112 protein-coding genes, 1 tRNA gene, 1 pseudogene and 1 riboswitch (2 of these 115 cut by a window edge) are annotated in these 111,148 nt (G+C 74.4%); of the genes and pseudogenes, 48 read left to right on the top strand and 66 right to left on the bottom strand.

The window, feature by feature from the left end; all coding sequences use genetic code 11:
* On the bottom strand, positions 1 to 1,115 hold the 5' portion of the coding sequence (locus tag LWC35_RS08100) for an ABC transporter ATP-binding protein (protein WP_232869353.1). It extends 619 nt beyond the left edge of the window; the window shows 1,115 of its 1,734 coding nt (coding positions 1–1,115); it begins with the start codon at positions 1,113 to 1,115; its stop codon lies off the left edge, out of view.
* A 271-nt stretch (positions 1,116 to 1,386) separates the two neighbouring features.
* Here LWC35_RS08100 and LWC35_RS08095 point away from each other — a divergent pair, with 271 nt between their 5' ends.
* On the top strand, positions 1,387 to 2,853 hold the full coding sequence (locus tag LWC35_RS08095) for a T6SS phospholipase effector Tle1-like catalytic domain-containing protein (RefSeq protein WP_232869352.1): 1,467 nt from the start codon (positions 1,387 to 1,389) through the stop codon (positions 2,851 to 2,853).
* A gap of 31 nt (positions 2,854 to 2,884) precedes the next feature.
* Positions 2,885 to 3,607 carry a dienelactone hydrolase family protein gene (locus tag LWC35_RS08090; RefSeq protein WP_232869351.1) on the top strand — a complete coding sequence of 241 codons (723 nt, stop codon included), beginning with the start codon at positions 2,885 to 2,887 and terminating at the stop codon, positions 3,605 to 3,607.
* Positions 3,608 to 3,705: 98 nt separating this feature from the next.
* On the opposite strand, the gene LWC35_RS08085 is transcribed toward LWC35_RS08090, so the two are convergent.
* Positions 3,706 to 4,554, bottom strand: a complete 849-nt coding sequence (locus LWC35_RS08085) for a dioxygenase family protein (RefSeq protein WP_232869350.1) — start codon at positions 4,552 to 4,554, stop codon at positions 3,706 to 3,708.
* 128 nt (positions 4,555 to 4,682) lie between these two features.
* Between LWC35_RS08085 and LWC35_RS08080 the strand changes: the two genes are divergently transcribed.
* Positions 4,683 to 5,654, top strand: coding sequence for an aldo/keto reductase (locus LWC35_RS08080; protein ID WP_232869349.1), 972 nt, complete (start codon positions 4,683 to 4,685; stop codon positions 5,652 to 5,654).
* A 28-nt stretch (positions 5,655 to 5,682) separates the two neighbouring features.
* On the opposite strand, the gene LWC35_RS08075 is transcribed toward LWC35_RS08080, so the two are convergent.
* Entirely contained in the window at positions 5,683 to 7,512 is a 1,830-nt protein-coding gene (locus LWC35_RS08075; RefSeq protein WP_269803751.1) for an ABC transporter ATP-binding protein, read from the bottom strand.
* 78 nt (positions 7,513 to 7,590) lie between these two features.
* On the opposite strand from LWC35_RS08075, the gene LWC35_RS08070 reads away from it, so the two are divergent.
* Entirely contained in the window at positions 7,591 to 8,085 is a 495-nt protein-coding gene (locus LWC35_RS08070) for a MarR family winged helix-turn-helix transcriptional regulator (protein ID WP_232869347.1), read from the top strand.
* Positions 8,082 to 8,585 carry an SRPBCC family protein gene (locus LWC35_RS08065; RefSeq protein ID WP_232869345.1) on the top strand — a complete coding sequence of 168 codons (504 nt, stop codon included), beginning with the start codon at positions 8,082 to 8,084 and terminating at the stop codon, positions 8,583 to 8,585. The genes LWC35_RS08070 and LWC35_RS08065 overlap by 4 nt, the downstream gene beginning before the upstream one ends.
* 55 nt (positions 8,586 to 8,640) lie before the next feature.
* Here the strand turns inward: LWC35_RS08065 and LWC35_RS08060 are convergent, their stop codons facing one another.
* Positions 8,641 to 9,927 (bottom strand): Glu/Leu/Phe/Val dehydrogenase dimerization domain-containing protein, encoded by a 1,287-nt coding sequence (locus tag LWC35_RS08060; protein ID WP_232869343.1) that lies wholly within the window; start codon positions 9,925 to 9,927, stop codon positions 8,641 to 8,643.
* 211 nt (positions 9,928 to 10,138) lie between these two features.
* Between LWC35_RS08060 and LWC35_RS08055 the strand changes: the two genes are divergently transcribed.
* Positions 10,139 to 11,128 carry a LysR family transcriptional regulator gene (locus tag LWC35_RS08055; protein WP_232869342.1) on the top strand — a complete coding sequence of 330 codons (990 nt, stop codon included), beginning with the start codon at positions 10,139 to 10,141 and terminating at the stop codon, positions 11,126 to 11,128.
* A gap of 3 nt (positions 11,129 to 11,131) precedes the next feature.
* On the opposite strand, the gene LWC35_RS08050 is transcribed toward LWC35_RS08055, so the two are convergent.
* The 4 genes from LWC35_RS08050 to LWC35_RS08035 all read right to left on the bottom strand — a co-directional run bounded on the left by LWC35_RS08050 (position 11,132) and on the right by LWC35_RS08035 (position 14,504).
* On the bottom strand, positions 11,132 to 12,094 hold the full coding sequence (locus LWC35_RS08050; protein ID WP_232869340.1) for an MBL fold metallo-hydrolase: 963 nt from the start codon (positions 12,092 to 12,094) through the stop codon (positions 11,132 to 11,134).
* Between the two features lie 13 nt (positions 12,095 to 12,107).
* The gene (locus tag LWC35_RS08045; RefSeq protein WP_232869338.1) at positions 12,108 to 13,436 is read right to left on the bottom strand and encodes an MFS transporter; all 1,329 of its coding nucleotides are present in this window, start codon (positions 13,434 to 13,436) and stop codon (positions 12,108 to 12,110) included.
* Positions 13,437 to 13,545: 109 nt separating this feature from the next.
* The gene (locus LWC35_RS08040; protein WP_232869336.1) at positions 13,546 to 14,079 is read right to left on the bottom strand and encodes a MarR family winged helix-turn-helix transcriptional regulator; all 534 of its coding nucleotides are present in this window, start codon (positions 14,077 to 14,079) and stop codon (positions 13,546 to 13,548) included.
* Between the two features lie 62 nt (positions 14,080 to 14,141).
* The gene (locus tag LWC35_RS08035) at positions 14,142 to 14,504 is read right to left on the bottom strand and encodes a hypothetical protein (protein WP_232869334.1); all 363 of its coding nucleotides are present in this window, start codon (positions 14,502 to 14,504) and stop codon (positions 14,142 to 14,144) included.
* A 93-nt stretch (positions 14,505 to 14,597) separates the two neighbouring features.
* On the opposite strand from LWC35_RS08035, the gene LWC35_RS08030 reads away from it, so the two are divergent.
* The 4 genes from LWC35_RS08030 to LWC35_RS08015 all read left to right on the top strand — a co-directional run bounded on the left by LWC35_RS08030 (position 14,598) and on the right by LWC35_RS08015 (position 17,934).
* Positions 14,598 to 15,743, top strand: a complete 1,146-nt coding sequence (locus tag LWC35_RS08030; protein ID WP_232869333.1) for a glycosyltransferase 87 family protein — start codon at positions 14,598 to 14,600, stop codon at positions 15,741 to 15,743.
* 103 nt (positions 15,744 to 15,846) lie between these two features.
* Entirely contained in the window at positions 15,847 to 16,947 is a 1,101-nt protein-coding gene (gene nicT, locus LWC35_RS08025; RefSeq protein WP_504938690.1) for a Nickel transporter NicT, read from the top strand.
* Between the two features lie 44 nt (positions 16,948 to 16,991).
* Entirely contained in the window at positions 16,992 to 17,729 is a 738-nt protein-coding gene (locus LWC35_RS08020) for an SDR family oxidoreductase (RefSeq protein ID WP_232869326.1), read from the top strand.
* Between the two features lie 58 nt (positions 17,730 to 17,787).
* Positions 17,788 to 17,934: a DUF1059 domain-containing protein gene (locus LWC35_RS08015; protein ID WP_232869325.1), complete on the top strand. Its 147-nt coding sequence runs from the start codon at positions 17,788 to 17,790 to the stop codon at positions 17,932 to 17,934.
* A gap of 37 nt (positions 17,935 to 17,971) precedes the next feature.
* Here LWC35_RS08015 and LWC35_RS08010 read toward each other — a convergent pair whose 3' ends face one another.
* Positions 17,972 to 18,853, bottom strand: coding sequence for a crotonase/enoyl-CoA hydratase family protein (locus LWC35_RS08010; protein WP_232869323.1), 882 nt, complete (start codon positions 18,851 to 18,853; stop codon positions 17,972 to 17,974).
* An 89-nt stretch (positions 18,854 to 18,942) separates the two neighbouring features.
* On the opposite strand from LWC35_RS08010, the gene LWC35_RS08005 reads away from it, so the two are divergent.
* Complete coding sequence (locus LWC35_RS08005) at positions 18,943 to 19,485, top strand: hypothetical protein (protein WP_232869321.1); 543 nt, start codon at positions 18,943 to 18,945, stop codon at positions 19,483 to 19,485.
* Here LWC35_RS08005 and phaZ read toward each other — a convergent pair whose 3' ends face one another.
* From phaZ to LWC35_RS07975, 6 genes are all read right to left on the bottom strand, one after another.
* Positions 19,486 to 20,310 carry a poly(3-hydroxyalkanoate) depolymerase gene (gene phaZ / locus LWC35_RS08000; protein ID WP_232869319.1) on the bottom strand — a complete coding sequence of 275 codons (825 nt, stop codon included), beginning with the start codon at positions 20,308 to 20,310 and terminating at the stop codon, positions 19,486 to 19,488.
* 25 nt (positions 20,311 to 20,335) lie between these two features.
* Positions 20,336 to 20,620: a hypothetical protein gene (locus tag LWC35_RS07995; protein ID WP_232869317.1), complete on the bottom strand. Its 285-nt coding sequence runs from the start codon at positions 20,618 to 20,620 to the stop codon at positions 20,336 to 20,338.
* 64 nt (positions 20,621 to 20,684) lie between these two features.
* Complete coding sequence (locus LWC35_RS07990; protein ID WP_232869316.1) at positions 20,685 to 21,581, bottom strand: bifunctional helix-turn-helix transcriptional regulator/GNAT family N-acetyltransferase; 897 nt, start codon at positions 21,579 to 21,581, stop codon at positions 20,685 to 20,687.
* Positions 21,582 to 21,613: 32 nt separating this feature from the next.
* Positions 21,614 to 23,659, bottom strand: coding sequence for an ATP-dependent Clp protease ATP-binding subunit (locus tag LWC35_RS07985; protein ID WP_232869315.1), 2,046 nt, complete (start codon positions 23,657 to 23,659; stop codon positions 21,614 to 21,616).
* Between the two features lie 58 nt (positions 23,660 to 23,717).
* A complete protein-coding gene (locus LWC35_RS07980) occupies positions 23,718 to 24,914 on the bottom strand; it encodes a cytochrome P450 family protein (RefSeq protein WP_232869313.1) in 1,197 nt (398 codons plus the stop codon).
* 33 nt (positions 24,915 to 24,947) lie between these two features.
* Positions 24,948 to 26,051 (bottom strand): NAD(P)/FAD-dependent oxidoreductase, encoded by a 1,104-nt coding sequence (locus tag LWC35_RS07975; protein WP_232869306.1) that lies wholly within the window; start codon positions 26,049 to 26,051, stop codon positions 24,948 to 24,950.
* A gap of 327 nt (positions 26,052 to 26,378) precedes the next feature.
* On the opposite strand from LWC35_RS07975, the gene LWC35_RS07970 reads away from it, so the two are divergent.
* Both LWC35_RS07970 and LWC35_RS07965 read left to right on the top strand, forming a co-directional pair.
* Positions 26,379 to 26,567, top strand: a complete 189-nt coding sequence (locus tag LWC35_RS07970) for a hypothetical protein (protein ID WP_232869305.1) — start codon at positions 26,379 to 26,381, stop codon at positions 26,565 to 26,567.
* 329 nt (positions 26,568 to 26,896) lie between these two features.
* Positions 26,897 to 27,565: a 4'-phosphopantetheinyl transferase family protein gene (locus LWC35_RS07965; RefSeq protein ID WP_232869303.1), complete on the top strand. Its 669-nt coding sequence runs from the start codon at positions 26,897 to 26,899 to the stop codon at positions 27,563 to 27,565.
* A 1-nt stretch (position 27,566) separates the two neighbouring features.
* On the opposite strand, the gene nhaA is transcribed toward LWC35_RS07965, so the two are convergent.
* Positions 27,567 to 28,901: a Na+/H+ antiporter NhaA gene (gene nhaA / locus LWC35_RS07960; RefSeq protein ID WP_232869297.1), complete on the bottom strand. Its 1,335-nt coding sequence runs from the start codon at positions 28,899 to 28,901 to the stop codon at positions 27,567 to 27,569.
* Positions 28,902 to 28,956: 55 nt separating this feature from the next.
* Between nhaA and LWC35_RS07955 the strand changes: the two genes are divergently transcribed.
* From LWC35_RS07955 to LWC35_RS07945, 3 genes are all read left to right on the top strand, one after another.
* Complete coding sequence (locus LWC35_RS07955) at positions 28,957 to 29,505, top strand: DsbA family protein (protein WP_372463015.1); 549 nt, start codon at positions 28,957 to 28,959, stop codon at positions 29,503 to 29,505.
* A gap of 110 nt (positions 29,506 to 29,615) precedes the next feature.
* The gene (locus LWC35_RS07950; RefSeq protein ID WP_232869296.1) at positions 29,616 to 30,005 is read left to right on the top strand and encodes a helix-turn-helix transcriptional regulator; all 390 of its coding nucleotides are present in this window, start codon (positions 29,616 to 29,618) and stop codon (positions 30,003 to 30,005) included.
* 77 nt (positions 30,006 to 30,082) lie between these two features.
* Complete coding sequence (locus tag LWC35_RS07945) at positions 30,083 to 31,504, top strand: DNA polymerase IV (protein ID WP_232869295.1); 1,422 nt, start codon at positions 30,083 to 30,085, stop codon at positions 31,502 to 31,504.
* Between the two features lie 19 nt (positions 31,505 to 31,523).
* Here the strand turns inward: LWC35_RS07945 and LWC35_RS07940 are convergent, their stop codons facing one another.
* The 3 genes from LWC35_RS07940 to LWC35_RS07930 form a co-directional block, all read right to left on the bottom strand.
* A complete protein-coding gene (locus LWC35_RS07940; protein WP_232869293.1) occupies positions 31,524 to 32,477 on the bottom strand; it encodes a cyclase family protein in 954 nt (317 codons plus the stop codon).
* Between the two features lie 93 nt (positions 32,478 to 32,570).
* Positions 32,571 to 34,316, bottom strand: a complete 1,746-nt coding sequence (cobT, locus tag LWC35_RS07935) for a nicotinate-nucleotide--dimethylbenzimidazole phosphoribosyltransferase (protein WP_232869292.1) — start codon at positions 34,314 to 34,316, stop codon at positions 32,571 to 32,573.
* Positions 34,317 to 34,321: 5 nt separating this feature from the next.
* Positions 34,322 to 34,741 carry a hypothetical protein gene (locus tag LWC35_RS07930; protein ID WP_232869290.1) on the bottom strand — a complete coding sequence of 140 codons (420 nt, stop codon included), beginning with the start codon at positions 34,739 to 34,741 and terminating at the stop codon, positions 34,322 to 34,324.
* A 4-nt stretch (positions 34,742 to 34,745) separates the two neighbouring features.
* Positions 34,746 to 34,937: riboswitch (cobalamin riboswitch) on the bottom strand.
* 162 nt (positions 34,938 to 35,099) lie between these two features.
* On the opposite strand from LWC35_RS07930, the gene LWC35_RS07925 reads away from it, so the two are divergent.
* Positions 35,100 to 35,175 (top strand) — tRNA-Gly (locus LWC35_RS07925).
* A 17-nt stretch (positions 35,176 to 35,192) separates the two neighbouring features.
* Here LWC35_RS07925 and LWC35_RS07920 read toward each other — a convergent pair.
* The 7 genes from LWC35_RS07920 to LWC35_RS07890 all read right to left on the bottom strand — a co-directional run bounded on the left by LWC35_RS07920 (position 35,193) and on the right by LWC35_RS07890 (position 43,324).
* Positions 35,193 to 35,777 (bottom strand): histidine phosphatase family protein, encoded by a 585-nt coding sequence (locus LWC35_RS07920; RefSeq protein ID WP_232869289.1) that lies wholly within the window; start codon positions 35,775 to 35,777, stop codon positions 35,193 to 35,195.
* Positions 35,774 to 36,985 carry a uroporphyrinogen-III C-methyltransferase gene (gene cobA / locus LWC35_RS07915; protein WP_232869288.1) on the bottom strand — a complete coding sequence of 404 codons (1,212 nt, stop codon included), beginning with the start codon at positions 36,983 to 36,985 and terminating at the stop codon, positions 35,774 to 35,776. Before cobA ends, LWC35_RS07920 begins: the two co-directional genes overlap by 4 nt.
* 160 nt (positions 36,986 to 37,145) lie before the next feature.
* A complete protein-coding gene (locus LWC35_RS07910; RefSeq protein WP_232869287.1) occupies positions 37,146 to 37,571 on the bottom strand; it encodes a cobalamin biosynthesis protein in 426 nt (141 codons plus the stop codon).
* A complete protein-coding gene (locus LWC35_RS07905; RefSeq protein WP_232869285.1) occupies positions 37,568 to 38,923 on the bottom strand; it encodes a cobyrinic acid a,c-diamide synthase CobB in 1,356 nt (451 codons plus the stop codon). Before LWC35_RS07905 ends, LWC35_RS07910 begins: the two co-directional genes overlap by 4 nt.
* Positions 38,917 to 39,531 carry a cob(I)yrinic acid a,c-diamide adenosyltransferase gene (cobO, locus tag LWC35_RS07900; RefSeq protein WP_232869283.1) on the bottom strand — a complete coding sequence of 205 codons (615 nt, stop codon included), beginning with the start codon at positions 39,529 to 39,531 and terminating at the stop codon, positions 38,917 to 38,919. Before cobO ends, LWC35_RS07905 begins: the two co-directional genes overlap by 7 nt.
* A 65-nt stretch (positions 39,532 to 39,596) precedes the next feature.
* Positions 39,597 to 41,798 carry a putative cobaltochelatase gene (locus LWC35_RS07895; RefSeq protein ID WP_232869282.1) on the bottom strand — a complete coding sequence of 734 codons (2,202 nt, stop codon included), beginning with the start codon at positions 41,796 to 41,798 and terminating at the stop codon, positions 39,597 to 39,599.
* A complete protein-coding gene (locus LWC35_RS07890; protein ID WP_232869280.1) occupies positions 41,795 to 43,324 on the bottom strand; it encodes a cobyric acid synthase in 1,530 nt (509 codons plus the stop codon). Before LWC35_RS07890 ends, LWC35_RS07895 begins: the two co-directional genes overlap by 4 nt.
* A 149-nt stretch (positions 43,325 to 43,473) precedes the next feature.
* Between LWC35_RS07890 and LWC35_RS07885 the strand changes: the two genes are divergently transcribed.
* The gene (locus LWC35_RS07885; protein ID WP_232869278.1) at positions 43,474 to 44,388 is read left to right on the top strand and encodes an SURF1 family cytochrome oxidase biogenesis protein; all 915 of its coding nucleotides are present in this window, start codon (positions 43,474 to 43,476) and stop codon (positions 44,386 to 44,388) included.
* Between the two features lie 82 nt (positions 44,389 to 44,470).
* Here LWC35_RS07885 and LWC35_RS07880 read toward each other — a convergent pair whose 3' ends face one another.
* Complete coding sequence (locus LWC35_RS07880) at positions 44,471 to 45,418, bottom strand: cobalamin biosynthesis protein (protein ID WP_232869277.1); 948 nt, start codon at positions 45,416 to 45,418, stop codon at positions 44,471 to 44,473.
* Between the two features lie 33 nt (positions 45,419 to 45,451).
* Between LWC35_RS07880 and LWC35_RS07875 the strand changes: the two genes are divergently transcribed.
* Both LWC35_RS07875 and LWC35_RS07870 read left to right on the top strand, forming a co-directional pair.
* On the top strand, positions 45,452 to 46,087 hold the full coding sequence (locus LWC35_RS07875; protein ID WP_232869275.1) for a flavin reductase family protein: 636 nt from the start codon (positions 45,452 to 45,454) through the stop codon (positions 46,085 to 46,087).
* A 72-nt stretch (positions 46,088 to 46,159) separates the two neighbouring features.
* Positions 46,160 to 46,876, top strand: coding sequence for a DUF4097 family beta strand repeat-containing protein (locus LWC35_RS07870; protein ID WP_232869273.1), 717 nt, complete (start codon positions 46,160 to 46,162; stop codon positions 46,874 to 46,876).
* Positions 46,877 to 46,891: 15 nt separating this feature from the next.
* On the opposite strand, the gene LWC35_RS07865 is transcribed toward LWC35_RS07870, so the two are convergent.
* The gene (locus tag LWC35_RS07865; RefSeq protein WP_232869272.1) at positions 46,892 to 47,071 is read right to left on the bottom strand and encodes a hypothetical protein; all 180 of its coding nucleotides are present in this window, start codon (positions 47,069 to 47,071) and stop codon (positions 46,892 to 46,894) included.
* A gap of 191 nt (positions 47,072 to 47,262) precedes the next feature.
* Complete coding sequence (locus tag LWC35_RS07860; RefSeq protein ID WP_232869271.1) at positions 47,263 to 48,948, bottom strand: AMP-binding protein; 1,686 nt, start codon at positions 48,946 to 48,948, stop codon at positions 47,263 to 47,265.
* A 162-nt stretch (positions 48,949 to 49,110) separates the two neighbouring features.
* On the opposite strand from LWC35_RS07860, the gene LWC35_RS07855 reads away from it, so the two are divergent.
* The gene (locus tag LWC35_RS07855) at positions 49,111 to 49,575 is read left to right on the top strand and encodes a hypothetical protein (protein ID WP_232869270.1); all 465 of its coding nucleotides are present in this window, start codon (positions 49,111 to 49,113) and stop codon (positions 49,573 to 49,575) included.
* A gap of 153 nt (positions 49,576 to 49,728) precedes the next feature.
* Complete coding sequence (locus tag LWC35_RS07850) at positions 49,729 to 50,145, top strand: SsgA family sporulation/cell division regulator (RefSeq protein WP_232869268.1); 417 nt, start codon at positions 49,729 to 49,731, stop codon at positions 50,143 to 50,145.
* Here the strand turns inward: LWC35_RS07850 and LWC35_RS07845 are convergent.
* Entirely contained in the window at positions 50,123 to 50,758 is a 636-nt protein-coding gene (locus LWC35_RS07845; RefSeq protein WP_232869267.1) for a DUF5709 domain-containing protein, read from the bottom strand. The genes LWC35_RS07850 and LWC35_RS07845 overlap by 23 nt on opposite strands.
* 96 nt (positions 50,759 to 50,854) lie before the next feature.
* Here LWC35_RS07845 and LWC35_RS07840 point away from each other — a divergent pair, with 96 nt between their 5' ends.
* The gene (locus LWC35_RS07840; protein ID WP_232869265.1) at positions 50,855 to 51,487 is read left to right on the top strand and encodes a TetR/AcrR family transcriptional regulator; all 633 of its coding nucleotides are present in this window, start codon (positions 50,855 to 50,857) and stop codon (positions 51,485 to 51,487) included.
* A 16-nt stretch (positions 51,488 to 51,503) separates the two neighbouring features.
* Here LWC35_RS07840 and LWC35_RS07835 read toward each other — a convergent pair whose 3' ends face one another.
* From LWC35_RS07835 to cobF, 3 genes are all read right to left on the bottom strand, one after another.
* Positions 51,504 to 52,157, bottom strand: coding sequence for an ATP-binding protein (locus tag LWC35_RS07835; RefSeq protein WP_232869264.1), 654 nt, complete (start codon positions 52,155 to 52,157; stop codon positions 51,504 to 51,506).
* A 186-nt stretch (positions 52,158 to 52,343) separates the two neighbouring features.
* The gene (locus tag LWC35_RS07830; RefSeq protein ID WP_232869262.1) at positions 52,344 to 53,837 is read right to left on the bottom strand and encodes an AI-2E family transporter; all 1,494 of its coding nucleotides are present in this window, start codon (positions 53,835 to 53,837) and stop codon (positions 52,344 to 52,346) included.
* Between the two features lie 36 nt (positions 53,838 to 53,873).
* Entirely contained in the window at positions 53,874 to 54,656 is a 783-nt protein-coding gene (gene cobF / locus LWC35_RS07825; protein WP_232869255.1) for a precorrin-6A synthase (deacetylating), read from the bottom strand.
* 104 nt (positions 54,657 to 54,760) lie between these two features.
* Between cobF and LWC35_RS07820 the strand changes: the two genes are divergently transcribed.
* Both LWC35_RS07820 and LWC35_RS07815 read left to right on the top strand, forming a co-directional pair.
* The gene (locus LWC35_RS07820; RefSeq protein WP_232869253.1) at positions 54,761 to 55,228 is read left to right on the top strand and encodes a glycosyltransferase; all 468 of its coding nucleotides are present in this window, start codon (positions 54,761 to 54,763) and stop codon (positions 55,226 to 55,228) included.
* A 353-nt stretch (positions 55,229 to 55,581) separates the two neighbouring features.
* Positions 55,582 to 56,877 carry an NlpC/P60 family protein gene (locus tag LWC35_RS07815; RefSeq protein WP_232869251.1) on the top strand — a complete coding sequence of 432 codons (1,296 nt, stop codon included), beginning with the start codon at positions 55,582 to 55,584 and terminating at the stop codon, positions 56,875 to 56,877.
* Positions 56,878 to 57,105: 228 nt separating this feature from the next.
* Here LWC35_RS07815 and rutA read toward each other — a convergent pair whose 3' ends face one another.
* The 9 genes from rutA to LWC35_RS07770 all read right to left on the bottom strand — a co-directional run bounded on the left by rutA (position 57,106) and on the right by LWC35_RS07770 (position 67,684).
* Positions 57,106 to 58,158 (bottom strand): pyrimidine utilization protein A, encoded by a 1,053-nt coding sequence (gene rutA / locus LWC35_RS07810; RefSeq protein ID WP_232869250.1) that lies wholly within the window; start codon positions 58,156 to 58,158, stop codon positions 57,106 to 57,108.
* Positions 58,113 to 59,207 (bottom strand): LLM class flavin-dependent oxidoreductase, encoded by a 1,095-nt coding sequence (locus LWC35_RS07805; protein WP_232869249.1) that lies wholly within the window; start codon positions 59,205 to 59,207, stop codon positions 58,113 to 58,115. The genes rutA and LWC35_RS07805 overlap by 46 nt, the downstream gene beginning before the upstream one ends.
* The gene (locus LWC35_RS07800; protein ID WP_232869247.1) at positions 59,200 to 60,633 is read right to left on the bottom strand and encodes an MmgE/PrpD family protein; all 1,434 of its coding nucleotides are present in this window, start codon (positions 60,631 to 60,633) and stop codon (positions 59,200 to 59,202) included. The genes LWC35_RS07805 and LWC35_RS07800 overlap by 8 nt, the downstream gene beginning before the upstream one ends.
* 59 nt (positions 60,634 to 60,692) lie before the next feature.
* A complete protein-coding gene (locus LWC35_RS07795; RefSeq protein ID WP_232869245.1) occupies positions 60,693 to 62,300 on the bottom strand; it encodes an amidase in 1,608 nt (535 codons plus the stop codon).
* 28 nt (positions 62,301 to 62,328) lie between these two features.
* Entirely contained in the window at positions 62,329 to 63,492 is a 1,164-nt protein-coding gene (locus LWC35_RS07790) for an acyl-CoA dehydrogenase family protein (protein ID WP_232869244.1), read from the bottom strand.
* Positions 63,477 to 64,700, bottom strand: coding sequence for a CaiB/BaiF CoA transferase family protein (locus LWC35_RS07785; protein ID WP_232869242.1), 1,224 nt, complete (start codon positions 64,698 to 64,700; stop codon positions 63,477 to 63,479). Before LWC35_RS07785 ends, LWC35_RS07790 begins: the two co-directional genes overlap by 16 nt.
* A complete protein-coding gene (locus LWC35_RS07780; protein ID WP_232869241.1) occupies positions 64,697 to 65,221 on the bottom strand; it encodes a MaoC family dehydratase in 525 nt (174 codons plus the stop codon). The genes LWC35_RS07785 and LWC35_RS07780 overlap by 4 nt, the downstream gene beginning before the upstream one ends.
* A 14-nt stretch (positions 65,222 to 65,235) precedes the next feature.
* Positions 65,236 to 66,639 carry an MFS transporter gene (locus LWC35_RS07775; RefSeq protein ID WP_232869239.1) on the bottom strand — a complete coding sequence of 468 codons (1,404 nt, stop codon included), beginning with the start codon at positions 66,637 to 66,639 and terminating at the stop codon, positions 65,236 to 65,238.
* 175 nt (positions 66,640 to 66,814) lie between these two features.
* Positions 66,815 to 67,684, bottom strand: coding sequence for an HpcH/HpaI aldolase/citrate lyase family protein (locus LWC35_RS07770; protein ID WP_232869238.1), 870 nt, complete (start codon positions 67,682 to 67,684; stop codon positions 66,815 to 66,817).
* A gap of 142 nt (positions 67,685 to 67,826) precedes the next feature.
* Between LWC35_RS07770 and LWC35_RS07765 the strand changes: the two genes are divergently transcribed.
* Positions 67,827 to 68,663 carry a FadR/GntR family transcriptional regulator gene (locus LWC35_RS07765; RefSeq protein WP_232869236.1) on the top strand — a complete coding sequence of 279 codons (837 nt, stop codon included), beginning with the start codon at positions 67,827 to 67,829 and terminating at the stop codon, positions 68,661 to 68,663.
* A gap of 200 nt (positions 68,664 to 68,863) precedes the next feature.
* On the opposite strand, the gene LWC35_RS07760 is transcribed toward LWC35_RS07765, so the two are convergent.
* Entirely contained in the window at positions 68,864 to 69,655 is a 792-nt protein-coding gene (locus LWC35_RS07760) for a DeoR/GlpR family DNA-binding transcription regulator (protein WP_232869231.1), read from the bottom strand.
* Positions 69,656 to 69,951: 296 nt separating this feature from the next.
* Between LWC35_RS07760 and LWC35_RS07755 the strand changes: the two genes are divergently transcribed.
* The 4 genes from LWC35_RS07755 (at position 69,952) to LWC35_RS07740 (ending at position 73,066) form a co-directional block, all read left to right on the top strand.
* Positions 69,952 to 71,646, top strand: a complete 1,695-nt coding sequence (locus LWC35_RS07755) for a sodium:solute symporter family protein (RefSeq protein ID WP_232869230.1) — start codon at positions 69,952 to 69,954, stop codon at positions 71,644 to 71,646.
* A 10-nt stretch (positions 71,647 to 71,656) separates the two neighbouring features.
* The gene (locus LWC35_RS07750) at positions 71,657 to 71,974 is read left to right on the top strand and encodes a hypothetical protein (protein ID WP_232869229.1); all 318 of its coding nucleotides are present in this window, start codon (positions 71,657 to 71,659) and stop codon (positions 71,972 to 71,974) included.
* Positions 71,975 to 72,283: 309 nt separating this feature from the next.
* Positions 72,284 to 72,904 (top strand): YigZ family protein, encoded by a 621-nt coding sequence (locus tag LWC35_RS07745; protein WP_232869227.1) that lies wholly within the window; start codon positions 72,284 to 72,286, stop codon positions 72,902 to 72,904.
* Positions 72,905 to 72,907: 3 nt separating this feature from the next.
* Positions 72,908 to 73,066 (top strand): hypothetical protein, encoded by a 159-nt coding sequence (locus tag LWC35_RS07740; RefSeq protein WP_232869225.1) that lies wholly within the window; start codon positions 72,908 to 72,910, stop codon positions 73,064 to 73,066.
* On the opposite strand, the gene LWC35_RS07735 is transcribed toward LWC35_RS07740, so the two are convergent.
* The 6 genes from LWC35_RS07735 to LWC35_RS07710 all read right to left on the bottom strand — a co-directional run bounded on the left by LWC35_RS07735 (position 73,063) and on the right by LWC35_RS07710 (position 79,499).
* Entirely contained in the window at positions 73,063 to 73,674 is a 612-nt protein-coding gene (locus tag LWC35_RS07735; RefSeq protein ID WP_232869223.1) for a UdgX family uracil-DNA binding protein, read from the bottom strand. The genes LWC35_RS07740 and LWC35_RS07735 overlap by 4 nt on opposite strands.
* Positions 73,675 to 73,885: 211 nt before the next feature.
* Positions 73,886 to 74,602 carry a TetR/AcrR family transcriptional regulator gene (locus LWC35_RS07730; RefSeq protein WP_232869221.1) on the bottom strand — a complete coding sequence of 239 codons (717 nt, stop codon included), beginning with the start codon at positions 74,600 to 74,602 and terminating at the stop codon, positions 73,886 to 73,888.
* 127 nt (positions 74,603 to 74,729) lie between these two features.
* Complete coding sequence (locus tag LWC35_RS07725; protein ID WP_232869220.1) at positions 74,730 to 76,271, bottom strand: class I adenylate-forming enzyme family protein; 1,542 nt, start codon at positions 76,269 to 76,271, stop codon at positions 74,730 to 74,732.
* Between the two features lie 38 nt (positions 76,272 to 76,309).
* A complete protein-coding gene (locus tag LWC35_RS07720; protein WP_232869218.1) occupies positions 76,310 to 77,077 on the bottom strand; it encodes a crotonase/enoyl-CoA hydratase family protein in 768 nt (255 codons plus the stop codon).
* Positions 77,074 to 78,339: an acyl-CoA dehydrogenase family protein gene (locus LWC35_RS07715; RefSeq protein WP_232869216.1), complete on the bottom strand. Its 1,266-nt coding sequence runs from the start codon at positions 78,337 to 78,339 to the stop codon at positions 77,074 to 77,076. The genes LWC35_RS07720 and LWC35_RS07715 overlap by 4 nt, the downstream gene beginning before the upstream one ends.
* Positions 78,336 to 79,499 (bottom strand): acyl-CoA dehydrogenase family protein, encoded by a 1,164-nt coding sequence (locus tag LWC35_RS07710; RefSeq protein WP_232869215.1) that lies wholly within the window; start codon positions 79,497 to 79,499, stop codon positions 78,336 to 78,338. Before LWC35_RS07710 ends, LWC35_RS07715 begins: the two co-directional genes overlap by 4 nt.
* A 208-nt stretch (positions 79,500 to 79,707) precedes the next feature.
* On the opposite strand from LWC35_RS07710, the gene LWC35_RS07705 reads away from it, so the two are divergent.
* The 7 genes from LWC35_RS07705 to LWC35_RS07675 all read left to right on the top strand — a co-directional run bounded on the left by LWC35_RS07705 (position 79,708) and on the right by LWC35_RS07675 (position 87,338).
* Positions 79,708 to 81,084 (top strand): 4-hydroxyphenylacetate 3-hydroxylase N-terminal domain-containing protein, encoded by a 1,377-nt coding sequence (locus LWC35_RS07705; protein ID WP_232869214.1) that lies wholly within the window; start codon positions 79,708 to 79,710, stop codon positions 81,082 to 81,084.
* 148 nt (positions 81,085 to 81,232) lie between these two features.
* On the top strand, positions 81,233 to 82,465 hold the full coding sequence (locus LWC35_RS07700; RefSeq protein ID WP_232869213.1) for an ABC transporter substrate-binding protein: 1,233 nt from the start codon (positions 81,233 to 81,235) through the stop codon (positions 82,463 to 82,465).
* Positions 82,466 to 82,544: 79 nt separating this feature from the next.
* Entirely contained in the window at positions 82,545 to 84,539 is a 1,995-nt protein-coding gene (locus tag LWC35_RS07695) for an ABC transporter permease (protein ID WP_232869211.1), read from the top strand.
* Positions 84,532 to 85,296, top strand: coding sequence for an ABC transporter ATP-binding protein (locus LWC35_RS07690; RefSeq protein WP_232869210.1), 765 nt, complete (start codon positions 84,532 to 84,534; stop codon positions 85,294 to 85,296). The genes LWC35_RS07695 and LWC35_RS07690 overlap by 8 nt, the downstream gene beginning before the upstream one ends.
* Positions 85,289 to 86,041, top strand: a complete 753-nt coding sequence (locus LWC35_RS07685) for an ABC transporter ATP-binding protein (protein WP_232869209.1) — start codon at positions 85,289 to 85,291, stop codon at positions 86,039 to 86,041. Before LWC35_RS07690 ends, LWC35_RS07685 begins: the two co-directional genes overlap by 8 nt.
* On the top strand, positions 86,038 to 86,877 hold the full coding sequence (locus LWC35_RS07680) for an alpha/beta fold hydrolase (RefSeq protein ID WP_232869207.1): 840 nt from the start codon (positions 86,038 to 86,040) through the stop codon (positions 86,875 to 86,877). The genes LWC35_RS07685 and LWC35_RS07680 overlap by 4 nt, the downstream gene beginning before the upstream one ends.
* Entirely contained in the window at positions 86,874 to 87,338 is a 465-nt protein-coding gene (locus LWC35_RS07675; protein WP_308194483.1) for a MaoC family dehydratase, read from the top strand. The genes LWC35_RS07680 and LWC35_RS07675 overlap by 4 nt, the downstream gene beginning before the upstream one ends.
* An 89-nt stretch (positions 87,339 to 87,427) precedes the next feature.
* Here LWC35_RS07675 and LWC35_RS07670 read toward each other — a convergent pair whose 3' ends face one another.
* Positions 87,428 to 87,760: a YrhK family protein gene (locus LWC35_RS07670; RefSeq protein ID WP_232869206.1), complete on the bottom strand. Its 333-nt coding sequence runs from the start codon at positions 87,758 to 87,760 to the stop codon at positions 87,428 to 87,430.
* An 84-nt stretch (positions 87,761 to 87,844) separates the two neighbouring features.
* Positions 87,845 to 88,009, bottom strand: a complete 165-nt coding sequence (locus LWC35_RS07665; RefSeq protein ID WP_232869205.1) for a hypothetical protein — start codon at positions 88,007 to 88,009, stop codon at positions 87,845 to 87,847.
* A gap of 113 nt (positions 88,010 to 88,122) precedes the next feature.
* On the opposite strand from LWC35_RS07665, the gene LWC35_RS07660 reads away from it, so the two are divergent.
* Positions 88,123 to 88,689, top strand: a complete 567-nt coding sequence (locus tag LWC35_RS07660; protein WP_232869204.1) for an Hsp20/alpha crystallin family protein — start codon at positions 88,123 to 88,125, stop codon at positions 88,687 to 88,689.
* A gap of 1,151 nt (positions 88,690 to 89,840) precedes the next feature.
* Here LWC35_RS07660 and LWC35_RS07655 read toward each other — a convergent pair.
* From LWC35_RS07655 to LWC35_RS40860, 7 genes and pseudogenes are all read right to left on the bottom strand, one after another.
* On the bottom strand, positions 89,841 to 90,542 hold the full coding sequence (locus LWC35_RS07655; RefSeq protein WP_232869203.1) for a GntR family transcriptional regulator: 702 nt from the start codon (positions 90,540 to 90,542) through the stop codon (positions 89,841 to 89,843).
* 84 nt (positions 90,543 to 90,626) lie between these two features.
* Positions 90,627 to 91,403 carry a carboxymuconolactone decarboxylase family protein gene (locus LWC35_RS07650; protein ID WP_232869201.1) on the bottom strand — a complete coding sequence of 259 codons (777 nt, stop codon included), beginning with the start codon at positions 91,401 to 91,403 and terminating at the stop codon, positions 90,627 to 90,629.
* The gene (locus LWC35_RS07645) at positions 91,400 to 92,284 is read right to left on the bottom strand and encodes an NAD(P)-dependent oxidoreductase (RefSeq protein ID WP_232869200.1); all 885 of its coding nucleotides are present in this window, start codon (positions 92,282 to 92,284) and stop codon (positions 91,400 to 91,402) included. The genes LWC35_RS07650 and LWC35_RS07645 overlap by 4 nt, the downstream gene beginning before the upstream one ends.
* On the bottom strand, positions 92,277 to 92,687 hold the full coding sequence (locus tag LWC35_RS07640; protein ID WP_232869198.1) for a carboxymuconolactone decarboxylase family protein: 411 nt from the start codon (positions 92,685 to 92,687) through the stop codon (positions 92,277 to 92,279). The genes LWC35_RS07645 and LWC35_RS07640 overlap by 8 nt, the downstream gene beginning before the upstream one ends.
* Positions 92,684 to 93,088, bottom strand: coding sequence for a cupin domain-containing protein (locus LWC35_RS07635; protein ID WP_232869193.1), 405 nt, complete (start codon positions 93,086 to 93,088; stop codon positions 92,684 to 92,686). Before LWC35_RS07635 ends, LWC35_RS07640 begins: the two co-directional genes overlap by 4 nt.
* Positions 93,089 to 93,091: 3 nt before the next feature.
* Positions 93,092 to 94,057, bottom strand: a complete 966-nt coding sequence (locus LWC35_RS07630) for an N-acyl homoserine lactonase family protein (protein ID WP_232869192.1) — start codon at positions 94,055 to 94,057, stop codon at positions 93,092 to 93,094.
* A gap of 187 nt (positions 94,058 to 94,244) precedes the next feature.
* A pseudogene (locus LWC35_RS40860) lies at positions 94,245 to 95,291 on the bottom strand (MFS transporter); the annotation flags it as partial.
* Here LWC35_RS40860 and LWC35_RS07610 point away from each other — a divergent pair.
* A complete protein-coding gene (locus LWC35_RS07610) occupies positions 95,281 to 95,460 on the top strand; it encodes a hypothetical protein (protein WP_232869187.1) in 180 nt (59 codons plus the stop codon). The pseudogene LWC35_RS40860 and the gene LWC35_RS07610 overlap by 11 nt on opposite strands.
* A gap of 249 nt (positions 95,461 to 95,709) precedes the next feature.
* On the opposite strand, the gene LWC35_RS07605 is transcribed toward LWC35_RS07610, so the two are convergent.
* Genes LWC35_RS07605 through LWC35_RS07585 form a run of 5 tightly spaced genes read right to left on the bottom strand, consistent with a single transcriptional unit; the run spans position 95,710 to position 100,388 of the window.
* Entirely contained in the window at positions 95,710 to 96,060 is a 351-nt protein-coding gene (locus LWC35_RS07605) for a universal stress protein (RefSeq protein WP_232869185.1), read from the bottom strand.
* Entirely contained in the window at positions 96,057 to 97,505 is a 1,449-nt protein-coding gene (locus tag LWC35_RS07600) for a sugar porter family MFS transporter (protein ID WP_269803748.1), read from the bottom strand. Before LWC35_RS07600 ends, LWC35_RS07605 begins: the two co-directional genes overlap by 4 nt.
* Before the next feature lie 59 nt (positions 97,506 to 97,564).
* Positions 97,565 to 98,455 (bottom strand): sugar phosphate isomerase/epimerase family protein, encoded by an 891-nt coding sequence (locus tag LWC35_RS07595; RefSeq protein WP_232869184.1) that lies wholly within the window; start codon positions 98,453 to 98,455, stop codon positions 97,565 to 97,567.
* On the bottom strand, positions 98,452 to 99,450 hold the full coding sequence (locus LWC35_RS07590; RefSeq protein ID WP_232869183.1) for a Gfo/Idh/MocA family protein: 999 nt from the start codon (positions 99,448 to 99,450) through the stop codon (positions 98,452 to 98,454). The genes LWC35_RS07595 and LWC35_RS07590 overlap by 4 nt, the downstream gene beginning before the upstream one ends.
* Before the next feature lie 14 nt (positions 99,451 to 99,464).
* Positions 99,465 to 100,388, bottom strand: a complete 924-nt coding sequence (locus tag LWC35_RS07585; protein WP_232869182.1) for a sugar phosphate isomerase/epimerase family protein — start codon at positions 100,386 to 100,388, stop codon at positions 99,465 to 99,467.
* Positions 100,389 to 100,580: 192 nt separating this feature from the next.
* Here LWC35_RS07585 and LWC35_RS07580 point away from each other — a divergent pair, with 192 nt between their 5' ends.
* From LWC35_RS07580 to LWC35_RS07560, 5 genes are all read left to right on the top strand, one after another.
* Positions 100,581 to 101,603, top strand: a complete 1,023-nt coding sequence (locus tag LWC35_RS07580) for a LacI family DNA-binding transcriptional regulator (RefSeq protein WP_232869180.1) — start codon at positions 100,581 to 100,583, stop codon at positions 101,601 to 101,603.
* Positions 101,604 to 101,703: 100 nt separating this feature from the next.
* A complete protein-coding gene (locus LWC35_RS07575) occupies positions 101,704 to 102,441 on the top strand; it encodes a DUF2306 domain-containing protein (protein ID WP_232869179.1) in 738 nt (245 codons plus the stop codon).
* Entirely contained in the window at positions 102,438 to 103,424 is a 987-nt protein-coding gene (locus tag LWC35_RS07570) for a LacI family DNA-binding transcriptional regulator (RefSeq protein WP_232869177.1), read from the top strand. Before LWC35_RS07575 ends, LWC35_RS07570 begins: the two co-directional genes overlap by 4 nt.
* A gap of 90 nt (positions 103,425 to 103,514) precedes the next feature.
* Positions 103,515 to 103,820, top strand: a complete 306-nt coding sequence (locus LWC35_RS07565; protein ID WP_232869175.1) for an antibiotic biosynthesis monooxygenase family protein — start codon at positions 103,515 to 103,517, stop codon at positions 103,818 to 103,820.
* Positions 103,821 to 103,974: 154 nt separating this feature from the next.
* Positions 103,975 to 105,000, top strand: coding sequence for an alpha/beta fold hydrolase (locus LWC35_RS07560; protein WP_269803747.1), 1,026 nt, complete (start codon positions 103,975 to 103,977; stop codon positions 104,998 to 105,000).
* Positions 105,001 to 105,022: 22 nt separating this feature from the next.
* Here LWC35_RS07560 and LWC35_RS07555 read toward each other — a convergent pair whose 3' ends face one another.
* A complete protein-coding gene (locus LWC35_RS07555; RefSeq protein WP_232869174.1) occupies positions 105,023 to 105,391 on the bottom strand; it encodes a DUF6223 family protein in 369 nt (122 codons plus the stop codon).
* 231 nt (positions 105,392 to 105,622) lie between these two features.
* On the opposite strand from LWC35_RS07555, the gene LWC35_RS07550 reads away from it, so the two are divergent.
* Both LWC35_RS07550 and LWC35_RS07545 read left to right on the top strand, forming a co-directional pair.
* Positions 105,623 to 106,840, top strand: a complete 1,218-nt coding sequence (locus tag LWC35_RS07550; RefSeq protein WP_232869173.1) for a sensor histidine kinase — start codon at positions 105,623 to 105,625, stop codon at positions 106,838 to 106,840.
* Positions 106,837 to 107,541 carry a response regulator gene (locus LWC35_RS07545; RefSeq protein WP_232869172.1) on the top strand — a complete coding sequence of 235 codons (705 nt, stop codon included), beginning with the start codon at positions 106,837 to 106,839 and terminating at the stop codon, positions 107,539 to 107,541. The genes LWC35_RS07550 and LWC35_RS07545 overlap by 4 nt, the downstream gene beginning before the upstream one ends.
* Positions 107,542 to 107,561: 20 nt before the next feature.
* Here LWC35_RS07545 and LWC35_RS07540 read toward each other — a convergent pair whose 3' ends face one another.
* The gene (locus LWC35_RS07540) at positions 107,562 to 107,996 is read right to left on the bottom strand and encodes a DUF5709 domain-containing protein (RefSeq protein WP_232869171.1); all 435 of its coding nucleotides are present in this window, start codon (positions 107,994 to 107,996) and stop codon (positions 107,562 to 107,564) included.
* Positions 107,986 to 109,041, bottom strand: coding sequence for an enoyl-CoA hydratase/isomerase family protein (locus LWC35_RS07535; protein WP_232869170.1), 1,056 nt, complete (start codon positions 109,039 to 109,041; stop codon positions 107,986 to 107,988). Before LWC35_RS07535 ends, LWC35_RS07540 begins: the two co-directional genes overlap by 11 nt.
* 44 nt (positions 109,042 to 109,085) lie before the next feature.
* On the opposite strand from LWC35_RS07535, the gene LWC35_RS07530 reads away from it, so the two are divergent.
* Both LWC35_RS07530 and LWC35_RS07525 read left to right on the top strand, forming a co-directional pair.
* Positions 109,086 to 110,258: a CoA transferase gene (locus tag LWC35_RS07530; protein ID WP_232869169.1), complete on the top strand. Its 1,173-nt coding sequence runs from the start codon at positions 109,086 to 109,088 to the stop codon at positions 110,256 to 110,258.
* Positions 110,255 to 111,148 carry the 5' portion of an amidohydrolase family protein gene (locus LWC35_RS07525; RefSeq protein WP_232869168.1) on the top strand. The gene runs 441 nt beyond the window's last position, so 894 of the gene's 1,335 nt are visible here — the first part of the coding sequence; the start codon lies at positions 110,255 to 110,257; the stop codon falls past the right edge of the window. Before LWC35_RS07530 ends, LWC35_RS07525 begins: the two co-directional genes overlap by 4 nt.

Here is a 111,148-nt window from a genome sequence, read left to right as displayed (position 1 = left end):
GCGCCGGTGCTGCCGATGATCGCCGTGGTCTCCCCCGGCCGCGCCGTGAGGGTGATCCCGCGGAGCACCGGCGCGGCGGCCCCGGGGTACCGGAACGTGGCGCCGCGGAACTCCAGGACGCCCTCGACCGCGGCCGGCACGACGGGCGCGTGCGGCGGCGACACCGACGACTCCGTGTCGAGCACCTCGGCGATCCGCTCCGCGCACACCGCGGCGCGCGGCACCATGATCGCCATGAACGTGGCCATCATGACGGCCATGAGGATCTGCAGCAGGTAGGCCAGGAACGCCGTGAGGGCGCCGATCTGCATCTCCCCCGCGTCGACCCGGACGGCGCCGAACCACAGCACGGCCACGCTGGAGACGTTGAGGACCAGCATCACGATCGGGAAGATCAGCGCCTGCAGCCGCCCCGCCGCCGTGGCCACCCCCGTGACGTCCCGGTTGACCACGCCGAACCGGGCCCGCTCGTACGGCTCGCGCACGAAGGCGCGCACCACGCGGATGCCGGTGATCTGCTCGCGGAGCACGCGGTTGACGGCGTCGATCCGCTCCTGCAGCAGCCGGAACTTCGGCACCATCCGCACGACGCCCGCGCCGATGCTCAGCGCCAGCACCGGCACCGACACCGCGACCAGCCAGGACAGCCCGGCGTCCTCCTGCAGGGCCATGACCACCCCGCCGATGCACATGATCGGCGCGGACACGAGCATGGTGCAGCTCATCAGCACCAGCATCTGGACCTGCTGCACGTCGTTCGTGCTGCGGGTGATCAGCGACGGCGCCCCGAAGCGGTTCACCTCGCGCACGGAGAACTCGCCGACGCGGTGGAAGACGGCCGCCCGCACGTCCCGCCCGAAGCCCATCGCCGTGTGGGAGCCGAACCAGACCGCGGCGATCGAGCAGACGACCTGGACCAGCGAGACCACGAGCATCCAGCCGCCGGTGCCGAGGATGAAGCCGGTGTCGCCGCGCGCGATGCCGCGGTCGATGATGTCCGCGTTGAGGCTGGGCAGGTAGAGCGCCGCCATCGTCCCGATCAGCTGCAGGACGACGACGAGGGCGAGCGGTCTGCGGAAGGGTTGCAGGTACCGCCGCAGCAGGCGCAGCAACATGCGTCGACACACCCCTGTCGTGAGTGGCCCGCCGCGGGCGGACGTGTGGTGGGAAGCCGACGATAGCCGCGGGGTCCGACGGTTCCGGCGGGCGATCGTCGCGCCGCGCAACGGTAGTCCGTCCGGCGCAGCGTGCCGAGCGAATTTCGACGACGGCGCAGATCGGACTACGTCGTCGACTACGTAGTTGTCGCACTGGCCGGGTGGCGCGCGTGGGCGCACTCTCGGCAGTGGCGGTCGGGACGGGGATCGGACGGGATCGGGAGGTCGGATGCGTCGGCTCGTGGTGTGCTGCGACGGCACCTGGCAGAACGCCGCGGCGGACAGCAACGTGGCCCGGCTGCACCGGGCCCACCGCGCCGACCCGGGCTCGCCGCCGGCGAGGTACGTGCCCGGCGTCGGCACGTCGACGGTGAACCCGCTCGGCACCCTGCGTGCCGGGCTGACCGGGGCCGGACTGGACCGCTCGATCCTGGACGGGTACCGCTTCCTGGTCGACACCTACCGCCCCGGCGACCGGATCTCGTTGTTCGGGTTCAGCCGCGGCGCCTACACCGCGCGCAGCCTCGGCGGGATGGTCGGCCGCGTGGGCATCGTCGACGGCACGGGGCTCGACCCGGCCGCCCGCGAGGACGCCGCGCGGCGCGCGTACCGCCGCTACCGCGACCTGCGCGAGCACCCGGACGATCCCGACCGGAGCACCGGCCCCGTCCTCGCCTACGACGCCGACGAGCCGACGTCGCCGATCGAGTTCGTCGGGGTGTGGGACACCGTGGGCGCGCTCGGCATCCCGGCCTACGTGGGGATCCCCGACCTGCTGCACTCACGGGAGCACTACCAGTTCCTCGACGTCACGCTCGACCCGCGGATCCCCGCCGCCCGGCACGCCGTGTCGCTCGACGAGCTGCGCGGCCCCTTCCGCCCCACGCTCTGGGACCCGCCCGCGCCGGGGCAGGACATGAGGCAGGTCTGGTTCCCCGGCGACCACGGCGACGTCGGCGGCGGGTACCGGGAGAAGGGACTCAGCGACACGGCGCTGGCCTGGATGGCGGCCGAGGCCACGCACCTGACCTTCGACCTGGACGCGGTGGCCGGGTTCGCGCCGTCGGCGACCGCGCCCTCGCACACCCTCGCGGGCGGGCTGGTCGGTGCGGCGCTGGAGATCGCCTTCCAGCCGCGCCCGCGGACCGTCCCCCGGGTCGACGCGGCCCGGCCCGAGCCCGCCGTCTCCGACGTCGCGCTGCAGCGCCAGGTCGCGCAGGGCTACCGCACCACGACGACGCTCGCCGCCGGGCACTCGGCCACGCTCACCGTCCCGGCCGACCGGGCGTGGACCGCGACCGGCCTCTGGCTGGAGAAGGGCGAGTACCGGTTCACCGCGGAGGGCCGCTGGTCCAGTGCGGGCCGCGCGTGCGGGCCGGCGGGCGGCCCCGGCCGGTCGGGCCCGTTCGGCGGGCTGTTCTCCGCGCTGGAGCGGGGCCTGCGCCGGGTGGTCGGCGACGACCGGGCGGAGCTCGCCTTCACCCGCCGGCACGACGCCCTGCCGTGGATGTGCCTGATGGGCTCGGTCGCGGACGCGCCCACCCCGGACGGCGACGACACGGTGTTCGCGATCGGGACGGGAGCGACGGCGGAGGTCCCGGCCGAGGGCTACCTGTACGCCTACCCGAACGACGCGCAGGGTTGCTACGGCAACAACGCCGGGGCGGTGACGGTGCACGTGGAGCGCCTGTCCTGATCGGACGGGCGGGCGCGCTACGGTGCGCCCCGTGACCGACGTCGACCTCACCGCCCGGGCCGCCGCGACCGGCGGCTCCCCCACCCTCCGCGGGTACCTGGCCACCCCGGAGGGCGACGGCCCGTGGCCGGGCGTGGTCGTGGTGCACGAGGCCTTCGGGCTCGACGACGAGATGCGCGGGCACGCCGACCGGCTCGCCGCCCGGGGCTACCTGACCCTGGCGCCGGACCTGTTCAGCGCGGGCGGCGCCCGGAAGTGCCTGGTCTCGACCTTCCGCGCCTTGCTCGCAGGCCAGGGCCGGGCGTTCGCCGACATCGAGGCCGCCCGGGCCGAGCTGGCCGCGCGGGACGACTGCACCGGCAGGATCGGCGTGATCGGCTTCTGCATGGGCGGCGGGTTCGCCCTGCTCACGGCCTCACGCGGGTTCGACGCGTCGTCGGTCAACTACGGCCAGCTGCCCAAGGACCTCGACGCCGCGGTGGCCGGGGCGTGCCCGATCGTGGCCAGCTACGGGGCGAAGGACGTCTCCCTCAAGGGCGCCGCCGGGAAGCTGGAGGCGGCGCTGACCCGGGCCGGGGTGCCGCACGACGTGGCCGAGTACCCCGCCGCCAACCACTCGTTCCTCAACGAGCACCGGAACGGGCCCCGCCCGCTGCGCCCGCTGCTGCGGGTCGCCGGGCTCGGGCCCGAGCCGGTGAGCGCCGCCGACGCGTGGCAGCGCATCGACGCCTTCTTCCGGCAGCACCTCGCCTGATCCCGCGAGTCGGCTGTTTCCTCTCACCGAGATGCACATCTCGGGATCTCCGGGATCGCACCCTCGGTGGTCTGCGGTGCCGACTCGCGGGAACGGGCTCAGGCGGCGGCGAAGGATCGCTTGGACAGGCCCCACCAGAACCCGTCGATCGTCGCCTCCCGCGGCGCCTCGGGGTCGGCGGAGGCACCGAGGGTCACGAAGAGCGGGGTGAAGTGTTCGACGGTCGGGTGCGCGTAGGGCATGCCGGGCGCCTTGGCGCGGTAGGCGGCCAGCTCGTCGACGTCGCCGCGGCGCAGGGCCTCCGCGGCCCAGGCGTCGAACTGCCGCGACCAGCCGGGCGCGGCGCCACCGGTGACCGCCTCGCGGGTGAGGAAGGGCAGCCCGTGCGTGGTGAAGCCGGAGCCGACCACCAGCACGCCCTCCTCGCGCAGCGCCCGCAGCTTCGCGCCGAGACCGAGCAGCGGCGTCGGGTCCGCGGTGGGCAGGCTCAGCTGCAGCACCGGGATGTCCGCCTCCGGGTACATGACCTTGAGGGGCACCCAGGCCCCGTGGTCGAGCCCGCGGCCGGTCTCGTGCACGTTCTCGCTGCTCAGCGCGCCGAGCACGCGACGCGCGAGGGCGCTCGCCTCGGGGGTGTCGTAGCGCATCCGGAAGTACATCGGGTCGAAGCCGCCGAAGTCGTACACCGGCGTGACGTGCGCGGCGCTGCTGGAGATCGCGAGCGGCGCCTCCTCCCAGTGCGCCGACACGATGAGCACGGCCTTCGGCCGCGGCATCGAGCGCGCCCAGGCGAACAGCTCCTCCATCCACGCCGGGTCCTCGAACAGCGGCGGCGCGCCGTGGCTGAGGTAGAGGGCGGGCAGCGGCCCGTCGGCCGGCGTCCACGCGGCGTGCTCGCCGGCCCGCTCGACCCGGGCGAGGTGGGTCTCGTAGGGGTGCACCGGCATCTTCGACTCCGTTCGTCCTGCTTTGTTCAACGTTCAACTGAACTCTCAACCAAGATAGGCGGCGCCGGGACGACTGTCAAAGGCCGGGATCGGGAAGGCCTGAGGGAGACCGCCGGGAGGAGGAGCGCATGCAGTACGTGAAGCTGGGGTCGACCGGCCTGGACGTGTCCCGCATCTGCCTGGGGGCGATGAGCTTCGGCGAGCCCGGGCGCGGGCGGCACGACTGGACGCTGGACGAGGACGACGCGCGCCCGATCATCCTGCGCGCACTCGAGGCGGGCGTGAACTTCGTCGACACCGCCAACGTCTACTCCGCGGGCGGCAGCGAGGAGATCCTCGGGAAGGTCCTCGCCGAGTACGGGCACCGGGACGAGATCGTGCTGGCCACGAAGGTCAACGGCCGGATGCGGCCGGGGCCGAACGGGCAGGGCCTGTCGCGCAAGGCGATCCTGAGCGAGCTCGACGCCAGCCTGCGCCGGCTCGGCGTGGACCACGTGGACCTCTACCAGATCCACCGGTGGGACCCGCACACGCCGATCGAGGTCACGATGGAGGCGCTGCACGACGTCGTGAAGGCCGGCAAGGTGCTGCACCTGGGCGCTTCGTCGATGTGGGCCTGGCAGTTCGCGAAGGCCCAGCACATCGCCGAGCGGCACGGCTGGACGCCGTTCGCGACCATGCAGAACCACTACAACCTCCTCTACCGCGAGGAGGAGCGGGAGATGCTGCCGCTGTGCGCCGACCAGGGCGTCGGGGTGATCCCGTGGAGCCCGCTGGCCCGCGGGCGGCTGACCCGGCCCTGGGACGCGACGACGGCCCGCACGGAGACGGACGAGTTCGGCAGGAGCCTCTACCGGGACGAGGACCGCGAGATCGTGGACCGGGTTCTGGACCTCGCGGAACGTCGAGGACTACTGCCGGCGCAGATCGGGCTGGCGTGGCTGCTGAGCAAGCCCACGGTGACCGCACCGATCGTCGGGGCCACGAAGCGCCAGCACCTCGAGGACGCGCTCTCCGCCGTCGACGTCACGTTGTCGGCGGAGGAGGTCGCCTTCCTCGAGGAGCCGTACCGACCGCACGAGGTGGCCGGCTTCGTCTGAGCGGCCGCGGGATCCGCCGTGTCGCCGGTCACGCCGCGAGGGCGGCGTAGCGGCCGTCGTCGGCGACCAGCGTCTCGTGCGTCCCCCGCTCGACGACGCGGCCGTGGTCGAGCACCGCGATCTCGTCGGCGTCGCGCACGGTGGAGAGCCGGTGCGCGATGGTGATCGTGGTGCGGCCCTTCGCCAGCTCGGTGAAGGCGCGCTGCACCGCGCGCTCGGTCTCGGTGTCCAGCGCACTGGTGGCCTCGTCGAGGACCAGCACCTTCGGGTCGCGCAGCAGGGTGCGGGCGATCGCGATCCGCTGCTTCTCACCGCCGGAGAACCGGTACCCGCGGGAGCCGACCACGGTGTCGTAGCCCTCCGGCAGGCTCGCGATCAGGTCGTGGACATGCGCGGCGCGGGCCGCGGCCTCGATCTCGCCGTCCGTCGCGTCGGGCCTGGCGTGCCGCAGGTTCTCCCGCACCGTCGCGTGCAGCAGGTAGGTCTCCTGGCTCACCACGCCGACGATCCGGGCGAGGTCGGCCAGCCGCAGGTCCCGGACGTCGACGCCGTCGATCGTGATCCGGCCGGCGTCGGGGTCGCGCAGCCGCGGCACCAGGGACGCGAGCGTCGACTTGCCGGAGCCGGTCTCCCCCACGAGCGCGAGGGTGGTGCCGGCGGGCACCTCCAGGTTCACGCCCGCGACGGCCGCGGTGTCGCTGCCCGGGTAGGCGAAGGTCACGTCCTCGAAGCGGACGTGCCCGCGCACCCGCGCGGGGTCGACGGCGACGGGTTCGGCCGGGTCGTCGACCTCGACCGGCAGGTCCAGGTACTCGAAGATCCGGGCGAACAGGGCCAGCGAGCTGACCAGCGAGACGCCGACGTCGAGCAGGCCCGTGAGCGGCCGGAACAGGCTGCCCTGCAGGCTCGTGAAGGCGATCAGGGTGCCAACGGTCAGTGCTCCCCCCGCTGCGCCGGCGGTGATCGGCAGGCCGGCGGACAGGTAGATCACCGCGGGAATGGCGGCGAAGATGATGCTCATGGTGGCCATCCGCCACCGGCCGGCCAGCTGGCTGCGCAGCTCGAGGTCGACCAGCCGTTCCGAGGAGGCCGTGAAGCGGTCGACGAGGGCGGGGCCGGCGCCGAGCGTCTTGCTCAGCTGGATGCCGGAGATCGAGAGGCCCTCCTCGATCGTCACGTTGAGGTCGGCGAGCTCGCGCTGCTGGCGCGCGGTGATGCTGCGGCGCATCCGGGCGACGCGGCGGGACAGCAGGACCGCGGGCGGCAGCACGAGCAGCGAGATCAGCGTGAGCTGCCAGGACAGGGCGAGCATCGCGACCAGGGTGGCCACGGTCGTGGTGAGGTTCGAGGCGATCGACGTGGCCGTGGAGGTGACCACGGACTGCATGCCGCCGATGTCGTTGGTGATGCGGGACTGCACCTCGCCGGTGCGGGTGCGGGTGAAGAAGCCGAGCGACTGGCGCTGCAGGTGCGCGAAGACGTCCGTGCGCAGCCGGTGCATGACCTGCTGGCCGACCCGGGTCGAGATCCAGGTCTGGACCACGCCGAAGGCGGCGGTCAGCGCGGCGACGCCGACCATGCCGGCCACCAGCCAGGCCAGCAGCGGCACGTCGCGGTTCGGCAGCGCGACGTCGAGCACCTCGCGGAGCAGGAAGGGCGAGGCCATGCCCACCACGGACGAGGCGACGATGATCGCCACGACCAGGGCGAGCGGCCGGCGGTACGGGGTGAAGAGCCGGCCGATCCGGCGCAGCGAGACCTCGCGGGCCTGCTGCTTCTCGGCGGCCGACGGGGCGCGTCGGCCCGGGCGCTCCGGACGGTCCGGGCGGCCCTGGGCGTGCTGTGTCTGCGGATCCAAGTGCGTGTCCCCTCTCGACGTTTGCTGAGGTTACCTCAACATGAGGGAACAACACGACCCGCTGGTACGGTATTCCCCGTGAGCGAGGGGGAGGAGACGCTGGCCGAGGCCTTCTGGGCCGTCGCGCGCATGCTCCGTGGCCGCAACAAGGAGGCACTGGCGCCCTGGGACGTCACGCCCTCGCAGTTCCGGGCGGTCGCCATGCTCGCCCGGCACGGCCGGGTACGCCTGTCGACGCTCGCCGAGCACCTGCGGATCGCCCCGCGCTCGGCCACGGAGGTGGTCGACGACCTGCAGGAACGCGGTCTCGCCGAGCGTACCCCGGACCCGGCGGACCGGCGGGCCACGCTCGTCGCACTGACCGAGAAGGGCCTCGCGCTCGCCCACGAGGTGCGGGCGGCGCGGCAGGCCCAGACCGAGAGTCTGTTCGCCGGGCTGGACGAGCGCGACCGCGCCGACCTCGCCCGGATCCTGCGCACCCTGCGCGCCGCCGGACCCGACGAGGCCCGGGCCGTCCCGTCCGACCGGGGTGATGTGCAGCCGGCCGCCGGAACGGGAACATCGTCGCCGTGAACCGCTTCACCACGACCACCGAGTCGGAGGCCGTCGTCGAGGCCGGGCGCGCCGCCGTCTGGGCCGCGCTCACCGATCCCGAGCTGCTCCCCCGGCTCACCCCGTTGCTGACCAGCATCGAGACCGACGGCGATCGCTGGCGGTGGAGCATGATGCGCCTGGCCGTGCTCGGAGTCGGGATCCAGCCGACCTTCACCGAGCGGATGCGGTTCACCGACGGGCCCGAGGAGTCCCGCATCGACTTCACGCACGAGCCGCCGCCGGCGGCGCACGAGTTCACCGGGGCCGAGGGCTGGTACCGGCTGCGGGACGCCGAGGGCGGCACGCACCTGGCGATCCGGCTGACCCTGCACGTGGAGCTGCCGCTCTCCCGGCTCGCCGCGCCCGCGGTCGTCGGGCTGATGAACGTCACGCTGCAGCGCACCGGGGACCGGTTCGTCACCAACCTGCTGCACCACCTCGACGCCGACGAGGTCCCGGGCAGCCGGGTCACCCGCTGAACGCGCCGGCGGCCCCCCGACCACGCTGTCGGGGGGCCGCCGGGTTACGGAAACGTCAGGGGATGACCAGCGCGGAGCGTGCCGCGGTGTCGTCGAGGTCGCTCACGGCCAGGCCGAGCCCGGTCAGCCGCGGCGGCACGCCGTCGGCCACCCAGCGGTCCAGCAGCAGCCGGACCTTGTCCGCCATCTGCGTGCGCAGCATGGTGAAGGACTCCTCGGCGGTCACGGCGTCGTCGCGGGACATGCCGACCCGGCCGAGCAGCAGCCACCAGGCCCACGCGGCCGCGCCGGCGTTGGCCACGAAGTCCGGCACCACCGGGACGCCGCGGGCGGCGAGCATGGCCTCGGCCTCCGGTGTGGTGGCGGCGTTCGCCGCCTCGACGACGACCCTGGCGGCCACGTCGTAGCTGTTGTCCGGGGTGATCGCGTAGGAGATCGCGGCCGGCACGAAGACGTCGGCCGGCAGCCCGACGACCGCGGACCGGGGCAGTTGCGCGACGCCGGCGGGCAGCCGGGTGCGGTCGATCTCGCCGAAGCCGTCCCGCAGCTCGAGCAGGGCCGGGACGTCGAGCCCCGCCGGGTCGTAGAGGGTGCCGGCGGCGTCGGCCATCGCGACCACGCGCATGCCGGCCTCGTGCAGGTACCAGGCCGCGCCGCCGCCCATGGTGCCGATGCCCTGGATGGCGACGGTGGTGCCCGCGACGGCCCAGCCGAAGGCGGAGGCGGCGCCGAGGCAGGCGTGTGCCACGCCGTAGCCGCCGATGACGTCGCCGAGCAGCCCGCCGGGCACGCGCGCGTCGAGGCCCTGGCGGACCCGCGCGAGGGTGGCCGCCGGGTCCGCGGAGCGCGAGATGGCCGCGTGGTACGACTGGCCGAGCCCGATGCGCGCGAACACCTCGTCGATCAGGTGCTGGGGCACGCCGAGGTCCTCGGCGGTGACCCAGTGGGCGTCGATCCACGGGCGCATGGCCTCGCAGAAGCGCTCCAGCACCCCGACCGCGCGGGGGTCCTTCGGGTCGAAGTCGATGCCGCCCTTGGCCCCGCCGACCGGCAGGTCGAAGGCCGCGGTCTTCGCGGCCATGCCGCGGGCCAGGTCCTCGACCTCGGACAGGGTGCAGCCGGCCCGCATCCGGGTCCCGCCGGTGGCGATCCCCGAGCGGAGCGTGTGCACGACGAGGTGGCCGCGAGCGCCGGTGACGGGGTCGGTCCACGTCACGCGCAGGTAGGGCTCGCGGTCCCGCCGGGCGGGAGCGGCGGCCGCGGGAAGGACTGCGGGCACCGGCGCGGCCGGCACCTCGATCGGCGTTCCCAGCGGCCCCATCGGCTCCTGCATCGTGGTCACGTCGGCGGACCTCCCGGTCTGACGGCTCGGGGCACGACGGACCGCGCCGGGCCCGTCGGGGCGGCGGCGTGCGGGTCGTGCCGGGGTGGCCGGCGATCTCCGCCGGTGCCCCCACTGTGCGGCAGCGGCGCGGCCGGCGTCCATCAAGGAATCGTGGAGGGTCGCGTTCACGGTTCCTGCACGAGCGGATCCGCCCGCCTACGGTGGGCCCGTGGAGCTCTCCCTCTCACGCCTGCGGATGCTCCGGGAGCTGCACCGGCGGGGCACGGTCACGGCCGCGGCGGCGGCCCTGCACTACACCGCGTCGGCCGTGTCGCAACAGCTCGCCCAGCTGGAACGCGACGTCGGCGGCACGCTGTTCGAGCGGCTCGGCCGCCGGGTGCAGCTCACCGAGCTGGGCATGGTGCTCGCCGAGCACGCCGAGGAGATCCTGGCCTCGGTGGAGCGCGCCGAGCTCGCCGTCGAGGAGGCCCAGCAGGCCCGGTCCGTGCGGCTGACCGCCGGGGTCTGGGCGTCGGTCGCCTCCGGCCTGCTGCCCGACGCGCTGGCCTCCCTCGCCGCCGAGCACCCCGGCATCCAGGTGCGGACCCGCGAGCTCGCGCCCGAGGAGACCGCGGGCGCTGTCCGCGACGGCGCCCTCGACTTCTCGTTCGTGATCGACTACTCCGGGCACCCCATGTCCTGGGACCCCGCGCTGACCCGGGAGGTCGTGGCCGTCGAGCGGCTGTACGCGGCGGTTCCGGCCGGCACCGTGCCGGGCGCGACGGTCACCCTCGGCGAGCTGGCCGACCAGCCCTGGATCCTCGCCGGACCACGGTCGCACTTCGGCCGGGCGGTGCGCGTCGCCTGCCGCCGCGCCGGCTTCGACCCGGCCACGACCCACGAGGTCGAGGAGCAGTTCACCGCACTCGCGTTGGTCGCCGCGGGCCTGGGGGTCACGCTCGTCTCGGACCTCGGGTTGGTGCAGCGCCCGCCCGGCACCGACCACGCGATCGACGTCGTGGCCCTCACCGAGCCCGTCATGCGCACGGTCTCGATCGCCTACCGCACCAAGGCCACCCGGCGCCCCGCGCTGCACCTGGTGATCGCCGCGGTGCGGGAGGCTGCCGCGGCGAGGGGAGTCGGGGCGGAGGCGAGCTTCGGGCTCCCCGCACCGGACGGTGCTGCGGACGCGCACGGGCCCCGGCTGCCGCTCCCCTGACCGTCACCCCTGCAGCTGGGCCCAGACCTCCTGGTCGCGCTCGGCGGTCCAGACGACCGGGCGCTCGACGCCGGACAGCTCGTCCCACAGCCGCGAGACGTCGAACGGCAGGCAGTGCTCGAAGATCGGCCAGTGCCCGTAGTCGCCCACCAACGCGGCGTGCGTGGCCTCGAACGCCTCCTTCAGCGTCCCACCCCGCTGCTGCACCCCACCGACCTCGCGGAGCATCACCTGCAGGAACCCGCGGGTCTGCGCGATCGCCGCGTCGACGGCCGCCCGGCCCCGCGTGACCGCGCCCCGGCCCCCGACCAGCAGCTCCGCACCGAGCGCCTGCACCCGGTCCAGGGTGGTCGTCGCCCAGTCCCGATGGAAGGCGTCACCGGTGTAGAGCGCCGCCTCGGCCTCGACGAGATCGCCGGCGAACAGGATCCGCTGCCGCGGCAGCCACGCGGTCAGATCGCCCTCGGTGTGCCCCCGCCCGTGGTACTGCAACACCAGGTCCCCGCGCCCACCACCCAGGTCGAGGGTGAGCCGCTCGGCGAAGGTCAGCGTCGGCCAGGTCAGCCCGGGCACCGAGTCGGCGGCCTCGGCCAGCCGCGGCATCCGCGCGAACTCCGACTCCCAGTCCTGCTTGCCCCGCTCGGCGATCAGCGCCCGGGTGTTCTCGTGGGCCACCACGATCTCGGCGTCGAACGCGCTCGCGCCCAGGACACGGACCGCGTGGTAGTGCGAGAGCACCAGATAGCGCACCGGCTTGTCGGTGTGCTCGCGCAGCTTCGCCAGCCACTTCCGCGCGGCCACCGGCGTGGCGAGGGCCTCGAAACAGACCAGGAAGTCCTCCCCCTCGACCGCCCCGATGTTCGGGTCGCCCTCGGCCGTGAGCGCGTAGACGCCCTCGGCGAGGACCTCGAGCCTCTGCTCCTTCGCGGCGAGGTCCGCCGACGAGGCGAACGGCTTGGCGGCCATGGTGTCCTCCTGCTCAGCTCGCGGTCACGAAGGCCTCGCGCTCCGCGGGCGTGCCCTCGCGCAGCGCCAGCACCGCGGAGAGGGTGACCAGGCACATCGCGAACATGTAGGCGGAGGCCGACAGCGAGGTCCCCGTGACGGCGATGAGCCAGGTCGCCAGCAGCGGTGCGAAGCCGCCCCCCAGGATCGCACCGAAGGCGTAGGCGAACGAGACGCCGGAGTAGCGGACCGGCGCCGGGAACATCTCCGCGTAGGTCGCGGCCTGCTGCCCGTAGGTGAGCCCGAGACCGAACGCCAGCACCACGACGGCGACGATCAGCAGGCCGATCGAGCGGGTGTCGAAGAGCAGGAAGAACGGGAAGCACCACGCGGCCAGCGCGACGATCCCGATCAGGTAGGTGCGCCGCCGCCCCCACGTGTCCGACCAGCGGCCTGCCATGAGCGTGAACACGCCCCACGCCACCGCCCCGACCATCCCGACCACCAGCATCGTCGTGCTGGAGAGGCCGAGCGTGCGGGTGCCGTACGACGTGATGAAGGCGATCAGGATGTAGCCGATCATGTTGTTCGCGACGAACAGCCCGATCGCCACGAGCAGCTCGCGCCGGTCCTTCCGCAACACCTCGGCCAGCGGGGCGGAGCGGCGCTCGCGGCGCTCCCGCAGGTCCTCGAACACCGGGCTCTCCGCGACCCGGGACCGCACCCAGAACCCGACGACGATCAGCACGATCGACAGCAGGAAGGGGATCCGCCAGCCCCAGGCCTGGAACTGCTCGGGCGTGGTCGTGGCCGACACCGCGAAGAAGACCAGGTTGGCCAGCAGCAGCCCGATCGGCACACCGATCTGCGGGTAGGCGCCGTAGTAGCCGCGCCGGCCGGGTGGCGCGTGCTCGACCGACATCATCGCCGCGCCGCCCCACTCCCCGCCGGCCGACAGTCCCTGCAGCATCCGCAGGACGACCAGCAGGATCGGCGCCGCGACGCCGATCGACGCGTACGAGGGCAACAGGCCGACGCCGACCGTCGCCAGGCCCATCAGCAGCAGCGTGCCGACCAGCACCGGCTTGCGCCCGAAGCGGTCGCCGAGGTGCCCGGACACCACACCGCCGATCGGGCGGGCGATGAAGCTCACGCCGATCGTCGCGAAGGAGGCCAGCAGGGCCGCGGTGCCGTCGAGGCCCGGGAAGAACTGCTTGCCGAACACCAGGCCGGCAGCCGAGGCGTAGACGAAGAAGTCGTACCACTCGATGGTCGTGCCGGCGAGGCTCGCGCCGATCACGCGGCGGAGCTGGCTCGTCGGCGGGTGGACAGCCGAGGCGGCCGCTCCCGGGGTCTGCGTCATCGGAAATCCCCTCGTTCCCGGCACCGGGAAACAATCAAAGCCTTGACCGTGCGGAACGGTAACCGCTCCCACGCCGGACGGCCAGGGGGCGGCGCCGGTCGATCCGGGATCAGCGGCGGTTGACCCAGTCCGCCGCCTGCGCGGCCCCCGCCAGCTTGGCGAGCAGCCGGTTGAGGGCGGCGAGGTCCTCGGGGTCGAGCAGCCGGGCCCATTCGGCCTCGCGAGCGTTGTGCCGCAGGAAGGTCTTCTCGATCGCCGCGGTGCCCTCGTCCGTCAACGCCAGGACCACGGACCGGCCGTCGGCCGAGCCCGGCGTGCGGTCGAGCAGGCCGGCGGCGCTCAGCGTGTTGGTCAGCGCGGAGACGGCGGCCCGGCTCATCCCGGACAGCTCGGCGGCCCGCCGTGACTCCTGCGGCCCGGCCACCCAGATCGTGAAGAGCAGCCGCCAGGCCGACCAGCTCCAGCCGGCCGGGCGGTGCACCGTGGACTCCAGGTCGTAGACCAGACCGCTCGCGACCCGGGTGAGCAGCAGGACCATGGCCATCGCCGAGCGGTCGGTCTCCGGGAGCCGGCGCTGGGTCTCGTCGAGGGCGATACCGGCGAGGGACAGGAAGTCGCTCTCGGGTGGAGGATCGACGGACACGGCCGGATCCTACGGCCGCCCCGCCGCGGGGCGGTGCTTCAGGCTGTGTCCCGGGCGGTGCTTCAGGCGTCGGCGAGCAGGCGTTCGGCCGCGGCGCGCTCGCACTCCTGGACGCTGCCGGGCAGGGCGTCGCGCAGCGACCAGTGCGACACCCGTCCGTCGGGCCCGGTGAGCAGGCCGCGGGAGAGCGCGGCGTCGATCCGGCTGCGGACCTCGTCCTCCAGATCCACGTCGCAGGCGAAGATCACCCGGAGCCGTACCCGGCTGCCCGCGCGCGACGACGCCGTGTGGTGCGCGGCGATCGGACAGGGCGGCTCGTGCTCCCAGCTCCCGCAGAGCGCGGCGGTGATCGCCGCGCCCGGGGCGGCCCGGTCGCCGTCCTCGGCGAGCTCGATCTCGGCGGTGTGGGCGAACGCGGAACGCATGGCGCCAGCATGGCAGACGATGTGGCCTCCGTCACACACGACCGCACCGGACCGCCTCGTGGGCGCGACGGGCTCCCGTCCTACGGTCACCCGGTGACGCTCACCCGCGCCCGGGTCCGTGCCCGCGCCTGCTGGATCGGCGCAGGAGTGCTGATCGCCCTGCAGGTCGCGGTGCTCGCGGTCTGGCCCGGCGCGCACGCGCTGATGATCGACCTGCAGGTGTACCGGGCCGGCGGCGAGCACCTGCTGCACCACCAGCCGTTGTACGCCGGCGGGGTCCTCCTCGACCTGCCGTTCGTGTACCCGCCCGTGGCCGCGGTGCTCTTCGTCCCGCTGGCACTGCTGCCCCTGCCGCTGCTCAAGATCCTCTGGACCGCGCTCGGCGTGCTGCTGCTCGTGCTGGTGGTGCGGCGGACCGGGGCACTCGCCGGCGCGGTGCTGCCGGCCGGGACGGTCGCCCTCCTGGTCGCGGCCGCGCTGTGGCTCGACCCGGTGCGGACGACCTTCTACCTGGGCCAGATCAACGTCGTGCTGCTCGCGCTGGTGCTGCTCGACCTCACCGGCCGGCCTTCCCGGTGGCGCGGGGCGGGGCTGGGACTGGCCGCGGCCCTGAAGCTCACGCCGCTCCTCTTCGTGGTCCACCTGCTGCTCGTCGGGCGCCGGCGCGAGGCGGGCGTGGCCGTCGGGACGTTCGTGACGGCGACCGGCCTCGGGTTCGCCGTCGCGCCCGCCGAGTCGGTGCAGTACTGGCTGCGCGGGACCTTCGCGGCCGCGAACCGGATCTCGGACGTGGCGGCGACGAGCAACCACTCCGTCGACGGCCTGGTCGCCCGGACCCTCGGCGAGAACGTGCCGGTCTACCTCGTCCTCGCCGGGCTGCTGACCGCCGCCGCGCTGGTCGTCTCGGTCCGGGCGCACCGGCGCGGGGACGACCTGCTCGCGCTCACCGTCGTCGGGCTCGCCTCCGCCGCGGTCGCCCCGTTCGCCTGGTCGCACCACTACGTCTGGTGCGTCCCGCTGCTCGTCCTGCTCACCGTCCGGCACGCCCGGGTCGGCCTCGCGGCGTTGCTGCTGCTGACCGCCGCCGCGATCACGAAGCTGCCCGGGCCCGCGGTCGGCCCGATCCCCGCGACGGGCGCGATCTCCCTGCAGCCCGACGTCTACCTGGCCGGCTTCGTCGCCCTCGTCGCCGCGGCCGCCCTCCACCTGGCCCGCCCGGACCGCACCGTGGACCCGTAACGCTCATCCAGGCGGACAATTCGTGCGTTGTGGATCCATCACGCGAGGTCGGCCGCAACGAAGGCGCACAAGGTCTTTCATCTGAAGAACTGTGCATGCGAGCATCACGGTCGTGACCGCTCCCCAGGCCCCTCCGTCGGCGCGCACCCGCTTCGACCGTACGGACCGCCGACACCTCGCGGGGATGGCCGCGGTCATCCTGCTGCTCACGCTCGGCGGATGGACGCTGCTGGCCGCGGTCATCGCGCCCCAGCACCTCGCGCTGGCCTCGGGCGGGACGTTCGGGCTCGGCGTCGGGCTCACGGCCTACCTGCTCGGCATGCGACACGCCTTCGACGCCGACCACATCGCCGCGATCGACAACACCACGCGCAAGCTGGTCACCGAGGGCAGGCGGGCGCGCGGGGTCGGCTTCTGGTTCTCCCTGGGCCACTCCTCCGTCGTGTTCGTCATGGCCCTCCTGCTCGCCTTCGGCGTGCGCACGCTGGTCGGCGAGCTGGGCGACGACTCGTCGTCGGTCAAGGAGACGCTCGCCCTGGTCGGCACCCTGGTCGGCGGCGGGTTCCTCGTCCTGATCGGCCTGCTCAACCTGCAGGCGATGATCGGCATCGGGCGGGTGTTCGCGCGGATGCGCACCGAGCCGCTCGACGACGAGGCGCTCGAGCGCCACCTCGCCTCCCGCGGCCTGATGGCCCGGATCCTGGGCCGGACGCTGCGGGCGGTGAGCCGGCCCTGGCACATGTACGTGGTCGGGTTCGTGTTCGGCATCGGGTTCGACACCGCCACCGAGGTCACCCTGCTCGTCCTCGCCGGCGGCGCCGCCGCGGCGCAGCTACCCTGGTACGCGATCCTGGTCATCCCGGTGCTGTTCGCCGCCGGGATGAGCCTGTTCGATACCGCCGACGGCGTGTTCATGTCCGCCGCCTACCAGTGGGCCTTCGTCACCCCGGTGCGCAAGGTCTTCTACAACCTCACCGTCACCGCCCTGTCGGTGGTCGTGGCGCTCGTGATCGGGCTGATCGAGCTGGTGCAGCTGCTGGCCGCGAAGCTCGACGTCACCACGGGGCCGCTGGCCGCGCTGGCGTCGGTCGACCTCGAGGTGGTGGGCTACCTCGTCGTCGTCCTCTTCGTGGTCACCTGGCTGGGGGCGCTGGCGGTGTGGCGGTACGGCCGGATCGAGCAGCGCTGGGCCACCTCGAACTGACCGGCGGCCGGATCTCCCCCGCCGGTTCCGGTAGAAACCTCCGCATGCAGCGCACCGCGGTGGTGACCGGAGCGGGTTCGGGACTGGGGCGGGTCATCGGCCGTGCCCTGCTGGAGGACGGCTGGGCGGTCGCCCTGGCGGGGCGCCGACCCGAGCCGCTCGCCGGCACGGCCGAGGGCTTCGCCGACGCGCTCACCGTGCCCACCGACGTCGCCGACGAGGAGTCGGTGGCGGCCCTGTTCCGGGCGGCCGTCGGGGCGTGGGGCCGGGTGGACCTGCTGGTCAACAACGCCGGCACCTTCGGCCCGACCGGCACCCCCGACGAGATCGAGGTCGCGGACTGGCGCGCGGCCGTCGACACCAACCTCACCGGCTCGTTCCTCTGCGCCCGGGCGGCGTTCGCGGTGATGCGCGAGCAGGACCCGCAGGGCGGCCGGATCGTCAACAACGGCTCCATCTCGGCGCACGTGCCGCGCCCCGGCAGCGCCGCCTACACCGCCACGAAGCACGCGATCACCGGCCTGACCCGGTCGATCTCGCTCGACGGCCGCCCGTTCGGCATCGCGTGCGGGCAGATCGACATCGGCAACGCGGCCACCGACATGACCGCCGGCATCGCCACCGGCGCCCGCCAGGCGGACGGGTCGGTGCGGCCGGAGCCCACCTTCGACGCCCGCCACGTCGCCGACGCCGTCCGCTACATGGCGAACCTCCCGCTCGACGCGAACGTCCAGTTCCTCACCATCACGGCCACGACCATGCCGTTCATCGGGCGGGGCTGATCACGCGCCGCGCGCGCCCGCATTAGGGTCGGTGCATACCTTGCGAGAGGAGAACGGCATGAAGACGCGCCTGAACTGCCCGTGCGGCGAGCACATCGAGGGCACGGACGAGGACGACCTGGTGGCCAAGACCCAGGCGCACCTCAAGGAGAAGCACCCGGGCCACGAGTACTCGCGCGACGAGATCCTCTTCATCGCGTACTGAACGGGTCCCGGCCGAGCCCCCGGGGCCCGGCCGGGGCCTACTCGTCGGCCTGCCACGGGGCGAAGGGCGGCAGCGCGCTGGCCCGGCCGGTGAACTCCGCCGGCCGCTTCTCCAGGAAGGCGCGCACGCCCTCCTTCCCGTCGGCGATCGACGTGTAGAACATCGCGAGCGAGTCGACGCGGTGCGCCTCGACCGGATGCGGCGCCGCGCTGTTGCGGTACATCATCTGCCGCATCAGCGCGGTGGCGACCGGCGAGTGCCCGTCGACGAACTTCCGGGCCAGCGCGTACGCAGTGTCCAGCAGCTGGTCGGCGGGGACGACGGAGCGGAGCAGGCCCCCGTCGAGGGCCTCCTGCGCGCTGAGGATGTCGGCCGAGTAGACCCACTCGAGTGCTCGGCTGATCCCGACGATCCGGGGCAGGAACCAGGTGGAGGCCGCCTCCGGCACGATCCCGAGCCGGCCGAACACGAAGCCGATCCGCGCGTCGTCGGAGGCCACCCGGACGTCCATCGGCAGGGTCATCGTCGCGCCGATGCCCACCGCGGCGCCGTTGATCGCCGCGATCACGGGCTTGGTGCAGCGGTAGACGGCGAGCGAGACCCGCCCGCCGGTGTCGCGGACGCCCTGCACGATCTCCGGGTCCTCGAAACGCTCCTGCAGGTCGCGCAGCGTCGGCCGCTGCGCCTCGTCGAGGCCGAACACGTTGCCCTCCGACGAGAGGTCCATGCCCGCGCAGAACGCCCGACCGGCTCCCGTCACGACGATCGCGCCCACCTCGTCGTCGGCGCTCGCCCGGTCGTAGGCGGCGATCAGCTCCTCCGCCATGGTGACGGTGAAGGAGTTGAGCTCGTCCGGCCGGTTCAGCGTGAGGGTGAGGATGCCGTCGCGCACCGTGTAGTCGAGGGTCTCGTACGTCATGCCCCGATCATGCCTCCCGCGCCCGGAGCCGCCACCGTCGAGCGGTCGCCCGTGGTAACGGTCGGCCCGGCCCCGGCGACACGGGCAGCGTGAGCGACACCGCGCGCCGGCCCCACCGACCGGGCCCGCTGGGCTGGGCGGGGGCGGTGTGCACCGGGATGGGCGTGGCCGCCGCCTACCTCGGGTTCGCGACGCTGACCTGGACCGCGACCGCGGTCGCCGTGCTCCTGGTCGCGGTCGCGGCCGGGGTGCTCGCGCTGTCGGTCGTCGCGCAGCCCGGTCCCGTGCGGGGCGCCGCGGTCCGGGCGACCCTCACCTGGGCCGCCTACGTCGCCGCGTTGTTCGGCTGGCGGGTCCCGGTGGTGGGCCCGGACTTCGCGCTCGGCGGCGCGGTCGTCGCCGCGGTGCTGGTCGTGGCGGTCGCGGTGGTCCGCCGCCGGCCCGGGGCGGCGGGTGCGGTGCTGGCCGGCGGCGTGCTGGTCGGTCTCGCGCTCGCGGCGGGCGTGGCCCTGCGTGCCCTCGCGCTCGGCGAGCCGGGCGCCGGTGCGGCGCTGGTCGTGGCCGGGTGCGCCGCCGCGGTGGCCTACGTGGCGGTCACCCCGGCGATCGGGCGGCCGCGGGACCCCGCGTGATCAGGGGGCGGCCAGGAACCGGTCGATCACGGGGGCGAGCTCGCGGGGCTCGGTGAGCAGGGCCAGGTGCCCGCCGTGGTGGACGTGCAGCTGGGAGGCCGGGATGCCGCGGTGCAGCAGCCGCGCGTTCACCAACGGGATGATCGGGTCGTCGTCGCCGGAGACGACCAGGGTGCGCGCGGCGATCAGCCGCAGCACGGGCAGCGTGGTCCAGCCGGCGCCGGCGAGGAGCTGGTAGAGGTAGCCGCGCTCGTAGTCCCCGCCGGCGCCGTCACCCGAGGCCTGCAGGATGCGGGCGGCACGCTCCGGGTGCGTGCGCATCGTGCCGCCGTAGATCTCGCCGGCCACCTGCGCGGCGTAGCCGGGGTCGCGGTAGCGCCGCGGGGTGAGCATCTTGCTCAGCACCGCGGGTCGGGCCGGCACCATCAGCGAGCCGGTCCCGGTCGCCACCAGCACCAGCCGCCGTACCTGGTCCCGCCGGCTGAGCGCGACCTGCTGGGCGAGCCCGCCGCCCCAGGAGTAGCCGAGGACGTCGACCTTCCCGTAGCCCAGCGCGCGCACCAGCTTCCCGACGGTCAACGCGAACGTCGCCATGTGGTACGGGACCCGGGGCCGCGGGGACCCGCCCACACCGGGGACGTCGAAGCGGACGACCTCGAGCTCCGGCGGCAGCGCCTCGACGAACGGCTCGAGCATCTCCAGGCGGGCGCCGATGCCGTTGAGCAGCAGCAACGGGGTGCGAGAGCCGTCGCCGCGACGGATCGCGACGCGGAGCGTGCGCCCTCCGACGGTGCGGGTGGACACCTCGCCGAGGGTGCCGGTCATGTGCCCAGTCTGGCGGATCTCCGGCTCAGCGTCCCGCGGACATGGCCCGCACCACGAGCGCCTCGAGGATGTCCGGGCGGGACTCCGGCGCCCGCACCTCCACCACGACCTCGCCGTCCTCGCGGTGCACGGCGAACCGCACGAACGCGCAGCCGGGGTCGGCGCCGAGGAGGCGGCGGGCGTCGGCCTCGACCTCGTCCGAGCCGTCGAACGCGAGCAGGAGCAGGCCGGGGGCCATGCGCTCGGCGTCGCGCAGCGAGTCGGCGAACAGGTCGTCCAGGGTCCGCGGCGCGGCGGCGAGGATCGTCATGCCCGTACCAACACCGCCGCGGTCCGGGGTCATCCCCCTGCGCGGAACGGTCTCGGCCGCGTCCCTACCCGTGCGGCTCGAGCTCCTTGGCGAACCAGTGCTGGGCGTAGGGGTTGTCGTCGTTGAACGCCGGCACCTCGCGATAGCCCGCCGACCGGTACAGCGCGATCGCCTCGACGAGCGCCCCGTTCGTGTCGAGCCGGGCCGACCGGCGCCCGTGCACGCGGGCCCGCTCCTCGATCTCGGCCAGCAGCCGGCGGGCGAGCCCCAGGCCCCGGGTGGCGGGCGCGACCCACATCCGCTTGATCTCGGCGACCTCCGGGTGGAACCGCACGCCGACGCACCCGACGGGCTCGCCGTCGAGCATCGCGACCAGGAACTCCCCGGCCGGTGGGGTGAACTCCGCGGCACCCGCGGCGGGGCCGACCGAGGGGTCGAAGCCCTCCTCGAACCGCTCGGCCAGCTCGGCGGCGTAGGCCCGCAGGCACTCCTCGGCCTCCGGCCGCGTCGGCGGCGTGACGGCGACACGGACCGTCGAGGCCAGGAGCAGCCGCTCGACCTCGGCGGTCGCGGCGGTCAGCCGTTTGCGCTGCACGGGATCGAGGGGCTCGAGGAGGGAGGCGGCCAGCGCGTCCGACCGGCGGTCCAGCTCGGCCCGCTCCTCCCGGCCGGCCGCGGTGAGCCGGACCCGCCGGACCCGCGCGTCGGCCTCCCCGGCGTCGACGGCGACGAGCCCTGCCGCCTCCAACGACCGCAGCATCCGCGACAGGTAGCCCGAGTCGAGCCCGAGCCGGGCGCGCAGCTCCCGCAGCTCGGCCCCGGGACCGATCTCCCAGAGCAGCCGGGCCTGCCCGAGCGGTCGGTCGCGCCCGAGATAGCCCTCCTCGAGCGCGCCGACCCGGCGCACGACCGCGCGGTGGAACCGTCGGATCGCCGCGACCTCACCGCTGTCTCCGCCCACGCCTCTGACCGTAGTCAGAAATCCTCTCCACGTCAGTCGGGTAGCAGGGCGAGCTCGCCCTCCACGACCCGCAGCCGGGCCCTCCCGCCGGACCGCAGCTCCTCGGCCAGCAGCAGCCGCGCCAGCCGCCGCTCGACCTCCCGCGCCACCACCCGGCGCAACGGCCGTGCCCCGTACTCGGGCTGGTGGCCCAGCTCGGCGAGCCGGTCGAGGGCCGACGGCTCCACCACGAGCTCGACGCCCTGCGCGCCGAGCCGTGCCCGCGTGCCGGCCAGCATCATCCCGGCGATCTCCCGGATCTCGGCCCGGTCGAGCGCCTCGAACAGGACGACGTCGTCGACCCGGTTGAGGAACTCCGGCCGCAGGTGCCGGCGTACGGCGAACATCAGCTGCTCGCGGATCGACTCCACCGGCCGCCCCGCCGCGGCGGCCGCGAGGATCTCGTCCGCCCCGAGGTTGCTGGTCATGACGACGATCGCGTGCCGGAAGTCGACGGTGCGGCCGCGGGAGTCCGTGAGCCGGCCGGCGTCGAGCACCTGCAGCAGGGTGGCGACCACGTCCGCGTGCGCCTTCTCGATCTCGTCGAGCAGCACCACCGTGTACGGGTCGCGGCGCACCGGCTCGGTGAGCTGGCCGGCCTCCTCGTGCCCGACGTACCCCGGCGGCGCCCCGATCAGCCTGGTCGCGGCCGCCCGCTCGGCGTACTCGCTCATGTCCAGCCGGACCAGACGCTCGTCGGAGCCGAACAGCGCGGCGGCCAGGGCGCGGGCCAGCTCGGTCTTGCCGACGCCCGTCGGGCCGAGGAACAGGAACGACCCCGACGGCCGGTCCGGGCTCGCGAGCCCGGCCCGCGCGCTGCGGACCGCGTCGGCGACCGCCTCGACGGCCCGGTGCTGCCCCACCACCCGGCGGTGCAGATGCTCCTCCAGCTCCAGCAGGCGCTTCCGCTCGGAGGTGGTGAGGTCGGCGACCGGGATGCCGGTACGGTCGGCGACGACCTCGGCGACCTCCCGCGCGGTGATCTCGGCACCGTCCCGCGGCCCGTTCTCCAGCACCAGCCGCTCGAGCTCGCGGTCCAGCATCGCGACGCGTTCGGTGTCGCCGGCGTCGGCGGCGACCTCGCGGGCCCGGACGAGCTCCTCCACCCGCCGGTCCGGCTGCCTCCCGGTGCCGCGCAGCCCGGAGCGCGCGGCGGCGCGGTCGATCAGGTCGACGGCCTTGTCCGGCAGGTGCTTGTCCCGCAGGTAGCGCACGGAGAGCGCGACGGCGGCGTCGATCGCCGCATCGGTGATCCGGACCCGGTGGTGCTCCTCGTACCGCGGCCGCAGCCCGCGCAGGATCTCCGCGGTGGCCTCCGGCGTCGGCTCCGGGACCCGGACGACCTCGAACCGGCGCTCCAGGGCGGCGTCGCGCTCGATGTGACGGCGGTGGTCCTCGGGCGTGGTCGCGCCGACGAGCTGCAGGTCGCCGCGGGCGAGCGCGGGCTTGAGGATGCTGGCCGCGTCCATCGCCTGGTCCTGCGCGGACCCGGCCCCGACCACCAGGTGCAGCTCGTCGACGAACACGACCAGCGACCGCCCGGCCGCCACGATCTCGTCGACCACGGCGGTGAGCCGCTCCTCGAACTCGCCGCGGTACTTCGTCCCGGCGACCATCCCGGCCAGGTCGAGCGCGACGACCCGGACATCCCGCAATGCCACGGGCACCCGGCCGGCCGCGACCCGCTGCGCCAGCCCCTCGACGATCGCCGTCTTGCCCGTGCCCGGCTCGCCCACCAGCACCGGGTTGTTCTTGGTGCGGCGCGCCAACACCTCGACGACCTGGTCGATCTCGACGTCCCGGCCGATCACCGGGTCCAGCCGGCCGGCGCGGGCCGCGGCGGTCAGGTCGCGGCCGTGCCGGTCCAGCCGCCGGGTCGAGGCGCGCCGGGGACGCTCCTGGCCCCGCTCCTGCCCGCGCGGCCCGTCCTCTCGGTCCTCGCGCTCGTCGTCGGGGAACCCGAGGCCGTTGACGAGCCCGCGCAGCAGGTCCTCCAACGGCCCGAGGCCGCCGCCGAACGGGTCCTGGGGCTGGGGCATCGCGCGACCTCCGGCTCGGCGACCTTGTCCCCCCAGTTGTACCCGCGCCGGGCCGCTCTCAGCCGGGGGCGCCGAGCCGGACCGGCAACGCCGTCACGCCGCGGACCAGGGTGCTCCGCCGGTAGGTCAGGTCGCGGTCGTCGAGCTCCATCTCCGGCCGGGCGGTGAACAGGCTGCGCAGCGCGACCTCACCCTCGATCCGGGCCAGGGGCGCGCCCAGGCAGTGGTGCAGCCCGTAGCCGAAGGCGAGGTGGCCGCGGTCGTCGCGGGTCACGTCGAGCCGGGCCGCGTCGGCGAAGCGCGCGTCGTCCCGGTTGGCGGCGGCGATGCCGAGCACGACGACGGCGCCCTCGGGGATCGTCGTCCCCGCGACCTCGACGTCCTCGGCGGCGAAGCGGACCGGCGCGTTGGTGACCGGCGAGTCCCAGCGCAGGAACTCCTCGACGGCGTTCGGCCACAGCTCCGGCTCGGCGGCGAGGATCGCGCGCTGGTCGGGGTGGGTGAGCAGGCCGAGGACCCCGTTGCCGATCAGGTTGACCGTGGTCTCGTGGCCGGCGATGAGCAGCAGCATCGCCATGGCGACGAGCTCCTCCTGGGACAGCGCGTCGCCCTCGGAGTCGGACACCTGGGTCAGGGCGCTGAGCAGGGCGTCGTCCGGCTCGGTGCGCTTGCGGTCGATCAGCGCGGCCAGGTAGTCGGAGAGCTTCCGGGAGGCGGCCGTCTTCTCGTCCTGCGGCGACTCGTCGATCATCGTCGACGACCAGCGGCCGAAGTCGTCGCGGTCCTCGGCCGGGACCCCGAGCAGCTCGCAGATCACGCGGACCGGCAGCAGGAAGGCGTAGTGCGCCATGAGGTCCACGGTGCCGTCCGTGGGCAGGGCGGCCAGCAGGTCGTCGGCGATCTCCTGGACGCGCGGGCGCAGCTCGGCCATCCGCCGGGCGGTGAAGGAGCGGCTGACGAGCTTGCGGAGCCGGGTGTGGTCCGGCGGGTCCATCAGCAGCATCATCGGCATGGGCGCGGCCGGCACGGCGGCGCGCTGGTCGGCCGGCAGGGTGTGGCGCCAGTCCTTCGAGAAGCGGGCGTCGACGAACGCGGCCCGCGCGTCCTCGTACCGGGCGATGATCCACATCGGGCCGTCGGGCAGGTCCAGCCTGCGCACCGGCTCGTCCGCGCGCAGCTCGGCGTAGGCCGGGTAGGGATCGCTCCAGAACGGGCCGTCGAAGAGGTCGAGGCCGGAGGTGGTGGTCGGCGCCATGCCCCCATCGTGCCGGAAGAAGTCAGCGCGCGCTTACAAGCGTGACGGAGACACCTGCTCCGGCCCGACCGGCACGTCCGCGGGCACCGGCGTCCCGGTCACCACGGCGGCGCCCAGGGCCGCCAGCGCGGGCGCCGACTCGATCCCCGACCCGCCCTGACCGGCGAAGAAGTGGAAGCCGGGGAACTCCGGGCGGGCCCCGACGACCGGATCGCGGTCCGGGGCGAAGGTCCGCAGGCCGGCCCATGCGGTCCGCACCGACCGCAGCCCGAGGTGCAGCGCTTCCTCGACCCGCTCGAGGGCGAGGGCGACGTCCAGCTCGTCCGGGCGGACGTCGCCGGGCTCGGCGGGCGTCTCGTCGCCCGGCGAGAGCAGCAGCGTGTCGCCCTCCGGCTTGCAGTAGAAGCGCTCGGCGGCGTCGATCAGCATCGGCATGCCCGCCGGCAAGGTGCACGGAGAGATCGCGATCGTGCGGCGGTACGGGGTGAGGCCGGCCCGCGGCACACCGGCGAGCGCGGCGACGGCGTCGGCCCACGACCCGGCCGCGTCGACGACGTCGGGCGCGGTCCAGCAGCCCTCGGCGGTCTCGACCCGCCACCCGGCGCCGGTCCGCGTGACGGCGGTGACCCGGGCACCCTGCACGACCCGGCCGCCGCGGCGGCGCAGCCCGCGGACGTAGGCGCCGTGCAGGCCGATCGCGTCGGCGTCGGCCGCGGCCTCGGTCATCGCGCCCGAGCGCACCTCCCGCAGACCGGGACACGCCGCGGCGGTCTCGGCACCGGTCAACGGGTGCGGTCCGTCGGGCTCGGCGGCCCACTCGGCCAGCAGGAGCTGCAGCTCGCGCTCGCCGTCCTCGTCGAACGCCGCCCAGACGACGGGCAACGGCCGCAGGAAGGGCGGCGCCTCCAGCTCCTCGGCCAGCGCCGCGAAGCGCGGCGCGCTCGCCCGGATGAGCGCGCGGAAGACGGCGGTGCCGTGGCCGGGGATGTAGGTCGCGGCGGAGCGGCCGGTCGAGTGCACCGCCAGCGACGACTCGGCCTCCAGCAGCAGCACCGCGCGGTGCGCCGCGACCTCGTAGGCCACCGAGGCGCCGGCGATCCCGCCGCCGATCACGATCACGTCCGGGGAGCCGTCCACACCGGTCACCGTAATTCGGTCGCGGCGTACGCGAGGCGTCCCTAGGGTTTCGGCCATGGACCTCATCACCCTGTGAGACGGCGCGGCGGTTCTCCCTCCTGAGACACGCCGCCCGTTCCCGGCGCACGTCCGCGCCGACCGGTTCCTGTCCGTCCGGGCCGCCCCGCAGTGGCCGGACGTCCTCCCTCCTCGGATCGCGCGGGTGTTGCGGCCCGCGAACCGCGGATCCGCCCGCCGCTCGTGCGTCGAGCGTCGCGAGCCGTGATCCACGGGAGGACGCGCACACCGCCCCTCGGGGCGGCCCCTCATCTCCTCCAGGAGGTCCTCGTGCGAGTTCGTGACACCAGCCAGACCCCGACCCAGCCCACCAACCGGGCGGCCCGCCGCGCCGCCGCCCGCGGGAAGACCCCGCAGGCCACCGGCGCGGAGGCGCCGCGCGCCCTCGGCCGGATCGGCCGGGCGAGCACCGCCCCGGTGCACTTCCGCACCGACTTCGCCGCACGTCGCAGCGGCTGAGAACGCGGCGGGGCCGGCCACTCCTGGCGCCGGCCCCGCCGCAACCCCCACGTGGGGGGATCGCCGGAGGGGAGCGGAACCGGTCGAGCGGCCCCGCTCCCTCCCGACGCCCCCGATCCCGCGAGTCGGCACTTCCGACACCGCGAGTCGGCACTTCCGACACCGCGAGTCGGCAGTTCCCGCACCGCGAGTCGGCAGTTCCAGCACCGCGAGTCGGCAGTTCCAGCACCGCGAGTCGCGCTCCAGCCCCACCCGGCAGGCCTCGACGCCCTGCGGTGCACCGACCGCTCTGGCGCGGTCCCCGCACTTCGGCCGTCTAGGCTCGGGACGTGGTGGACGTCTGGTGGGCCCGGCCCGTCGACCCCTCGTCGGCGCCCCGGCTCGTCGCGCTGCTCGACGCGCACGAGCGCACCCGGCTCGGAGCCTTCCGCCGGCCCGCCGACCAGGCCCGCTACCTGGCCGCGCACGCCCTCACCCGGCTGCTGCTCGGCGCGCGTCTCGACACCGACCCGGCCGCGATCGCGCTGGACCGGACCTGTGAATGCGGTAAGCCCCACGGCAAGCCGCGCCTGGCCACCGGCACCGCCCCCGCCTTCTCGCTGACGCACTCCGGCCGGTTCGTGGGCGTCGCACTGAGCGACGACGGCCCCGTCGGCCTCGACGTCGAGGAGCTGCGTGCCCTCTCCGACCTGGACCGCCTCGCCGAGCACACCCTCTCCCCCGCCGAACGCACGCGCCCGCCGGCCGACACCCGGGCCTTCCTGACCATCTGGACGCGCAAGGAGGCCCTGCTCAAGGCGACCGGCAAGGGCCTCGCGAGCCCCATGGACGCCATCACCCTCAGCCCGACGGGCGGGGTCGAGGCCTGGACGGACGGGCCGGGCGCGGCGTGGGTCGTCGACCTCGAGGCGGGGCCCGACCATCCGGCCGCGCTGGCCGGGCTCGGCGGCGTGGCCCCCGAGGTCCGGGTCCACGACGGCGACGCCCTGCTCCGCTGAGTCAGTCGACGGGTCGCCAGGGCCGCGGCGGCAGCGTCGGCATCCCGGACGGCGAGCACTGCCCGCCCCGTTCCCCCGCCAGCCGGAACACCAGCCAGCCGGCGAGGGCCGCCAGCACCGACCCGGTGAGGATACCGATCTTGGCCTCGCTGATGAGGAGCTCGTCGTCGAGCGCCAGCTCGGTCACGAACAGCGCGACCGTGAACCCGATCCCGGACAGCCCGGCCCCGCCGAAGAGCTGCCCCCAGCGCAGCGTGTCCGGCACCCGGCCGATGCCGGTGCGCAGCGCCAGCCACGTCCCGAGCGTGACGCCGATCGGCTTGCCCAGCACCAGCCCGACGATGATGCCCCAGGTCAGCGGCGAGCCGAACGCCGCGGCGAGGGTCTCGTGGTCGAGGACCACGCCGGCGTTGGCCAGCACGAACAACGGCACGATCACGTAGCTCGACCAGGGCTGGATCTTGAGCTGCAGCCGCTCGTTCGGCGAGACCGCCTCGGTGACCGCGGCCTGCGCGGCGAGGGCACGCTCGGGCGTCGGGTCCAGGATGAACGTCTTCCCGACGAGCAGCGCGCGCTTCATGTCCTGACGTCGCGGCGCATAGGCGCTGACGACCAGGCCCAGCGCCACCCCGACGACGCTCGGGTGCACCCCCGACGCCAGCACGGCGACCCACATGACCACGCCGATGACCGCGTAGAACGGCGTCCGCCAGAAGCGGGCGAACCGCAGGGCGAGCAGCGCGACGAAGAGCAGGATCGCGACGAAGAGCGCCAGGACGTTCACCTGGGCGGTGTAGAAGATCGCGATCGCGATGACGGCGCCGATGTCGTCGACGATCGCCAGCGCCAGCAGGAACACCCGCAGCTGGTCGGGGCAGCGCGGCCCGACGAGCGCGAGCACGCCGAGCAGCACCGCGGTGTCGGTGGAGATCGTGATGCCCCACGCGTTCTGGGCGGTCGTGCCGGCGTTGAAGGCGAGGAAGACGAGCGCGGGGATCATCAGCCCGCCGATCGCCGCGGCCGCCGGCGCCGCGACCGCCCGGAAGCCGCGGAGCTCGCCGAGGGTCATCTCGCGCGCGATCTCCAGCCCGACGCTGAAGAAGAACAGCACCATCAGGCCGTCGTTCACCCAGTGCCGCAGGTCCAGGCTCAACGACCACTCACCGAGGTTCACGGCCAGCTGGGTGTGCCAGAACGTCTCGTAGCCCAGCGGCACGTTCGCCCAGAGCAGGGCGATCACGGCCGCGGAGATCAGCATCACCGCCGAGCCGGACTCGGTGCGGAGGAACTGCCGCGCCGCGCGGGAGAGGTCCCCGCGCTCGGATAGGGTCGTCACCGCCACCGGATCATCCTGCCCGGCGGCGGAACCTCGGCGCGAGGAGGCGGGCGAAATCGGACAGCTGGACCCGCCGCTCGGGCCGTACGACCACGTCGCCGGACGGGCCGACGCCCCGTTGGCGCTGGTGGAGTACGGCGACTTCGAGTGCCCCTACTGCCGCGCCGCCGCGCCGGTGATCGAGGAGGTGCGGGAGCGGCTCGGCGACGACCTGCGCTTCGCCTTCCGGCACTTCCCCCTGCACGAGCTGCACCCGCACGCGCTGGCCGCGGCGACGGCCGCGGAGATGGCGGCGCTCGAGGGCCGGTTCTGGCCGATGCACGACAGCCTCTACACACCCGGCCCGCCCCGCCTCACCCAGGCCGACCTGCGCGACCACGCCGTCCGGGCGGGCGTGGACCCCGACCGCGTGGTCTGGCCCGCGACCCGGCTGGTCGAGGACCGCGTGGAGGCCGACTTCAACTCCGGCGTGCGCAGCGGGGTCCGCGGCACGCCCACCTTGTTCGTCAACGGCGAGCCGTACCGCGGCGAGGTCGGTGTCGACCGGCTGATCACCGCCCTGACCTCGGTCTCCTCGGACTCCTCGGACTCCTCGGACTCCTAGGCCCTCCCCGCCCGGTACGCGAACCCGCCGTGATCGGCTACGGGACGGGCCGCGACGTCGATCACGACGGGCGGGCACCGCCACGGGGGCCCGCCCCCTACCCTGGGTGCATGACGGCGCCGCCCCACGGGATCCGCGCGGTCGGCGGACCGCCGGCCACGCCGGCGCCGCCGGGGTGCGCCGATCCCGTCGTCGGGCGGGCGCTCGCGGCGATCGACGCCGACCCGGCCCACCCGTGGACGGTCGCGGACCTCGCCGCCGAGGCAGGGACCGTGCCGACCGCGTTCGCCCGCCGGTTCCGCGAGCGGGTGGGCAGCGCTCCCCTGGCCTACCTGCGGCGACGCCGGATGGCGCTGGCCGAGGAGTACCTCGCCGAACCCTCGGCGACGGTGGCCGCGGTCGCCCGCCGGGTCGGGTACGCCGACCCCTTCTCCTTCGTCGCCGCGTTCACCCGGGAGCGCGGGCTCCCGCCGGGCGAGGCCCGCGGGCCCCGGACCTGAGCGGGCACCTGCCTGCCCACGCCGGCCCGACCGACGCGCCGCCCGAGTCTGTCGGCCCCGACGGTCACAATGGCGGGGTGAGTCGGTGGGTGCTGCATCTCGACATGGATGCGTTCTTCGCGTCGGTCGAGCAGCTGACCCGGCCGACGCTGGCGGACCGGCCGGTCCTGGTCGGCGGCACGGGCGGGCGCGGCGTCGTCGCGGGGGCCAGCTACCAGGCACGGGTGTTCGGCGCGCGGTCGGCGATGCCGATGGGCCAGGCGCGCCGGCGGTGCCCGCACGCGACCGTCCTGCCGCCGCGGTTCCCGCTGTACAAGATGATCTCCGAGGAGGTCATGGCCGTCCTGCGCGAGGCGGCGCCCGTGCTCGAGCCGGTGTCGGTCGACGAGGCGTTCCTCGAACCGCCCGCGCTCGCAGGGGCGGGTGCCGCCGAGGTCGAGGAGTTCTGCGTCGCGCTGCGGGCCGAGGTGCGGGCGCGGACCGGGCTGCCCGCGTCGGTCGGGGCGGGGTCGGGCAAGCAGGTGGCGAAGATCGCCTCGGAGCTGGCGAAGCCGGACGGGCTGAAGGTCGTCGCGCCCGACGTCGAGCGGGAGGTCCTCGACCCGCTGCCGGTGCGGTCGCTGTGGGGTGTGGGCCCGGTGGCCGAGGCGGCGCTGCGCAAGGTCGGGATCGAGACGATCGGCGCGCTCGCCGCGATGGACGCCCGCGAGGTCGCCGGGGTCCTGGGCTCGGCCGTCGGTGCCGAGCTCCACCGGCTCGCCCGCGGGATCGACGAGCGGCCGGTCGCGCCGCGTGGCGCCGCCAAGCAGATCTCCGCCGAGACCACGTTCGAGCACGACCTCACCGCGATGGACGACGTCCTGCGCGAGGTCGGGCGGATGACGGCGGCGGCCCACCGGCGGCTCGTCGTCGACGGCCGGGCGGCGCGCACCGTCACGGTCAAGGCGCGCAACGCGGACTTCGAGACCCACACCCGCTCCGAGACCACCGCCTTCGCCTCCACCGACCTCGCCACGCTCACCGCGGTCGCGCAGCGCCTGGCCCGCACCGCGGTCCCCGAGGGCGGGGTGCGGCTGGTCGGGGTGTCGCTGTCGGGGCTGTCCGAGAGCCCGCCGCCCGCCCTGTTCGAGGCCGTCCCCTCGGAGTCGGGCTGGACCACCGCGCCGCTCGCGGAGCCGGCGACCGTCGAGCCGGACACGGTCCTCACCGTCGAGACGGCCGACGAGGCCCACCCGGAGCCCGGCACCGAGTTCGGGCCGCGCCCGGGCGGCCGGCACGGGCCGCGCGACCCGGCGAGCCCGTGGCGCGCGGGCGACGACGTGGCCCACGCCGAGCACGGGCACGGCTGGGTGCAGGGCGCGGGGCACGGACGCGTCACGGTCCGGTTCGAGACGCGGGCGACCGGGCCCGGCCCGGCGCGCACCCTCGCCGCGGACGATCCGGCCCTGTCCTTCGCCGACCCGCTCGAGAGCTGGCGGCTGCCCTCGCCCGCGCACTGACGCCGCGCGCCTCCCGCGGTCAGAACGTGGCGATCGGGTTGACCGGGCTGCCGGAGGTACCGGCGAAGCGGACCGGCGCGACGGCGAGGTGGAAGTCCCACTGGGCGAGCTCGGCCGCCGTGGTCGCGCACGCCTCCAGGTCGCAGTTGTCGAGCAGCCACAGCCCCATCGCGACGAGGCCCACGGCGTGCACGGGCATCAACACGGCGTCGTACCCCGACGGCTGGACGTCCTGCGGGGTGTCCGCGCCGATCAGCGCGACCTCCCGTTCCTGCAGCCACGGCAGGCAGGACGCGTGCCAGCCGGCCTGCGCGACACCGCCGGCCGCACCGGCCTCGTGCCGAACGCGGCCGTAGCCGGTCCGCAGGAGGACCGCGTCGCCGGGTCGCACCCGCACGCCCTGCCGACGCTCGGCCTCCTCGAGGTCGTCGGGGAAGACACCCTGTCCCGGTTCGAGCCAGGGCACGTCGCGGACCCGCGCCACGTCCAGCAGGACACCACGGGTGACGATCCCGTTCGCCGCCGCCGTGACGGCCGCCCACGCCGATCCCGTCGCGGGGTCGACCGACGAGTGCGACCGTCCGTTGTACATCCTGCCGTCCCAGAAGAGGTGGCACGGCGAGTCGACGTGGGTGACGGTGTTGCCGTGGAACGTCAGGCCGAGCCGCTCGGTCGAGAAGCCCCAGCGCCGGTCGACGTGGAACGCCGCGGGCATGTGCTCGGCACCCGGCATGTCGGCGGCGCACGGGCACGTCGTCGTCGACCGCTCCATGTCCGCGGGTACGGCGACCTCCCACGCGCAGGACACGCTCCTGCCGTGGCGCACGGCCCGCGCCGCGGCCAGCCGGACGTCGTCGGTGAGGTGGTTCAGCGTGCCGAGCTCGTCGTCGTCGCCCCAGCGCCCCCAGTTCGACAGCGTGTGGAAGTACCCGAGCACGTCGTCCTGCGTGGGCAGCGGTCGCCCTGCCGTCATCCCCGCACCGACTCCTCCGGTCACGCGGTCCGAGACACCGCCGGCCGCCGACCCGGCACGGCACCGGATCAGCGATCCCTCTCGAACGCCGTCTCAGGCGTCCTTGTCCGCCACCCCCGCGGCGTCGAAGGTGGCGACGTCGGCGAGCGCCCGCGCCGCCCCCTGCACCACCGGCAGGGAGAGCAGCGCGCCCGTCCCCTCCCCGAGCCGCATCCCGAGGTCGAGCAGCGGGTCCAGGCCGAGGTGCGCCATCGCGATCCGGTGCCCCGGCTCGGCGGAGCGGTGCCCGGCCACGCACGCGGCCACGGCGTCGGGCGCCAGGACCGAGGCGACCAGCGCCGCGGCACCGGCGTTGACGCCGTCGAGCAGCACCGGCACGCGCAGCGCGGCGGCCCCGAGGACGAACCCGGCGATCCCGGCGTGCTCGAGCCCGCCGAAGGCGGCGAGCAGCCCGATCCCGTCGGCCGGGTCGGGCGTGTGCCGGGCCAGTGCCTGCCGCACGACCTCCGTCTTGCGGACGAGCGTCGCGTCGTCGATCCCGGTGCCCCGCCCGGTCGCCTCGGCCGGGTCCGCCCCGGTGACGGCGCAGATCAAGGCGGCCGCGGCGGTGGTGTTCGCGATGCCCATGTCGCCCGTGACCAGGCAGCGGTTGCCGGCGGCGACCAGGTCCCGCGCCACCTCGATGCCGGCCTCGACCGCCCGGCGGGCCTCGTCGCGGGTCAGCGCCGGACCCGCCGTCATGTCCGCGGTGCCCGCGCGGACCCGGCGCGGCAGCAACCCGGGCACGGGGTCGAGCGGCGCCGCGACGCCGAGGTCGACCACCTGGACCTCGGCGCCGAGCTGGCGGGCGAACGCGTTGACCACCGCCCCGCCGGCCAGGAAGTTCCCGACCATCTGGGCCGTGACCTCCTGGGGCCACGGGGTCACGCCTCGGGCGTGGACGCCGTGGTCGCCGGCGAACACCGCGACGGCCGCGGGCTCGGGCACCGCCGGCGGGCACAGTCCGGCGATCCCGGCCAGCTGCACCGCGAGGTCCTCGACCCGGCCGAGCGAGCCGCGCGGCTTGGTCATCCGGTCGAGCCGGTCCCGGGCCTCCGCCTCGGCGGCGGCGTCGGCGGGCCGGATCGCGGCCACGGTCTCGTCGAGCAGGGTCATGGCCACCTCCCCGGGCAGCGCCCGGTCTCCGTACCGCTCCTGGTGCACCGCCCACCGCAGCGGGCGGCGACGGGCCCAGCCCGCGCTCGCCAGCTCCGGCTCCGGTGCGAACTCCCGCACGTGCCCGACGCACAGGTACGCCACCACCCCGACGTGCGCGGGCAGCCCGAGCAGGTCGGCGAGTGCGCGCAGCCCCGCGTCGTCGAAGAAGCTGACCCAGCCGACGCCGAGGCCCTCGGCGCGCGCCGCCAGCCACAGGTTCTGCACCGCCGAGGCCGTGGAGTGCGCGGCCATCTCGGGGCGTCCGTACCGGCCGAGGACGTGCCGGCCGCCGCGGGTGGGATCCGAGGTGACGACGACGTTGACCGGCGTGTCGAGCACCGCCTCCACCTTGAGCGCGCCGAAGGCCGCCGCCCGGGCGCGGGGAAGGGACGAGGCGAACGCGGCCCGCTGGGCGGCGACCAGCGCGGCCACGCGCTCACGGGTGGCCCGGTCCCGCACCACGACGAAGTCCCAGGGCTGGGAGAACCCGACGCTCGGCGCGGCGTGCGCGGCCTCGAGCACGCGGCGCAGCGCGGCGTCGTCGACCGGCTCGTCGGGCAGGAACCCGGTCCGGACGTCCCGCCGGCCGTGGACGACCTCGTAGAACCCGTCCGCTCCATTCGCTTCGTTCGCCCCGTTCATCCTGTTCACCAGGGCATCGGGCTCAGCCTCGGCGGGACGAGCGAGACGCCCTGCCGCGCGACCGCCTCGATCCCCGCCACCCGCAGGCCGTCGAGCAGGGCCCGGCACCCGGGGTTCGCCGCGGGGTCCCCGGGCACGGCGAGCACCACGTGCCGCGCCCCCAGGTCGATCGCGTCGGCGACGGCGGCGGCCGCGCCGGCCAGGTCCGGCAGGCGTTCGACGCGCCAGGCCTCGGCGTAGAACAGGACCGTCGACTCGACGTCGGGCGTGGTGAGGACGGCGTCGGCGGCGGCGAGCAGGTCGGCGCCCTCGGCCGTGTCCGGGTCACCCCCGCCGGCACCGAGAACGGTCACCGTGGGGGTACGCGCAGCGGTGGCGCGACCGTCGCCGGTCATCCAGGCCTCCTCGAGGGTCCGCGCCCTCATCGTCGGAACCACAGCGACGGCGGCGAGTGTCCTGGCTCCCGGATCGCCGCGCGCCTCCCGGCCTTCCCGCCCCGCGGGCAGTGGCCATCGGGCGGGGACGCGCTCCCCGGTCACAGTGGCGGGACCGCACCGGACTCGCACCGGTTTCCTCCACTGCCGTCGGCCACGACGACACCACGCCGCGGCCGCAGAAGCAAGCGGCCGGGCGTCACACCCCGTCGACCGGTGAGGCCCCCTATCGCACAGCCCGGTCGCCCTGGGTGATCACCCCCTGGTCGGAGGGCGGTCGACGGGTGGGGTACTGTTCCCGGTGTCGGGCGGACGGCCGCCCGGCAGGCCCCGGGATCCGGGTGCCGATGCGGACGTAGCGCAGTTGGTAGCGCATCACCTTGCCAAGGTGAGGGTCGCGGGTTCGAGTCCCGTCGTCCGCTCCACGATCTCTCGAGGTCTCTCAGCGGTGCGGAGCGAACTCCGGTGCCCGCTCCCATCTCCCCGGGCCGACCGGCCACAGGTCCACGACCGCGCCGTTGGGCGGGACCTCTCTCGGCGCGTCCTCGGCCCCCAGTCCGCACGCCGCCGCGACCAGCGCCCGCAGCGTCTCGCCGTGGGTGACCAGCACGACCGACCCGGCCTCGGGCAGGGCGGCGAGCACCCGCTCCGCGCGGGCGTGCAGCTCGCGGCCCGTCTCGCCGCCCGGGGGCGCCCAGTCCGGCTCCGCGCCGGCCAACGCGGCCGCGCACTGCGCAGCCGGACGGCCCTCCCACTCACCGTGGGACTGTTCACGCAGGCCGGCGCACTCACGGACCGCCAGGCCGAGGACCCGGCCGACAACGGCGGCCGTCTCCGCGGCCCGGCGTTGCGGGCTGCTGAGGACCACCGCGTCCGCGGCGACCCGCAGCGCCCGGGCCGCGTCGAGGGCCTGGGCCCGGCCCCGCGCCGTCAGCGCGACGTGCGCGGTGCGGCCCTGCAGCAGCCCGGCGGCGTTCCACGTGCTCTCGCCGTGCCGGACCAGGTGCAGCACCGGCCCGGTGCTCACCCGTCCGCCGAGAGCCCTGCGACCGGCCCGATCACGATGATCGCCGGCGGGCTGATCTCCTGCTCCTTGATCTGCACCGCGACCGTCCCGAGGGTGGCGCGCAGGGTGCGCTGGATGCGGGTGGTGCCGTCCTGGATCACGCCGACCGGGGTCTCGGCGGGCCGGCCGTACTCGATCAGCGCCGCGGCGAACTGCGCGATCCGCTCGACGGCCATCATCAGCACGATCGTGCCGCGCATCCGGCCGAGTGCCGGCCAGTCGACGAGGCTGCGCGGGTCGTCCGGCGCGACGTGCCCCGACACGACGACGATCTCGTGCGAGACCCCGCGATGGCTGACCGGGATCCCCGCGACGGCCGGTGCGGCGAAAGCACTGGTGATGCCCGGGACGACGGTGACCGGGACCCCGGCCGCCGTGCAGGCCTGGACCTCCTCGAACCCGCGCCCGTAGACGAACGGGTCGCCGCCCTTGAGCCGCACCACGAACTTCCCGGCCTGCGCGTGCTCGATCAGCAGCTCGTTGATCCGCTGCTGGGCCATCGCGCGGCCGTAGGGGATCTTGGAGGCGTCGATGACCTCGACGTCGGGGCCCAGCTCCTCGATCAGGTCCCGCGGGCCGAGCCGGTCGGCGACCACGACGTCCGCCCGGGAGAGCAGCCGGCGCCCGCGGACGGTGATCAGCTCGGGATCGCCGGGGCCGCCGCCGACGAGCGCGACGCCCGGGAGCACGGGATCGGCGGAGTCGGCCACCACGCCCGCCTGCAGGGCCTCGACCAGGGCCGTGCGGACGGCGGCCGAACGGCGGTGGGCGCCCTTGGCCAGGACGCCGACGGTCAGGCCGTCGTACTCGCCCGTGGCGGGGGTGACGGCGGTGCCGAGGCGACCGTCGTCGGCCCGCACGCAGAACACCCGGCGGCGCTCCGCCTCGGCGCCGACGGCCGCGTTGACCTCGGGGTCGTCGGTGCAGGCGAGGGCGTACCAGGCGCCGTCGAGATCGCCGTCGGCGTAGCGGCGGGCGGTCCAGGTGATCTCCCGCGCCGAGGCCATGGCCTCGACGGCCGGGGTCACCTCGGGCGAGACCACCTCGACGAGCGCCCCCGACGCGATCAGCCGGGAGACCCGGCGCTGCGCGACCTGGCCTCCCCCGACGACGACCACCTTGCGCCCGGCGAGCTCGAGGCCGACGAGGTACTGGTCGTGCTGGGTCACGTGCAGGTCCTTCCGCGGATCGCCCGGCGGGCTGGTCGTGGCCGGCGGGCCCGGGGAGCGGGTGGCGGGCACACCCGGTGTCACCCCGGGTTCCCTGTCGCCGGCCGCGGAAGCATAACGAGCCGACGATGCGAGCTGAACGGTCCCGAGCGGGAGACGCCTATCCCGAGGGGGAGTTCGCGCTGGTCAGGGCCTCGTGCTCGACGCGGGCGGCGGCGACCGTCACATCCCCCACGATCGTCTTGGGCACCACGAGCCGCGGCGGCCGACCCTGTTCCCCCGCCACGAGCAGCGCCGCGGCCTCCGCCACGGACGGTGTGCCGACCGCCTCGCCGACCCGCGCGCTGCCCGGCACCGCGACGGCCGCGAGCGCCGCCGCCGGCCGCACCTCCAGCCCGGCCGGCGCGATCGCGTCGAGGATGCCCCGTTCCCCCGCCTTGGCCTCGACGGAGGCGTAGACCACGTCGACCTCCCCGATCACGTCCCGGACGACCGCCAGCGCCGCCCGCACCGCCTCGGCCGACACCCCGCGCCGCGCCCCGATCCCGACCACGCAACGGCCATCGGCGGGGCCGCCGTCGCTCACGACCCGACCCGAGCCGCGGGGACCTGGGCGGCCAGGAAGCGCGCCACCGAGCCGGGCGTGCCGGCCGGATGGGTGTGCAGGAACGACGCGTGCACCCCGCCCGCGACGAACCCCTCCGCCGCGCCGCCCCGCCAGCCCCAGGCGGCAGCCGCGCCGGCCCGGGGGGTGACCGCGCAGTGGTGGAACTCGTGCCCGCCGACCCGCTCGCCCGCCGCGAAGCCGGTCGAGTCGCTCAGCGCCACCGCGTCGCGGTAGCCGAGGGTCAGCCGGCCGGTCATCGCGGCGGTGGCGTCGAGGGCGCCGACCAGCGGGACGCCGTCGAGCTCGCGGCACAGGTAGAGCAGCCCGCCGCACTCCGCCCGGATCGGCGCCCCCGCCTCCGCGAGCGCGCGGATCGCCGCGAGCAGGCCGGTGTTGGCACCGAGGTCGCGCACGTGCTCCTCCGGGAACCCGCCGGGCAGCACGAGCCCGCCGACGGCCGCGGGCAGGGTCTCCTCGCGCAGCGGGTCGACCAGCACGACCTCGGACCCCGCCGCCTCCAGGAGCTCGACGTGCTCGGCGTAGCCGAAGGAGAACGCCGCGCCGCCCAGCACCGCGGTCCGTGTTCCCGCCGCCGTCCGGTATCCGCCCAGCTCGGCGACCGGATCCCAGACCGCGCCCCCGGGCAGCGGCTCCGCCACCCGGACCACCGCCTCGAGGTCGACGTGTTCGGCCACCAGGACCGCCATCGCGTCGACCGCCGCCGTCGCCGCGGCACCGTGCTCGACGGCCGTCACCAGCCCGAGGTGGCGCGACGGCACGGCCAGCTCCGCCCGCCGCGGCAGGACACCGAGCACCGGCAGCCCGATCTCGTCGCACGCCGCGCGGAGCACCTCCTCGTGCCGCGCCGAGCCGACCCGGTTCAGGATCACGCCGGCGAGGCGCGTGCTGGCGTCGAAGCTGCGGAACCCGTGCAGCAGCGCGGCGACCGACCGCGACTGCCCCCGGCAGTCCACGACGAGCACCACGGGCGCGCCGACCATGGCGGCGACCTGGGCCGTGGAGCCGTAGCCGTCGGCCACCCGGCCGTCGAACAGCCCCATGACGCCCTCGATCACCGCGATCTCGCAGCCCGCGGCCCCGTGCCGGACCAGCGGCCCGATCCGCTGCTCGCCGACGAGGACCGGGTCGAGGTTCCGGCCGGGACGCCCGGCGGCGAGGGTGTGGTAGCCGGGGTCGATGTAGTCCGGCCCGACCTTGAACGGCGCCACGGCACTCCCGCGCCTGCTCAGCGCGGCCATCAGCCCGGTGGCGACGGTCGTCTTGCCCGATCCCGACGCCGGCGCCGCGACGACGAGCGCGCGGGCTACCACTCGATCCCCCGCTGCCCCTTCTGCCCGGCGTCCATCGGGTGCTTGATCTTGGTCGTCTGCATGACGAGGTCGGCCGCCTCGATCAGCTCGGGCGCCGCGTCCCGGCCGGTGACGATCACGTGCTGGCGGCCCTCGCGCGCGGCGAGCACCTCGACGACCTCCTGCACGTCCACCCAGCCCCACTTCAGCGGGTAGGTGAACTCGTCGAGCACGTAGACCTCGTGCACCTGGTTCTCGAGGCGGCGGCGGATCTCCCGCCAGCCCTCGAGCGCGGCGGCGGCGTGGTCCTCCTCGCTGCCGGCCTTGCGGCTCCAGCTCCAGCCCGAGCCCATCTTGTGCCACTCGACGGGCCCGCCCTCGCCGGTCTGCTCGTGCAGCCGGCCGAGCGCGCGGAAGGCCTCCTCCTCGCCGACCTTCCACTTCGCGGACTTCACGAACTGGAACACGCCGATCGACCAGCCCTGGTTCCAGCCGCGCAGGGCCAGCCCGAAGGCGGCCGTCGACTTGCCCTTCATCTCGCCGGTGTGCACCACGAGCAGCGGGCGGTTGCGGCGCTGGCGGGTGGTGAGCCCGTCCTGCGGAACGCTGGTGACCTGGCCCTGGGGCATCGTCGTCCTCCCTGGTCAGTGCTCTGGTCGGTGCACTGGTTCGGTGCTCTGCTCGGTCGGGTGGGTCAGGCGCCGGCCGCGGCGGTCAGGTCCGCGACGGTCAGCTCGTCCACCGTGATCACGGGGGCGCCGGCGGCCGCGGCGACCTGCCCGGCGAGGCCCAGCTTCACGAAGCCGGACTCGCAGTCGACCACCACGGTGTGCACGCCGTCGGCGGCGAGCAGGCCGGCCGCGCGCCGCGCGTCGGCGACGGGATCGCCGAACGGCCGGGTGGCGACCGTGGCCCGCCCGTCCGTCAGCAGGACGACGAGCGGCCGGCGCCGCGGGTCCCGCACCCGCTCGGCGGCGAGGGTGCGGCGGGCGAGCAGCAGGCCGTCGGCCAGCGGGGTACGGCCGCCGGTGCGCATGGCGGCCATCCGGACCTGGGCGGTCGGCACGCTCGTCGTCGGCGGGAGGACCAGCTCGGCGCCGGCGGAGCGGAAGGTCACCAGGCCGACCTTGTCCCGGCGCTGGTAGGCGTCGCGCAGCAGGGCCAGGACCGCGCCGGAGACCGTGGCCATCCGCTTGCGGGCGGCCATCGAGCCCGAGGCGTCGACGACGAACAGCACGAGGTTCCCCTCGCGGCCCTCGCGCAGCGCCGCGCGCAGGTCGGCGCGCTGCAGCAGCAGGCCCGGGCCACGTCGCCCGCGTTCCCGCTGGAACGGCGCGGCGGCCGCGATCGTCGCGGGGAGGTGCAGGTCGGCGGCCCGGCGCGGGGTGGCGTCGGAGGACCGGACGACACGACCGGTGTCGGTGCGGGCACGCGAGCGGCGGCCGGGTGCACCGTCGCCGACGCCGGGCACGGTGAACCGGCGCGCGGCGACCCGGCTCAGCCGGGCGGGGGCGCCGACGGGCATCGCGCTGCCCGCGCCCATGACCTCCGGGCGGCCCTGCGGGGTCTCGACCGCCCCGGCGGCGTCGGGGCGCGAGCCGGCGTCGGGGCGCGAGGCGGGGTCGGGGCGCGAGGCGGGGTCGGAGCGCGATCCGGGGTCGGAGCGCGGGGCGGGGTCGGCCGGCTCGGGACCATCACCGGGGTCGGCGGCACCGCGGGGCGGGGTCGGTGCGGGCCGGCCCGCGTCCGGACCGGCCTCGGCGTCGGAGCCCTCGTCCGCGGCGGGTGGGTCGTCCGGGTCGTCGGTCGGGTCGCCCGGCCCGTCGGGCTCCCCGCCGCCCGGGTCGTCGTCCGGGTCGGGCGGGTCCTCCGGACCGAGGTCCTCCTCGGCGTCGCGCAGGGCCTCCTCGAGGTCCTTCTCGTCGATCCCCGGCTCGTCGAAGGGGTCCCGGCGGCGCCGGTGCGGCAGGGCGAGCCGCGCCGCGACCCGTACGTCGTCCTCCCCGACGGCGTGGGCGCCACGCCAGGCGGCGTGGGCCACCGCGGTCCGGGCGATGACGAGGTCGGCGCGCATGCCGTCGACGTCGAACCGGGCGCACACGAAGGCGATCCGCCGCAGCTCCCGGTCGCTCAGCCGCACGGCCTCGACCCGGTCCCGGGCGGCGACGATCCGCGCCGCGACCTCGGCGTCGGCCGCGGCCCAGGTCGCCGCGAACCCGGCCGGGTCGGCCTCGAACGCCATCCGCCGCCGGACGACCTCGACGCGGGTGTCGACCTGGCGCGCGGCCTTGACCTCGACGGTCAGCCCGAACCGGTCCAGCAGCTGCGGCCGCAGCTCCCCCTCCTCCGGGTTCATGGTCCCGACCAGCAGGAACCGCGCCGCGTGCGAGACCGAGACGCCGTCGCGCTCGACGTGCGCGCGGCCCATCGCCGCCGCGTCGAGCAGCAGGTCGACGAGGTGGTCGTGCAGCAGGTTGACCTCGTCGACGTAGAGGACGCCGCGGTGCGCCTCGGCCAGCAGGCCGGGCTGGTAGGCGCGGGTGCCCTCGGACAGCGCCTTCTCCAGGTCGAGCGAGCCGACCAGCCGGTCCTCGGTGGTGCCCACCGGCAGCTCGACGAGCCGGGCGGGTCGCGTCGTGGAGCCGCCGGCGTGGGGCGCGTCGGGGCAGGACGGATCGGGCGCGGCGGGGTCGCAGCCGAAGCGGCAGCCCTCGACGACCTCGACCGCCGGCAGCAGGGCCGCGAGCGCCCGCACCGCCGTCGACTTGGCGGTCCCCTTCTCACCGCGCACCAGCACCCCGCCGACACCGGGGTGCACGGCGTTGAGGACCAGGGCCAGCCGCAGGTCGTCGTGCCCGACGACCGCGGAGAAGGGGAAGGCGGTACCGCTGCTCACCGGCGCGACTCTGCCAGACCGGTCGCCAGCACCGGGAGATCGCCGGGAGCACCGTGATTGATCACATGCTCAAGTGCGGCCGTGTCCAGGTGCTGCTCGACGAGGTCCGCGAGCAGGTCGAGCTGGGCGGTGCGCTCGGCGGCGAAGGACGTGTCGGGCGCCGGGCGGAACCCGGACCGACCTGACTGTTCGGCGAGCCGGGCCAGCAGCACGCGGCGGAAGGAGTCGTTCTCCAGCAGGCCGTGCCAGTGCGTGCCGAGCACACCGCCCGCGTCGGAACCCTCGCCGTCGAGCAGATCGGGGTCGCCGGAGCGCACGACCCGGCCGTGGTGGATCTCGTAGCCGCGCACGGGCTCGCCGAGCGCCGTGCCGGTGGGGGTGCCGAGGTGCTTCTCGGCGTCGAACGCGATCTCCAGGTCCAGCAGCCCGAGGCCGGCGACGTTGGCGCCGCCCGGCACCTCCACGCCCGGATCGGTGATCCGCGTGCCGAGCATCTGGTAGCCGCCGCAGATCCCGAGGACCGGCTTGCCCTCGGCGGCGTGCGCGGCGATCGCGTCGGCCAGACCCGACGCCCGCAGCCAGGCCAGGTCCGAGACGGTCGCCTTGGACCCGGGCAGGACGACGACGTCGGCGTCGAGCAGGCGCGACGGCTCGGTCACGTACCGCACCGCGACGCCGGGCTCGCAGGCCAGGGCCTCGGCGTCGGGCGCGTTGGAGATCCTCGGCAACCGGACCACCGCGACCCGCAGCCACTGCTCGCCCAGCGGCGGGGCCGGGCGGCCGAGCACCCCGTCGGCGACCGCGGACAGGGAGTCCTCGGCGTCGAGCCACAGCCGGTCCGACCAGGGCACCACCCCGAAGGTCGGCCGTCCGGTCAGCTCCCGCAGCTGGTCGAGGCCCGGCGCGAGCAGGGCGGGATCGCCGCGGAACTTGTTGATCACGAACCCGGCGATCCGGGCCTGGTCGGCGGGGTCGAGGACGGCGACGGTGCCGAACAGGTGGGCGAGCACGCCACCCCGGTCGATGTCCCCCACCACGACCACCGGCAGGTCCGCGGCCTGCGCGAGACCCATGTTGGCGAGGTCGGTGGCGCGCAGGTTGATCTCGGCCGGCGAGCCGGCGCCCTCGCAGACCACGACGTCGAACCGGCGGCGCAGATCGGCCAGGGTCTGCGTGACCACCTCGAGCAGCGCGGCGGTCCGGGTCCGGTAGGACAGGGCGGAGACGTGCCCGTCGGCCCGGCCGCGGACCACCACCTGCGAGGTCCGGTCGCTGCCCGGCTTGAGCAGCACGGGGTTGAACGCGACGCTCGGCTCGAGGCCGCACGCGTGCGCCTGCATCGCCTGGGCCCGGCCGATCTCCCCGCCGTCGACGGTGACGACGGAGTTGTTGCTCATGTTCTGGGCCTTGAACGGGGCGACGGACACCCCGCGCCGATGCAACCAGCGGCAGAGGCCCGCGACCAGGGCGCTCTTGCCGGCGTCGGACGTCGTACCCGCCACCAGCAGGGCACCGCTCGGTTCCACGGCGAGCAGTCTCCGGCAGAACGACCGGCAGAGGCCCGGCGGGGTGCCCCGGATCCCGAGGTCGCCCACCCGGGTACCGGTGGTGCCCGCGGCGGAGCGGGCGCCGAGGCGGCGGCACCCCACGACCGCGGGGCGCCTACCGTAGGGGCATGCGCTTCCTGCTGCGGCCGGGCTGGATCGCCTTCGTGGTGGTCGTCATCGGGTTCGCCGTGGCGTGCTACACGCTGCTGGCCCCGTGGCAGTTCGGGCGTGAGGAGCAGCGCCAGGCGCAGCAGCACGCGATCGACGTCGCCAACACCACCCCGCCGGTCCCGTTCGCCCAGCTCGTCCCGGGTTCCGAGATCGCCCCGGGCGAGGAGTGGCGGCAGGTCACGCTCTCCGGCACGTACCTCCCCCAGGCCGAGGCGCTCGTCCGGCTGCGGGTCGTCGACGGCAAGCCCGCCTCCGAGGTGCTCACCCCCGTCCGGCTCGACGACGGCCGCACCGTGGCCGTCGACCGCGGCTCGATCACCACGAGCGACGGCCAGGCCGTCCCCGACTATCCCGCCGCGCCGGCGGGCCCGGTGACCCTCACCGGACGGCTGCGCGTCGACGAGACCGACACCACCGGTCGCGCGCCGCTGACCGAGGGCGGCCACCTGCAGATCTACGCCGCGGACTCCCGGCAGCTGGCGAAGGCGACCGGCACGCCCGACATGGTCGAGGGGTACGTGCAGCTCGCCGCGGGCCAGCCGGGGGTCCTGACGCCGATCCCGGTCACGCCCGCCACCACCGCGGCGCCGTTCACCAACGGCTCCTACGCCCTGCAGTGGCTGACCTTCGGCGCGATCGCGATCATCGCGCTCGGCTACTTCATCCGCCTCGAGGTGCTGCAGCGGCGCGGGAGGAGGGAGCGGAAGGCGAGCCTGCGCGACGCGCTCGCCGGTCGCGACCTCGACCCCGCCGCCGACGCCGCCGACGCCGCCGACGCCGCCGACGCCGTCGATGCCGACGACCCGGCCGACCCGACCCGCCGCTCCGACCGGCCCGGCACCGGCGACCGCGACACCCCGGCCTCCCGCTGAGCGGCCTGGCGCCGGCGAGAAGGCGCCCGGGGTTCCTGGCGGGTCCCGGCGGGATCCTCAGCTCCTGACGGTCACGGACGGCTCACCGTCGCAGCAGCGCCACCGCCACCGCCACCCCCGCCGCCAGCAGGCCGACGGCGCGGGAGAGGCGGGCGGCGCGGACGAGGTCGGCGGGGACCGGGGCGGGGCCCCGGCCCAGGGACGGACGGTCCTCGGCGCCGTAGGGGTACTCCGTCCGCCCGCCCAGCCGCACGCCGAGCGCGCCCGCGGCGGCGGCCTCCACCGGGCCCGCGTTGGGGCTGGGGTGCTCGCGGGCGTCGCGGCGCCAGGCCGTCACCGCCGCGCCGGGGCGGCCGCCGACCAGCGGTGCCGCAGCCGCCGTGAGCACCGCGGCCAGCCGGGCCGGTGCGAGGTTCGCGAGGTCGTCGAGGCGCGCCGACGCCCAGCCGAAGCGGGTGTAGCGCGGCGAGCGGTACCCCACCATCGCGTCCAGGGTGTTGACCGCGCGGTACCCCAGCAGGCCCGGTACGCCGGCCACCGCGCCCCAGAACAGGGGCGCCACCACGGCGTCGGACGTGTTCTCGGCCAACGACTCCACGCCGGCCCGCGCCATCCCGGCCGCGTCGAGCAGGGCGGGGTCGCGGGCGCAGAGGTGCGGGATCCGGGCCCGCGCGGCCTCGAGGTCGCCCTGCTCCAGCGACCTCCCGAGCGCAGCCCCCTCCCGCACGAGCGAGGTGCCGCCGAGCACGGCCCAGGTCGCCACCGCGGTCGGCAGGACCCGGGACCCGACGAGCCGCTCCCCCGCCATTCCGGCCGCCACCGCACCCGCGACCAGCGCCGCGGTGTAGGCGGCGCCGGCGCGGCGCGAGTCGGCGTACAGCCGGCGTTCGAGGCCCGCGGCGAGCCGGCCGAAGCCCGCCACCGGGTGCCCGCGGCGCGGGTCGGCGAGGAGGAGGTCCGCCGCCACCCCGAGCGCCAGGCCGCAGGCCCGCTCGGAGCCGGGGAACCGGTGGAGGGGACCGCGCCGCATGCCGGTCACCGTAGCCCGGGGGATGATCGGTGCATGCGCACGGACATCGACCCCGGCGAGCTCGGGCACGGCCGCTTCTACAAGGTCCTGACCAGCGTCGTCGTCCCCCGGCCCATCGCCTGGGTCTCGACCCGGTCGGCCGCGGGCGTCGACAACCTCGCCCCGCACTCGTTCTTCACGGTCTCCTGCGTCGACCCGCCCATGGTGCAGTTCACGTCCGTCGGGAAGAAGGACTCGCTGCGCAACGCCACCGAGACCGGCGAGTTCGTGGTCTGCCTCGCCAACGAGGCCATGTTCGAGCGGATCAACGCGACCGGCACGGACTTCCCCGCCCACCTGTCCGAGTTCGCCGAGGTCGGGCTCACCGCGGAGCCGAGCGCGACCGTCGCCCCGCCGCGGGTCAAGGAGTCCCCGGTCGCGCTGGAGTGCCGGCTCGAGCAGGCCCTCGAGCTCGGCGACTCGACCGTCGTGATCGGCCGGGTCCTGCACGCGGCGATCGACTCGGACGTCTTCGAGACCGACGCCCGCGGCCACAGCCTGCCGTCGATCGAGCGGCTGCGTCCGCTCGCCCGGCTGGGCCGCAACGAGTGGTCGACGATCGGCAAGGTCCTCGACATCACCCGCATCCCGTACGAGGACTGGCCGGGCCACTTCCGCAGCGAGGACTGAGCCGAACGTCCCTGGTCACGGTCCTGCCGGCAGCCCTACCGTCCGAAGGGGGCGGTGCCGGGAGGGGGACTCATGGGCCGGTGGGGTGTGCGGGCGGCCGCGGGCGTGCTGGCCGCGGCGGCGACGGTGGCCGGGTGCGGCGTCGGTACCGGGCAGACGGCCCGGGACGGGGCGGCGCTCGACCCCTCGGTCACCGAGATCCGGATCGACAACCAGGCCGGCGGGATCACCGTGGTCGGCGACGGCGGCGCCTCGCTCGAACGGACCGTCACCTACCGCGGCGCGACGCCCACCGGACCGAGCCACCACCTGGAGGGCGGGGTCCTCGTCCTCGGCAGCTGCGGCGACGACTGCGCGGCCGAGTACACCGTGCACGTCCCCGCCGGGCTGCCGGTCACCGGGGGGACCCAGGCCGGCGGCCTCACGCTCACCCAGGTCGGGCCCGTCGACGTCGCGACCGAGGCCGGCGGGATCACCCTCGACGGTGTGACCGGCCCCGCCCGGGCGCGCACCGGCAACGGCACGATCACCGGGCGGACGCTGCGCGACGGCGACGTGCTGGCGCAGACCCGCAACGGCGACGTCACGCTCGGCCTCGTCACCCCGGCCAGCGTCCGGGCGGAGAGCCAGCGCGGCGACATCACCGTCGTCGTGCCCCGGGCGACGTACCGGGTGACGGCGCACACCGACCTCGGCGAGATGTCGCTCCGGGTCCCGGACGAGCCGGCGGCCGACCGCGTGCTGGACCTGCGGACCGAGGTCGGCGACGTCGTCCTCGCCCCCGCCTGAGCCGGCCGCGACCTGTCACCGCGCCCCGCGGGCGTGCAGGTCGGCGGCGCGGGTCGCGATCTGGTGCAGCGTGCACGGCCACACGACGCCCGACCCGGCGTTGCGGCAGGCGGAGCACCGGCCGCGGCGGTCCGGTACGTGCTCGGCGAGCAGGCGGCCGACGACGTCGGGCATGTCCGCCAGCACACCTGCCATCGGTCCGCTCCCGGGCGTGTACGTCCCGTCGCCTGCAGCCATTGCACCCTCCACGATCCGGTCCTGCGCCGCCGCCGGTGAGGGCGGCGACCCGACGGCGGGGACCGCCGTCGCGCGCGCCGTGCCCCTCGGCACGGCCCGACCGAATCAGTACCCGACGGCCGGGCGGGGACCCGCCCGGCCGCCCCGTACTAGAGGGTGAACTCGCCCGACGGCGTCGCGGACGGGTCGGCGTGCAGCTCGCCCTCGCGCCCCCGCAGCTCCACGCGGCGGATCTTGCCGGAGATCGTCTTGGGCAGCTCGTGGAACTCCAGCCGCCGGATCCGCTTGTACGGGGCGAGGTTGTCCCGCGCGAACTGCAGGATGTCCTTCGCGGTCTCCTCGTTCGGCTCGTAGCCCGCGGCCAGCACCACGTAGGCCTTCGGCACGGCCAGGCGCACCGGGTCCGGCGAGGGCACGATCGCGGCCTCGGCCACGGCCGGGTGCTCGATCAGCACGCTCTCCAGCTCGAACGGGCTGATCCGGTAGTCGGAGGCCTTGAAGACGTCGTCGGCCCGGCCGACGTAGGTGATGTAGCCGTCCGCGTCCCGGGAGCCGACGTCGCCGGTGTGGTAGTACCCGCCGGCCATCGCCTCGGCGTTGCGCTCCGGGTCGTCCTTGTAGCCCACCATGAGCCCGATCGGCCGCTGCGAGAGGTCGATGCAGATCTCGCCCTCGTCGGCCTTCTCCCCCGTCGCGGGGTCGATCAGCGCGATCGGGAAGCCCGGCATCGGCCGGCCCATGGAGCCCGGCTTGATCGGCGAGCCGGGAGGGTTCGCGATCTGGACGCTCGACTCGGTCTGCCCGAACCCGTCGCGGATCTTCAGCCCCCAGGCCTTCTCGACCTGCTCGATCACCTCGGGGTTGAGCGGCTCGCCGGCGCCGACGACCTTGGTCGGCGGCGTGCCGAGCCCGGACAGGTCGGCCTGGATCAGCATCCGCCACACCGTCGGCGGCGCGCAGAAGCTCGTGACGCCGAACTTGTCGAGCACGCCCAGCAGGTTCGACGCGTCGAACTTCGTGTAGTTCATGACGAGCACGGTCGCCTCGGCCAGCCAGGGCGCGAACACATTCGACCACGCGTGCTTGGCCCAGCCGGGCGAGGAGATGTTGAGGTGGACGTCGCCGGGCTCGAGCCCGATCCAGTACATCGTCGACAGGTGGCCGACCGGGTAGCTCTGGTGCGTGTGCTCGACGAGCTTCGGCTTGGCCGTGGTGCCCGAGGTGAAGTAGAGCAGCAGGGTGTCCGTGGCCTGCGTCGGCCCGTCCGGCGCGAAGACGGCGGACTTCTCGTAGGCCTCGGCGTAGTCCTCCCAGCCCTTCGGCGCGCCCCGGACGGAGATCCGGGTGTAGTCGCCGGGGACGTCGTCGAACTTCGCCGCGTCGTCCTTGCCCACGATCACGTGCTTCGCGTTGCCCCGGTCGACCCGGTCGCGCAGGTCCTCGGCCGTGAGCAGCGTGGTCGCCGGGATGACGACGGCACCCAGCTTCATCGCCGCCAGCAGCGTCTCCCACAGCTCCAGCTGGTTGGCCAGCATGAGGATGATGCGGTCGCCGCGGGCGACCCCCCGCTCACGCAGCCAGTTCGCCACCCGGTTGGACCGCTCGGAGAGCTCGGCGAAGGTCCACGACGCGTCGCTGCCGTCGGCCTCGATGATCCACAGCGCCTTGCGGGCGCCGCGCTCCGGATCGGCCGCGACGGCGTCGAAGTGGTCGATCGCCCAGTTGAACTCCGTGAGCTCGGGCCAGCGGAACTCACGCACGGCGGTGTCGTAGTCCGTGCGGTGCGCGAGCAGGAAGTCCCGCGCCGCGTAGAAGGCCGTGCTGCTGTCGGACATTGCACCTCACACAGGATTCGGCGGCTCTGCTCTGCGGGAACCCTATTCGAGATCGCCCGGTGCGCCACGTCCGGTCGGGCAGGTCCGCGAGGCCGCCGCGCCCCTCGAACGTGGCGGTGCGTCGGCCCCGCCCGCCTTGCGGGCGGGGCTAGCGTGCCGGACGTGGACGGGGCGAGGGCGCGCACGACCGGCGGACTCCTGGCGGGGGCGGCGCTGGCCGCGCTCCTCGCCGGCTGCGGAGGTGGTGCACCGCCCGCCCAGCAGGCGGGCGCGTCACCGGCCCCGCAGACGACCGCCCCGGCGACCCCCGACCCGTCGACGACCGTCCCCCGGGCCGCGCCGACCGGGACGACGCTGCTCTGGCCGGTCACCGACCTGCCCGCGGCCCAGGAGCTGCAGACCCGGGTCGACGGCGGCGCCCAGCCGTGGACGCTCGACCCCGAGGAGGTGGCGGTCAGCTACGCGACCACCACCTACGGCTGGACCGACCCCGAGCCGACGTCCACCGCCCCGGGCTCGGTCGATCTCACCGACCCGTCGGGCGGCACCGCGCACGTCACGCTCGTCCAGCCGGTCCGGGCCGGGCCGACGGGGATCTGGGTCGTGTCCGCCGCCACCCGCGGCTGACGGGTCCGGTCCGACGACACCGCCGTCCGTCGCGAACCCGATCACCAGAACGGGTGAAAGGGTCGCGAACCTGCTGCGTTCCGACGAGCGCCGCCGATTCCACCCGTGAGAGCCGTCCACACCGCCGGACGGCCAGCGCCAGGGAGCCACGCCATGATGACCAGCGACTCGGTCCAGCAGGACATGTTCACCGTGCTGCACGGGCAGCCCGCGCCCGTCGTCACGCGGTGGACCTACACCGCGACCGACCCGTTCGCGGTCACCCTCGCCGTCCGGACCAGGCAGGACCGCTGGGTCGAGTGGCTCGTGGCGCGCGACCTGGTCGTCGACGCCCTGTCCGGGCCGGCCGGCTACGGCGACATCCGGATGAGCCCCCAGCTCGTCCAGGGCTACGACATCGTCGAGATCGAGATCCGCTCCACCGACGGCCGCGCCGTGCTCGAGGTCGACCGCGACCTGCTGCGGCACTTCGTCGACTCGTCGGCGGAGCTGGTCCCGCTCGGTGAGGAGTCGGCCGTCCTGGACCTCGACCGGGTGATCGAGCAGATCACCCAGAGCTGCGAGGGCTGACCCCCGCGTCCCGCGCGCCGTCGACCCCGGGCACGCCGCCCGTGTCCGGGTCCGCATCGATCCGCGCGGCGGCGCTCGGCCGCTCCTGCGGCTCGGTCTCCTCCGCGTAGTCGCGGATCGCGTCGTCCTCCGCCTCGCCCGGCCGCTGGTCCTCGGCCAACGACCGCGCGACCTCGGGATCCTCCACCGGCGACTCGTCGAGCACCGGCTCCAGCCCCTCGTCCAGGTCGTGCACCGCGGCCTCCTCGGCCGACGCCGCCGCCCCGTCCACGCCGACGTCCTCGACCCCGGTCGCGGGGTCCTCGTCGACGGCCTCGCCGTCCGCGCCCGGGTCGCGCGCGACCAGCCGGCCGGTGCGGGTGGTGTCGCGGACCTCGTCCTCGTCGGCCTCCTCGCGCGCCAGGCGCTCGTCGAGCGTCTCGCCCTCGCGCTGACCCGCCGGCGTCACCGTCGGGTCGTCGACGCCGTAGGGCCGGTCGGCCGGCACGTAGCCGGCGTCGAGCGGGTCCGCGCCCGACGGACCCGTCAGCGTCTCCTCGTTGCCGAGCTGGAGGGCCTCCGCCAGGTCCGGCGACGTGTCGATGCCCCGCTCGTCGCTCTCGCGCTGCGCCATGATCCTCCGCTTCTCTCGTTCCCGGGCGCCGATGACGCCCACGTCCACGCCTACCCCGGACGCCGCCTCCGCACACGCGGCGTGGTCCGATAGGGCATGACCAGCGACAGCGGCCCGCAGGGCGCCCCGGCCCGGCCGGCGGGCGCGTCCCGGCCCGCCCGTTCCCGGGACTCCGCCGCCACCCGCCGGGCGCTGCTGGCCGCCGGCCGGGAACTGTTCGCCGGCATGGGCTACGAGGGCACCACGGTGCGTGCCGTCGCCGAACGCGCCGGTGTCAACCAGGCCCTGCTCTTCCGGCACTTCGGGTCGAAGGAGGGCCTGTTCGCGGAGGCCGTGACCGGGGAGGCGCTCGAGCTGCTGCAGGCCGGCCCACCGGACCAGGTCCTTCCCCGCACGCTGGCCGCGATCCTGGCCACGGACGACGGGGCCGCCGACGACGTCACCCTCTTCCTCGCCACCCTCCGCTCGGCCGGCAACACCGACGCCGCCGCCACGGTCCGGGAGACGCTGCGGGTGGCGTACGGCGGCACGCTCGCCCGGCTCGTCGCCACCGACGACCCGGCCGACGCCGACCTCCGCGCCGAGCTCGCCCTTGCCTGGCTGCTCGGAATCGCCCTGCTGCGCAAGGTGATCCGCAGCGAGGCGGTGGCCGGGGCCGACCCCGAGGTCGTGGTCGGGCACGTCACGCGGGCGGTCGGGGCCCTGTTCGGCCCGGCCGCGGAGGGCTGAGGGCGAGCCAGGCCGGTCAGCCGGCGTGGCGTGGCCCGCTCACGATCGGCTCCGCCCCACCGACGCCGTGCTCACCCACGCCGTGCTCACCCACGCCCTCCTCGGCGGGCCGCCCGAAGTTGTGGCGCAGGAGGACCCGGCTGCCGCGGCCGTCGAAGTGGACGAGCACGGTCTCGACCATGTGCTGCATGAGCAGCATCCCCCGGCCGCCCCGCTCGTCGCTGGTGACCGTGCCGCCCTCGCCCTGTGCGGGGCGCCAGCTGCCGTGGTCGGTGATCTCGATGCAGAGCGCCTCGCCCTCGGTCCAGAGGGTGAGCTCGACATCGCCGGGCCGGCCCTCCGGGTAGGCGTGCCGGACGGCGTTGGCGACGGCCTCGTCGACCGCCAGCACGACGTCGTCCTGCTGCTCGGTGCTCAGCCCCAGCGGCGCGAGCCAGCCGAGGAGCTCGCGGCGGATGACGCTGAGCTGAGCGGGGTTCGCGGGCCAGCTGCGGTGGACGTACTCGACGGAGTCGGCCAGGCCGGTGAGGTCGGCCTCGGCGCGGTCGCCGTCGCCGGTCACCTCGGCGAGCACGGCGGCCGGGTCGCTGGTCGGCTCGAACGGCTCGGTCGCGGTGACGTCGGCGTCCGGGAGCCGGGTCTGGTGCGGGATCTGTGCCGGGCAGGTCATGAGGATCAGCGCCTCTCGGTACGGGGAGCGTGCGGCCGGACTCCTGGGGGATGGCCCCGCGCGGCCCTTCGGGAAACACCGCTGGTCGAGCCCTCGCCACCGCTCGTCGCGGGCACCCGGCCGGCACGCCCTCCGGACGGACCGCAGCACCCGTCCGGGTGGCCGACAGCGCTGCCGCCGGCCGGCTCAGACCTCCGGGGCGGGCCTGCGCACCGGCCCGGGGCCGCCGTCGTCGGCGGGAATCCGCGCGGTCGGGTCCGCCGGGGTTTCGGCGGGCTCCCCGGCCTCGGACCCGTCGCCGTCCGGCCCCTCGGGGGCGTCGCTCGGCGGTGTCCCCCGTGCCCCGGCCCGCCGGTCGATCTCCTCGCCGACGTAGCGCAGGACCTCGGCCGCGACGGCCGCGACCGGCACCGCGAGGAAGGCCCCGGCGATGCCCCAGATCGCCCCGCCCGCGGTCACGGCCAGCAGCACGACCGCGCCGTGCAGGTTGAGGCTGCGGCTCTGCAGGATCGGCTGCAGGACGTTCCCCTCGATCTGCTGCACGGCGATGATGATCGCCAGCACGATCAGCGCCGTGGTGAAGCCCTTGGTCACCAGCGCGACCAGCACCGACAGTGCCCCGGCGACGAGCGCGCCGACGATCGGGACGAAACCGCCGAAGAAGGTCAGCACGGCCAGCGGCAGCGCCAGCGGCACGCCGAGGAGCACCAGGCCGAGGCCGATGAAGAAGGCGTCCACGAAGGCCACCAGCGCCTGCGTGCGGATGAAGCCGCCGAGGGTCCGCCACGCGCGCTGCAGCACGCCGGCGACGTGCCGGCCCGCGCGGGCGCCGGTCACGCGGGTGACCCAGGGGAGGAAGCGCGGGCCGTCCTTGACGAAGAAGAAGGCCAGCACGACGGCGAGCACGATGTTGAGCAGGCCGTTCGCGAACGCCGACACCCCGGTGAGCACGGTGCCGGCGATCGTCGAGGCGCTGGCCTGCAGCTGCCGGGTGATCGACTCGAGCACCCCGCCGATCTGGCCCTCGCCCAGGTTGAGCGGCGGCCCGGACACCCACTGCTGGATCTGCCCCAACCCGCCGGTGACGCCGGCCGCGATCTGGTCCGACTGCCCCGCCACCTGGGGTGCGATGAGGGTGATGATCCCGCCGAGCACCACGAGCGCGGCGACGAGGACCAGCAGCGCGGCCAACGCGGGCGGGAACCGGTGCGCGACCAGCCAGCCGACCGGGGGCCGCAGCACGGTCGCGAGGATCACGCCGAGGAGCACCGGGAACACGATCGGCCAGAGCGCGCCGACCACCAGCCCGAGCAGGATCGCGCCGAACGCGATCAGCAGGATCCGCCAGCTCCAGGTGGCCAGCCAGGTCAGCCCGCCGCCGATCACCGCCCCGCGGTCCGGAGGCGGGGTGACCCGTGCCGGTGCCGCGGGGGGCGGGGCGAGGGGCGACCCCGCGGCCCCGTCGGCCACCCCGTCGACGACCCGGTCGGCGGCCCCGTCGACGGCCCCGTCGGGGGCCCGGCCGGCCCGGCCCGCGGTCCCGTTGCGGACGGCGTCGGGGTCACCGCCGACGGCCGCCCTGCCGAGGCCGGCCCCGTTCGCCGGGATCGCCCGCCCCTCCTGGTCCGGACGCCCGCGCGGCTCGCGCGCCGGACGACCCGACGCGCCTCGGTCGGTCACACCGCCACCCCCGTCCCGCTCCCGCGGTCGGCCCGCTCAGCGGTCCCGGGGATGCCGCCGCAGCAGGTACGTGTCCATGATCCAGCCCTTGCGCTCCCGTGCCTCCGCCCGGATCCTCACGATCTCGTCACGGACCTCGAGGACCGGGCCGGACACGAGGAGCTCGTCCGGGCTGCCCACGTACGCCCCCCAGTACACCTCCACGTCGGCGACCTCGGCGTCGGGCAACCGTGCGAAGGCGGTGCCGCCGTCGAGCATCACCACGACGTCGTCGACGTCGGCGGGCAGCCCGGCCGCGATCCGGCGGCCGGTGGTGATGAGGACGGGCCGCCCGACCCGGTTGAGGATCAGCCGGTGCGCGGCCGCGAGCGCCTGCACGCTGGAGATGCCGGGGTAGGAGACGACCTCGATCCCCTCGACGTCCTCCAGCAGCCGCAGCGTGCCGTCGTAGAGGGACGGGTCGCCCCAAACGAGGAAGGCGCCGGTCTCGCCGTCGGCCAGCTCCTCGATCATCGACGCGTAGAGCGAGCCGCGCCGGTCCTGCCAGTCGACGACGGCGGCCGTGTAGCTCGCCGACCGCCCCGCCTCCCCGGCGCCGGCCCTCCGGTCCCGCTCGGGGTCCGCGGCCTCGACGACCCGGTAGCTCCCGGGCTCGAGGTGCCGGTCGAGGATCCCGGTCCGCAGCGCGGTGAGGTCCTCCTTCACCTCGCCCTTGTCGATGACGAAGACGACGTCGACACGCCTCAGCGCCGCCACCGCCTGCAATGTGAGGTGGTCGGGGTCCCCCGAGCCGATCCCGATCACGTACACCGTGCGCACCCGGACACCCTATGCGGGCGCGGGGCGCCGCCGGACGGCCCGCCCGACCGGTCTCGTCGGGTCGTCCGGCGTGACCGGACGGGTAGGGTCGCGGACCCGACCGGGTGATCTCGAGCGAGTGTCCCGGGGAGCTCCTCCGGGCCGCGGACCTGCAGCTGCACACCACTCGCACCGACACCATGCCCGGCGTCGTGGTGCGGGGGATGGCCGGCGGGGTGCCCGCGGTCGTCAGCCGGGTCGGCGGGCTGCCCGAGATCGTGACCCGCGAAGTCGGGCGCCAGGTCCCGTTGACCGCCGCCGCCATCGCCGCCGCGATCGTCGAGCTGGCGCGCGACGACGCGCTGCGCATCCGGCTCGGCCGCGCGGCTCGCACCCCCTCCCTCGAGCGCTTCGAGGCCGGCGGCTGGGTGGCGCGCCTGCGCGAGGTGTACGAGTCCGCTCTCGCCCATCCCGTGGGCACCGGCACCCGTTGGCGGGTTCTGCGCGCCGGACGGCCGCCGCGTGGTCCGACAGGGCGCCGGCACGTCCCGCAGCGACCCGGCGCGGCGCACCGTTACACGCCCGCGCCGTGATCCCGCCCGGCGTCGCCCGCCGTGCGGTCCGCGGGGAGCGGCGTCCCGTTCGCCGGTCGAGGCCGGCTCGTGACCTGCGTCCGGATCGCCACGAGCGGCTTCGACGGCGGGAAACGACGTCTCGTCCCTCGGGGGCATCCGCTCGGCGCGCCGGGGGCCGTTCGGCCCGCGCGGCGATCACGGGACGGTTACGGTCACTCCTGCCGGTGGGAACGACGTCCACCGGCACGCCCGGTCGGCCCGTCCTGCCTGCCCGCCGACACTCCCCCGGGCGCCCAACCCCCGGCACGGGGCAGGCGCGGCGCGGTTGCTCCCCGGCTCCCCGCACGCCCGCGGACGGCGAGGAACGATGCATGTCCGACACGTGTGTGGCACCGCGCGCGGTGTTCGTGCCGAGCTCCCGGCACAGTGCCGAGGACCGCTCCGACGGCCAGGGCCTGTCCGCCGCGGACCTGATCGCCCGGCTCAGGGCCTCGTCCACCGCCCCGCCGTCCGGCGGCCGCCGGGCCCGGCGCGCCGCCGAGACCGACCGCGCCGCCGAGACCGACCGGGCGGACGAGGCTCCGGCCTCCCCCCTCGGCGTTCCCGCGGCCGAGGGGCGCGCCCCCGAGCGACCCCGGACCGACGAGGCCCCGTCCGCGATCGCCCCGCCGGCCGCGCCGGCGCGGTCCGCGCCGCTCCCCGCGCCGCAGGACCGCCCCGCCGACGAGCCGCCCGCCGGTCTCACCGGCTCCTTCTTCACCTCCGGCCTCGGCTCGGGCCGCGGCGGCGACGGCCTCTCGTCGAGCGGCGTCCTCCCCGCCCTGACCGCCGCGATCCGCTCGCCGAAGGCCGTCGCGGCCGCGGCGACCGTGACCGTCATGGGCGCCACCGCGGTCCTCACCGGCCTGCCGACCCCGGGCGGCGAGATCGCCCAGGCCACCGGCGTCGACTCCCCGGCGGTCCGCCTGGCCGCGGCCGACGCCACGCTGACCGGCGGCGCGGACGCGAGCAGCGACGACGACACCGGCACCGCGGGCGGCGACCGGCCCACCCAGGTCCTGCCCGCCGTGCAGGACGGTCCCGGCGCCGTCGGCGGCTCGATGCGGTCCGCCTTCGGCACCGCCATGGGCACGCTGCCGCAGGTGTTCGAGAAGGCCGACGCCGCCGGCATCGCCGCGGTCCAGAAGGCCGAGGCCGCGAAGGCGGCCGACGAGCAGCGGAACGCGCTGCGCCGGGCCGCGCAGTCCGCGGCCGGTGGCATCGGCGACACGGTCGGCGACGCGGTCGGCGGCGCGGTCGACGACGCCGTCGGGCAGGCCACCGGCGCCGGGGCGAAGGCCCTCGCCGCGGCCCGCACCAAGCTCGGCGTGCCCTACCAGTGGGGCGCCAGCGGCCCGAACGCCTTCGACTGCTCCGGCCTCACCTCGTGGGCCTTCAAGCAGGCCGGGATCAGCATCCCCCGCACGTCCGCGGCCCAGTCGACCTTCGGCACCGCGGTCAGCAAGGACCAGCTGCAGCCCGGCGACCTGGTGTTCTTCTACTCGCCGGTGAGCCACGTGGGCATCTACATGGGCGGCGGCAAGATCCTGCACGCCAGCACCAGCGGCGAGCCGGTGAAGATCTCGAACATGGCGGACATGCCGTTCCACAACGCCCGCCGGGTCTGACGGGCGACGCGGGCCCCGCCCCGGGGGCCCGCCCGGCGCGACCGGGCCCCCGGGGTCGGCGACCGAGCACTGCTCGGCGTCGATGCTCGCTCCGCACGCTCCGCTCGGCGTCGATGCTCGCTCCGCACGCTCCGCTCGGCGTCGATGCTCGCTCCGCACGCTCCGCTCGGCGTCGATGCTCGCTCCGCACGCTCCGCTCGGCGTCGATGCTCGCTCCGCACGCTCCGCTCAGCCCAGCAGCGGCTTCACCTTCGTGCCGAAGTCGTGGACGCCCTTCTCGAAGTCGTCGAAGGTGAACATCATCCCCTTGACACCGGGCATCGTCGCGACCTGGTCGATCTGCCGCGCGACCGTCTCGTAGCTGCCGACCAGGGTGGCCATGTTGAAGTTCACGGCCCCTTCCGGCAGGTTGATCATCTTGGCGGTGCCGCCCGAGTCGGTCCCGCTGTCCTTGCCGCCCTCGTCGGCCATGTAGCCGAGCGCCCCGGCGTCGGCCCCGGCCTGGTAGGAGTCCCACTTGGCGCGGGCCTCCTCGTCCGTGTCGGCCATGATCGCCATGAACAACGGGAGCGACCCGACGTCCCGGCCGGTCTGCTCGGCCGCCTTGGCCAGCCGCTGGGTGGGCTCGCGATAGACCTCGGGGTCGTTGACACCGGGGCTCAGGATGAAGTTGTAGTCGCCCTGCTCGGCGACCATCCGCATGCCGCGGTCGGACTGACCGGCGCAGACGATGTCGATGTGCCCGCTCGGCGTCGGCGAGAGCACGCAGTCCTCCATCTGGAAGTACTGCCCCTTGAAGTCGCTGCGGCCCTTCTCCCACAGCTCCCGCATGACCTGGACGTACTCGGTCGAGTAGTCGTAGCGGTAGCCGTAGTACTCGTCGCCCGGCCACAGGCCCATCTGCGTGTACTCGCCGCTGGCCCAGCCGGACACGATGTTGATGCCGAAGCGGCCCGGCGCGATCGAGTCGATGGTCGTCGCCATGCGGGCCACCATCGCGGGCGGCAGCGTGAGCACCGCCGTCGAGGCGTAGAGCTTGATCTTCTCCGTGACGGCCGCCAGGCCCGCCATCAGCGTGAACGACTCGAGCGCGTGGTCCCAGAACTCGACCTTGCCGCCGAAGCCGCGCAGCTTGATCATCGACAGCGCGAACGCGAAGTCCTGCGCCTCCGCCTCCTGCACGATGCGCTTGTTCAGGTCGAACGTGGGCATGTACTGGGGCGAGTTCTCGGAGATCAGCCAGCCGTTGTTGGCGATGGGGATGAAGACGCCGAAGTCCATGACGTGTCCTTCTTCTCGGGGGTCGGGCCGGCCGGGGCGGGCCGGAGTACGGGGGCGACCTCGCGGGCGAGCAGCTCGACGGAGGCCAGGGCGTCGCCGACGGGCATGCCGGCCCAGTCGGTGCGCAGCACGAAGTGGTCCACGCCCAGCTCCCGCCACGGCAGCAGCGCCGCGAGGCAGTCCTCGGGTGAGCCCACCACGAATCGGTCCTCCGCGAGCTCCACGAAATCCCGATCGAACGACTCCTTTACCGGCATGACACGGTCCTGGCCCCAGTCGGAGTAGACCTTGTACTTCCCGGCGAGGTACGGCCGCGCCAGCTCGACCGCCCGCTCCCGCGTCGGCGCGCAGTAGATCTCCCGCATCAGCGGCAGCTCGCGCGCCGGTTCCCGGCCGGCGCCCGCCCGCTCGGCGCGGAACAGGTCGAGCTGGCGGCGGATGGTCGCGGTCGTGGCGTGGGGGTTGATCATCCAGGTGTCGGCGAGCCGGGCGGCCCGCTTCACGGCGGCGTCGGAGTTCGCCGCCATCCAGACGGGCGGGCGGCCCGCGGGTCGCGTGGTGGAGCGGACGCCGTCGAGCCTGCACCAGTCGTTGTCCGCGTACACCGGCTCGCCCGACCACATCTCCCGGACGATCCGCAGGTTCTCCTCGAAACGTCGGACCTTCTGCCCCGGCGGGATCCCGAAGGCGGCGTACTCGACCTCCCGGTACCCCAGCCCGACGCCGAAGACCGACCTGCCGCCGCAGACCGCGTCGAGGCTCGCGAAGTTCTCCGCGGTGTCGACGGGGTTGTGCAGCGCGAGCAGGTGGATGCCGGTGCCGATCCGCATGTCCCCGGCGTCGGCGGCGAGCCGGGCGAGCCACGGCAGCGGCTGGATGTGCGAGAACGACTCCGGGAGGTGGTGCTGGCCGGCGAAGACCGAGTCCAGCCCGCCGTCGCGGGCCGCCCGCACCAGCGAGAGCTGCTCCGCCAGCGCCTCGACCGGGTCCCGCCCGGCGGGCTGCTGGTGGGTCAGGAAGACCCCGACCTGCACCCGTCCGTCAGGCACGACACGCCTCGGCGAAGTCGGCTGCCGCGGTGCCGTCGCCGAGCGACAGCACGGCGTTGAGCACCCGGTCCGCGGTCGCGGCGTCGGCGACCCGGCCGATGGTCTCCCGGAACTTGGCCACGACCTCGTCGTTGGTGAGCGGGCGCTCGTCGTGCCCGCGGTTGACCTGCTCGCGGTGCCGCAACACCCGCCCGTCGGCCAGCTCGATCTCGACGGCGCCCGAGTAGGCGGCCGGGAAGGCGCTGTCCGGGTCCTCGGCGACCCGCACCTTCTGCGCGAGGTCGAGGATCGCGGCGTCGCCCAGGGCGTCGTCCTCCAGCTCGGCCAGCGTGAAACGCCCACGGGTCAGGGACGCGGCGACGACGAACGGCAGGCTGAACTTGGCGTCGTACTCGTCGCGCGGGGCCCACTTCGCCTCGGCCGGCTCGCAGACGACCTTGCCCGGCACCGGGTGGATCGCGCAGCGGATCTCCCTGATCCCTGCCTCGCCGATCTCCGGGCGCAGCAGGAGCACCGAGTCGGCGAACGCGTGGATGAAGTGGCAGATCGGGTAGGGCTTGACGGCCGTGCGCACCAGCTCCCAGGTCTCCCCCAGCGCCTCGCCGACGGCCTCGGGGTGGGTCTCGCGCCCGGCGAGGTGGGTGTTGTAGAGCCCGAACCGGCCCTCGTAGACCGCGGGCGGGCCGCTCCAGCCGGCCTTGGCGAAGCTCGCCGCGGTCAGCCCGGACATCGCCGCCCAGCCCGGGTGCAGGCGCTTGGTCCAGGCGCCGTCGGCGAGGAACTCCAGCAGCCCGGCGCTCATCGACCCGACGACGCCCTGGGCCGCGGCCAGGCCGTCGGCGTCGAGCCCGGCGATCTTGCCGGCCGCCACGGAGGCACCGAACGCGCCGGCGACCGCGGTCGGGTGGAAGCCGACGTCGTGGAAGCCGCCGGCGCCGCCCATCCCGACGCGCGCGGACACCTCGACACCGAGGATGTAGGCGAGCAGCAGGTCCTCGGTGGTGGCGCCGCGGCTCACGGCGGCGGAGATCGCGGCGGGCAGCGCCGCGGCGGAGACGTGCGTGACGGCCGGGATGTGGGTGTCGTCGAAGTCCATGCCGTGGATCAGCACGCCGTTGAGCACCGCGGCGTCGCGCGGCGAGAGCCGCTCCGCCATCCCGAGCACCGGGTGGGTGCCGCCGCCGAAGGCGGACAGCGCCTCGAGCGCGACGGTCGGGAAGCCGTAGGCGGTGGACGCGAAGGCCAGCCCTACCGCGTCGAGGATCAGGTGCCGGGCACGCTCGACGACCTCGGCGGGCACGTCGGACAGCGCGGCACGGGCGGCGAACTCGCCGACCCGGCCGGCGAGCGCGGTGCTGATCGGCGTCGGAGTGGTCGCGGCCGGGGTGGTCGGCTCGGGGGTGGTCTTCTCCGGGCTGAGGGTCATCGGTGAGCCTCCTGGTCGAGGGCGGACGATACGTCAGACGTATGCGCGCTGGGAAGGGGTCAGGCCGAGATGGGCGGTGTGCGCGTGTGGTGGTGGGTGCGGTCCTGGAACAGCTGGGCCGCCCGCAGCGCGGTCGCCTCGCCGTGGGGCGGGGCGATGAGCAGCGCCGAGACCGGGCAGCCGTCGGGCGCGAACCCGGTCGGGACGGCGAGGCCCGGGGCGCCGGTGAGGTTGCCGAGCATCGTCGCGCGCGACTGCGCGGCGTAGAGCGGGTACTGCTCGCCGTCGACGGTCACGGTGCAGTCCGGCAGCCGCGGGGCCGTGGCCGGCGTCGTCGGGACGACGACGAGGTCGGCGCCCGCGAACACGCCGTCGAGCTCGGCCTGCAGCTCGGCGCGGAACTGCAGGGCCCGCAGGTAGTCGCTCGCCGAGGTGGTGATCCCCTGGCTGATCCGCTTGACGGTCACCGGGTCGTACTCGCCCCAGCGCGCGGTGTCGATCCGGTGCAGGGCTGCGGCCTCGGTGAACACGATCTCGTAGCCGATCGGCAGGGCCCGCTCGGCCGACGGGACCTCCCCGGGGACGATCTCCGCGCCGGCGTCGACCAGGACGTCGACCAGCTGGTCGACCCCCGCCCGGACCGCACCGTCACAGAGCTCGGTGAGGTAGCCGCCGGGCACCGCGACCCGCAGGCCGCGCAGGTCCGCGGGCGGCCGCAGACACGCGTCCGACATCCGGGGGTCGACCCCGTCGGGCCCGCGGAGCAGGGCGAACACCAGGGCCACGGTGCGGGCGTCGCGGGCCAGCGGGCCGACCGTCTCGGTGGTCCACGACAGCGGGACGACGCCGGTGCGCGGGATCGCGCCCGCCGTCGGCTTGAGCCCGGTGAGCCCGCACCAGGCGCTGGGCAGCCGCACCGAGCCGCCGACGTCCGTCCCGAGGCCGAACGGGACGGCGCCGGCCGCCACCGCCGCGGCCGTGCCGGTCGACGACCCGCCGGCCCAGCGCTCGCGGTCCCAGGGGTTGCGGCACGCCCCGGTCAGCGGCGGGTGCGGCCCGCCGACCGCGAACTCGGTGGTGGCGTCCTTCGAGACCGGGATCGCGCCGTGCGCCTCCAGCCGCGCGACGACCGCGGCCGAGGCCGCGGCGGGCCCGGCGTCGGCCCGGGTGCGCGACGCCGCCGTGGTCGGGACGCCCTCGACGTCGATCACGTCCTTGACCGCGAACGGCACACCCTCGAGCAGCCGCGGGGTCTCCCGCCGGTCCGCCGCGGCCGCGCGCTCCGCGGCCCGCCCGTGCAGGAACCGGATGGTGCTGTTCAGCTCGGCGTGCACGCGTTCCAGTCCGGCGAGGGCGGCGGCGACGCGCGCGGAGGCCGGGCCGCTCCCCCGCAGCCGCGCCGCGGTGGCACGCAGCCCGGGGGCACCGTCGAGGTCGAGCCCGGCGACCGCGTCGAGCCCGTCGCCGGTCGCGTCGCGCACCGGTTCCCGCAGCCAGGCCTCCCCGCGGAACGGGTCGGCGGTCTCCGGGCGCACCGGCAGATCGCGCAGGGCGGCGGCGGCCGGCTCGGCGGCCGCCACCGCCTCGGCCATGTCCTTCACCTGCGCCGGGTCGAGGGTGTAGCCGAGCCGGGCCGCCAGCGCGCCGAGCTCCTCGGGCGAGCTCATGCGGCGCCCGTCCTCGTACGGGGACCCGTCACCGGATGGTCGCCTTCCCCGCGAGCAGGGCCTTGGCGACGACGCCGCGCAGCACGTCGTTGGTCCCCTCGCCGATCGACATCAGCGGGGCGTCGCGGTAGAGCCGCTCGACCTCGAACTCGGTGGAGTAGCCGTAGCCGCCGTGGATGCGCATCGCGTCGGTGGCGCAGGCCAGCGCCTGCTCCGAGGCGAAGATCTTGGCCATGCCGGACTCGGTGTCCATCCGCACGCCGTCGTCTATCCGCGAGGCGGCCCAGTAGGTCATCAGGCGCGCGGCCTGCAGCCGCACGGCGATCTCCGCGAGCCGCATCTGGACGGCCTGGAACTCGCCGATGGCCTGCCCGAACGCGGTGCGCTCACGGGCGTAGTTCAGCGCCTCGTCGTAGGCGCGCTGGGCGATGCCGACGGACCGCGCGGCGATGTTGATCCGGCCGGTCTCCAGCGAGGACAGCGCCTGCTGCATGCCACGGCCCTCGACCCCGCCGAGCAGCTGCGAGGCCGGCACCCGGACGTCGGTCAGCACGACCTCGCACGACTCGGTGCCCTTGTAGCCGAGCTTGCCGATGTCCTGGGTGACCTCGAAGCCCGGGGTCCCGGCCTCGACCAGCAGGATGCTCATCCCCTTGTGGGCGGGGCTCGCGGTCGGATCGGTCTTCACCAGCACCGGCAGCGGGTCCGCGTACCGGGCGTTGGTGATCCACATCTTGGTCCCGTCGATCACGTACTCGTCACCCTCCTTGCGGGCGACGGTCCGGATCCCCTGCAGGTCGGTGCCCGCGCCGGGCTCGGTGAGCGCGATCCCCGTGCGGCGCTTCCCGGTGGCGAGGTCGGGCAGGTAGCGCGCCTTCTGTTCCTCGGTGCCGTGCCGGGCGAGCATGAAGCAGCTCACCGAGTGGCTGCCGAGGATGCCGGCGATGCCCATCCAGCCGCGGGAGATCTCCTCGAAGGTCAGCGCGAACGAGACCGTGTCGGCCGCGAGCCCGCCGTACTCCTCGGGGACGGCGAGCCCGAACAGCCCGAGCTGCTTCATCCCCTCGACGATCTCCGTCGGGTAGCGCCCGGACTGCTCCCAGTCGCGCGCGACCGGCACGATCTCCTTGTCGACGAAGCCCCGCAGCGTGTCCCGGAACAGGCGCTGCTCGTCGTTCAGCTGGAAATCCATCCGTCGTCCTTCCCCAGCGCGCCGGCCTCGCGCAGCGCGGCGATCCTCGCGTCGTCGTAACCCAGTTCGCGCAGCACCCGCTCGGTGTCCGCGCCCATCGCCGGCGCCGGCCGCGTCGGGGCCCGGTCCGCGCCGGGCGGCCCGACCCGCACGGCGCTGCGCAGGCTCCGTACCTGGCCGAACGCCTCGCTCTCCGTCTCGGCGACCAGGTTCCGCTCCAGCGTGTGCGGGTCCACCAGCGCGTCCGCCACGTCGTTGATCGGGGCGCACGGGATCGACGCCGCGTACAGCGCCGCGAGCCACTCGGCGACCGTCCGCGTCCGGAAGATCTCCTCCAGCAGCGGGATGATCACGTCGCGGTTCCGGTTGCGGTCGGCGAAGGTGGCGAAGCGCGGGTCCTCCGCCAGCTCGGGGCGGCCCGTCACCACCGTGAGCCGCTGCCAGAACTTCTCCTTCGCACACCCCACGACCAGCCAGCCGTCCGCGGCCTCGAAGGCCTGGAACGGGATCAGCGACGGGTGCGCGGAGTGGTGCGTGCGCGCCGGCTCGTAGCCCGCGGTCAGGTGCCAGGTGCCGGGGTAGGTCAGCAGGCTGACGGCGGTGTCGTAGAGCGACAGGTCGCAGTCCGTGCCGACGCCGTCCCGCCGCGCCGCATGGACCGCCGCCAGCAGCGAGATCGCGGCGACGTAGCCCCCGCAGTAGTCGACGAGCGACAGGCCGGTCTTCTGCGGCGCCCCGCCCGGCTCGCCGGTCAGCGACATCCACCCGCCGAGGGCCTGCAGCACGTAGTCGTAGCCGGGCTCCTTCGACCGGGGGCCCGTCATCCCGAAGCCCGTCAGCGAGCAGCAGACGATCTTCGGGTTGACGCCCTCGAGGTCGGAGTACCGGATGCCGAGCTTCTCCGGGACGTCGCCGCGCAGGTTGGAGTACACGGCGTCGGCGGTGCGGACCAGGTCCTCGAACACCGCGCGGCCCTCCGGCGTGCGGATGTCGAGGGTGATCGAGGCCTTGTCCCGGTTGAAGGACTGGAAGAACAGCGAGTCACCGCCCTCGGCGTAGGGCGGCACCGAGCGCCCGACGTCCCCGCCCACCGACGGGTCCTCCACCTTGATGATCTCCGCGCCCAGCTCCGCGAGGTGCATGGAGCCGAACGGGCCCGCCCCGTACTGCTCGAGCGAGACGATCCGGACGTCCTCCAGCGGCCTCACGCCTCCTCCACCGTCAGGGGCGTGGCGGCCTGCGGGAACAGCGACTTCGCCCCGTCGGTGTCGCGCCTGTGCACGTAGAAGGTGCGCTTGAAGGACAGCACCTCGACGGCGTCCTGGTTCAGCGTCCGGGTCTTGATCGTCACGATCCCGGCGTGGGGCCGGCTGCCCGACTCGCGCTTGTCCAGCACGATCGACTCCGACCAGATGGTGTCGCCGGCGAAGACCGGGGCGGTGAGCTTGAGGTCGTCGAGCCCGAGGTTCGCGAAGGCGTTCTGGGTGGTGTCGGTGACGGACTGGCCCATGGCGATCGAGATCGTCAGCGGCGAGGCCACCAGCATACGGCCGAACTCCGACGACTGCCCGACCTGCGCGTTGAAGTGCGCCTGGTTGGTGTTCATCGTCAGGAGCGTGAACCAGGTGTTGTCGGTCTCGGTGATCGTGCGCCCCAGCGGGTGCTGGTAGACGTCCCCGATCTCGAAGTCCTCGTAGAACCGTCCCTGCCAGCCGGGCTTCACGGTCACGTGGGGTTCCTCCTTCAGCTGCGCTCGATGTCCTCGAGCCGGCGGTTGGTCGTGCGCTCGCCGAACAGGGCCATGACCAGGCCCATGCCGAGCGCGGCGAGCGCGAGGTAGGTGAAGACGCCGACGAGCCCCGTCCCCGAGTAGAGCGCGGCGACGAGGAAACCGCCGACCACGCCGGCGAGCCGGCCGGAGCCGTTGGCGATGCCGGAGCCGAGCCCGCGCAGGTGCAGCGGGAAGACCTCGGCGATGTAGGTGTAGAGCGTCGCGACGCCGGTCTGCATCAGCATGGCCGCGCCGAAGCCGCAGACGATGATCGCGGCGGGGTGGTCGATCAGGCCGAAGAGCAGCAGGAGCACGGCGACGGCGACCTCGAGCACGAGGATCACCGACTTCCGCTCGAACCGGTCGATGATCGGCATCGCGAGCAGCGCGCCCGGCACGGCGGCGATGGCCAGGATCGAGGAGTAGGTGAGGCTCTCGGCCGTCGAGTAGCCGCGCTCGACCAGCAGCGTCGGCACCCAGGAGCTGAAGCCGTAGAACGACAGGATCAGGAAGACGCAGGCCGCGGCGGCGACCACGGTCTTGCGCAATGTGGCGCCGCGCAGCAGCTCCGCGAGCCGGCCGGCGACGACGGGCCGCTCGGCGACCGGCGCCGGCAGCGGCTGCCCGGTCTTCTCCTCGGCCTGGGCCTCCAGCCGCGCCACGAGCTCCTCCTGCGGGGCGCCGGCGCGGCCGTGGGCGGCGGACCAGCGGACCGACTCCGGCAGGATGCGCAGCGCCACGACGCCGCCGATCGCCCCGAGCGCGCCGACCACGAAGATCCAGCGCCAGGCGTCGGGCCCCGTCGGCACGACGAGCCGGGCCACCCAGGCCGCGATCGGCACACCGGCGAGCCCGATGGCCAGCAGCATGGCCTGGTACCGACCGCGCAGCGCGCGCGGGAACATCTCGCTCACCCACACCAGCAGCACGCCGGTCATGGCCTGCAGGCCGAAGCCGGTGAGCACGCGCAGCACACCGAGCATCAGCGGTCCGGTCGCGAGCGCGCTGAGCAGCGAGAACAGCGAGTAGAAGAAGACGGCACCGATGAGGACCGGGCGGCGGCCGATGCGGTCGGAGAGCCGGCCGCCGGCGAGCGCGCCGACGAACATCCCCACGAAGCCGGCCGAGGTGATCGCGCCGACGCCGCCGATCGTCAGCCCCCACTCGGTACGCAGGGCGGGCGCGGCGTAGGCGAAGGAGTTGAGGTCGACCAGGTCGAACACGAACAGGAACCCGAGCAGCCCCACCCAGCGGCGGTGGGCGCGGGTGACGACCGGGATCCGGTCGAGGCGGGCGGCGAGGTCGGCGGCCGGTGCGGCCGGTCCGGTGCCGGTCGCCCGGCCGCTGTCGACGGGTCGAGACGGGCCGGGTGTCATCGCGTGGCTCCCCTCGCGCGCTGCGGTGCGCGCTCGTCCCACCCCGCGCCGCGGTGCGCGGGGGCGGCCGGGCGGATGCCCGGTCACCCCTCGCACGCTAATCGTCAGACGTTTCGACGACAAGGGGTCGGCCGGAAACTCCGCCCCCGTCGTCGGGTGGTCTCGGCCGCCGCCGTCAGGCGGGCTCGCCGGCCCGCAGCAGGAGGGCCCGCGCCCGCTCCACGACGGGCTTGTCGATCATCTTGCCGTCGACGACGGCGACCCCGCCCCCGGCCGAGCCCCCGACCACGGCCCGGGCCCACTCGACCTGCTCGGGCGTCGGCGAGAAGGCGGTGGCGACCGGCCCGACCTGCGCGGGATGGATGCACATCTTGGCCGTGAAACCCAGCGACAGCCCGTGCGCGCAGTCCTCCAGGAGGAGCTGCTCGTCCCGCACCGCCGTGGTCACACCGTCGATCGGGGCGCCCGCCCCGGCGGCCCGGCTGCCCAGCACGAGCGCCGAGCGCGCGAAGCGCAGGGCCTCCCGGTCCACCGGATCGACGCCCAGCTCGCTCGCGAGGTCGACGCTGCCGAACCCGGCCCGCACCACGCCGGCCACCCCGCAGACCTCGACGGCGCGGTGCACCCCGAGGGCGGTCTCGACCAGCGGGACGACCTGCGCCGCCGGACCCAGCGCCGCGACCAGGGCGGCCACCTCGGCCGGGTCCTGGGCCTTGGGCAGCATGACCGGGGCGGGCCCGGCGGCACGCGCAGCACCTGCGGCACCGGCCGCGGCGACGACCGCCGCCACGTCGTCGCCGTACCACTCGGTGCCGGGCGGGTTGATCCGCACCGTCCCCGGGTTCCCGGCGGCGAGCCACTCCCGGACGGCCGCGCGCGCCTCGGGCTTGGCCGCGGGAGCGACGGCGTCCTCGAGGTCCAGCACGATCAGGTCCGCTCCGGACGCGGCGGCCTTGGCGAACCGCTCCGGGCGGTCGCCGGGGACGAAGAGCAGGGTCCGGGCACCGAGCAGGTCGGCGGCGGTCGGGGTCACGGGGTCGGTCACGATGTCCGACGTTTCCACGCCGGGGGGCTCCGGTCCAGCCCGGGCGTGGGTAGGCTGCGGGGACGCGGCGGCCCCGTGCCCGGCCGCCGCGCATTCGTCGACGCCCCCGGCGGGGCGCGAGACCCTCCCGGAGCGTGATCACATGGCCCCGACCCCGGAGCGCCGCGACGCCGCGGCTCCCCCGGCCGGCGGGGCGCCGCCGCCCGGTCCGGCGCCGTCGGCCCCCTCGGTCCCACCCGGCGCGCCCGTCGCGCACCTGCGGGTCCAGCGCGTCCGGCCGGCCTACCGGCAGGTGGCGGACGAGCTGCGCTCCCAGATCATGCAGGGCATCCTCGAACCCGGCGCCCGGCTGCCCGCCGAGGCCGAGCTGACCAGGATGTTCGGCGTCAGCCGCTCCACCGTGCGGGAGGCGCTGCGGGCGCTGGCCAGCCAGCACCTCATCGAGACCCGCCGCGGGGTGCAGGGCGGGTCCTTCGTGAGCGCGCCGGACCCCACGAAGCTCGTCGAGGACGTCGGCAGCGCGCTCGGCGTCCTGGTCGCCACCCCGCAGCTGCGGATCGGCGACCTCCTCGAGGCCCGCCTCCTCCTGGAGCCCGCAGCGGCCCGGCTCGCCGCCCAGCGTGCCGACGCCGAGACGATCGAGGCGCTGCGCGTCGCCGCCCACGCGCCGCGGGATCCGCGCGACCCCAGCGGCTTCGTCCCCCACCTCGACTTCCACACCACGATCCTCATGGCCACCGGGAACCTGATGTTCACGATGATGGGCCAGCCGGTCGGCGACGTCCTGCGCACCAAGCTCGACCGCGCCGCCGTCGCCCGCGAGCAGTGGGACGAGGTCGACGCCTGCCACGCCGACATCGCCGAGCACATCGCCCGCGGCGAGGCGGAGGAGGCGGAGGAGGCCATGCGCAGCCACCTCCTCGACCTGCGTGAGCTCTACGAACACCCCGGCACCTGGCGCGGCCGCCCCCGCCCCTAGCCCCCCGCCCGTCGCGGAACCCGCCCTGGCGCGACCGTGATCACCTCTTGCGACCGACTCCCGTCGGACATGACGGCGGGCCGGCAGCCCTCCCACCGTGGACTCTCCCCCCGTGATCGTCATCCGGGACCGCTCCGCGTCACGGACGGCAGCGATCGGTCGCGAACGGCGATCACGGGTCGAGCACTCGATCCGCGCGCTCACTCCCCGGCGGGGGCCAGGACGAGCTGCTCCACCTCGCCCTCGAGGACCGCGCGGGCGGCGGCGTCGAGGCCGTCGTCGGTGACCAGGACGTCGGCCTCGGAGAGCTCCGCGATCGTGGAGATGCCGGCAGTCCCCCACTTCGTGCTGTCGGCGACCACCACGAGCCGCTGACCGGCCTCGACCAGCGCGCGGTCGGTCTCGGACTCCATCAGGTTCGGGGTGGTGAAGCCGCTGGCCGCGCTCATCCCGTGCACGCCGAGGAACACCACGTCGAGGTTGAGCGAACGCAGTGCCGCCACCGCGACCGGCCCGACCAGCGCCTCCGACGGCGTGCGGATCCCACCGGTCAGCACGACGGTGCGGTCCGGGCGGCGGGCGGCGTGGAGGACCTCGGCCACCGCCATCGAGTTGGTGACGACGGTCAGGTCGGCGACGTCGGTGAGCCGGCGGGCCAGCGCCCACGTCGTGGTGCCCGCGGACAGTCCGACGGCCGTGCCGGGCTCGACGAACCTGGCGGCGGCCTCCGCGATCGCCTCCTTCTCCGCCTGCTGCCGGCCGGCCTTCACCGCGAACCCGGGCTCGTCCGTGCTGGCCGCGACCGGCCCCACCGCCGTCGCACCGCCGTGCACCTTGTCGACGAGGCGCCGTCGTGCCAGGACGTCGAGGTCGCGGCGGACGGTCATGTCCGACACCCCGAACCGCTCGGCGAGATCGGACACACGGACGGCGCCCCGCTCCCGCACCTGTTCGAGGATGAGCGCCTGACGTTGGCGCGCGAGGAGGCTCACGACCGGAGGCCCTCGTTCCGCACCACATCGCACACAATGCAACGCCACCACACGGGCGTCAACGGGCCGTCCGGACAGATTCGTGCAGGATCCGTGCAGATCACTGGGCCCGGGGGGAGGAAGGATCCTTCCCGTTCGCACATCCTCGACCGATTCAGCCTGTCGGATAATGTTCAGTTTCGCGCGGGAAGGGGTACCTTGCGTCCCGACACGTACCGCACCGGGACCGGCGAGGGAGCCGCTATGACGCGAACCGGACGGGGCCGCACGGCGGCCCGGCTGCGAGGCGGACTCGCATGACGACCATCCTTGCCCAAGGGGGCCAGACGGACCTCCGGCTGGACGCCACCGTCCTCGACTATCTGCTCGTCGCCTTCTACTTCCTCCTGGTGCTCGGCATCGGCTACGCGGCCCGCCGGTCGGTGTCGTCGAGCCTGGACTTCCTGCTCTCCGGCCGCTCGATGCCGGCATGGGTCACCGGCCTCGCGTTCATCTCGGCGAACCTGGGCGCGCTCGAGCTCATCGGCATGGTCGCCAACGGCGCCCAGTACGGCATCCCGACCGTGCACTACTACTGGATCGGCGCGATCCCGGCGATGGTGTTCCTCGCCCTGGTGATGATGCCGTTCTACTACGGCAGCAAGGCGCGCAGCGTCCCCGAGTTCCTCTACAAGAGGTTCAACCGGACCACCCAGCGCGTGCAGGCAGTGATCTTCGCGCTGTCGTCCGTGCTGATCGCGGGTGTGAACCTGTTCTCCCTCGGCCTGCTCCTGGAGGCCCTGCTCGGCTGGTCGCTGGGGGTGGCGATCCCGGTCGCCGCGCTGATCGTGCTGGCCTACATCACGCTGGGCGGGCTCTCGGCGGCCATCTACTCCGAGGTCCTTCAGTTCTTCGTGATCCTCGCGCTCCTCATCCCGCTGACGATCTCGGGGCTGGCCCGGGTCGGCGGCTGGAACGGGCTCAAGGCGGCCGTCACCAACGGCCCCGGCGGCGCCGAGCAGCTCTCGTCCTGGCCGGGCACGTCGCTCACGGAGATCGCGAACCCGGCACTGTCGGTCATCGGGATCGTGTTCGGTCTCGGGTTCGTGCTGTCCTTCGGCTACTGGACGACCAACTTCGCCGAGGTGCAGCGCGCGCTGTCGGCCAAGAGCATGTCCGCGGCGAAGCGGACCCCGCTGATCGGCGCCTACCCGAAGGCCCTCATCCCGCTGGTCATCATCATCCCCGGCATGGTCGCGGCGGTGCTGGTCCCGCAGCTGCAGGTGCTCAAGTCCGGCGGCACGACGGACGTCACCTACAACAACGCGCTGTCGCTGCTGATGAAGGAGGTCCTGCCGAACGGCATCCTCGGCGTCGCGATCGCGGGCCTGCTGGCGGCGTTCATGGCGGGCATGGCCGCGAACATCAGCTCGTTCAACACCGTGTTCACCTACGACATCTGGCAGGACTGGGTGAAGCCGGGCAAGTCGGACCGGTACTACCTGCAGGTCGGCCGGTGGATCACGGTGATCGGCTGCGTGCTCGCCATCGCCACCGCGTTCATCGCGTCGGGCTCGGGCAACATCATGGACTACCTGCAGTCGCTGTTCAGCTTCTTCAACGCACCGCTGTTCGCCATCTTCATCCTGGGCCTGTTCTGGCGGCGGATGACGGGCACGTCGGCCTGGATCGGGCTGCTGTCGGGCACCGCGGCGGCCGTGGTGGTGAACATCCTGGTCACCTCAGGCGTCCTCGCCCTGTCGAGCCAGGCGGGCAGCTTCGTCGGGGCCAGCGCCGCGTTCGTCGTCGGCGTCCTGGTGGCCATCGCGGTCTCGATGGTGAGCACCCCGAAGCCGGCGGCCGAGCTCGGCGGGCTGGTCTGGAGCCTGACCTCGAAGGAGGAGCGCACCCACGAGAGCCACGGCGAGGACAGCGGCTGGTACCGCGATCCGAAGGTCCTCGCGGTGGGCGTGCTCGCGCTGACCACCATCCTCTACATCATCTTCTGGTAAGGGACGGGCCATGACGGAACCGGAAGGCCCCGCGACGGGTCAGGACACCGCGGTCTCGACCACCGCGTCGCGGCTGTTCGACCTGCGCACGGTGCTCGCGCTGCTGTTCTACGTCTACGGGATCGTGCTGCTCATCGTCGGCCTCGTCTCGACGACCGAGGCGGACATCGCGAAGGCGGGGGGCTGGAACGTCAACCTCGTCACGGGGATCGCGATGCTCGTGCTCGCGATCTTCTTCACCGTGTGGGTCCGGCTGCGGCCGGTGAAGGCGCCGATCGAGGAGATCGAGGGGACGGCCGGCGACACTGCCGGTCCCCCCGGACACTAGAGCCGGACCGTGCCCGGTCGGCTCCGCGGGGCGTCAGCTGCGGGAGCCGACCGGGTACTGCGGGTTGAACGCGTGGAGCGTCCAGTCGTCGAAACGGCGGACGGTGGTGCGGACCGAGGTCCAGAACGCGGTCATCTCTTTCCTTCCCGTCGGGAATTCTTCTTCTTCGGTCGTGAGGGCCTGTCGCCGACCCTCGCCCGGTGTGACGAACTGATCTTCTGAATCGTTACCGAAATCCTCGGTAACGCGACTCGTGTCACAGCGCGTACCCGAAAGCGACGATGACGGCTGCCGGGTAGCGTCGCCGGGATGCCGGACCCGCTGCTCGTCATCGCCCGGGACGGCGAGCACGAGATCGAGATCCAGCGCTCCCGCTTCCTCTGCCGCCTGGCCCGGGTGTCCGACGTCGACGCGGCCGCCGGGGTGATCGCCGAGGTGCGGCGCACGCACTGGTCGGCCACCCACAACTGCACCGCGTTCCGCGTCGGGCGCGTCGGCGAGGTGCAGCGCTCCTCCGACGACGGCGAGCCGGCCGGCACCGCGGGCGTCCCGATGCTCGAGGTCCTGCTGCGCCGGGAGCTCACGGACGTCGTCGCCGTGGTCACGCGGTACTTCGGCGGGGTGAAGCTCGGCGCGGGTGGGCTGGTGCGCGCCTACGGCCGGGCGGTGTCGGAGGCGGTCGACGCCGTCGGCGTGCTCCGCCGGGTCCGGCACACCCGCTTCCTGCTCGCCGTGCCGCACGGCGACGCCGGCCGGCTGGAGAACGCCCTGCGCGCGGCCGGGTACCCGGTCGTCGACGTCGGCTACGGGCGGGACGTCGAGGTCACCGTCACCGCGGCCGACCCGGGGGCCTTCCGCGCCTGGCTGGCCGCCCGGACCGGCGGCGGCGTCGAGGCGGTGGAGGTCGGCGAGGTCGACGTCGAGATCTAGGCCGTGTTCGGGAAGTCGCGGTCGATGGGCTTCGTGATCCAGATCGTGGCCGGCAACGCGCCGCCCCGGCCTCGTACCGGCGTACTCGGCCGCGGGTGGTACGCCGCCAGGCGCGATCTGGGCGCGAAGCCCGCGATCAGGGACTTCTTCACCACGACCTAGGGGCGGGCCGCGGCGATGACCTTGAGGTCGGCGACGAAGGCGGCCAGCCGCTCCTTCCGCTCCTCGGGGTCCGACCGCAGGATCGACGACGGGTGCACCGTCGGCACGAGGGTGCGCCCGTCCTGCTCCAGCAGCTCGCCGCGGTGGTCGGTGATCCGGAAGTCCTGCCCGAGCAGCGACTTTGCCGCGACCGCGCCCAGCACCCCGACGATCGGCGGCGCGACCAGCCGCAGCTCGGCGTCGAGCCAGGGCCGGCAGGCGCGGACCTGGCGCACCGTCGGCTGCTTGTGGATGCGGCGCTTCCCGCGCTCCTCGAAGCGGAAGTGCTTGACCGCGTTCGTCACGAACACCTCGTCGCGGGCGATGCCGGCCTCGTCCAACGCCTCGTCGAGGACGCGGCCGGCCGGCCCGACGAACGGCTTGCCCGCCTTGTCCTCCTGGTCGCCGGGCTGCTCGCCGACGAGCATGAGCCAGGCGTCGCGCGGGCCCTCGCCCCCGACCGTCGGGCCCGCAGCCTCGTGGAGCTCGCACCCGGTGCAGCGGGCCTCGACCTCCGCCAGCTGGTCGAGGTCGGTGACGGACGGGGCGTCGGCGGCCGGCTCGGTCATGCGGGAACAGTGCCCGGCCCGGGACCTGGCGAAACTCCCGACTCGCGCTGCCGGACCTCCCGACTCGCGCTGCCGGACCTCCCGACTCGCGCTGCCAGACCTCCCGACTCGCGCTGCCGGACCTCCCGACTCGCGCTGCTGGATCTCCCGACTCGCGGAAACCGACGGCGTGACTCGCGGGAGCCGGGAGCCGGGAGCGCGACCGGCGGGGTCAGGCGGGGGCGGATCCGCCGGCGGTGCGCCAGGCGGTGGAGTCGTCGACCCCGATCGTGCGCGCCCAGACCCTGGTGAGCGACTCGAGCACGTCCTCCTCCTCGAACGGCTTGCCGAGGGAGAGCCAGACGTAGCAGGTGTGGTCGGCCATCGCGCCCAGCACCTGCACCGTCATCGACGGGTCGAGCGTCGGGTCGGCGATCCCGTCGGCCTGCTGCCGCTTGAGCACCCGCTCGAGCTGCGCCAGCCACGCCTCCCGGACGTGCAGCCGCATCTCGCGCATCTCGGCGCTGAACGTGCCGACCTGCTCCATCAGCGCGATCATCCGGGCGTTCTGCCGGTAGACCTCGATGTAGCCGCGGAGCCCGGCGCGGATGCGCTCCAGCATCGACGCGTCCGGCGGGACGACCGTGGCCGCCGCGACGTCGACCATCATCCGCTGGACGACGCTCTCGCAGACCTCGCGGAAGATCGTGTCCTTGGAGTCGAAGTAGCTGTAGAAGGTGCCCTGCGCGACCCGCGCCTCCGCCACGATGTCGGCGACGCGGGCGTCGACGAACCCCTTGCGCTCGAAGACGACGTGGGCGGCCTCGAGCAGCTGGTCCCGGCGCTGCTGGCCCTTGTCGGTCTGCGGGCCGCTCTCCCGTCGCTGCTGCTGTGGGTCGCTGGCGCCGGTGACCCGCCTGCCGCGGGTACTGCCGCCGCGCGATGCCATGGTCCTTCCCTTCGGAGCCGTCCGGCCCCTCGTCATCGCGGCCCCCGAGCTGGGGTACGGCCGCGGGTCAACCCGTCCGGACGGACGATTCTACCGGCCGTGACCTGCGCGGTCGCCGCGCGGGCGCTCACGACCCGGCCCGTCTGAGCTCGCGCTTGAGGATCTTGCCGCTGGCGTTCATCGGCAGCTCGTCACGGCGCACCACCTCGGCGGGCACCTTGTAGCGGGCGAGCCGTCCCCGGCACAGCTCGACGAGCTCGGTGGCCAGCTCCTCGTCGGTGCCGGTCCACGACGGCGCGCTCACGAAGGCGCGCACGATCTCGCCCCAGTGCTCGTCCGGAACCCCGACGACGGCGCACTGCACCACGGCCGGGTGTTCGGCGAGCACGGCCTCGATCTCCACCGGGTAGATGTTCTCGCCACCTCGGATGATCATGTCCTTCTTGCGCCCGTGCAGGTAGAGGTAGCCGTCCTTGTCCCGGTAGGCCATGTCGCCCGCCCGGAACCACCCGCCGGCGAAGGCCCGCTCGGTCTCCTCGGGCATGTCGAGGTACCCGTCCATGACCATGTCGCTGCGGGTCGCGATCTCGCCGACCTCGCCGTCGGGGACGTCGTTCAGGTCCTCGTCGACCAGGCGCAGCGCGATGCCGTACCCGGGGCGCCCGATCGAGCCGAGCAGCTCGGTCCGCCCGGCCAGCGCCAACCGGTGCTCCTCCGGTGTGAGGAAGGCCTGCAGGCCCGCCTCGGTGCCCGCGCCGAACAGCTGCAGGAAGTCGCAGTCGAACACGTCCATCGCCCGGCGCAGCAGCGTCGGCGACATCGGCGCGGCGCCGTAGTAGATCAGTCGCAACCGGTCGTAGGCGTGGTCCGCCGCACCGGGTTGCCGGAGCAGCGTGCTGATCATGGTCGGGACGAGGAACGCCCCGGTGATGCGGTCGTCCGCCAGGAAGCCCAGCACGGTGGCGGGGTCGAACTGCGGCAGCAGCAGCGAGGTGAACCCGGTGGCCACCCCGCCCAGCAGCCCGGCGATCCCGGTGACGTGGAAGGCCGGCGCGGCGACGTACCGGATGTCGTCCGGCCGCGGCTGGTTGGTGATCATGCCGTGCTCGACGATCGCCTTCATCATCCCCTGGGACTGCAGCACACCCTTGGGGGTTCCCGTCGTGCCGGAGGTGAACGCCAGGCCCAGCAGGTCGCGGTCCTGGCAGACGACCGGCGGCTCGACGTCCTGCCCGGTCTCCACGAACTCGTCGAACGCGGTCTCCAGCTCGATCACGAGCCGCAGCGACGGGTGCTGGTCCGCGACACCGGAGAGCAGGTCCGCGTACCGCGCGTCGTGGAACATCGCGACGGCCTGCCCGCGCTCGAGGAAGACGTCCACCTCGGGCCGCATCAGCCGGTAGTTCAGCGGCAGGTACACCGCGCCGAGCTTGAGACACGCCAGCACGATCTCGACGTAGCGGTGCGAGTCGAGCGCCAGCACCGCCAGCCGGTCGCCCCGCCCGATCCCCTGCGCCTGCAACGCCGAGACCAGCTTGTTGACCCGGGAGTTGGTGAGGGCGAAGGAGTGCTCCGTCCCGTCGGGGAACAGGAAGGCTGCCTTGTCGGGGTGGCGCGCCGCGGACAGCGGGAGCGCCTCGCCCAGGGAGAACGCGAGCGGGGCCGTCATGGGATCTCCTCGTCGACACCGATGGTCGGGAAGGGGTGCTACTTGCCGGTCCAGACCGGCGGACGCTTCTCGGCGAACGCGGTCGCGCCCTCCCGCGCGTCCTCCGAGGACGAGATCGGCGCCACCAGCTCGGCCTGGCGGGCCCACCTCTCCGCGGCCGGCCACCCGAGCGACTCGGCGATGATCCGCTTGCTGGTCCGCACCGCGAGCGGTCCGTTGGCGGTGATCTCACCGGCCAGCGTGAGGGCCGCGTCGAGCGCCGCGCCCGTGGGCACCAGGCGGTTGACCAGCCCGAGCTCCGCCATCCGCGGGGCGGGCACGTGGTTGCCGGTCAGGGCCAGCTCCATCGCCACGTGGTACGGGATGCGTTCGGGCAGCCGCAGCAGACCGCCGCCCGCCGCGACCAGGCCCCGCTTCACCTCGGTGATCCCGAAGGTGGCGGTCTCCGCCGCGACGACCAGGTCGCACGAGAGCACGATCTCGCAGCCGCCCGCCAGCGCGTAGCCCTCGACCGCGGCGATCAACGGCTTCGCGGGGGGCTGCTCGACGAGTCCGGCGAACCCGCGGCGGCCCGCGTAGGGCCTCTCGCCGCGGACGAAGGCCTTCAGGTCCGCCCCGGCGCAGAACGTGCCGCCCGCGCCCGTGAGGATCCCGACCCGCAGGTCGGGATCGGAGTCGAGGCGGTCCATCGCCGCGGAGACCCCCTCGGCCAACGGGGCGTTCACCGCGTTGCGGGCCTCGGGGCGGTCGAGGGTGACGAGCAGGACCCCCTCGGCCGGGACGGTGACGCGAACCGGCTCGGTCATCCCCGGCCCCTCTCGTTGAAGGGCAGGTGGCGCTCGGGGTCCGGGTCCTTCGGCAGCCCCAGCACCCGCTCGGCGATGATGTTGCGCTGGATCTCCGACGTGCCGCCGGCGATCGAGTAGGTCTTCATCGCGAGGAACCGGTCGGCCGCCTCGCTCCCCTCGGCCGGGTCCCACGCCACGGCGCCGTCGGGTTCGAGATCGGTCCCGAGCACGCCCAGCTTCTCGGCGAGCACCGAGTGCGCGAGCTTGCGGATCGACCCCTCCGCCGTGGGCGCGGCGTCCCCGGAGGCGACGAAGCTGCGCACGGTCGTCATCTGGAGGACCTTCTCCTCCACGTAGGCCTCGAGCAGCCGGTCCCGCAGCACCGGGTTCTCCCAGGCCCCGTTCCCGACGGCGCGCGCGACCAGCGTGTCCGCCTCCCCCGGCCCGACGGCGGGGCGCCCGGACAGCCCGTTGCGCTCCTGCATCAGCGTGGTGATCGCGACCGACCAGCCCTGGTTCACCGGGCCGATCCGCGCCGAGTCCGGCACGACGACGTCGGTGAGGAAGGTCTCGTTGAACTCCGCGTTGCCGGTCATCTGCTTCAGCGGCCGCGGCTCCACGCCGGGCGTGTGCATGTCCAGCAGGAAGTACGTGATCCCGCGGTGCTTCGGCGCCGCCGGGTCGGTCCGGGCCATGAGCAGCCCGAAGTCGGCGAGGTGGGCGTAGGAGTTCCAGACCTTCTGCCCGTTGACGAGCCAGGTCCCGTCCGCCTGCCGGACGGCCCGGGTGGACAGGCCGGCCAGGTCGGAGCCCGCGCCGGGCTCGCTGAACAGCTGGCACCAGAACTCGCGGCCGCGGCGCAGGGCGGGCAGGCGCTCGGCCTTCTGCTCCGGCGTGCCCCACTCCAGGATCGTGTGCCCGGCCAGGACGAGCCCCACGAAGTCGCGGTTGTGCCGCTCGGCCCGGAACCGCGCCAGCGTCTCGGTGACGACGGCGCCGCGGTCGGCCGGCAGCCCGAGGCCGCCGTGCTCGGCGGGCCAGGTCGGCGTGGCCAGCCCGGAGTCGCCGAGCAGGTCGAACCACGCGGGCCCGCGCTCCGGGTCCTCCCGGATCGCCTCGACGGCGGCGAGGTCCCCGCGCGCGACGGCGGCCTGCCAGTCCTCGGGCAGGTGGGCCCGCAGCCACGCCTCGACGGCGGCGATGATCTCCGCGTCCGAGGCGCGGGCGGCGAGCGTGACCTGCTCGATGACGGGTTCGGTGCCGGGCTGTGTCACGGTCATGCGGGGATCCCCTCGGTGGTCACGCGGGACAGGAGGGCGGGCACCAGCTCGGCCCTGGCCTGCTGCGGGGAGCCGAGCAGCGCCCGGTCGGCGCGGGCCCGGCGCAGGTAGAGGTGGGCGTCGTGCTCCCAGGTGAAGCCGATGCCGCCGTGCAGCTGGATCGCGTCGAGCCCGGTCTGCAGGAAGGCGTCGCCGCAGTAGGAGCGCGCGATCGCGGCGACCTCGGCGAACTCCGGCGTGCCGGGCTCCTGCCACGCGGCGAAGTAGGCCGCGGAGTGCGCCATCTCCTGGCGGACGGCCATGTCCGCCAGCCGGTGCTTGACGCCCTGGAAGGAGCCGATGAGCCGGCCGAACTGCGTGCGGGTGCGGGCGTACTCGGCGGTGAGCTCGGTCGCCGCGGTCATGCCGCCGACCTGCTCGGCCGACACCAGCACGGAGGAGACCGCCCGGGCCCGGGCCAGCACGGCGCGCCCGCGGGCGGGGTCGCCGAGGGCGCGCGCGGGCGTGCCGTCGAACGTGATCCGCGCGGCGCGGCGGGTGAGGTCCAGGGTCTCCAGCGGCGTCCGGGTCAGGCCGGTGGCCCCCGCCTCGACCAGGTAGGGCGCCGGTCCGGCGGGCCCCTGGACGGCGACGACCAGCAGGTCGGCGTCGGCGCCGTCGACGACGACGGGCACGGTGCCGGTCAGCCGCCCGGCGGGGTCGGCCGTGGTCGACGCGACGGGTTCGCCGGCCGCGTCCCAGGACTCCACCGCGAAGGTGGCGGTCAGGGAGCCCTCGGCGATCCGCGGGAGGTACTCGGTAGCCGCGTTCTCGTCGTCGCCGGCGGGGTCGTCGGCGGCGAGCAGGACCGGGGCGGCGAGCCCGACGGTGGGCAGGAACGGGCCGCCGTGCAGCACCCGTCCCATCTCCTCGACGACGATCGCGAGGTCGAGCAGGGTGCCGCCGAACCCGCCGTACCGCTCGGGAAGCGCGAGACCCTGCAACCCGACCTGCTCGGCGAGCTCGGACCACAGCGCGGGGTCGTGCCGCTCCCCCGCCTCGGCCAGCTCACGGGCACGTGCCACGGGCGCGCGATCGGCGAGGACCCGCCGCACGGTCTCGCGCAGCCCACGGTGCTCGTCGGTCCACCCGAACTCGGGTTCACGCTGCTCTGCGTACACGGCCGACAGCGTGCAGCGGATGTGACGTCGGTGTCAATCTCACATTTGCGCACCCGCTGCGAGCTGGACGATCGTGCGGAAACTGGTGGTTGACATGACCGGGATCACGGTCGATATTGCCACATGACGACGACGTCACAATCACGCGCCGACCTGCTGGGCCGGCCGCCGGCGTCGTCCCTCCGCCGACGATCTGGAGCGCCAACGCATGCTGACCGGCCAGGAGTACAAGGAGTCCCTCAAGGACGGCCGGAAGGTCTACTTCCAGGGCAGGCTCGTCGAGGACATGGAGGCCGAGCCCGGCCTCGCCGTCCCGTTGCAGTCCGTGGCCGACGGCTACGACAAGTACTACTCGTCCGCCCCCGACGCCCGGAACCCCGTGGTCACCGCCCCGCGCAGCGTGCAGGAGCTGCGGGACCGGATCCCCGAGCTCATGGAGCTCGACCTGGTCCTCAACGTGACCTACCAGTCCCTGATGACCGTCCTGGTCGCCGCCGGCCGGCTGGCGGGCGCCGCCCCGCAGTACATCCCGCGCATCGAGGCCTACGTGGAGAAGGCCCTCCGGGACGACATCCGGATCACCGAGTGCATCACCGACGCCAAGGGCAACCGCAGCCTGCACCCGGGCAAGCAGGAGGACCCCGACGCGTACGTGCGGGTCGTGTCCCGCAGCGCCGACGGCGTGGTCATCCGCGGCGCCAAGCTGCACATCAGCGGCGCCGCGCTCGGCCACGACCTGATGGTCATGCCGACCAAGACGATGCGGCCCGGCGAGGAGGACTACGCGATCGCCTGCGCGGTCCCGGTCAACTCCCCAGGCGTGCACATCACCAACACCACCTACCACCCGCTGCACGGCGACCCGCGGGACTTCCCGGTGTCGGCCCACGAGTCCATGCCGGACTCGATGTGCATCTTCGACGACGTGTTCGTCCCGAACGAGCGGGTCTTCCTCGACGGCGAGACCGAGCACGCCGCGGTGTTCGCGCACTCCCTGGGCCTGTGGGAGCGCCTCGGCGGCATCTCGTTCATGGTGCAGCAGGCGGACGAGCTCGTCGGGCTCGCGCACCTCATCGCCGAGGCCAACGGCACGGCGAAGGTCTCCCACGTCCGGGAGAAGATCGACGAGATGATGATCCACGCGACGCTGCTGCGGGCCGGGCTCGAGGCCGCGATCGCGAACGCGCACAGCACGCCCGAGGGCTACTTCTACCCGGACGACATGTTCACCAACGTCACGAAGTACCAGGGCGCCTCGCAGTTCGGCGTGATGGTGCGCCACCTGCACGACATCGCGGGCGGGGCCGTGGTCACCGCGCCGTCGATGGCCGACTTCGAGAACCCGACGCTGCACCCCTTCCTCGAGAAGTACATGAGCACGGGCGGCGGCATCTCCGGCGAGTACCGCTCCAAGCTGTTCCACGCGATCCGGGACACCACCGCGGACGCGTACGGCGGGTGGCACCTGGTCACCAACATCCAGTCCGGCGGCGGGCTCTACGCCCAGCGCCTGGTCACCCGCAAGAACTACGACCTGGACCGGGCCCGCGCGCTCGGGCTGAAGGCCGCCGGCCTGTCCAGCTGATCGGGGCCGGCCCGCTCCGGTTCCCCGACGGAAGCAGGCCCGGCGGGAGGCGCCCCCGACGACGTGGACGCCCCCGCCGGGCCGTTCCACCCTGCCCGCGCACTCCCCCGATGAACCCAGCGTGTCCCGCCGAAAGGGATGGATCTCGATGAAGAGAACGCTCGCCGCGGTCGCCTCCGCCGCGGCCCTGGCCCTCGCGCTCGCCGGATGCAGTTCCGGCGACAGCTCCTCCGACGCCTCGGGCGGCCTCAGCGGCCAGCCGGTGACGATCGGGGTGCAGGCCCCCATGGAGGGCGCGACCGCATATCCGCAGACCGGCTACGGCGCCCAGGCCGCCGAGCGGTACATCAACGAGAAGCTGGGCGGCATCAACGGCCGCCCGGTGAAGATCCAGCTGTGCGCCGGCGACGGCAGCCCCGAGACCGCCGTCAACTGCGCCAACCAGTTCGTGCAGTCGAACGTCGCCGCCGTGTTCGACGCCTACGACGCGTCGATCGGCGCGGCCGTGCCGGTCCTCACCTCGGCCAAGATCCCGATCATCGGCGAGCTCGGCGGCCAGGCCACGGCGGACGCGCTGCCCTGGGGCCAGGCCTTCTACTTCACCGGGCCGCTCGAGACGAGCGCCCTGGGCATGGTCACGATCCTCGACAAGATCGGCAAGAAGAACGCTTCGCTGGCCGTCACGGACTCGCCCGCGTCCCACGGCTACGTCGACAAGCTCGTCATGCCGGCGGCCAGGAACCTCGGGATGAACGTGTCGCCGCTCTACGCGCCCGGCAGCAACATGAACTTCGCCGTGCTGGCGGCCACCGAGCTGTCCAGCAACCCCGACGTCGCCGGCATCATCGCGATGACCGAGGACGGCTGCACCGGCCTGTTCAAGGCGCTGCGCCAGCAGGGCTACCAGGGCTCGCTGTTCGCCGGCTCCTGCTCGCAGTTCATCGCCGACATGAAGCAGCAGGCCGCGGGCGCGATCATCCAACCCCGCGTCTGGGTTCCCGCGTCCAAGCCGAACGCGCCGGCCGAGGTGCAGAAGCAGCTCGACGACTTCGCCGCCGCCATGGAGGAGATCGACCGCGGCGACCAGCAGTCCGCCCGCTCGCTCTACTCCTTCGCGGGCATGGTCAACCTGGCCACCGTGCTGAAGGGCATCCAGGGGGACATCACGCCGGAGTCGATCACCGACGCGATGAAGAAGGTCAAGGACATGCCGACCTTCGCCGGCCCGCCCGTGACCTGCGACGGGCAGCAGTGGGCCAACCGGCCGTCGTCCTGCAGCCACCAGGCGATCTTCTTCGAGGTCCAGCCGGACAGCTCGCTCAAGCCGGTGGACCCGAACGGCTTCATCGACCTCGACCCGTCGAAGATGAGCGCCGCCTAGGCGGACCACCACCGGCCCCGGGGTGGGCGGTCGCCGTCGTGCCCGCCCGCCCCGGCCGGCAGACCAAGGAAGGAAGGCTGTGGGGACATTCCTGCAGTTCGTGGTCCTGGGCCTGGGCCTCGGCTCCATCTACATCGGCCTCGGCACCGGCCTGCTGCTCGTGCACCGGGCCACCGGCATCATCAACTTCGCCCAGGGCGCCATGGCCATGTGGGGCGCCTACGTCTTCGCCCAGCTGCGCGTGGACGGCACGCTCGTGTTCCCGATCGGCTCGATCGAGTTCGCCCGGCGCCCGCCGATCGAGGTCGCGGCACTGATCGGGATCCTCACCGCGTTCGTACTCGGCCTCGTCGTGCACTACCTGGTGTTCCGGCCCGTGCGGCACGCCCCGGTGCTGGCCCAGGTCGTCGTGTCGGTCGCGGTGATGATCACGATCCAGGCGCTCGTCGTGCTCCGCTTCGGGCCCAACAACATCGACGTCGCCTCGATCCTGCCCGAAGGCTCGATCAGCGTCCTGGGCACCGACCTCCCGACCCGGGAGATCATCATGGCCGCGATCATGGTGGTGCTCGCCGCCGCGGTCTGGGCGTACCTGCGCTTCACCCGCGCCGGCGTCGCCACCCGCGCGGCCTCGGAGAACGAGCGCGCCGCGGTGCTGATGGGCTTCTCCCCGGACCGGCTCGCCGCCGTCGCCCAGGTCGTCGCGGTCGTGCTCGGCACGATCTCGGTCATGCTGGGCAGCTCGCTGACCGGCCTCAACCCGGACAACTACACCCTGCTCGTCGTGCCGGCCCTGGCCGTGCTGCTGGTGGCGCGCATGGAGTCGATCGCGGTCGTGGTCGTCGCCGCGCTCCTGCTCGGCGCCTTCCAGTCGGTCATCGGTCTGCTGGTCACCAAGAGCTGGTGGCCGGTGTGGGCGCAGTCCGGGCTCGACCAGGTCATCCCGTTCGCGGTCGTCATGGTCATCCTCTTCGTGCAGGGCAAGCGGCTGCCGTCGCGCGGCTCGCTGCAGACCATCCGGCTCCCGGACGTCTCGATCCCGAAGCTCAAGCCGGTCCCCGCCGTGATCCTGCTGGTCCTGGGCGTGGCCGCGCTGTCGTTCACCCAGGGCACCTGGCGGTTCGGCGTCACCACGTCGATCATCGTGATGCTGCTGGCGCTGTCCTACGTGGTGCTCACCGGGTACCTCGGCCAGATCTCGCTCGCCCAGGGTGCCTTCGCGGGCGCCGCAGGGTTCGCGCTGTCGAAGATGACGAGCGCGTGGGGAGTCCCGTTCCCGCTGTCGCTGATCCTGTCCGCGCTGGTCGCGACGGCGCTCGGCATGCTGGTCGCGCTGCCGGCGTTCCGGATCCGCGGCGCCCAGCTCGCGATCATCACGATCGCGGCGGCGCTGGCCATCGAACGCTTCGTGTTCAACAACTACACGTTGAGCCCGCCCGAGGGGAACCCGATCGCGGACGCCACGCTTTTCGGCCTCAACCTGGGCGTGCGCGAGGGCCGTGACCTGGCCCGGATCTCGTTCTCGGTGATGGTGCTCGTGATCGCCGCGATCCTCGTCTGGGTGTTCATCCGGGTGGCCTCCGGCGACACCGGCCGCACCTTCCTCGCGGTCCGCGCCAACGAGCGCGCCGCGGCCTCCAGCGGCATCGACGTCCGGAAGACCAAGCTGATCGGCTTCGCGATCTCGGCGTTCATCGCGGGCATCGCCGGCTGTCTGATCGGCTTCAGCCGCGGCCAGCTCTCCGCGGAGTCGTTCACGGTGTTCGCCGGCCTGCAGGTGCTCGCCGTGGCCTACCTCGGCGGCATCACCAGCGTCGGCGGCGCGATCGTGGCCGGCGTCCTCGGCCCGCTCGGCATCGTCTACACGCTGCTGCGTGGCGTGTTCGACCTCGGCGAGTACTACGCGCTGATCTCCGGCCTCGGCCTCATCATCACCGCCATCCTCAACCCGGTCGGTATCGCGGGCGCCACCCGCGAGCAGGTCGCCTGGGTGAGACGGAGACTCTCGCGGTCGGGCCCGCCACCCTCCACCGTCCCCGACGCGCCGGCGCCGAAGGAGCCCTCCCGTGTCTGACAAGGGCTTGCACACCAAGGGCCTGACGGTCCGCTACGGCGGACTGGTCGCCAACGACTCGGTGACCATCGACGTGGACCCGGGCACGGTCGTCGGGCTGATCGGGCCCAACGGCGCGGGCAAGACCACGTTCGTCGACGCCGTCACCGGCTTCACCGCCAGCGCGGGCGAGATCCTGCTGGACGGCACCCGGATCGACGCGCTGCCGCCGCACGAGCGGCGCACGGCGGGGCTGTCCCGGACCTGGCAGTCCGGCGAGCTCTTCGGCAACCTCTCGGTCGCCGAGAACCTGCTGGTCGCGGCCCGGGCCGGCGGCTGGCGCACGCTGGTGCGGGACATCTTCGTCCCGCGCCGCAAGGTGAGCGACGACGTCGTCTCCCGGGCTCTGGAGGTCGTCGGGCTCGCAGACGTGGCCGACACCCTGGCCCGCGACCTCACCCTCGGCCAGCAGAAGCTCGTCGGCGTGGCCCGCGCGCTGGCGGGCGGCGCCGAGGTCCTGCTGCTGGACGAGCCGGCCGCCGGCCTGGACTCGATGGAGAGCCGGGCCTTCGCGGCACGGGTCCGGTCGATCGCCGACTCCGGCCCGGGCATCCTGCTGATCGACCACGACATGTCCCTGGTCCTGGGCGTCTGTGACGTCGTCACGGTGCTGGAGTTCGGGAAGCAGATCTTCACCGGCACCCCCGCCGAGGCCCGGACCGACCCGACGGTGGTGGCGGCCTACCTGGGCGCCCCGGTGGAGGCGAGCCATGCCTGAGACCCCCGAACCGCTCCTCGAGACCGTCGACCTCGCCGCGGGGTACAACGGCGTGCCGGCGATCCGCGGACTGTCGATGTCCGTCGGCCCGGGCGAGGTCGTCGCGCTGCTGGGGCCCAACGGCGCCGGCAAGACGACGTCGCTGCTCGCCATGGTCGGGCTCGTCCCGCTGCTGGGCGGCGAGGTCCGGGTGCTCGGCGCACCGCTGGGCCGGCGCCGCCCGCACCAGGTCGCCCGGTCCGGCGTGCTCCTCGTGCCCGACGACCGCGGCATCTTCTACGGCCTCACCGTGCGCGAGCACCTGCGGCTCGCCGCCCGCAGGGCCGATCCGGAGCGCGAGAGGCAGGTCCTCGACCGCTTCCCGGTGCTGCGCAACCTGGACTCGCGGCGCGCCGGGCTGATGTCCGGCGGCGAGCAGCAGATGCTGGCGATCGCCAAGGCGCTGCTGGCCGGGCCGAAGGTGCTCATCATCGACGAGATGAGCCTCGGGCTCGCGCCGAAGATCGTGCAGGAGATGCTGCCGGCGATCCGGGACCTCGCGAAGGAGGACGGCATCGGGCTCGTGCTGGTCGAGCAGCACATCGAGCTGGCGCTGTCGATCGCCGACCGGGGCGTGATCCTCAACCATGGCCGCGTCGTCCTCACGGGGGCGGCGGGCGACCTGCTCCGCGACCGGCACCTCGTCGAGGCGGCCTACTTCGGCGCGGAGCAGTTCGCCGACACGGAGGGCACGCTCGCCGGATGACGACGACGCTCGACCCGACCACGACGGCGTCGGCCGACGGGGTGGAGATCGCCTACCGGCGCCGTCCCGGGCCCGGCACCGTGCCGCTGGTGCTGGTCCACGGCACGTCCGCGCACGCGGGCTGGTGGGAGCACCTCCTGCCGGCGCTGCCGGACCGGTTCGCCGTGGTGAGCATGGACCTCGCCGGGCACGGCGACTCCGGGCGCCGCGCGGTGTACGAGCTGGACACCTGGTCCGCGGACGTCCTGGCCGTCGTGCGGCAGGCGTTCGACGGGCCGGCGGTGCTGGTCGGGCACAGCGTCGGCGGGCTCGTGGTGGCCGGGGCGGCGGTGCTCGACCCGGCCGCCGTCGCGGCCACGGTGCTCGTCGACTCGATCGTGGTCGACGGCAACCCGGCCCAGGCCCCGGAGTGGCGGCCGCCGCGCGCGTCACGGATCTTCGCCGATCTCGACGAGGTGGCCGCGCGGTTCCGGCTCACCCCGCCGCAGCCGGAGGCCGATCCGGGCGTGCTGCGCGCCATCGCCGAGGGATCGGTGCGCGCGGTGCTCGGCGGCTACACGTGGAAGGTCGACCCGTTGATCTTCGGCGCGGTCGGGAAGCCGGGCATGTGCACGCGCCTGCCCGCCCTGCCCGGTCCGGTCGCGGTCGTCCGCGGGGAGCTGTCGGTGCTGGTCCCGCCCTCGGCCGGGGCGGACCTGGCCGCACTGATCGGGCGCCCGGTACCCCAGTTCGACGTCCCCAGCGCCCACCACCACCTGATGATCGACCATCCCGTCGAGCTGGCGGCGGCGCTGCGCGAGGCGCTCGCCGTCGTCTCGCCGCCCCCGAGGAGCTGAGTGCCCTGACCGCCTTCGCCGCCGTCCCCGACCTGCTCGCCGTCGCCCCCGGCACCGAGCTGGGCCACAGCTCGTGGCGCGTGGTCGAGCAGCCGCGCATCGACACCTTCGCCGACGCGACCGACGACCACCAGTGGATCCACGTCGACGAGGCGCGGGCGGCCGACGGGCCGTACGGCACCACGATCGCGCACGGCATGCTGACGTTGTCGCTGGTCCCGACCATGATCGGGGAGGTCGCGACCGTCCGCTCCGCGACCTTCGGCCTCAACTACGGCTTCGACAAGGTCCGCTTCACCGCACCGGTGCCCGCGGGCTCCCGGGTCCGCGCCGCCGTCGGCGTCGTCGCCGCCGACCCGGTCCCCGGCGGCGCGAAGGTGACCTTCCGTGCCGTCGTCGAGCTGGAGGGGTCGGAGCGCCCCGCCTGCGTCGCCGACATGATCATCGTCTGGATGGAGTAGCTCGCGGCCGTGCCGCACGTGCGCGGTGGGTGGCGCTGAGGAACCACGGGCCGCGCACAGTGCTGTCCGGGGCCTGGGCGTCAGGGGCGTCAGGCGGCGTGGCTGCTCGGTTCGGGGTGGCCGTGTTCGGAATTCCGCTCCTCCTCCGGGCCGGGCACCGGGATGCGGGCGAGGTGGGTCTCGCGGGCGACCGCCACGGTCGGGCGCACGGCGAAGAGGATCGACCCGACGAGGAAGAGCCAGTCGGCCTGCAGCGTGAGGGCGTCGGAGAAGAAGCACACGCTCCCGATCACGAACGCGACGGCCGCCGCGAACTCCACCAGTGTGTAGACCTTCTGGTAGCGGCCGTAGACCGCGCGGTGCCGCGGGCTCGCGGACGGGCGGCGCGGGTCGAAGATCCGGCTGCGGGCGGCGGTCCTCACCGGTGGGTCCTCCTCGGTCGTCCGGGGCCGCGGGGTGCCGGCCCGTCCCGGGAGGGCTACCTCGGTGGTTGCAGCACGAACCTTTCAGTCGTCCTTCGGGAAGGGCTCGCCGCACCGCCAGCACCGGCCCGGCGGGGCCGACGGCTCGTCGGTGGGCATCGCCCCGCAGGTCGGGCACAGCTCGTGCAGCCAGCAGACCGGGTCGCCGCCCGGCTCGTCGTCCCGGTCGAAGCTCCGTTCCTCCGTCACGCCTCCACTGTGACGCGGTCCACCTCCTAGGCTGGGAATTGAGCCGATACGGCTCAGGTTTACTGAGCCATACGATGCGAACCCCGCCAGCGACCAGCTTCGAGGAGAGCGCCATGAGCACCCTGATCCCGCGCCGCGACCCCTTCTTCGCCGAGTTCGACGCCCTCGTCCGCCGCGCCTTCGGCCCGTCCCCCGTGCGCTTCGCGCGCCCGGAGACCGGGTTCACCCCGGCCGCCGACGTGACCCGGGACGGCGACGACGCCCTGGTCTCCCTGGAGGTCCCGGGCCTCGACCCCGCCGCCGACGTGCACGTGGACGTCGAGGAGGGCCGGCTCGTCGTGCACGGTGAGCGCCGTGACGAGCGGAACGAGGAGACCGGCGGCCGCCGGTTCCGCGAGGTCCGCTACGGCTCCTTCCGCCGCAGCTTCGCCCTGCCGCAGCACGTCACCGCCGACGCGGTGAGCGCCTCCTACGAGGCGGGCGTGCTGAAGGTCCGCGTGGCGGGCGTCTACGCCGAGCCGCGGAAGCCGGGCGTGACCAGCATCCCGGTGCAGGTCCCGGCCGCCGCGCTGCCGGTGCAGGAGACCGAGACGTCCGAGGAGATCTCCCAGAAGGGCTCCGAGAAGGGCTCCGAGAAGGGCTCCGACAAGGGCTCCGACAAGGGCTCCGAGCAGGAGTGAGCGCGGCCGGCCGGGTTGGCCCGGCCGACGAGTGAGGACGGCACCCCGTCCGACGGGCGGGGTGCCGTCGCCGTTCTCGAGGCGCGCAGGACGACTCGGGTCGCGCTCCATCCCGGCCCAGCGGCTTCCATGATCACGAGTCCTGGAGCACGCCGGTCGGAGACCGGCCGGCTGCCTCCACCGTTGGTGATCACAGCCCCTCCCCCGACCGCGTTGCGTGATCACCAATCGTGGAGCACGACAGTCGGAAATCGACCACCTCCCTCCAGGATTGGTGATCACGGGCCGATATCACCCGGCACCGGCCGACAAGGCCATCAAGCGGGGAACGCGACGCTCGAGAATCGCCCGGCCGTGTCCGACACCAGTGATCACGGCCTCTCACTCCCGGACCGCGGTGCATGATCACTGAGCGGGGAGCGCGACGGTCGGAAAACGACTCGCTCCGTCCAGCCCTGCTGATCATGGCTCTCAGCGCGGCCATGGCAAGCCCATGATCGTCGATTCTGGAGCGCGACGGTCGGAAATCGACCTCTCCGTCCAGCACCGCTGATCACGGCTCTCGCCCCCACCACGGCACGCCCCATGATCACCAACTCAGGAGCGCGACGGTCGGAAATCGACCCTCTCCGTCCAGCACCGCCGATCACGGCTCTCGCCACCACCACGGCACGCCCCACGATCACCAACTCAGGAGCGCAACGGTCGGAAATCGACCCTCTCCGTCCAGCACCGCCGATCACGGCTCTCACCACCACCACGGCACACGCCCCATGATCACCACCCCATGATCACCAACTCAGGAGCGCGACGGTCGGAAATCGACCCTCTCCGTCCAGCACCGCTGATCACGGCTCTCACCACCACCACGGCACGCCCGATGATCACCAGTTGTGGAGCGCGAAGCTCAGAGAGAACCGACTGGGTCCAGTCATGGTGATCACGCCGGCTGGGCACGTCCCTCCCGACCATGACCACCACCTCCGGAGCGACACGGTCGGAAATCGCCCGTCACCGTCCAGCACCAGTGATCACGCCTCCGACCACGGCCGAGAGCCCGATCCATGAGCATCGATCCTGGAGCGCGACGGTCGGACAACTACCCGTCCACGACCGCTGATCACGGTCAGGGTCGGGTCCCACCGGAGCCCCTACTCCCCCACCCCGTCCAGGCCGGCCAGGCCGGTGGCCGCGGCGTGTTCGAGGTGTTCGATGCAGAGCCGCTCGGCGGCGGGGACGTCCCGCGCGGTGATCGCGTCGACCAGTGCGCGCATCTCGGCGGCCATCTGCGCCGCGCGGCCGGGCTGCGACATGGACGTGGCGCGCAGCAGGCGGACCCGGGCCTGCACCCCGCCCAGGATCCGCTCGATGGTCGGGCTGTCCGCCCCGGCGAGCAGCTCGGTGTAGAAGCGGTCCTTGTCGCGCAACAGCCGGTGCATGTCCGCGCCGTCCTCGACGTCCTGTTCCAGGGCGGTGACCGTGGCGCGGAGCCGGTCGTGGTGCGCCGCGTTCGCCCGCTCGATGAACCGGCGCACCGTGAGCGCCTCCAGCGAGGCCCGCACCGCGTAGAGGTCCCGCGCCTCGTCGGCCGAGGGCCGGTAGACCATCGCCCCCTTCTGCGGCACCGTGACCACGAGCCCCTCGGCGGCCAGCTCGCGCAGCGCCTCCCGGATGGTCGCGCGGGACACGCCCGTCTGCTCGATGAGCTCGCGTTCCACGAGCCGCTGCCCGGGCCGGAGCTCGAACTCGAGGATCGCGGTGCGCAGCCCGTCGATCACCTGCTCGCGCAGGGGCGCGGCGATCCGGCCGACCCGGATGCCGCGGAAGGTGCCCGTCTCCTCACCTGCCGTCACCAGGCGCACAGTAGTCGGCCCCGGGCCGCCGGGCGGGCGCCACGGCGCAGCGCCCCGCCACCCGACCGGCGGTCCGGACGACACTCACCCGTTCTCCTGCTCGGCGACGACCGAGGCGAGGATCGGCGCCGCGGTCGTCGCCGCGTGGATGCCGATCACGCTGACGATCGACAGCACCTCCATGAGCTCGTCCTGCGTGGCACCGAGCCGCACGGCGTTGCGCAGGTGCAGCTTGAGGCCGGGGACGTAGAGGTGGGTGGCCGAGGCGTCGAAGGCGATGTAGATCATCTCCTTGACCTTCGGCTCCAGCGTGCCCGTCTTCCACGGCACGGAGGAGAACTCCACGTACGCCTCGAACAGGTCCGGTGCGAGCTCGAGGATCCCCTCCCAGAACTCGTGCCAGTAGCCGCGGTTGGCCGTGAACTCCGCCTTCAGCTTCTCCCGGCGCTCGTCCAGCGGGGTCGGCTGCGTGCGGACCCCCTCCTCCTCGAGTACCTCGAGCAGCAGTGGCACCCCGATGTTGCAGGCGTGGATCCCGAGCGTGCTGGTCAGCTCCAGCACCTCCATGATCTCGGCGGGGGTGGCGCCGTGCCGGAGCGCGGCCGCGACGTGCTGGCGGATGCCGGGCTCGTAGAGGTGGGTCGCCGCGGCGTCGGCGGCGAGCTGGACGAGCTCCTTGACCTTGGGTGCCAGGTGCGACGCCCGGGTCCACGGCACGGCCGAGAAGTGCAGGTAGGCCTCGAGGAACGCCGGGTCGAGCTCGAGGATCCGCTGCCACGGCTCGCCCCAGGTGCCGCCGACGCGCACGAACTCGTCCTTGAGGCGCTGCTGCTCCGCCGTGAGCGTCTCGGTCGCGGTCACTGGTCCTCCTCCGGCCGCTCCCGCAGCCATCGTTCGATCTCGGTGTGGTCGGCCCCGGGTCCGAGCGTGTCGACGGCGCGGCTCCAGAGCGCGAGGGTGCGCTCGGCGTGTCCGCGGGGCGCGTCGACGGCCTCGGCCAGCCCCAGCGCGATCCGCAGGTCCTTGACCATCAGCCCCGCGGTGAAGCCGGAGGCGTAGGTGCCCGGGACGATGTGCTCGGGCCACTTGGTCTCGGTGGACCCGCTGCGGCCGCTGGAGCCGTTGATCGCATCGAGCATGGCTGTGGGGTCGAGCCCGAAGCGCTCCCCCGCGAGGATCGCCTCGGAGGTCGCGAGCAGGTGCGACGCCGAGAGCAGGTTGTTGAGCGCCTTGAGCGCGTGCCCCGCGCCCGTCCCGCCGACGTGACGCACCCGGCCCATCAGGGACAGCAGCGGGGTGAGCCGGTCGGCGGCGTCGGCGGGGCCGCCGACCATGATCGTCAACGTGCCGGCCTCGGCGCCCGCCACTCCCCCGGACACCGGGGCGTCGACGAGCGTTGCGCCCCGCTCGGCGACCCGCTCCGCCAACGCCCGCGTCCGCAGCGGCTCCGACGTGCTCATGTCCACCAGCAGCGTGCCCGGCGCGAGGACGGCGAGCAGGCCGCAGTCGGCGACCTTCTCCACCACCCCGGAGTCCGGCAGCATCAGGATCACGACGGGGGCGCCCTCGGCCGCGGCGGCGGCGCTCGGCAGCGGGACGACGACGTCGGCGAGCCCCTCGGCCACCCCGGGCGCGGCGTCGTGCCCGTGCACCGTCACTCCCCCGGCCGCGAGCCGCCGCACCATCGGCGTGCCCATCCGGCCCAGGCCGACGAAGCCCACGGGGTCGAGCACGTCATCCATGACCGTTCCCCGCGACGTCGACGGACTCGGCGGCGATCTCGCGCAGCACCCGCTCGGCCACCCGGAAGGACTCCAGCGCGGCGGGCGCCCCGCAGTACCCCGCGGTCTGCAGCAGCGCCTCCTGGATCTCGGTCTCGGTGCAGCCGTTGGTCACCGCACCCCGGACGTGCACGGCGAGCTCGTGGCTGCGGTTGAGCGCCGTGAGCATGACCAGGTTGAGGAGGCTGCGGGTGCGCCGGTCGAGGCCCGGCCGGCTCCACAGCTCGCCCCAGACGTTCTGCGTGACGTACTCCTGGACCGGCCGCGAGAAGTCGCTCACGCCCTCCAGCGAGCGGTCCACGTGCGCGTCGCCGAGCACCTCGCGGCGGATGCCGAGGCCCCGCTCGTACCGGTCGTCGGTCATCGGGCCACCTCCTGCCCCACGAGGTAGTCCGCCTCGGTGACCTCCTCGAGCCGGCTCGTCGGCCCGACGGAGAACGCGAGGTGCGTCGGCACCGTCTCCGCGGTCCCGCCGTGCCGGTGCTGCTCGCCCGGGGGCACCCACACGAGGTCGCCGGCCCGGACGACCCCCTGCCGCTCGCCGCGCGGGCAGACCCAGCCCGTCCCGGCGGCGAGGTCGAGCAGCCGGCCCCGGGTGGGGTGGTGCCGGTACGTGCGCGTGCCCGTCGTGATGGTCGCCGGGTTCACCGTGTCGTGCTCGGCGGTGGTCGGCGGCACCGGATCACCCCAGACCGTGCCGGTGAAGGTCTCCGTCCGGTTCCGGGTCGGTGTGGTGTCAGGGGCACGGCCCCGAACGATCTGCACTGGTCATCCTTCCTGGTCGTGCACTCGGACCCCGCCGGCGACGTCGCCGAGCGCGTCGACGACCCGGTCGTCGGTCAGGTCGCCGTCGCCGGCGATCGGGCCCGTGGCGTTCGGGGTGGGGACGCCGAGCCGGCCCTCGGCCGGGTCCGCCACCGGCTCCACCCCCTCCCCCCGCGCGACCCGGACGACCAGGTCGGCGAGCGGCGGGCCCAGCCCCGGCACGCGGTCCGGGAACCGCTCCGGCACGGCGGCATCGTGTCCGGCGAGCAGCACCCGACCGGGGTCCTCGGTCATCTCACGCAGCAGGTCAAAGCCGCGGTACATGTCGGCGAGGTCGGCGACCACGAAGAACGGCCGGTCCCGTTCGAGCTCCTCGTAGAGGTGCAGCGCGTCCGCCGCCAGCACCACGGCACCGCCGGCCGTGGCGACCTGCGCGACCAGCTGCCCGGGCGTGTGCCCGCCGACCGTCACCAGCTCGAAGCCGGGCGCGAGATCGAGCGTGTCCTCGACCAGCCGGACCCGCCCGTCGGCGGCGGCCTCGGCGAGCAGGCCGAGCTCGTCGGGCTCGGTGGAGTGGGCGAACTGCAGCCGGCCCGCGTACGGGCCGGTCCAGAAGTCCAGCTCGCGGCGGGCGAGCACGATCTCGGCCGCCGGGAAGCGGTCGAGGTTGCCGATGTGGTCGTAGTGGGCGTGGGTGACCACGAGCTGCTCGACGGCCGCGGGCTCGATGCCCAGGCCGCGCAGCGCCGCCACCGGGTCCACCAGCATCGTGCGCCGCCTGCGGGCCCCGGGCCCGGCGCCGAAGCCGCAGTCGACCACGACCGTCCGCTCGCCGTCGCGGACGACCCAGAAGAAGTAGTCCATCGGCAGCGCGGCGTCCGGCTCGCCGTAGACGTGGTGGTTGAGGAAGACCTCCGACCGCCGCGTGCTTCGGGTGCCGTAGCGCACGGCGAGGACCTCGTAGGCCATCAGGCCGCCCTGGTGAAGTCGACGTCCTTCGTCTCCGGGCCCGCCGCCGCGCCCACCGCCCCGAGGACCCCGCCGATCCCAGCAGCAGGGCCGCGGCGACGGCCGCCGGGACGACCTGGTTCAGGCCCGCGTAGAAGAAGGCGTAGAAGGACGGGATGATCACCGACGCGCTGAAGCCGAGGCCGAACGCCGAGGCCCGGACGTCGGTGTGGAAGCGCTCGTTGATGTAGGGCAGGACCACACCCCACGGTGCCGTGACCAGCACGGAGAACACGCAGACGAGGAGCACGATCGCGCCGTACGACAGGTGGGCCCCGTTCATGAGCAGCGCCATCAGCGTCGACCCGCCGACCGCGATGAGCGCGCCGAGGACGACGAAGAACCTCCGGCGCCCGATCCGCTGGGCGATCACTCCGGAACCGATGTAGCTGACGACCAGGCAGGCGTAGGCGATCAGCAGCGCCGTGGTGAGCTGGCTCCCGCTGAGCTTCAGCACGGTGTGCAACACGGTGGTCGGCAGGAACAGCGTGACCATGTTCTGGGTCAGCCAGAACCCGGTCATCATCGCGAAGACCTGCAGGAAGCTGCGACCACTGGGACCGGTGAAGAGGTTCTTCAGCGGCGCGGACTTCTTCTCCGAGGCCTCCCAGATCTCGGACTCCGAGACGTAGCGCACGTAGTACAGCACCAGCACGGCCGCCAGGAGCGCGCCGAGGACGAACGGGACGCGCCAGCCCCACACCGCGTAGGGCGAGTCCGGCCCCGCCAGCGGGAACAGCGCGAACGAGGCCATCCCGACGAGGTTGATCACGATGTAGGCCAGCGGGAAGGCGGCGAGGATGACCCCGCCCAGCAGGCCGCGCTTGTGCTTCGGCGCGTACTCCATCGCCAGCGGCAGCGCTCCCGTGTAGCCGCCGCCCAGGCAGATCCCGTCGAGGAAGCGCAGCAGGATCAACAGCCAGTAGGAGGCGATCCCGATCGTGGCATAGCCCGGGACGAACGCGATGAGCAGCGTGATCACGCCGAAGCCGGAGACCGAGGTGATCGTGGCCCGGCGGCGGCCCACCCGGTCCGCGAGCCCGCCGAAGATCGCCGCGCCGATCGGGCGGCCGATGAGGGTCGTGGCGAACACGAGCGAGGTCAGGATCGCGGAGAGCCCCGCGGACATCCCCGCCGGTTGGAAGTAGATCAGGGCCGGGGTGAGGATCACGGTCGGCAGGTAGATGTCGAACATGTCGACGAACTCGGCGAAGAACGCCCCGCGGGTCGCGGACCGGCGCTTCGCCGCCCGCTCCGGGGTCTCGACCTCGCCGCGGTACCCGGCCCGCACCGCTCGGTTCCTGTCACTGGTGTCACTGCCCGCCATCGCGCAGTCCCATCTCGTCGCACCGTTGCGCACCTGATAATTGTCAGCCTGTCTGACAATCATCGTGCGGACCGTAACCACGAACCCGCAGGACAGTCAACGGCCACTGGTCCGATCGAGCCCTCTGCGAGGAGCAGGTTCCCGCGACTGTCAGACACCAACGGCCCGCCGCGTGACATCTCTCCGCGACGGCGACGGCGACGGCGACGTCGCCCGCGCCCTCGACCCCAGCCTCCTGCGCGGGCTGCCGCCCTGCCACTCCTGGCCGGCGAACCCCTCCGGTCGTTCAGCGCTTGACGGCCAGCACCGGGACGTCGGCCTCCAGCAGCAGGCGCTGGGAGAGGCTGCCCAGCAACGCCTTGCCGATCGGCGTGCGGCGTTTCATCCCGATGACCAGCAGGTCGACCGTGCCGGCGTACTCGTCGAGGGCGGCGAGGACGCTGTCGGCGAGGTCGGCGTGCCCGGTGCGCTCCCGGACCGTGATCGGCAGGTCGCTCGGCATCCCGACGACGTCGAGCGGGTCGAGGGCCAGGTTGAGCACGACCAGGTCCGTGTCGCGCAGGCGCGTCTCGTCGAGCGCCGCCGACAGGGCCGTCCGCCCCTCCGGCGAGTCGGGGACCGCCACCATCACCGTCATCGCGTCACCTTTGCCATGTCCCGTGCCGGCGCGCCCCCGTGCTTGAAGTCGCGCTCGAGCTGCTCCAGGGTCCGCCCCTTGGTCTCCGGCACGATCGCCTTCGCCACCAGCATGGCGCACACGCCGAGGCCGGCGAACAGGAAGAAGGTCGCGGAGATCCCGATGGCCGCCACCAGGATCGGGAACAGCAGGCCGACCAGGAAGTTCACGATCCACAGCATCAGCCCGCACACGCCCATGCCGAGGCCGCGGAGCTTGAGCGGGAAGATCTCGGAGAGCATCAGCCAGGTCACCGGGGAGATCGCGCCCTGCTGGAAGGCCAGGAAGGTCACGGTCAGCGCCAGCACCACCGACGCGCGGCTGACGCCCTCGGGCAGCACCAGGGAGAACACGCCGACGAGCAGCAGCGCGCAGAAGGTCCCGATCTGCCCGACGATCAGCATCGGGCGCCGCCGCACCCGGCCGAGCAGCCAGATCCCGACGAACGTGGCCAGCACGGAGATCACGCCGTTGGCGATGTTGGCGATCAGCGCACCGTCCCGGTCGAAGCCGGACTCGGTGAGGATCTGCGTGCCGTAGTACATGATCGAGTTCACGCCGGTGATCTGCTGCATCACGGCGATCGCTAGTCCGACGACCACGATGCGGCGGATCCACGGCACGGCGAGGTCGCGCCAGCCCGCGGTCTGGGCGGCCTCGTCCTCCTCGGCGAGCGCGCGCACCTCGGCGAGCTCGGCCTCCGCCCGCTTCGCGTCGCGCACCTGCTGCAGCACCGCGAGCGCCTCGCCGAACCGGCCGCGCGAGGCGAGCCAGCGCGGGCTCTCGGGCATCGCGAGCATGCCGGCCCACAGCGCGACCGCGGGCAGCGTGGCGATCACCAGCATCCAGCGCCAGACGCCGCCGGCCTCGCCCCACACCCCGCCGATGACGGCGTTGCCGACGAACGCGAGCAGCTGGCCGCTCACGACCATGAGCTCGTTCTGCGTGACGAGCCGGCCGCGCCGCTCGACGGGCGAGACCTCGGACAGGTAGGCGATCACCGTGACGGACGCGCCGCCGACGGCGAGGCCGAGGACCACACGGCCGAACACCATGACGCCGACACCCGGCGCGAACGTGCAGATCAGGGTGCCGACGGCGAACAGCACCGCCAGCCGGAGGATCATCGTGCGGCGGCCGCGTCGGTCGGAGACACGCCCGCCGAGGAAGGCGCCGAGGGCCGCGCCGAGCAGCAGGGAGCTCGTGACGACGCCCTCGGTGGCCGGGGTCAGGCCCAGGTCGTCGGTCATGTACGGCAGGGCGCCGTTGATCACGCCGGTGTCGTAGCCGAAGAGCAGGCCGCCGAAGGTGGCGACGACCGTGAGGAGCTTCAGCCGCCGCGTGTGCGGGCCGAGGGTCTCCGTCGTCGGACCGGACGGCACCGCGTCGTGCGTGTCGTGGGACAAGGGGTTCCTTCGCGAGGGGACGGTGCCGCGCGGGGCACCGTCCCCTCGCGGCCGGACGGTCAGGCGTTCAGGCGGTCGGCGCCGAAGTGCTTCTCGACCAGGGCGGTGGCCTTCTCGCGCTGCCGCACGCTGATGCCCTCGGCGTCGGACTCCCAGCCGAACACGCAGGAGGAGACCACGCCGTCGAACCCGACGGAGGCGAGCGCGGCGAACACCGCGTCGAAGTCGACCTCGCCGCGGCCCATCTCGGCGTGCTGGTGCACCCGCACCGTCGAGCCGGGCGGGTTGACGATGTAGCGCAGCCCGTTCGACGCCGTGTGGTCCAGGGTGTCGGCCAGGTGCACGTAGGTGACCTTCTCCGCCGCCCGGCCGATGATCCCGGCCGGGTCTCCGCCGGTACCGCCTTGGTGGAAGGTGTGCGGGGTGCAGTACAGGAACGAGATCCAGTCCCGGTTGAGCCCGCGGACCAGGTCGACGGCGGCGTGGCCGTCCTCGATGAAGTCGTCCGGGTGCGGCTCGAGCACCAGCTTGACGCCCTCCCGCTCGAAGATCGGGATCAGCTCGTCGAGGGACTTCAGGAACTGCGCCTCGGCGACCTCCGCGCCTTCCGGGCGGCCGTTGAACTCGGAGTTCATGGTGTCCACGCCAAGGTCGACGGTGATCTGGATCGCCCGCTTCCAGGCCCGCACCGCGGCCCGACGCTCCTCCTCGCCCGGACCCGACCAGCGCAGCACCGGCAGCACCGAGGCGATCCCGACCCCGGCGTCGGCGGCCCGCTTGCGCAGCGTGGCCACCCCGGCGTCGTCGACGCGCGGGTGGCCGAAGAACGGGATGAAGTCCGCCTTCGGGGACAGCTCCATCCAGCGGTACCCCATCTTCGCCACGACGTCGGGCAGCTCCTGCACCGAGTGGGTGGCGTAGAACATCTGCGGGTCGAGGGCGAGCTTCACGGGCGCGCCTCCAGCTTCACCTCGGTGCGCCTGCCGGTGCGGACCGCCTCGACGCCCGCCTCGCAGATGGCGGCGGCCGCGTAGCCGTCCCAGGCGCCGGCGCCGTCGATCGTTCCGCGGCGGGCGGCGTCGACCCAGCGCTGCATCTGGGAGTCGTAGGCCTGCCCGAAGCGGACCACAAAGTCGGGGGCGATGGTGCCGCCCCAGCGCCCGGCCTGCTTGACCACCAGGTTCTGGTCGAGCCCGATCGTCGCGCTGCCCTTCTCCGCGACGAGCTCGGTGCGGACCTCGTAGGCGACCTGGGTGCGTACGAAGCTCTCGACCGTCACCAGCCGGCCGGACTCGGTCTCGAACAGCACGAGCATCGGGTCCGAGACGCCCTCGGGCGCGGCCGAGGTGGACGTGCCGCGCAGCACGGTGACCGCCGCGACCTCCTCGCCGAGCAGGAATCGGGTGCAGTCCGCCTCGTGCACCACGGAGTCGGCCATGGCCATCGCCGAGTTGAAGGAGTCCGGCACCGTGGGGTTGCGGTGCGTGCAGTGCAGCATCAGCGGGGCGCCGACCGAGCCGCTCATGATCAGCTCGCGCAGCGCGACGTACTCGCTGTCGAACCGGCGCATGAAGCCGACCTGGATCAGGTCGCGGCCGCTCTCGGCCTGCGCCTTCACGACCCCGTACGAGGACGGGCCGTCCATGGTCAGCGGCTTCTCGCAGAGCACCGGGATGCCGCGCTCGAGGCACGCCAGGACCTGTTTCTCGTGGGCGAAGCCGGGGCTGGCCAGCACGACGGCGTCGACGTCGTCGGCCCCGATGGCTTCGAACGGGTCGGCGACGGTGCGGGCCCCGATCCGGCCGGCGACCTTCTCCGCCTGCAGGTGCGAGTAGTCGTTGACCACGGTCACGCGGGCGCCGCGGACGCGGCGGGTGAGGCTGTCGACGTGGAAGGAGCCCATCTTGCCCACGCCGACCACGGCGATGCGGAGATCGTCGGACATGTCTGCTCGTCCTCTCAGGCCTTCGGGGTGCCGATGTCGAGCCGGCCCGAGCAGCCGGCGAGGTAGGTGTGGGTGCGCCGCGCGACGGGCAGCGGCCGGTCCGGCGGGCAGGGGTACATGTCCTGCTCGACGATCGCGTAGATGTCGCGGTCGAGCTCCTCGACCGCGGCGAGCACCTCGCGCATGTCCGGCACGCCCAACGGCGGCTCGATCATGGCGCCGAGCCTGACCGCCTCCGGGAACGGCAGGTCCTCGACCTCGACCCGGGCGATGATCGCGGGGTCGACCTGCTTGAGGTGCAGGTAGCCGATGCGCTCCGGGTACTTCTTGATCAGCGCGACGTTGTCGCCGCCGTAGTACGAGACGTGCCCGGTGTCGAGGCAGAGGTTCACGTACTCCGGGTTGGTGTTCTCGCAGAAGCGCTCGATCTCGTGCTGGTGGCCGACGTGGCTGTCCGCGTGGCTGTGGAACTGCACGTGCAGGCCGTACTCGGAGAGGATGCGCCGGCCCAGCTCGTCCATGCCCGTGGTGAGCAGCTTCCAGCGCTCGTCGGAGAGGACGCGGTCCTCCAGCGGTGCACCGGTCCTGTGGTCGCGCCAGGTGTCGGGGATGACCACGATGTGCTCGCCGCCGACCGCGGCGGTCAGCGCGGCGACGTCGGTGACCTGCCTCCACACGTCGTCCCACGAGTCGGGGCGGTGCAGGTGCTCGAAGACGGTGCCCGCCGAGATCTTCAGGCCGTGCTCGGCGCACTGGTCCCGCAGCTCGTCCGGGTCGGTGGAGAGGTAGCCGTACGGCCCGATCTCGATCCACTCGTAGCCGGCACCGGAGACCTCCGAGAGGAACCGGTCGGCGGGGGTCTGAGCGGGATCCGACGGGAACCACACACCCCACGAGTCGGGCGCGGAGCCGATCCGGATCGTCGATGAAGGGGCCACGCTGCTGCTCTCCCGGTCGTCGTCGGTGCCGTGTGCGCGAGCGTCCGGGACGGACACCCTCGTCGTGGAACTAGAGCGCTCTAGTCGCGCCGTGGCACACTATGGTGACCGCAAGGTGCGTATGTCAAGACATAGTCGTGAACGGCCCGCACCGATCTCCGCGACCCGCCCGTGAACTGCGAGGATGCCACCATGGCCACGCCACTTCCGCCGCGCCGCCGGCCGACGATGGTCGACGTCGCCGCCCGCGCGGGCGTCTCGCGCGCGCTGGTCTCCCTCGTCTTCCGCGACCAGCCCGGCGCCTCCGCCGAGACCCGCGCGCGCGTGCTGGCCGCGGCCGAGGAGCTCGACTACCGCCCGGACAGCGCCGCCCGGCTGCTCGCCCGCGGGCGCAGCCGCACCCTCGGCGTGCTGATGACCGTGCGCGAGCCGTTCGAGGCCGATCTCGTCGAGGCCATCTACCCCGAGGCCGAGCGGCTGGGCTACGAGGTGCTGCTGTCCGCACGCACCCCCGGCCGGGACGAGGCGACGGCCGTCGAGGGCCTGCTCGCGCACCGCTGCGAGGCGATCGTCCTGCTCGGGCCGGACGTCGACGACGCCTTCCTCGCCGCGCTCGGCGCCCGAACCGTCGCCGTCGTGGTCGGGCGGGCCGCGCCCGGGCTGGACAGCGTGCACAGTGCCGACGCGGAGGGCGTGCGGCAGGCGGTCGACCACCTCGTCGGCCTGGGTCACCGGGCGATCGTGCACGTCGACGGCGGCACCGGACCCAACGCCGCCGCGCGCCGGACCGGGTACCTGACGGCCCTGGCGGCCCGCGGCCTCGGCGACCGGGCGCGAGTGCTGCCCGGGGCGTACCACGAGGACGCCGGGATCGCGGCCGCGCAGACCCTGCTCGCCGGCCCGGAGTTGCCGACGGCGGTCCTCGCCGCCAACGACCGGTGCGCGCTCGGGCTACTGGACTCCCTGCGCCGCAACGGGATCGACGTACCCGGGCAGGTCTCGGTGGTGGGCTACAACGACGACCGTCTCGCCCGGCTCTCCCACGTCGACCTCACGACGGTCCGGCAGGACGCCGGCCTGCTCGCCCGGCACGCCGTCCGGGCCGCCGCCGCCCGCCTGGACGACCCGGACCGTGCGCCGGGCGAGACCGTGCTGACCCCCGAGCTTGTCGTCCGTGGCACGACCGCTCCCCCGGTGCGCGGCGAGCGCCGCTGAGGGCCGCGGGCCCGACGCCCCGCGCCCTCCGGAAGGCCCCACCCCGGATCCGGGGGCCGGTCGGCTGCCCGGGGGGTCGTCGGCGCCGAAGGATCGGGGCATGACCGCACCCACCGCCCCGCCGCTCACGCCGCGCGTCCCGCTCCGGCGCCGCCCCTGGGTCCTGCCGCTCGGGCTCCTGGCGGTGCTGTTCCTCGTCACCGCGCTGCCGCCGTACCTGGGTCTGGATCCGGCGCGCTCGCGCGTCCCGCCCCAGCCCGACCTGCCGCACTTCTACCCGATGTTGGTGGCGCACATCGCCTTCGGCTCGGTCGCGCTGCTGACCAGTGTGCTGCAGGTCTGGCCATGGCTGCGCCGCTCGCACCCGCGGGTGCACCGGTGGAGCGGGCGGCTCTACCTGTTCGCCGGGGTGTTCCCGGGCGGGCTGGCGGTGCTGACGGTCGCGCCGTTCGGCGAGATGGGCCCGGTGCAGCAGGCGGGCAACACCGCGCTCGGCGCGCTCTGGCTGGTCACCGGCGTCCTGGGTTATCGGGCCGCCCGGAGGGGCCGGTACGCGCAGCACCGCGCCTGGATGGTGCGCAGCGTCGCGCTCACGTGGTCCATCGTGGCCAACCGCGTGTGGTCACCGCTCTGCCTGGCCGTGTACGCCCCGGGCGCCCTGTCGGACGCCGACGTTGCACACTCGGTGATCGCACAGGCCATCGGTGTCTCCGTCTGGGCGTCATGGGTACTGAACCTGATCGTGGCCGAGTGGTGGCTGGCAGGATCGGCCAGGTGGACGGCACGACCGGTCCGAACGGAACGCCTGGCACGGCAGGACCCCGACCGGCGACGATGAGCGACGTCGCCCGGCAGGCGGGCGTGTCCCGGGCGACCGCCTCCTACGTGCTCAACCGGACGCCTGGCGCCCGGATCCCGGAGCAGACGCGCGCCAAGGTGCTCGCGGCCGCGGAGGCGCTGCGGTACGTCCCGCACGTCAGCGCGCGCTCGCTGCGGCGGGGGCGCAGCGACCTCGTCGTCGGGCACGTCGACGGCAGCTCGATCCTCAGCGACCGGCTGCCCTTCTTCGGCCTGGTCCGGATCGCGTCCGAGGTGCGCAAGGCGGGCTACACCTTCCTCATCCACGGCGACCCCACCGTCAGCGGGCTCGCCGCCGCCCGCGCGTGGCTGGCGCTGCGGCCCGCGGCCGTCGTCGCGACGCTCGACCGGTTCACCGAGGAGAGCGTCGCGATGCTCGCCGGGGCCGGCACGGTCCCGGTCGCGCTCGGCCGCCGGTCGTCGGAGCTCACCGCCACCGTCGTGCTCGACGACGGCGAGCTCGGCCGCGCCGCCGCCACGCGGCTCGCCGACCGGGGCTGCCGGCGGATCGCCGTTCTCGGGTCGCACGACGACCGGTCCACGGACCACGTGCTGGGCAACCGGATCGCCGAGGTGCTCGCGACCGCGGCCGAGCGCGGGCTGGAGGCCCGGTACGTGCCCATGCGGCCCGAGGTCGACGCCGCCGCCCGGGTCGTCGCGGACTGGCAGCGGGGCGAGATGCCCGACGGCGTCGTCGGCCCGACCGACCGGCACGCCGGGCTGCTCCTCGGCGCGCTGACCGACGCGGGGATCGACGTGCCCGGCCGGGTCGCCGTGATCGGGATGGACGACGACCCCTTCTGCGACCTGCTCCGCCCGCGCCTCACCTCGGTCGCCGCCGACCTCATCGGCGGCGACACCCCGCTCGCCGGGGTCGTCCTCGCCGCCATCGAGGGGCGGTGGGACCCCGGGCACGCGGTGCGTCGCTTCCCCGCCCACGTGGTGGAGCGGGACAGCGCCTGACACCGTCCGGGAGAACCGTCCCCGCGTGGTCGGACTGCCCGGCCCCCGAGCGGGGAACCCCGGGCCGGTACGCCGGAAGGAGCGACCGACATGATGACGGTGATCACCGAGGTCACGCTGAGGCGCGGGTCCGAGCCGGAGTGGGACGCCGCGATGCGCGACCGGCTCGCGGCCGCGCACGGCCGGCCGGGCTGGGTCGGCGGGCAGCTGCTCATCCCGCTCGACGGCCAGAACACGCGGGTCGTGGTCGGGACCTGGCAGAGCCGGGCCGACTGGCAGGCCTGGCACGAGGACGAGGCGTTCGCCGAGACCCGCACCCGGATGGAGGGTCTGCAGGAGGGCGACAGCGCGCTCACCTGGCACGAGGTGGTGGTCGACTCGCGCGGCGAGAGCTGAGGCCCCGGGCACGGAGCCGGACGCGCCGTGTGACGCCCCCGACAACCGCGGCCCGACTATCGATCACGGAACCCGGCTATGCCCCCGGCGCCCCACCGACGCCGAGGCGGACGACGCCGTCCCACCGGCTCCGGCTCCGTGACCGAAGGACCAGATGAGCCAGCCCTCCCGACGGCGCCCCGCCCCCGACGTACCGCCCTGCGCACCCCGGCTCCGCCGCCGCACCCGCTCGACCGCACCCGCCCCCGTCACGCGCCGCGAGATCGTCCTCCACGACCAGCGCGTGACCTACCTGGAAGCCGGACGCCGCAGCGGCGGGCCGACCGTCGTGCTCCTGCACGGGCTGGCGAGCAGCTCGGCCACCTGGATGCCGGTGCTGCCCCTGCTGGGGAGGCACGCCCACGTCGTCGCACCGGACCTGCTCGGCCACGGGGAGTCGGCCAAACCGCGGACGGGTGACTACTCGCTCGGCGCCTACGCGGCCGGGCTGCGCGATCTGCTGCTCGCGCTGCGGCTGGACCGCGCCACGGTGGTCGGGCACTCCTTCGGCGGGGGTGTCGCCATGCAGTTCGCCTACCAGTTCCCCGAGCTCACCGAGCGGCTCGTCCTCGACGCCAGCGGCGGCCTCGGCCCCGACGTGAGCCTCGCCCTGCGGGCCGCGACCCTGCCCGGGGCGGCCGCGGTCCTGAAGGTCGCGCACACCCTCACCCCGCGCCGGGTCGCCGGGCTCGCGCACCGGGCCGCCCGGCTCGTCCCGGGGGTGCCGCGCGCAGACCTGGACGAACTGGCCTGCGCCCTGGCCTCCTTCGCCGACGACGGCGCGCGGGAGGCCTTCCTCCACACCGTCCGCAGCGCGCTGAACTGGTCCGGCCAGCGTCTCGACGGGACCGGCCGGCTCTACCTGCTCGCCGACCTCCCGGTCCTGCTCGTCGCCGGCAGCGACGACGCCGTCATCCCGCTCGCCCACAGCATCGCCGCGCACGACCGGCTCCCGCGCAGCCGCCTCGAGGTCTTCGAGCGGACCGGGCACTTCCCCCACTCCGCGCACCCGGCCCGCTTCGCCGAGGTGCTGCTCGACTTCCTGCACACCACCAGCCCGGTGCTCGGCGACACCGACTCGTTCCGCCGGCGCCTGGTGGCCGCACGCCCCCGAGCCACCACCGCGGTCGTCCCCGTGTGACGACCGGGCCGGCGTGGTCGGGTCAGACGGTGCGGCGGCAGCGGGCCAGCGCCGCCCCGGCGACGACCGTCCCGGCCAGCCCCAGCACCAGCGCGGCAACCGCCCCGGCCAGCCCGTTGCCCGTACCGAGACCGCCGGCGGCGTTGGCCGCGTGCAGCCCGCCCACGACCGCGCCGAGCGGCCCCAGCACCAGGCCGACCAAGGCCGCGGCCCGCCTGCTGACCGGACCGACGCGATCGGCGGAACGAGCCAGGGCCAGCCCCCCGACGACGAGGCCGACCACCGCGAGCAGGGCGGCGAGGGTGGGCACGGTGCGCCCCGTGCCGAGCACAGAGCCGGTGGCAGAGAGGTGAACGGCGGCCGGGGCGGCGAGCAGGTGACGGGCGGTCATCGTGGATCCCTTCGGTCCTGCGCCGGTCTCGTCGAACCGGCGCGTGTGTGGGTGAGTGGTGCGATGGTGGACGCCGCCCCGCGGCCCGCGCGTCGGACGAGGGACGTCACTTCCGGCTGCTGCCGGCGCCGTACGTCATCCGCCGGTGGTAGACGGCGTCGACCCGGGTGGTAGGCAGGACACCGCTCGGGGTGGATGCGCTCCCTGGCCGGTAACCGCGACGATGGACCGGTGACGGCGGACCGGATCGAGGGCAGCGGGCGAATGGTCGACACCGGGGTCGAGCCGGCGCGTCGCGGCCCGTGGTCACCGGTCGTGGTCGACGCGGGTCTCGGGGTCTGCGTGGCTGCCGCGCTGCTCGTCGCCGCGGTCGTCGGCGTCGGTCCGGCCGTGGCGGACGCCCGCCCGCCCGACGCCGGCGCGGCGGCCCTGGCCCTCGCGACCGCCGGTGCGGTCGCCATCCGCCGCCGCCACCCCGTCGCGGCCTCGGCGGTGCTCGCCGCCGTGCCCCTCCTCTGGTTCCTCGGTCCCTATCCCGGGCGGCTGGTCGCCCTGGTCCCGCTGATCGGCTGCTCCACCCTCGCGGCGCTCCGGGGCTGGCGGTGGGGCCTCGCGTCCGCCGTCGTCACCGCGCTGGTCCAGATCGTCGCGATCCGGGTCGTGCTCGGCGACACCGAGACCGTCGGGGTGGTCCCCGATGCGGTGCTGCTGGCGGCCACGGCGAGCAGCGCCGGCGCGGCCGTCGGCTACCACCGGGCGGTGCTCGCCGTCACCCGCGCCGAGCACGCTCGCGAGACCCAGGCCCGTGAGGAGCGGGCGCGCCGGCTCGCGGCCGAAGAACGGCTGCGGATCGCCCGCGAACTGCACGACGTCGTCGGCCACACCATGGCCACCGTCAGCGTGCAGGCCGGGGTCGGCCTGCACGTCGCCGAGCAGCGTCCCGCGCAGGCCCGGGAGGCGCTCGCCGCGATCAAGACGATCTGCGACGACGGCCTCACGGACGTCCGGACGATCCTCGGCGTCCTGCGCGCCGACGGCCCGCCCGGGGAACCGCTGGCTCCGCGGGGCGGGCTCGACCGGCTCGCCGACCTGCGCGACACGGCCGAAGCCACCGGTCTGCACGTGGAGCTGCAGGTGGACGGGGAGCCGCGGCCCCTGCCCGCACCCGTCGACCTGGCCGCCTACCGGATCGTCCAGGAGGCGCTGACCAACGTGATCCGCCACGCCGGGGCCCGCACCGTGCGGCTGGCGCTGACCTACGAGCCGTCGCGGCTGGTCGTCCGCATCCGCGACGACGGCCGCGCACCCGCCGGGAGTACGGACCGCGGGCACGGCATCGCCGGGATGCGCGAGCGGGCCCGTGCGCTGTCCGGCCGCCTCACCGCGGCCCCGCACCCCGACGGGGGCTTCGAGGTGCACGCCGAGCTGCCCGTCCCGGGCTCCTCATGACGTCCGCGCACCTCCCGGACGACCCGTCGGCCGAGCCCGTCCGCGTGCTCATCGCCGACGACGAGGCCCTCGTGCGCGGCGGCTTCCGGGTCCTCGTCGAGACCGAGCCCGGCATGGTCGTGGTCGGCGAGGCCGGCGACGGGGCCACCGCGGTGGAGCTGGCCCGGCGGACCCGCCCGCACGTCGTGCTCATGGACATCCGGATGCCGGGCGTCGACGGGCTGTGCGCCACCCGCCGGATCGCCGCCGATCCCGACCTCGCCGGCGTCCACGTCCTCGTCCTCACGACCTTCGACCACGACGAGTACGTCGTCGACGCCCTCGACGCCGGGGCGGCCGGCTTCCTGATCAAGAACACGGAGCCGGCCCAGCTGCTGCGCGGCATCAGGGTCGTGGCCGGTGGCGAGGCGCTGCTGTCCCCGGGTCTGACCCGGCGGCTGATCGCCCGGCTGACCGCGCGGGCCGCGCCGGCCCGGCCCGACCCCGGTGCGCTGGCCCGGCTCACCGCCCGCGAGCGGGAGGTCGTCGCCCTCGTCGCCCACGGCCTGAGCAACACCGAGATCGCCACCGCGCTCACCATCAGCCACGCCACGGCCAAGACCCACGTCAGCCGCGCCATGACCAAGCTCGGCGCCCGCGACCGCGCCCAGGTGGTGGCCCTCGCCTACCGGCACCGTCTCGTCGAGCCGCCTCCTGCCTGACCACGGTCGGGCGACGACCGCTACTCCTCGTCGTCGACGACGTGGACCGCGGCCTCCTCGGCCGAGGCGGCGGCCCCGTCGATGCCGACGTCGCGGGCCCAGGCGTCGGGGTCGGTGTCCGAGACGCCGCCCTCGGCCGCGTCGACGAGACGCCCCGCGCGCGGGTCGCCGACCTGGTCGTCGCGCAGCTCGCCGTCGGTGTCCGAGGTGTCGGACTCCCAGTCCGCGTCCTCGTCGTCGCCCCAGTCGTCGGGCACCTCGCGGGCCAGCCGGTGGTCGAGGTCCTCGCCGGTGTGCTCGTCGGCCGGCGTGACCCCGAAGTCGTCGACGGCCCACGGGCGCTCCGGCGGCGAGTAGCCCTCGTCGAGGACGTCCTCCACCCCGCGGTAGTCCAGCGTGTCCTCGGGTTCGAGCTGGTCGGTGTCCACGTCCGGCCCGTTGTCGTCACGGCTCATGGGCGTCAGCCTGGCACTGCGCGGCGACGGCGTCGACGAGGCCCCAGCGCAGGGCCGTCGTCGCGTCGCAGGGCGCGCCGGACAGGGCGAGGTACAGGGTGCGCCACCGGCCGATGCGCCGCGGAAGGCTCACCGTGCCGCCGGCGCCGGGGACGAGCCCCATCCCGACCTCGGGCAGCCGGACGGTCGTGTCCGGCGCCGCCACGACGTGCCCCGCGAACGCCGCCACCTCGATCCCGGCGCCCACGCACGGCCCGTGCAGCCGGACCTCGACGCGGTCGCGCAGGGCGTGCACGGGCCGGGCGGCGCCCGCACGGGTCCGGACCAGGTGTGCCGTGGCCGGGTCGGGGGCCGTGCCGAACTCGTCGAGGTCGCCGCCGGCGCAGAAGGCCGGGCCCTCGCCGTCGATCACCACCTGCTCGACGTCCGGGTCCAGCAGGGCCAGGTCGAGCCCGCCGACGAGGGCGTCGCGCAGCTGCCGGCCGTAGGCGTTGCGCCGCTCGGGCCGGTCGAGCGTGAGGTGCAGGACGCGGCCGGCCCGCGCGATCCGCACGGGTTCGTCGACGGTCGGGGGCTGCGGCCGCGGCCCGCGGCGGGCGAGCCAGGCACGGAACTCCGGCCCGCCGAGCAGCGTGGAGTAGGCGAAGGACTCGGCGTCGAGCGCCGCGGGGACCGGCAGGGTGCCGGACCAGCGCAGCAACCCGGCCAGGACGGTCGCGGCCTGCGGGTTCGCCTCCGCCGCGGCGTGCAACCCCGCCAGCGCCGCGGCCGGATCGGGGACGCCGACGAGCTCCGGGCCGCCGTCGCACCCCACCGGCACCAGCGTGAGCGCCAGGGCCCGGACCAGGGGCGTCCAGCCGGGGCCGGGCTCCCCCACGCCGACCAGGATCCGGTCCGACTCCTGCGCGATCCGGGCGAGGCGCCCGACGTCGGTCGGCGGGCCGGTGAGGTCGACGCCCACGAGCGGGCCGTCGACACGGGCGTCCGCGCCGAGCAGCGGACCCTGGTCGGCGAGGTCGGCGGGGCGGATCACGGGCGGGGTCATGGCGGACCGAGCCTAGCCTCGCGACCAGCGATTAGGGTGCGGGCGTGGGGACCGACGCCGCAGCGGACTGGGCGGCGTCGGGCGTCGTCCCCCTGACCGGCCATCCGGACGGTCCTCCCCTGGTCCCCCCGGGCCGCGCCGCGTCGACCGCCGCCGATCTGGGGTCCCTGTTCGGCGTCGACGGGGCCGCCCTGCTCGGGGAGCGCGCCGCCTTCACCGGACACCGGCGGGCCGGCCGGGTGTCGGTCGGCGGGAGCTGCCGGCTCCTGCCGATCGCCGACGGCTGGGCCGCCGTGTCGTGCGCCCGGCCGGACGACCCGGCCCTGCTCGGCGCCCTGGTCGAGCACCCGCTGCCCGACGACGATCCCTGGCCGCTGCTCACCGCCGCCCTGGCCCGGATGCCCGCCCGGGACCTCGCCGAGCGCGCCGAGCTGCTGGGAGTGGCGGCGGCGCCGGTGCGGCCCGCGCCGTGCGGCGCGTGGTCGGTCGGAGCGCCGCGCTCGCTGGCCGGCCGCCTCGTCGTGTCGTTCGGGGCGTTGTGGGCGGGTCCGCTCTGTGCGCACCTGCTCGCGCGGGCCGGTGCCCGGGTGGTCACGGTGGAGACGCCGACGCGGCCCGACGGCGCCCGCCGGGGCGAGCCGCGGTTCCACGCGCTCCTGCACGCCGGGGAGCGGTCGGTCGTGCTCGACCCGTCCGCGCCCGGTGATCGGCACGCGCTCGCCTCGCTGGTGGAAGCGGCCGACGTGGTGATCGAGGCCTCCCGGCCGCGGGCCCTGCGCGGCTTCGGGCTCGACGCCGAGGCGGCGGTCGCGCGGGGCGCCACCTGGATCTCGATCACCGCGGCGGGCCGGGCGTCGAACCGGATCGGGTTCGGCGACGACGTCGCGGCCTCGGCCGGGCTCGTCGCCCACGACGCCGCCGGTCGGCCCGTCTTCGCCGGCGACGCCCTCGCCGATCCGCTGACCGGGCTCACCGCGGCGGCCCTGGCCCTCACCGCGCCGGGCGTGCTGCACGACGTGGCGATGACCGAGGTCGTCGCCCGGACGCTCGACGGCAGCCCCGGCGGGTGCGCCCGCCGGGAGGGTGCTGGCTGGGTGGTCGACACGCTCTCCGGCCCGGTGCCGGTCGCGGCGCCCCGCGCCCGCCCGGTGCCGGGACCCGCGCCGGGTCCCGGCACCGACACCGCGGCCGTCCTCGCCGAGCTGGGGATCCGGTGACCGGCCTCCTCCTGCGCGACGCCGAGGTCGACGGCGAGCGGGTCGACGTCCTCGTGCGGGAGGGGCTGGTGGCCGCGCTGTCGCCCGTCGGGACGCTGCGCGGGCCCGCGGTCGACTGCGGCGGGGGTGCCCTCCTGCCCGGCCTCGTCGACCACCATCTGCACCTGCACGCGCTCGCCGCGGCCCGCCGCTCGGTCGACTGCTCGGTGCCCGACCTCGCCGCGGCGCTGGCCGCGGCCCGGGCCGACGCGCACGGATGGGTGCGGGGCACCGGATATCCCGGCGACGACCTCGACGTCCGTGGGCTCGACGCCCTGCACGCCGACCGTCCGGTCCGGGTGCAGCACCGCAGCGGGGCGCTGTGGGTCCTGAACTCGCTCGCGCTCGCGGCGCTCGGCCCGCTCGACCATCCCGGCGTGGAGCGGGCGGCCGACGGCACCCCGACCGGCCGGCTGTTCCGCGCCGACGACTGGCTCCGTGCGCGGCTCCCCGGCTCCGGGCTCCCGGACCTGTCCGCCCTCGGCACCGAGCTGGCGGGCTACGGGATCACGGCCGTCACGGACGCGACGCCCGATCTCTCCGAGGCCGCCGCACGGGCGCTGACGGCGATGCCGCAGCGGGTGACGCTGCTCGGGCTGCCGGTCGGGGCGACCACGCCGCCCGGGGCCGCGGTCGGCCCGCTGAAGATCGTGCTCGCCGACTCCGGTCTGCCGCCGTTCGACGCGCTGGTGGCGCGGATCCGCGAGGCGCACGCGGCCGGGCGCGGGGTCGCCGTGCACAGCGTGACCCGCGAGTCGCTGGTGCTGCTGCTGGCCGCGCTCGACGAGGCCGGGCGACAGCCCGCGGACCGGGTCGAGCACGCAGCGCTGGTGCCGGAGGACCTGGTCCCG

This window comes from Pseudonocardia kujensis, from assembly GCF_021283305.1.
GTDB lineage: Bacteria > Actinomycetota > Actinomycetes > Mycobacteriales > Pseudonocardiaceae > Pseudonocardia > Pseudonocardia kujensis.
This window is presented reverse-complemented; position numbering and strand designations above follow the sequence as displayed.

Excerpts from the sequence above, each read along its gene's own strand:
- LWC35_RS08095 (WP_232869352.1), top strand. The coding sequence starts at position 1,387 with ATGCGTCGGCTCGTGGTGTGCTGCGACGGCACCTGGCAGAACGCCGCG.
- LWC35_RS08085 (WP_232869350.1), bottom strand. The coding sequence starts at position 4,554 with ATGCCGGTGCACCCCTACGAGACCCACCTCGCCCGGGTCGAGCGGGCC.
- LWC35_RS08080 (WP_232869349.1), top strand. The coding sequence starts at position 4,683 with ATGCAGTACGTGAAGCTGGGGTCGACCGGCCTGGACGTGTCCCGCATC.
- LWC35_RS08050 (WP_232869340.1), bottom strand. The coding sequence starts at position 12,094 with ATGGCCGCCAAGCCGTTCGCCTCGTCGGCGGACCTCGCCGCGAAGGAG.
- LWC35_RS08045 (WP_232869338.1), bottom strand. The coding sequence starts at position 13,436 with ATGACGCAGACCCCGGGAGCGGCCGCCTCGGCTGTCCACCCGCCGACG.
- LWC35_RS08035 (WP_232869334.1), bottom strand. The coding sequence starts at position 14,504 with ATGCGTTCCGCGTTCGCCCACACCGCCGAGATCGAGCTCGCCGAGGAC.
- LWC35_RS08020 (WP_232869326.1), top strand. The coding sequence starts at position 16,992 with ATGCAGCGCACCGCGGTGGTGACCGGAGCGGGTTCGGGACTGGGGCGG.
- LWC35_RS08015 (WP_232869325.1), top strand. The coding sequence starts at position 17,788 with ATGAAGACGCGCCTGAACTGCCCGTGCGGCGAGCACATCGAGGGCACG.
- LWC35_RS08010 (WP_232869323.1), bottom strand. The coding sequence starts at position 18,853 with ATGACGTACGAGACCCTCGACTACACGGTGCGCGACGGCATCCTCACC.
- phaZ (WP_232869319.1), bottom strand. The coding sequence starts at position 20,310 with ATGACCGGCACCCTCGGCGAGGTGTCCACCCGCACCGTCGGAGGGCGC.
- LWC35_RS07995 (WP_232869317.1), bottom strand. The coding sequence starts at position 20,620 with ATGACGATCCTCGCCGCCGCGCCGCGGACCCTGGACGACCTGTTCGCC.
- LWC35_RS07985 (WP_232869315.1), bottom strand. The coding sequence starts at position 23,659 with ATGCCCCAGCCCCAGGACCCGTTCGGCGGCGGCCTCGGGCCGTTGGAG.
- LWC35_RS07980 (WP_232869313.1), bottom strand. The coding sequence starts at position 24,914 with ATGGCGCCGACCACCACCTCCGGCCTCGACCTCTTCGACGGCCCGTTC.
- LWC35_RS07950 (WP_232869296.1), top strand. The coding sequence starts at position 29,616 with ATGACGGCGCCGCCCCACGGGATCCGCGCGGTCGGCGGACCGCCGGCC.
- LWC35_RS07940 (WP_232869293.1), bottom strand. The coding sequence starts at position 32,477 with ATGACGGCAGGGCGACCGCTGCCCACGCAGGACGACGTGCTCGGGTAC.
- cobT (WP_232869292.1), bottom strand. The coding sequence starts at position 34,316 with ATGAACGGGGCGAACGAAGCGAATGGAGCGGACGGGTTCTACGAGGTC.
- LWC35_RS07930 (WP_232869290.1), bottom strand. The coding sequence starts at position 34,741 with ATGAGGGCGCGGACCCTCGAGGAGGCCTGGATGACCGGCGACGGTCGC.
- cobO (WP_232869283.1), bottom strand. The coding sequence starts at position 39,531 with ATGCCCCAGGGCCAGGTCACCAGCGTTCCGCAGGACGGGCTCACCACC.
- LWC35_RS07885 (WP_232869278.1), top strand. The coding sequence starts at position 43,474 with ATGCGCTTCCTGCTGCGGCCGGGCTGGATCGCCTTCGTGGTGGTCGTC.
- LWC35_RS07880 (WP_232869277.1), bottom strand. The coding sequence starts at position 45,418 with ATGCGGCGCGGTCCCCTCCACCGGTTCCCCGGCTCCGAGCGGGCCTGC.
- LWC35_RS07875 (WP_232869275.1), top strand. The coding sequence starts at position 45,452 with ATGCGCACGGACATCGACCCCGGCGAGCTCGGGCACGGCCGCTTCTAC.
- LWC35_RS07870 (WP_232869273.1), top strand. The coding sequence starts at position 46,160 with ATGGGCCGGTGGGGTGTGCGGGCGGCCGCGGGCGTGCTGGCCGCGGCG.
- LWC35_RS07865 (WP_232869272.1), bottom strand. The coding sequence starts at position 47,071 with ATGGCAGGTGTGCTGGCGGACATGCCCGACGTCGTCGGCCGCCTGCTC.
- LWC35_RS07860 (WP_232869271.1), bottom strand. The coding sequence starts at position 48,948 with ATGTCCGACAGCAGCACGGCCTTCTACGCGGCGCGGGACTTCCTGCTC.
- LWC35_RS07850 (WP_232869268.1), top strand. The coding sequence starts at position 49,729 with ATGATGACCAGCGACTCGGTCCAGCAGGACATGTTCACCGTGCTGCAC.
- LWC35_RS07845 (WP_232869267.1), bottom strand. The coding sequence starts at position 50,758 with ATGGCGCAGCGCGAGAGCGACGAGCGGGGCATCGACACGTCGCCGGAC.
- LWC35_RS07840 (WP_232869265.1), top strand. The coding sequence starts at position 50,855 with ATGACCAGCGACAGCGGCCCGCAGGGCGCCCCGGCCCGGCCGGCGGGC.
- LWC35_RS07835 (WP_232869264.1), bottom strand. The coding sequence starts at position 52,157 with ATGACCTGCCCGGCACAGATCCCGCACCAGACCCGGCTCCCGGACGCC.
- LWC35_RS07815 (WP_232869251.1), top strand. The coding sequence starts at position 55,582 with ATGTCCGACACGTGTGTGGCACCGCGCGCGGTGTTCGTGCCGAGCTCC.
- rutA (WP_232869250.1), bottom strand. The coding sequence starts at position 58,158 with ATGGACTTCGGCGTCTTCATCCCCATCGCCAACAACGGCTGGCTGATC.
- LWC35_RS07800 (WP_232869247.1), bottom strand. The coding sequence starts at position 60,633 with ATGACCCTCAGCCCGGAGAAGACCACCCCCGAGCCGACCACCCCGGCC.
- LWC35_RS07795 (WP_232869245.1), bottom strand. The coding sequence starts at position 62,300 with ATGAGCTCGCCCGAGGAGCTCGGCGCGCTGGCGGCCCGGCTCGGCTAC.
- LWC35_RS07790 (WP_232869244.1), bottom strand. The coding sequence starts at position 63,492 with ATGGATTTCCAGCTGAACGACGAGCAGCGCCTGTTCCGGGACACGCTG.
- LWC35_RS07775 (WP_232869239.1), bottom strand. The coding sequence starts at position 66,639 with ATGACACCCGGCCCGTCTCGACCCGTCGACAGCGGCCGGGCGACCGGC.
- LWC35_RS07765 (WP_232869236.1), top strand. The coding sequence starts at position 67,827 with ATGGCCCCGACCCCGGAGCGCCGCGACGCCGCGGCTCCCCCGGCCGGC.
- LWC35_RS07755 (WP_232869230.1), top strand. The coding sequence starts at position 69,952 with ATGACGACCATCCTTGCCCAAGGGGGCCAGACGGACCTCCGGCTGGAC.
- LWC35_RS07750 (WP_232869229.1), top strand. The coding sequence starts at position 71,657 with ATGACGGAACCGGAAGGCCCCGCGACGGGTCAGGACACCGCGGTCTCG.
- LWC35_RS07745 (WP_232869227.1), top strand. The coding sequence starts at position 72,284 with ATGCCGGACCCGCTGCTCGTCATCGCCCGGGACGGCGAGCACGAGATC.
- LWC35_RS07735 (WP_232869223.1), bottom strand. The coding sequence starts at position 73,674 with ATGACCGAGCCGGCCGCCGACGCCCCGTCCGTCACCGACCTCGACCAG.
- LWC35_RS07730 (WP_232869221.1), bottom strand. The coding sequence starts at position 74,602 with ATGGCATCGCGCGGCGGCAGTACCCGCGGCAGGCGGGTCACCGGCGCC.
- LWC35_RS07725 (WP_232869220.1), bottom strand. The coding sequence starts at position 76,271 with ATGACGGCCCCGCTCGCGTTCTCCCTGGGCGAGGCGCTCCCGCTGTCC.
- LWC35_RS07720 (WP_232869218.1), bottom strand. The coding sequence starts at position 77,077 with ATGACCGAGCCGGTTCGCGTCACCGTCCCGGCCGAGGGGGTCCTGCTC.
- LWC35_RS07715 (WP_232869216.1), bottom strand. The coding sequence starts at position 78,339 with ATGACCGTGACACAGCCCGGCACCGAACCCGTCATCGAGCAGGTCACG.
- LWC35_RS07705 (WP_232869214.1), top strand. The coding sequence starts at position 79,708 with ATGCTGACCGGCCAGGAGTACAAGGAGTCCCTCAAGGACGGCCGGAAG.
- LWC35_RS07700 (WP_232869213.1), top strand. The coding sequence starts at position 81,233 with ATGAAGAGAACGCTCGCCGCGGTCGCCTCCGCCGCGGCCCTGGCCCTC.
- LWC35_RS07685 (WP_232869209.1), top strand. The coding sequence starts at position 85,289 with ATGCCTGAGACCCCCGAACCGCTCCTCGAGACCGTCGACCTCGCCGCG.
- LWC35_RS07680 (WP_232869207.1), top strand. The coding sequence starts at position 86,038 with ATGACGACGACGCTCGACCCGACCACGACGGCGTCGGCCGACGGGGTG.
- LWC35_RS07660 (WP_232869204.1), top strand. The coding sequence starts at position 88,123 with ATGAGCACCCTGATCCCGCGCCGCGACCCCTTCTTCGCCGAGTTCGAC.
- LWC35_RS07645 (WP_232869200.1), bottom strand. The coding sequence starts at position 92,284 with ATGGATGACGTGCTCGACCCCGTGGGCTTCGTCGGCCTGGGCCGGATG.
- LWC35_RS07640 (WP_232869198.1), bottom strand. The coding sequence starts at position 92,687 with ATGACCGACGACCGGTACGAGCGGGGCCTCGGCATCCGCCGCGAGGTG.
- LWC35_RS07630 (WP_232869192.1), bottom strand. The coding sequence starts at position 94,057 with ATGGCCTACGAGGTCCTCGCCGTGCGCTACGGCACCCGAAGCACGCGG.
- LWC35_RS07610 (WP_232869187.1), top strand. The coding sequence starts at position 95,281 with ATGTCGAACATGTCGACGAACTCGGCGAAGAACGCCCCGCGGGTCGCG.
- LWC35_RS07605 (WP_232869185.1), bottom strand. The coding sequence starts at position 96,060 with ATGACGGTGATGGTGGCGGTCCCCGACTCGCCGGAGGGGCGGACGGCC.
- LWC35_RS07590 (WP_232869183.1), bottom strand. The coding sequence starts at position 99,450 with ATGTCCGACGATCTCCGCATCGCCGTGGTCGGCGTGGGCAAGATGGGC.
- LWC35_RS07580 (WP_232869180.1), top strand. The coding sequence starts at position 100,581 with ATGGCCACGCCACTTCCGCCGCGCCGCCGGCCGACGATGGTCGACGTC.
- LWC35_RS07575 (WP_232869179.1), top strand. The coding sequence starts at position 101,704 with ATGACCGCACCCACCGCCCCGCCGCTCACGCCGCGCGTCCCGCTCCGG.
- LWC35_RS07570 (WP_232869177.1), top strand. The coding sequence starts at position 102,438 with ATGAGCGACGTCGCCCGGCAGGCGGGCGTGTCCCGGGCGACCGCCTCC.
- LWC35_RS07565 (WP_232869175.1), top strand. The coding sequence starts at position 103,515 with ATGATGACGGTGATCACCGAGGTCACGCTGAGGCGCGGGTCCGAGCCG.
- LWC35_RS07560 (WP_269803747.1), top strand. The coding sequence starts at position 103,975 with ATGAGCCAGCCCTCCCGACGGCGCCCCGCCCCCGACGTACCGCCCTGC.
- LWC35_RS07555 (WP_232869174.1), bottom strand. The coding sequence starts at position 105,391 with ATGACCGCCCGTCACCTGCTCGCCGCCCCGGCCGCCGTTCACCTCTCT.
- LWC35_RS07545 (WP_232869172.1), top strand. The coding sequence starts at position 106,837 with ATGACGTCCGCGCACCTCCCGGACGACCCGTCGGCCGAGCCCGTCCGC.
- LWC35_RS07540 (WP_232869171.1), bottom strand. The coding sequence starts at position 107,996 with ATGAGCCGTGACGACAACGGGCCGGACGTGGACACCGACCAGCTCGAA.
- LWC35_RS07535 (WP_232869170.1), bottom strand. The coding sequence starts at position 109,041 with ATGACCCCGCCCGTGATCCGCCCCGCCGACCTCGCCGACCAGGGTCCG.